The following is a 106,236-nucleotide window of genomic DNA, read 5'->3' as shown; positions in this document are numbered from 1 at the left end:
ATCCTTTAATTGTGATGTGGTATTTTTGCTCATTCGATTGCGATTTGCATTCGTTCTTTGAATTCCATGACGCATGAAAGGTAGATGTGAATAAATTTAGTTACCCACACGATGTTGAAGAGATCCAAATTATGAGACTAAGAATATTTGTGCATAATAAAAATAGTAATTAAAAAGCAAGTGGTCGGACCCTGCATAAATTTTCAATAACCTAAACACAAATCCAAGCATAGATACCAAGTATGAGTATTAATATCTTGAACTTTACATATTTTACTTGAGTCCTATACATCCTTGCAAGATATAGACATATGAAAATAGGATCTCATCTAACTATATAACAACAAGAAAGATGAATTATAGAATTAAAACAAGAAAAAATAAGGGAATACACCAGCCGGGAATCGAACCCGGGTTCGAGCGTTGGCAACGCCCGGTGATAACCGCTACACTACTGGTGTGATATGCACTTTTTGGTGCCCAGACCCGGATTCGAACCGGGGACAACTGCCTCTTCAGGGCAGCGCTCTCCCACTGAGCTACCTGGGCTTTGGGAGCATCAAATACATATCGTTTTTTGATATAAACTTATCGAATCGACATAATTGAAAGTTTTGTGGTGGGCCCGCGGAGAGTCGAACTCCGGACCTCCGCCATGTCAAGGCGACGTCATAACCATCTAGACCACGAGCCCAATTTGCTTGTCCGTTGCCCAGTAAAATTGAATCCTGAACAACGCGTCTGTTTCGCATTTGCTTCGAACCATGCTGCCCGAAGCAAACTCCTATAACAGATTTAAGGTATAAAAACTTTGTTGCTCAATGGTACTTTGGGCACTATTTCACTCTGGAAACGGGAACACTGGAATTTAGTAATTTTCAGCATCAATCGACATAATTATAGGCGTTTCCCCACATACAGGACATTTCGGGTTCTTGTTCACAGTGATCTCATCGAACCTCATTCCGAGGGCATCGTAATAGATCATGCGCCCTACCAGCGGTTTCCCAAGGCGGGAAATATACTTCACGACCTCTGTTGCCTGCATGGTCCCGATCACACCGGGAAGGATACCCATAACCCCAGCAGTCTTTGCAGCATCAGTTGATGGAGAGCTGGAGAAGATGCAGCGATAGCATGGACCTTCATGAGGAAGAATGGTCATGACCTGACCCTCGAACATAAAGATGCTGCCGTGGAATAGAGGTTTGTTGTGCAACACACATGCATCGTTCAGGAGATAGCGGGTAGCAAAATTGTCAGAGCAGTCCACAACAACATCGTAATCACTGATCAGTTCCTCAACATTACCAGACTCCATGCGCATTTTATAAGCTACGACTGTAACATCGGGATTCAAACGTTCTACAAATTCCTTTGCCGACCCTACTTTTGGCTTGCCAAGGTTTCCACCGTGGATCACCTGGCGCTGTAGATTGCTTATTTCCACAACATCGTCATCGATAATACCAAGAGTTCCAATGCCTGCTGCAGCCAGATACTGTATCACAGGAGAGCCAAGTCCGCCTGAGCCCACACAGAGAACACGCGACTCCAGCAACAGCTTTTGCCCTTCCTCACCCATGGACTTCATAATGATGTGCTTTGCATACCTTTCCTTTTGATCAGAAGTTAATTTCATAAATCTAATATATACCTATAAAATCTTATAAATAAACCGGAGATGGAAAAGGGATTTGTCACGGTTTATAATTGTAATGAAAAACAGTTATATATGGGAACTATATTTAGTGAGGAGACATGGATTCATTTAATGCAATAACGGCAGCCATATTCCTGCCGTTCATATTTGCCGGGCTTATACCCATTATGGAAAAGCTATTAAAGCAACGCGTGGGCTGGTTTGCAGCAGCCACAGCCCTTGCATCCTTCATACTCATCGGCCTGGCAGCGCCGGAAGTACTTGGGGAAGGGCATATAGTCCAGGGTTCAATATCATGGATACCCTCTGCAGGAGTTAACTTTGCGATCTATGCAGACGGACTCGCAATGCTTATCGGATTTATTGCATCTGGCATTGGTGTACTTATCATGTCCTACTCCAATGGATACATGTCCCAGAAAGAGGACCTGAAAAGATACTACCAGTATTTGCTTCTCTTTATGGGATCCATGATCGGAATGGTCTTTTCCGCAAATACGATACAATTGTTCATCTTCTGGGAACTTACCAGCATCACATCTTTCATGCTTATCGGATATTGGAGGCACAAGCCCGAATCCATCTATGGTGCCACCAAATCCCTTCTTATCACCGCTGCCGGTGGACTTGCAATGCTTGCAGGTTTCCTGCTGTTACGCACCATCACAGGCTCTTTCGACCTTGCCGCCATACTGAGTGACCCACAGGTCATTAATGCGGTCAAGGAACATGAGCTCTTCCTGATAACACTTATACTCATATTGATCGGTGCAGCAGCAAAGTCTGCACAGGGTCCTTTCTACATATGGCTTCCAAACGCAATGGAAGCCCCAACCCCGGTCAGTGCGTTCCTACACTCAGCAACAATGGTCAAAGCAGGTATCTACCTCGTTGCAAGGATACACCCGATCTTCTCAGGAACGGATGCATGGTTCATCCTAGTAAGCGGCATAGGCATCCTGACCATGCTGATAGCCGGATTCCTTGCCTTCAGGCAAACCGACATTAAAGGTATCCTAGCATATTCCACCATAAGTCAGCTGGCCTACATGATGACCATGTATGGTTACACCACACATCACGAACCAGGCATCGGAGTGGCAGCAGCAACATTCCATCTCCTGAACCATGCAACATTCAAAGCCTGTCTTTTCCTTGTCGCAGGTATCGTTGCACATGAAGCAGCCACGCGTGACATACGAAAGCTTGGAGGATTGCGGCGGGAGATGCCGATAACATTCATCGTGGCGAGCATTGCCGCTCTTTCAATGGCAGGCGTACCACCACTTAACGGTTTCCTGAGCAAGGAGATGTTCTACGAATCATCCCTTGAGATGGGAGCACTCCTTGGAGGCGGATTCACATTCCTGATCCCTGCATGCGCAGTGCTTGGTGGTGTTTTCACCTTCGCATACTCCATTAAACTGATCGACGGGATATTCCTTGGAGAGCGCTCAAAAGAGCATCTTCCTAAACATATCCACGAACCACCACTCACAATGCTGATACCACCGGCATTCCTGGCATTGCTTGTAATAGTGTTCGGACTTGTTCCATCCCTGCCGATACACACCATAATTGAACCAACCGTATCAGGCATCCTGCTGGAAACAGCACATCTGCATGTAAAGCTCTGGCATGGTTTTACAACGTCCCTTATGATGACCATTGTCACCTTCATACTGGGTATCCTCATATACTTCAGATATGACAGGATCGCTGCCTGGCAGAATAATTTCAATACAAGGTCCCCATGGATCAGCGTTAATTACTACTATGACAACGCAGTGGATTCTGCAAAGGAAAGAGCATTCAAATTCTCCACTATCACACAACCAGGAAACATCAAATACTACATGACCGCAATGCTGCTGCTCATGATAACAGTAGTAGCAATTCCGGTGATTACCCTTGCTACCAACATAGTACCTTCTACTTTGAACTTTGACATCGCCCCATATGAAGCAATACTACTACTATTGCTAATTGTGGCAGCTTTGGCATCAGCAGTTCTCCCGAAATACCTGCCATCCATCATTGCACTATCTGCACTTGGGTATGGTGTGAGCCTGCTTTTCATCTACCTGAAAGCACCGGACCTTGCCCTGACACAGGTACTGGTGGAAACACTATCCACCATAATCTTCTTGCTTGCAATCACAAAGATACCGCAGAAGTACAGGGAAAATATCACGACATCGGTTCTTTTCAGGGACCTCGCAATATCCCTGGCAGTTGCAGCAAGCGTATTTGTCGTATTGCTCAACGCAACACAGGGAATAGTGGCACCATTTGAATCCCTGTCCCACTACTTCATTGAGAACAGCCTTCCGCTTGCAGGAGGGCACAACATAGTCAATGTGATCATAGTGGATTTCAGAGGTTATGATACCCTTGGAGAAATATCAGTACTCTGTCTTGCAGCACTCGGAGTATACAACCTGATACACAGCCGAGGTGAAGAACAATGACCACAATAATAACCAAAACAATTACAAAAGTTTGCATCCCCCTGGTGATCCTGTTCTCCATATCCCTGCTACTCGCAGGTCATAACAACCCCGGAGGAGGATTTATCGGAGGCGTGATGTTCGCGTCGGTCATTGCACTGATGTACGTAGTATTCGGACTGAAATATGTAAAAACATTCTTCAACCCCGACTGGGCCAAATTGTTCGGATTCGGGCTCATGCTGGCATCCCTGACCGCATTTGCAGCAATGTTCTTCGGACATAACTTCTTCAGGAGTGCTGTGGAATTCGTCCACCTTCCGTTGTTCGGGGAAATCGAACTCGTATCTGCCGGTCTCTTTGACATCGGTGTTTATTTCGTAGTGATGGGATCACTGCTATTCATCTTCAAGAACGTAGGTGATGACAATGAATAATACATTACTTACCATTACAATCTCACTCCTCTTCGGCATAGGCACATTCCTTATGCTAAGAAGGGACATCATAAAGGTCATAATCGGGCTATCCGTCTTATCCCATGCAGTAAACCTCCTCATTGTCTCGACTGGAATATTCGATGGCACCAAAGTGCCCATCATTACCGGCTCCGGACATGAAGGCGAAGCATCCGGTATAATATTCACCGATAATCTTGCCGATGGTGTGCTGGCACCTGTGATTTCCGCTTCAACACATGTTGATTTCGTTGACCCGCTTGTTCAGGCACTTGTACTCACAGCCATCGTGATAAGCCTTGCAACAACAGCATTCATACTGATCCTTGCATACAGGATCTATGAAGAATATGGGACCACTGACATACGAGAGCTAAGGAGGCTGTGGGGATGATCGCAGAAATGTCACACCTGCCCATAATACTGATAGCTGTGCCCATACTCATGGCAGCCCTCATGCTCTTTTTGCGCTCCAATGCCGGAATTCAGAAAGGACTGAACATTACAGTATCATTCGTTATGATGGCACTCAGCTTCGTGCTCCTCTGGCAGGTCTGGAACGGAGGCATCCAGGTCTATGAAGTCGGAGAATGGGGCAAATACGGAATCATACTTGTAGCCGACCTGCTCAGTTCAGGAATGGTAGTGCTAAGCTCACTTGTATCCTTCCTCGCTCTCCTCTACTCACTGGACTACATCGAAGGCAAATCATTAAGCTCCAGTTACCATTCACTCTTTAACCTGCTTGTAGCAGGGCTTAACGGAACTTTCCTGACCGGGGACATCTTCAACATGTTCGTATTCTTTGAAATACTCCTGTTGTCCTCCTGTGCACTTGTGGTCGCGAACGAGAAAGGAGGTGTCACAAAAAGCTCCGACAAGATGGAAGCCACATTCAAGTACCTTGTACTGAACATGATCGGCTCCATTGTAATGCTTATAGCAGTAGCCTCCCTTTACGCCACCGTAGGAACTCTCAACATGGCAGATCTTTCGGTCAAGATAAGTGCAATGAGCGCTGCCGGTACCCTTCCATGGCATATATTCGCCATTGCATTGCTTTTCATCGTTGTCTTCGGGAACAAGGCAGCAATATTCCCGATGCACTACTGGCTCCCGGATGTGCACCCCACTGCACCATCACCCATCAGTGCAATGCTTAGCGGAGTCATGATAAAGGTCGGTGCTTACGGCATGCTCAGGGTTTTCTTCCTGATCTTCAGGGATGCACTGTTCCTGTTCCAGCCTATCATAATATTCCTGGCACTTGCAACGATCATCATCGGAGCAGTATCTGCTGTCGGACAGAAGGACGTAAAAAGACTGCTGGCATATTCCAGTGTCAGCCAGATAGGATATGTTTTCCTTGGAATTGGTTTCGGCACAGTCTATGCACTCGCAGCAGCCCTTGTGTTCCTGGTGAACCATGCAATTGCAAAATCGATGTTGTTCCTGACCTCAGGAGGAATTATCCACCATGCAGGAACAAGGGACATGACAAAAATGGGCGGAATGATGAAGACAAGCCCGGTAATGAGCGTGGCCTTCCTGATAGGCACCATGTCCATTGCAGGACTTCCTCCAATGGGCGGATTCATCGCAAAGTTCGTGCTCTTTGATGCAGGACTTCTTGCAGAGTATTACATACCCATTGCCATAGCTCTGTTCTTTGCAGTCTTCACTCTGTTCTACATGTTCAGGGCGTGGCTCCTGATGTTCTGGGGCGAGATCAGGGATGTAGAAAAATACGGGGAATACTCCTCACACGAATCTTCCTACATGATAACAATACCCATAATAACACTTGCAGCACTGGTCTTCATCTTTGGGATCTATGCTGAACCGCTGATAGCTCTATCACAGGCAATAGCAGAACAACTGATCGATCCGCAACCATATATTGATGCAGTGATGACGAGGGTGGTAAGATGAAACGATATCTCATTTATTCAGTAGCTCTTGGACTGATCTGGTGCTTTGTCCATGGAACAATAACTCCCACCAACTTCCTGGTAGGACTGGTACTCGGACCTTTCGTGATATATCCATTCAGGGAATTGTATGATTTCACAAGAAAGAAGACATACATCAACACGATAAGGAAAATACCAAAGCAACTGAAGTTCCTGTCAGTTCTTCTCATCGAGATCATAAAAGCGAACATCATGGTCGCAAAGATAGTCCTTAGTCCAAAGATGAACATCAAACCAGGAATCATTGCAGTACCCATACGCACGGTGACAGATACAGGCATAACAGCCATAGCCAACACCATCACCCTCACTCCCGGAACACTTACACTTGATGTGTCCGATGACAGGAAAGTGCTCTATGTGCATGCTATCGATGCATCTGATCCGCAGGGAGTGCGCGACTCCATCAGGGACGATCTTGAAAAATATGTACTGGAGGCATTCGAATGAACTCATTACTACTGGACATCTCACTGACATTCATGGTCATCGCAATTATACCATGCATATACAGGGTTATCAAAGGACCAACAATACCTGACCGTGTGATCGCAGTGGATGCCATGACAACAGTTATCGTTGCTATGCTTGGTATTTACTCATACATACAGGGATCAGTGTTCTTCATGGACGTAGCTCTTGTACTCGCGATAATCTCCTTTGTCGGCACTATTACTATATCCAAGTACCTTGATGAGGGGGTGGTCTTCTGACAACCATAGATATTGCACTGGATATTGCAAGCACTATCCTGTTGATAATCGGAGTCTTCTTCGTATTCTTGGGTATGGTCGGACTACTGCGCCTGCCTGATGTTTATAACAGGCTCCATGCCACCACAAAGATCGGTACTCTCGGAACATTTGGAGTGATGATGAGCATACTTGCAAAAGTAGGTTTTAGTCCCATGGGAGTAAAGGCCATAACAGTTGGCCTCTTCCTGTTCCTAACCGCACCAATTGCAGCCCATATGATCGGAAGGGCAGCTCACAGGCATGGTGTCGGTCTTTGTAAAGGATCCGTCATCGACGAGTACGGCCAGAACCATAAAAAATGAACATGGCACCTGCGTACCAATTAAAAGTGAAGTCACATATAATATCATAGAACAACCATGAAGAACAGGACGTTGGTCTTTAGAAAAAGTGATAAGGACTTTGAAGCAGGCCTTTCCCGAGCTGCTGGTATTATCCGGACAGGAGGTACTGTTGCATTCCCAACAGAGACCGTATATGGTCTCGGTGCCGATGCATTGAACGCTGATGCAGTGCACAAGATATTCAAAGCAAAAGGCAGGCCTGCAGACAATCCTCTCATCGTCCATATCGCGAATACAGACCAGTGTTCTGAGCTTGCAGAAGAGATACCTGCAGATGCCATAAAACTCATGGAAACATTCTGGCCGGGTCCACTTACACTTATCTTGAAGGCAAAGGATGTTGTGCCCGATGTTACTACTGGTGGACTTAACACCGTGGGCCTGAGGATGCCAGACAACCCCGTAGCTCTTGAACTTATCCGAAGATCAGATGCACCTATCGCTGCACCCAGTGCCAACACATCCGGAAGTCCAAGTCCCACAACTGCGGAGCATGTTATTCACGACCTTGATGGAAAAATAGATGCCATCCTGGATGGTGGCCCGGCAGATATCGGACTTGAATCTACTGTTGTTGATATGACCGACAAGGTGCCTACCATATTGCGCCCCGGGCACGTTAGTGCCGAAGATATAAGGGAATGTGTTGGTGATGTACGCATCGGATACAGGGACAGAACACTTGAAGAGGGTGAGATCGCACGCTCACCAGGCATGAAATACACTCACTACTCACCAAAAACGAAGGTCATTCTTATCGAAGGCAACATTAAAGATGTCCACAAAGCAATGACTGAGATTGTGTCTGACTGTCATCAGGAAGGAGAAAGAGTAGGTCTTTTTGTGACCGAGGAAACTGCGAAAGTAGTCAATGCAGATGAAATATGCTCTCTTGGAAAAAGGAACATACCATCTCAGGCTGCCCGTAGTATATTTATGGGTCTGCGACATCTTGATGATAAGGAAATAGATCTCATCATCGTCGATGGGACGCTGAAAAAGGAAGGTATCGGAACAGCAGTCTTTAATCGATTGAGAAAAGCAGCTGATAGGATAATCAACGTATAAACGGAAGGGATCCATTGAAAACTGAGAAAAAAGAATACAATGTCGCAAGACAGGAATATATGGAGATCACAAAAAGGAACAGGAAGCTCTCTAAGATAGACATGCTCATCCTTGGTATTGGTCTTTTGCTCAAGTATGTTGGAAGAGCTGACATCGGAGAAAATTTCATATGGCTTGGTTTCATTCTTCTGATATATATATTCGGATCCAACATGATGGCAAAATCAGACCTGCGAAAATCCGAACCTAAATAAAAAAAAGAAATATTGAAAATGCTAACAAATCGCATCTGTTAGTGATATTATTTGTGATTAATGGGAGGTCATATTACCCCCATATCCATTCACATACCGAATTTTTTCATCATTTTTTGCATGTTGAACTTACCACCACGAAGTCCTTTCATTGCATTTTGCATCATCTTATGATACTTCAAAAGCTCACGCACATCCTCAGGACCGTTGCCTGAGCCCATTGAGATCCTTTTGATCCTGGAACTTCCGATAAGCCTTGGGTTAAGCAACTCTTCCTCGGTCATGGAGTTCATAAGGACACGGTAACGCCCCATCTTATCCTCGGTAACCTTGTAGGCATCATCAGAAAGTTTCACACCCATACCACCCATAGGCAGCATCTGCATGATCTGCTTCATTGGACCAATCTTGTTCATGGCCTCAAGTTGGGAGTACATATCCTTAAGGGTGAAACGACCCCTCATCATGGCTTCCATGTCAATGTCTTCTTCGGTAAGTGCCTCCTCAGCCTTTTCAATAAGGGATTTAATGTCACCCATTCCCAGAAGTCGGGAAATGAACCTGTCCGGCTCGAACTTCTCAAGGTCATCCGGAGTCTCACCTACACCAATAAATGCAATGGATGAATTAGTTTCAGAAACTGCAGACAGTGCACCACCACCCTTGGCGGTACCGTCCAGTTTAGAGATCACAACACCCGAGATCCCAATTGAATCATTGAATGCCTTTGCCTGTTCACTTGCCTGCTGACCAATAGCACCGTCAAGTACAAGCAATTTATAATCAGGCTGTGCGACCTCGTGGATCTGCTCCATCTCATCGATGAGATCCGCTTCCAGCGAGTGTCTGCCAGCTGTATCCACAATAAGGACATCATTCTTTTCAAGTTCCTTCAGACCTCTTTCCACAATGCCAACTGCATCAGGATTGCCTTCTTCACCGTAGAACGGCACATTCAGTTTATTACAGAGAGTACTGAGCTGCTGGAATGCACCCGGACGGAAGGTATCAGCACAAACAACAGCAGGTTTCAGACCTTTCCTCTGGAAATAGCGTGAAAGCTTTGAGGTCGTAGTTGTCTTACCGCTTCCCTGCAGACCGATCATCATGATCTTCTGCGGCTTTAGCGGGATGTCTGCACTCTTGCCTACAATATTGATAAGTTCCTGATAGACGATCCTGATGACATGTTCACGTGGATTCATGCCTGAAGGAACTTCCTCCTTCAATGCACGCTCCTTTATGTGATTGGACATCTTCATAACAAGCTTGACATTGACATCTGCCTGAAGTAATGCCCTCTGTATATCTTTTACAACCTCAGTGACCGTTTTCTCATCTATACGGCCGGCTCCAACCAGTTTTTTTAGTGCATCCTGCAGGGAGCTGCCGAGTTTGTCCATTACCATTTAAGAATCATCCTGTATAATTTTCATATGAAAGTAGCAAATATTAAATTGACCTGACACAAAAACGCCATCTTTATTTAATAACCTTTTGAAAAAAAGGCCTCTAAGAACAAGAAAAAATATAGAAAGCTCTTGTCTGAATATATCAAAAGGAAAGAATATAGCGGGGGATGGATTCGAACCATCGGTCTACGGGTTATGAGCCCGTCGGGATCTCCTGGCTACCCCACCCCGCTTCAGAGTGAGTATTCACGCTTGCAGCCTCTCTAACGAAGTGATGATACATAAAGGTTGCCAACGCATCAAAGATGAACGATCAAAGATCAAAGTCCATTTATAGTTCAATAATAAGGCTCGAAGAACAGAGAAATCTCTTATCAGAATAACATCATCATGATAGAATCTGAAGAATAATATCTGAAAAAAATCTAAAGGAAAAGAATATAGCGGGGGATGGATTCGAACCATCGGTCTACGGGTTATGAGCCCGTCGGGATCTCCTGGCTACCCCACCCCGCTTCAGAGTGAGTATTCACGCTTGTAGCTCTTCAAACGGGGTGATGGTAGATAAAGTTTGCGCATATCACGCATCCGCGGCGACATTTTTGCCATTATCATGATAGAATATAAGAATCAAAAATAAGTTCATGCCATAAATCTTTAAATATATCACAACCAATAGGAGAATCGGTGAATAGATGCCACACAAATGTACCCGATGCGAAAAAATATTTGAAGACGGGGCCGAGGTAATTCTAAGCGGCTGTCCGAACTGTGGATGGAACAAGTTCCTCTACGTCAAGGACATGGAACCAAAAGCAGACATCGAAGATACTGTTGATGAAGAGTTGCCTGAAAAGGAAGAGACAAAAATAACCGATCCTGCAGACCAGTTCATCAGGGAAATAGATGACATCATCGGCATTGATCATCAGGAAAGAGAGATTGTTGAGGAAGAAGGAGAACGCGTAGAATCCGTCAGGATACTTGGACCGGGATCCTATGAACTGAACCTTAGCTCACTTCTTGAGCGTGACGAAATTGTGATGGCAATAAAACAGGATGGAACATACGCAGTTGACCTCTCATCTGCATTCCGCAAGAAAAAGAAAAAAAACTGAATGATGCATTCGCATTCACATTTTATACTTTAGTCTGTTTACTTTAGTATGCATTTTTTGGACATTACAACTTAATTTCGGAAAAGCCGGGGAGCGGATGACAGAACTTCATGAACGATTCTGGGAGATCGACCTTCTAAGAGGTATAGCCATTATAATGATGGTTGGTTTTCACCTATTATACGACATCAACTACCTGGGCGCCTATGATATCAACCTCACCTCCGGACCAGGATTCATGGCAGGAAAGCTCAGTGCAATACTGTTCGTAATGATCGCAGGCATCTCGCTATCCCTTAGTTATTCCAGAAAGCGGAAAATATACGACCCGGAATCCGGATTCCTCAAATATACCAAAAGAGGTCTGAAGATATTTCTCTGGGGCATGGTCATAACTGCCGGCAGCTACATTTTCCTCAGAGACGGCGTGATCGTGTTTGGTATACTCCACTTCATTGGAATTGCCATCATCCTTGCATACCCATTCCTGAGATATAAGGCAGCAAACCTCATGCTGGCTATACCTGTTATTGTCATAGGATCGTGGATGCAGACCTTCGCCATAGGAGGCACATGGCTTTTCTGGACAGGACTCCGACCGGACGGATTCCACTCGTATGACTACTTCCCCCTTTTCCCATGGTTTGGTGTTTTACTCCTCGGGATCTTTCTGGGAAATTCCCTTTATCCAAACTACAATCGGGCACCCCTGATATCCAGGATGCCGAACATTTCAGACCTGCTACCTGTCAAAACTCTATGTTACATGGGAAAAAGATCATTGCTGATCTATTTGTTGCATCAGCCGCTACTTGTGATATTATTGTACGTCGCAGGTATTACAGACCTGAACCAGCTTTACCCATAAATTAAATAAAATCAGTAAGTCGTGTTTGCTTTTCATCCATTTTGTCAAGCTTAGTAACACCAATACCCACCAGCCGAAGCTTTCCCCTGCCTCTGAATTCCTGAAGTAGCATCTTTGAGGTCCTTTTGATGGTAGAAAGGTCACTTGAATAAGCACCCAATGTCTTTGCCCTTGTGTATGTTGTGAAGTCTTCAAGTCTTACTTTTATGGTAACGGTCTTGAACAGGTATTTCTTTTTCAAAAGGGAAGCATGCACATTCTCTGAAAGGGTATCGATCACATTTTCCACATGATCCATATCAGAAGTGTCCCGGTCAAAGGTATCTTCCTTGCTGATCGATTTTACATCTCCCCTCTCTATGACACTTCGATCATCCACACCATTTGCAAGCTGGTGCATCACAAGGCCGAACTTACCGAAACGTTCACGCAGAGCCTGCACATTGTATCCTGCCAGATCACCAATGGTTCGGATCCCGATCCCGTTAAGCAAAGAAGAGGTCTTTTTCCCTACGCCTGATATCCTTGAAACATCCAGTGGAAACAGGAAACTTCTCACATATTCAGGTCTTACCACGGTCAACCCATCGGGTTTCTGGTAATCGGAAGCTATCTTTGCAATGGACTTGTTAGGAGCTACCCCTATAGAACATGTGATCCCTTCCTGGAGATGGACCCCTTCCTTGATCTTCAATGCCATATCTGTCGCGGCATCAAAATCCGCTACCACTTCGCTCATATCAAGATAGGCCTCATCCACACTAACCTGCTGGAACTTGGAAGAATAGCTCCTCAGGACATCCATTATACTTGCGGAGACCTTTTTGTAAAGGGGCATATTCACACGCAGATAGACAGCATCGGGACAAAGACGATAAGCTTTTGAGATAGCCATAGCTGAATGTATCCCATATTTACGTGCCTCATAGGAGCAGGTGCTAACGACACCCCTGCCTTCCCCGTTCATTGGATCAGAACCCACAACTACAGGCAGCCCCTTTAGCTTCGTGTCTGCTGCAGCCTCTACTGATGAATAGAAGCTGTCCATATCTACATGGAAGATTATCTTAATGTTTTTCACCAGCCAAGCTCATGAGTGGCATTATTGAAAATGTTTATGGACATTACCAGGAACACACTTATTAGCTGCCCAAATACCATTACTGCTCAAATATCATTGAGCCTGGCAAAGGATTTTATGCATGGAAGATATGAAGATGAGTAAGATATCGACATTAGTATCAAGAAGATCCGGAAGGTTAAAATGTACCAATACATAGCCATCGCAGCATATTGTGTAGTCCTTTTCCTGACCCTGCGAGATATCAGGATATTCCGTCGCACAAGGTTGCCATCATACAGGAAAGGCGCACTCAAAGGGCTAGTGGCATCTACCGTGATACTTGCAGGCATCATCCTCGTAGGCATGAATGCCGAACTTGGACTGGTAATTGTGTTCATAGGCCTCTATATAAATCGCAAAGGAGTGCGCGAGAATGTTTTCAATGATGCTACCACTCAGGAGCGTCTTTTGGGGAAAACGGACATAGAGCAAGTACATGCAAGCAAATAAAGAGATGGAAGATGTACCCTCAATCCAAAAGATATAAATGTAAAGGTTTTCTATTATGGCGATAATCTTAATCATATCTATCTAAATCATACTGGAGATATATAATGGGAAATATTAGACAGACAAACATCAAGAACATTACATTTCGCCTGATCGACAACCACGGAGACGTATTCACAACAGACTTTGACCAGAACAAGCTTCTCGTTTCACAGTACACAACTATCGAGAGCAAGGTCATCAGAAACCGTGTCGCAGGCTACGTTACACGCAAGATCACACACCCAAAGAAGATCTAATTTTGGGAAGTGGATCTTTATGTTCGAAGGAGTATTACCTGCCATCATAACCCCTTTCACAAAAACTGACACCATCGACAAAACAGGTCTTCAGCAGAATATCGAATTTGTCGAAAATGGTGGAGTTTCCGGAATTGCCGCCTGCGGGACAACTGGCGAATCAGCCACATTGTCCACAGCGGAACACATGGAGCTTATTGATATCGCAGTTGATTGTGCAAAGGTACCTATTCTTGCCGGAACCGGTTCTAACAACACGGCAGAGGCAATAGAGCTGACAAAACATGCAGAAGATGCGGGAGCAGCTGGCGCTCTTGTAATATCTCCTTACTATAATAAACCAAACAAAGCAGGACTTGTTGCTCATTTTAAGGCTATCGCAGACGCTGTGGAAATGCCCATCGTCCTTTACAACGTACCATCACGCACAAGTCAGGACATGCCACTTGATGCGATTATCGAACTTGCAAAAGTAGATAACATCGTTGCTATTAAGGAAGCCAGTGGCGATCTGGATAAGGTATCACAGATCATCGAGAATACGATGGATGAGGACTTTAATGTCATATCCGGAGATGATGGACTGACCATGCCTATAACTTGCCTTGGCGGAAGCGGAGTTATCTCCGTGGTCGCAAACGTTGTACCGGAAAAGATGGTCAAACTGGTAGATGCCACCAATGAAGGTGACATGAAAACAGCACGACAGATCCACTATGAGATAGCACCACTTATCCGGGCATTGTTCACGGAAACAAATCCGGTCCCTGTCAAGCGTGCAGTAGAGCTTATAGGACTTAATACCGGTCATCTGAGATTGCCTCTTGCACCTATCAGCAGTGAGAATGAACAGAACCTTATCGATTGCCTGAAAGGACTTGGGTGTATCTGATGATCAACGCAGCAGTTACCGGTGCTTCAGGAAGGATGGGGAAACTCCTCATCGAGAACATCATCAAGATGGACGGGGTCCAGCTTTCAGCTGCCTTCGACCTTATGAACATCGGCAAGGATACCGGAGAGGTCGCCCAAGTCGGAAAGCTTGATGTTCCTATCTCCGATGTTGCTGATATGGCAACCGTTCTCAAAGAATCAAAAACGAATGTAGTAATCGACTTTACCATTGCCAATGCAACTGCTGCAAACGCACCAGTAGTAGCAGAAGCAGGTGTTGATCTTGTAATTGGAACTACCGGCTTTACCCCTGAGCAGCGTTCCCTTATTGAGGATGCAGTTATCAAAAACAACACAACTGCAATAATCTCACCAAATTATTCTGTAGGTGTTAATGTATTTTTCAAGATACTGCAGGAAACTGCAAAATACCTTTCAGAATATGACATCGAGATAATCGAAGCCCACCACAACCAGAAAAAGGATGCACCCAGCGGCACCGCAATGAGGGCAGCTGAAGTTATTAGTGAAACACTGGGTGGAAAGGATTTCGTGTATGGACGCGAAGGTCTCGCCCCAAGGGAAAAAGAGATCGGCATACACGCAGTACGCGGTGGAGATATCGTAGGTGATCACACGGTTCTCTTTGCCGGTGGCAGTGAACGCATAGAGATTAAGCATCAGGCCCATTCCAGAAATGCATTTGCATCAGGAGCTGTAATATCAGCTATCTGGATAGCAAACGCAGAACCAGGCATCTATACAATGGATGATATCCTGGGATTCTAACTATTTTTTAAGCTGAATTAATTCTTCATATCAACCTCATTTACAATTGTATTGAGGGTTCTATTCCGACATTGATTTTTAGAGAATTCGAGAATGTATCGAAAAAGTTCAAAAAAGAACAGAAAGATCAGAGAAGGTGATCCCCGATACCTTCTGAAATTGTTCTTTCACAATATGAACAACGAAGAGTTATCTTTCGTCCATCCGGCTTAACAGTAAATCTGGATGTGACAGGTTCGTTACTGTTGGAAATACAATTTGGATTTATGCATTTCACCACACCACTCACTTTTTCCGGAATGTGTACATGCGTCTTTTCCGATACTTCAAAATTCCTGATGATATTGATAGTAGCATTCGGTGCGATCAGGGATATCCTGTCAACCTCTTCTACATTCAGTTCCCTGCCTTCGATCTTGACTACATCTTTTATCCCATGCACACTCGGAGCATTGATCAGTACACTCACAACACCTGAAGAGGGGTTGGGAATATTAAGGATATTAAGGACATTCAATGCCTGTCCCGCAGTAATGTGATCGATAACCGTTCCATTCCTTATTGGGTGTACCCGGATCTCAGGGATAGGAGTTTCTTCCATACTCATTCCAATGCCCCCATAACAAGTGCAAGTAATGCCATCCTTACCGGAACACCATAGAAAGACTGCTTAAAGTAACAGGCATGGGGCGTGTCGTCAACCCTTGGGTCGATCTCATTTGTCCTTGGAAGAGGATGCATGACCTTAAGCTCCGGTTTTGCTTTTTCCAGAAGCTCAGGAGTTATCTGAAGGCTGTTAGCAACTTTACGATACTCAGCAGGATCCGGGAAACGTTCCTTCTGTATCCTTGTAGCATAAAGCACATCCACATCCGTGATGGCCTCTTCGATCGAATCGGTTTCCCTGACCTTTATGTTGTGGCTCTTGAGGTCATCTACTATCTCAGCAGGCATACGGAGCTCTTTCGGAGACACCAGTGTGATCTCAGCCCCGTAAAGGGAAAGAGCATAGCACAATGAATGTACAGTCCTACCATACTTCAGATCACCTGCAAGGGCTATCTTCAACCCCTCAAGATGACTTTCCCGCCTAATGGTATAAAGATCAAGGAATGTCTGCGTAGGATGATGACCTGCACCATCACCGGCATTGATTATAGGAACCGATGAGAACTCCGAAGCAAGCTGGGCAGCGCCCTCTTTATTATGCCGCAGTACAATAGCATTGGAATAGCCTTGCACAACACGGATAGTATCAGCAAGTGTTTCACCTTTTGCAATGGAACTTGCATCAACAGAACCAAGGCTTAGAACATCCCCTCCAAGACGCATCATTGCGGTCTCAAAGGACATGCGTGTCCTGGTACTGGGTTCAAAGAACATGACAGCCAACACTTTACCTTTCAGCAGATCTGACTTCGATTTGCTGCTTGCTATTGGTTCAAGTTTTTCAGCAGTATCAAGGATATGATCGATCATATCCCGTGAAAAGGATTTCATCGAAATGATATGAAGGTCTTTGAATGTCATTCATAGAGAAAAGAATTGCATGAAATATAATATTTGCCTATGAGAAAAGGGATGTTAAAAAGAAAACAGTGCTTTCCTGATCATTCTTCAAGCTCAGATATGAAGTTCATCCAGCTCTTTGCATCCTTAAGTTTGCACTTTTCAGCTTCTTCCTGATGCTTTTTCATGCGTTCGGGACCGGAAAGCTCTTCAAGGTCCTTAAGGTCCATTATGGCACGCAGAAGTCCGGCAGTCCTGTCAAAAACATCTTTGGCCTGATCAAGGGTCATATCGGTTCTCTCAAGGTAATTTTCACAAGACTTTGCTTTTTTCCTGAGAGCAACGATACAGTGATCAATATGTTCCCTATCTTCCTCGGTCAGCTTCGGTTTATTGATAAGCTTCCATGTGATCTCATGTAGTTGTATCTTTTTGCCTTCGATCTCAACCTCATCAGGTATTCTCTCACCACACCAGAACAAGTGCCTGTGAAGTCGGGCTAAAAGCTTTGCACGCTGATCTTTGGTTATTAGCTGATCTTCCACCATACTCACCAGATCTATATTGCCGAATAAAATACCATCAATTTTTAAGTATTATAACCATATACCCGGTTAGATTTATACTTATTCAGGTATACTACGTTATTAAACTCCAAAAGGGTGATCATATTAATACAATAATTCAGGTAGCACTTGACCTGCTGGAGATCGACCGAGCCATACAGATCGCAAGAGAAGCGGTCCAGGGAGGCGCTAACTGGATCGAAGCAGGAACTCCACTTATCAAAAGCGAAGGGATGGATGCTGTCCGGCAGCTCAAGAAGGAATTTCCCGACCACGCCATCCTTGCTGATATGAAAATTGCAGATACCGGTGCATTTGAAGTGGAGATGGCCGCCAAAGCTGGTGCCGATATTGTAATGTTGCTAGGTAATGCAGATGATTCCACGGTCAAGGATGCAGTCAGATCTGCACGAAAATACGGTGTCAAACTTATGGCTGACCTGATCATCGTAGAAGACCCCGTTACCAGGGCACAAGAGCTGGAAAAGATGGGGATTGACTATATCAACATGCATGCTGGGATAGACCAGCAGATGACCGGAAAAGACCCTACCCCCTTGCTCGAAAGAATCATTCAGAGAGTAAACATACCGGTCGCGGCTGCAGGCGGACTTGATGCCATCACATCTGCACAAGCAGTCAAAGCAGGCGCAAGTATTGTCATTGTCGGAGGGAACATCACACAATCAGATGATGTGACAGAGTCTGCAAAAAAGATACGTGAAAGTGTTGATGCCATTGAGATCCCTGAATTTGAACGCCAGACACTGGAACAGGAGACCAGAAAGTTATTATCAGAGGTTTCCACACCAAATATCTCAGATGCCATGCATCGAAAAGGTGCGATGAAGAACATCCATTCCATGGTAGCCGACAAAAAGATGGTCGGCACAGCTGTCACAGTACAGACCTTCGAAGGGGACTGGGCAAAAAGCGTTGAGGCCATCGAGGTCGCAGGAGAGGGAGATGTCATTGTGATCTACAACGGAAGTCACCATATTGCACCATGGGGAGGGCTTGCCACACTCAGTTGTCTGAACAAGGGAATTGCAGGTATTGTCATTGATGGTGCTGTAAGGGACATTGATGAGATAAGAAGGATAGGACTGCCAGTATTTGCAACCAGCAACGTCCCTAATGCAGGAGATCCAAAAGGTTTCGGAGAGATCAATGCCACGATCAACTGCGGATCACAGGTCGTCAACCCCGGAGATTACATCGTAGGTGATGACAACGGAGTTGTTGTGATCGAAAAGGAGCGAGCATATGAGATAGCAAGGCGTGCAAAAGAGGTTGAGAAGAACGAGAAACGCCTGTACGAGGAGATCAAACGTGGAAGCACGCTTTCCGAGGTCCTTAAACTTAAGAAATGGGAGAAAATGTGAATGATCGAACTACTTAAGGTGCTTGTCTGCGCTCCATTCCTTATCTATGCCTGCTACTCTGATATCAAGACACGAAGAGTGACAAACAGCCTCTGGCCCAAGATGCTTGGAGCTGGTGCTATATTCATGGTTTATGATGCTTTCAGATACGGTATACCCTACATAAAATGGACAGCCATTTCTTTCATACTGATTTTTACGTTCGTCTATATATTGTTCTACATGAATGCCTTTGGAGGCGCCGATGCAAAGGTCCTGATGGTGATATCCCTTATATTGCCAATATATCCTGCAATGGAGCTATTCGGTAGACAATTGCCAATTTACGGGATCCCACCGCTTAACCTCTTCACATTTAGTGTCTTTGGCAATTCAGTCATCCTGACAATAATAGTACCCATAGGATTGTTCCTTTACAACATTACCCAGCCTTCATTGAAAGAGACCCTAAAGAAACCACATTACATGTTCGTTGGATACAGATGTCAGGTTTCAAAGCTGGACAAACCACACATAAGGCTTATGGAAAGCTTCGAGGAAGTTGACAATGGGATCAGGAAAAAATTCACAACCGCAGGCACAAAGCTTGATGAGGATGTCATCTCCAAAATGAAGGAATATGCAGAAAAAGGTCTTATTGATGAGAGAGTGTGGGTCACACCCGGCCTGCCATTTATGATACCCATAACTGCAGGGTTTATAGCAGCAGTGATATACGGAGATCTTATCTTCCAGATGACTCTGAACTTCCTGCTGTGATGAAACTTATTTAGATCCTTTTAAGTAGCGGGCTATCTCTTCCATGAAAACCGGCCCGTACTTTTTTAATTTGAACTCACCTACTCCAGTAATATCCAGGAACTCCACATTCCTTATGGGATATTTTACCGCCATCTGCCGAAGGCTGGTGTCCGCAAAGATGATGTAAGGCGGAACATCTTCATCCTCTGCCAGCTTTTTCCGTAATATCTTAAGCCGATCGAACAGTTTTTTGTCAGGGCGTGATATCGGTGTTGGAACCCTCTTTGGCTTTTTTGGAGCAGGAGATCTCTTTGAGGTAGAGGTTTTTGAAGTCGTGACCTTTGGAGTAGTGCTTTTAGATTTACTGGTCTTCACACCAACCGTGCCAGAGGAACGTGTCAGGTAGACATCACCGCCTGCAAGTATTTCGCGACTCTTTTTGTTCAGGCTTAAGAGAGGATAGCGTGCACCCTTCACGTCAAGATAACCAAGACGGACCATCTCCCTTGCCATATCAAGCCACTCGGATTTGCTGTACCCGTCACCAGTGCCATGGCTTTTGAGCCTGTCATGCTTATAACTTTTTATCTTCTTTGCCATGGAACCTGAAATAATATCCACTATGTGGGTCATCCCGAAACGTTCATTGACCTCATCCACACAGGACAACAGAGTTCGTGCGGCATCCGAAGCATCAAAAGTATCACGTGGCTTAAGGCAGACATCGCATCCACCACAGTTATCGGATTCCAGTTCTTCTCCGAAATAACTTAACAACACCTTCCTGCGGCATGTCGTGCTTTCACAATAATCGATCATTCCCCGAAGCTTTACAGTTGCAATATCACGCTCGGACTTTTTCGACATCTGATCGATGAAGTACTTGATCTTGTACCAATCACCACGACTGAAATACAGGATACACTCACATTCAAGACCATCACGACCGCCCCTTCCGGTCTCCTGATAATAGCCTTCAATGTTCTTGGGAAGATCATAATGAATGACAAATCTAACATTCGGTTTGTCAATACCCATTCCAAATGCTACTGTTGCCACAATAATGTCAACATCATCTCTTATGAAACGTTCCTGATGCGCATGTCTTTTTGAATCAGACAGACCTGCATGATAGGGCAATGTGTGAAAACCTTCATTGTTGAGCTTTCTGGAGAGAGATTCTACGCTCTTTCGGCTGTTGCAGTAGATAATACCGGAATTCCCAGCCTGACCTTGAATATAGTTGACAAGGTTTCCATATGAATCCTTTTTTGGCCTTATTTCATAGGAAAGATTGCTTCGGTTGAAGCTCGCCACATAGACAGAAGGAGACTTTAACTTCAACAGCTTGATCGTATCATCTTTGACCTTTGGAGTAGCAGTCGCAGTCAGGCCAATGACAGGAACATCAGGGAATTTATCTTTCAGGAATCCCATTCGACGGTATTCTGGTCTGAAGTCATGGCCCCATTGTGAAATGCAATGTGCTTCGTCAATAGCGAATAAACTGACATTAACATAGCTGAGAAGATCCATTGTACTTTTCATGCAAAGCCTTTCAGGTGCAACATAAAGTATCTTCATATGACCATCGAGGATAGCACGAGTGGTCTCCTGAACCTCGCGGTAGCTCAATGTGCTGTTAAGGTAAGCTGCAGCGATCCCATTACTGACCAGACCATCCACCTGGTCCTTCATAAGGGATATCAGAGGAGATACTACGATCGCAAGACCATCCATCATCAGCGCAGGGATCTGATAACAAATAGACTTCCCGCCCCCGGTAGGCATCAGTACGAATGTATCCTTTTTGTTAAGGACGTCACTAATGATATCCTCCTGAAGGGGGCGGAATTCGCTATAGCCAAAATATTTCTGGAGTGTCCTGTGCATGTAAATACCGATGATAATCTAATTTGTGTTCTACTAAAGATGTTACAGATATTTAAGAGCAGACCATGCGGGGTGAAAGTGATCCATATATTGTAACGGCATGAAGGTAAATGGTGATCAAAAAAAGAAAAAGATGAAAAGCAAGAGTTAGACCCTTACTTCTCCTTCCTGCGCTGCAGGAGGAATGCCAGACCGATTATTGCCACAATTGGTATTGCAATTGTCGGGAACTCCGGGATAGCTTCAAAACCTTGGAGAGTCATACCATCAACAGCTTCGTTAGCATCCAGGACACCATCCTGATCCACGTCCACGATGATATCATAGTCTCCAACTGTAAGTGGCTGAGTCCATATCTCGGTGACACCGATCAATCCAGCACCATCTGTAGCTACTGTTTCTACACCACCGCTGACATCAGCTCCGATTGAATCACCAACGGACCATGACTGGTCTGGAACCACGTAGATATCAACTGCTGGATCATTAGCTGGAAGGTTTCCTGCATAGCAGTAGACGTTCTCATCCAGATCAAATACATTCTTTTCAGTTCCACCAACGTCGGAAGAAACAACGTAAGCACGTTGGGTTGTATTGTTTGATGTAACTATTTCTGTATCGTCAGACTGGGTAGTTGGTGGGGTCTGATCGCTGTCAATTGTAGCAGGGTTGGTCAGCGTTCTCTCCTCACCGGAAGATTCATTCACCGTCAGTGTGACTGAACCAGACTGTCCGACAGTAAGATTTCCAATGTTCCAGGTAACAATAACGGTATTCCCAACAACAAAATTTGTATAGTTACCTGTAGCAGATACAAAGCTCACACCTCCAGGGAGTGCGTCAGTGATCGTGCCATTGGTAATATTGGTTGGATTGGTGTTGGTGTAGCTCATGTTGTAGATTAGTTGACTACCAGCAACTGCTGTCGTCAGACCGTCATCCTTGTCGAACCCGAGCGGGTTGTAGGATATATCCCTGCCTGGTACGCACACTCCAGTTGGATTTCCAATATCACCGGTTTCATCCAGCACATTCAGACTTGAGTCCATCATTCTTAGATGATCCTCAGCATATGTAGTGACAAAGAAGTTGCCTGTAGCCGGATCTACTGCAAACCCAATCGGATAAGCACCCGTACCAAGGTCCACTGTATTCTCTGTATCAGTGTTCAGGTTATATTGGCTGAGTGTTGAACCGGACCATCCACCAGTGTAAACATATCCATTGCTGACATCTACTGCGATACCCATCGCAAGTGGAGTCACTGTGAAATTTCCTTGTTCGGTCCATGTGGCCGTGTCATAATACCTGATCGTCTGAGACTGAGAGGCAACATAAAGCAAATCATTTGTCTCATCAAGGGCAATTCCAATAGCAGATGCACCAGTCAGACTTTTGTAGGTGCTCCCATTAAGGGTCAGTGTTTGGCTTGCTGCATCCCACTCATAGACATAGAGATGATTCGTATGCCTGTCAACAGCATACACTCTCTGCTCATCCTGGTCCACAACAATACCTGCCAGGTTTGATGCGCCTGGTGCTGTTACCTGACCTTCCCTTACCATAGTCGTACCATTGACAATGTCGAGCGTACCTGAGAACTCAAACGTTACGAACAGGTATGCTGAGTCAGTATCAATGGTAATCCCCACTGCACCACCGTCCCTGTCAGGAATGTAACTTGTGGTCTGCTTGACTATCTGGCTGGTCTGTATGTCGTAGGCAGCAATTGGAATATTGCCAGGAGCATTTATATCTTCAATCACGTACAACGACTTTGCAGATGCGCCACCAGCTCCTAAGACTACTAGTAAGGCAACTAATGCTGCCATATATTTTAATTTCATTTCTAGTCCCCCATTATATTATGATCTTCAGGATCATCTAGACCTGTAGAGATCAGTATCACTAAGGCAGAACATGCCAAAAACGCACCAGGCACAAATAAAAGGCAGTGCTGCCTTGTCGCCCCCACAGACGAATATGAACCTCTATTTAAAAGTGGGACTTGATGTTATAAATACATTATGAATTATATAAGATTGGAATATAAATATATTAACTAGAACTTGTAATAAAAAATAATCAAGCTTGAACAAAATTAAAATGTTGAACATCGATCTCCAATGTTCCATCGATACTATTAAAACCAACAAACATATTAAAGCACAGCATTATTTAAGAAATTAGTATAAACTAATGTTGATCATCATCATATCATAACCGGAGTTCATTTTCATGGTAAAAGTCGAGAAATTCATACCAAAAGCCATAGACAGGATCAAAGAAAAAGCTAAAGGAAAGACGATCGTAGGACTTTCCGGCGGAGTCGACAGTTCGGTCTGTGCGATCCTTGCACACCGTGCTATCGGTGAATTGTTCATACCGATCTATATTGACACAGGCCTCATGAGAAAAGGTGAGACCGAGGTCATCAAGGAGATCTTCTCAGACATGAACCTTCAGGTAGTCGATGCCAAGGACCGTTTCCTTGAAGCACTGGTGGGTATCAAGGACCCTGAGGAAAAAAGAAAGGCAGTTGGTGAGACATTCATCCGCATTTTTGAAGAAGAAGCACGCGAGATCGAAGCAGAATACCTTATTCAGGGAACCATCTATCCGGATAAGATAGAATCCGAAGGCGGCATTAAATCACACCACAATGTTGGAGGACTTCCTGAACACATCGATTTTAAGGAGATCATCGAGCCCATCGATGACCTGTACAAGGATGAAGTACGTGAGGTCGCATGGGCACTTGGATTACCCGAAGAGATCTGCGAGAGGATGCCATTCCCGGGACCAGGACTTTCTGTAAGGATAATCGGAGAGGTTACAGAGGAGAAAGTGGACGTGGTGCGCGAGGCAAATGCCATCGTTGAGGAAGAACTGCTTGAACAGTTCAAGCCATGGCAGACATTTGCTGCTGTTGTCGGCAAGGGAACCGGTGTCAAAGGTGACGTCCGTGTACATGGCTGGATAGTCGCAGTCCGTGCAGTAGGCTCAAGGGACGGCATGACCGCAGAAGCACTTGAACTCCCGTGGGAAGTTCTCAAAAGAATCGAAACAAGGATCTCCGGCGAGATACCATCTGTTGCCAGAGTACTCTATGACCTGTCACCAAAACCACCTGCAACCATCGAGTTCGAATAATGTCACTCAACAAAGCCGTACTGGAGATACGCAACCGCCAGCGTATAAAGCCATCATCTAATGAGTATCCTGCTGCCGTCTGGAGAAGTACTGATCACTTCAACGGAGAAACAGCGGATACGCTGACAATCATCTTCAAGACATCAGGATGCTGGTGGGGAAAGGCGGGAGGCTGTACTATGTGTGGCTTTGTCTATGATAGCGCAAAGATCCCCCCTAAACCTGAAGAACTTGAGAAGCAGCTTGAGAATGCTATGCATAAAGGTGAAAGACTTGAGCGCTTCATGGTCAAGATATTCACCTCAGGCAGTTTCCTCGATGAGAAAGAGATACCGGTTGAGACAAGGGCAAACATCCTGGGAAAGCTGGCAGCTGATGAGCGTGTGTTCAAAGTGATTGTTGAAAGCCGACCGGAATTCGTCACAGACGAGATCCTGAAGTCCTGCATTGATGCTCTTGGAGATACACCATTTGAGGTCGCTATCGGTCTTGAAACAAGTTCTGACAACATCCGCAAGAATTCAATAAACAAGGGATTCAAGTTCACTGATTATACCAATGCAGCAACCGTGGCCAGAAACAATGGAGTAAACATGAAAGCTTACCTGTTGTTAAAACCACTGTTCCTCTCGGAAAAGGAAGCATTGGAAGATATCGTGAAGACCATCGATGACGTCGCAGAACATGCACAGACAATTTCCATCAACCTGTGCAATGTGCAGAACGGTACTTATGTGGAACATCTGTGGCAAAGAGGCCAATACAGGCCACCATGGCTATGGAGCATTGTCGAGATACTTCAGCGAACTAAACAAAAACATCCGGAACTTGTGATCACTTCAGATCCTGTAGGTGCAGGCTCAAAGCGCGGTCCGCATAACTGTAAGAAATGTAGCAGGGATGTATCGGATGCTGTACACCTTTATTCCAGAACTCAGGACCTGAGTGTACTTGAAGGACTCAACTGTGAATGCAAAGAGCTATGGAAGAAAGTTCTTGAGCTGGACGGTCTTACATATGGAAGCCCCATATTGGACTAATATCAACGCTAAAAAGTAAAAGAGAGAAGAACACAGAAGGACACGCTTATTCCGTGTCCTGATATACCATTGTGCCAATTCCCTGATCTGTGAAAAGCTCGAGCAGGACTGAGTGGGACACACTGCCATCTATTATGTGGACGCGCTCCACGCCACCAAGTACGCTTGCTCCGGCACTCCTCATTTTCGGGATCATTCCACCACTGATAATGCCTTCTTCTATCAAAGACTCCACTTCACCCACACTGATGCGGGAAATACGGCTGGATATGTCCGACTGGTCCCTGAGAACTCCCGGGACATCCGTCATTAATATCAATTTCTTTGCGTGCAAGGCATCTGCAAGGTCACCTGCGACCGTATCCGCATTGATGTTCAATGCATTCCCTTCCGCATCCATTGCGATCGGCGAGATAACAGGAATATAATCATTAGCTGTGACAATGTTGATGAGTTCCGGATTGATGATCTCGGTTTCCCCGACCCAGCCAAGGTCCACGTCATGCTCGACATTTTCGATCATAATTCGCTGGGTGGGCTTTTTCCTGGCCATTATCATCTTGCCGTCCTTTCCTGAAAGACCTACACCCTTTCCACCATGTTTTCCTATCAGGGACACTATCTTCGTATTGATGTTGCCCACAAGGACCATGCGTGCGATCTCCATGGTCTCATCATCAGTGATCCTTAATCCGCCTACGAATTCAGGTTTCTTTCCCATGCGCTCCATTTTTTCAGTGATCTCAGGACCACCGCCATGAACAATGACCGGATGGATACCCACAAAACGCAAAAGGACAACATCCTGCATGATGTCGTTCATAACAGAAGGATTGACCATGGCATGCCCTCCAACCTTGATCACCATTACAGAATTATGAAAATCCCGGATATATGGAAGGGCCTCGATCAGAACGTTCTCTCTTTTTCCTGTCATATGGATACAATAATGGAGTCCGGTTTATAAAGCTTTTTGATATCGGAACAGCTCTGCCCCTTAGAATACCATAAAGGCTATGGATAAACGGAGAACGAAAAGAAAAAGAAAAAGATCAATTATCTCAAAAAGTAGAATGTGTAGAGTCCATAAACGGACCCTCACCAGTAAATGTAAGAAGATTAGATATTTTCCAGTTTGACAATACCTGGCTTCTGTTTCTTGACGAATGGCTTGTTGATCTTGTCAGGCATCCAGTCAGGTTTGTTCTTTGGTGCAGCTACCATTTGCTTCCAGCCAAGGAACACGTGTACTTTCTTAGTGCCACGCTCACGAAGCATGATCTTTTCTGGCTTGGATTTGGTACCCTTGCCCCGGTTAGCAACTTTAAGAGCTGCCTGACGTGGCTGTTTACCGGTGAATACGCCATGTTCTTTACCTTTACTGTCTCGTAACACAAAGTTTCTTGTTTCAGACATTTTATCACCTTACTTACCCGTTATCGGTTATATGTACTTGTACTTACGAAATATAAATAGTTTTCTTTTAATGTAGCCTTTTGATTATGTTTCTGTAAATCAAGTTAATTTGATATACTCACTGCTCTGGAAAATAATGTAAATGAATCCATATCTTTATCCAAAATCGAAAAAAATATGTTGTTGTGGCACCCAGCACCCGATGTTAAAAGGATGCATCGCAACAAAACATTTACATGTAATGAATATGTTTGTGATTGTTATTAATCCAAAAAGCATAACTTAAACTTAATTTATTTTAATTTCTTATTCGAGGTCATAAAAATGGAGCTTCCAGTTACGCAATTCCCCGACGTACAAGCAAATAAACCACAAATACCCATAAACCTTACACGCGTAGGTGTGACCGGAGTTAAAAAACTTGTTGAGATCAAACGAAAAGACAAGCGTCCGATCGTACTCATTTCAACTTTTGAAATCTTCGTGGACCTACCTTCAGATCGTAAAGGTGCAAATCTCTCTCGTAATTTTGAGGCGATCGATGAAGTTCTTGAAAAGGCTATCAATATGCCTGTTTATGAGATAGAGGAGCTTTGCAGCGATGTTGCAAGGAACCTTCTGGGCAGACACGAGTATGCCACCTGCTCCGAAGTGCGTATGAAAAGTGAATACGTGGTCAAAAGGGAATCTCCATCCACAAAAATGAAGTGCCAGGAAGTTGTGGAGATATTTGCAGAAGCTATTGCCACAAGACCGGACAAAGAAGAGATCGATGTCAAAAAGCTCATCGGTGCGGAAGTTGTCGGCATGACCGCCTGTCCTTGCGCTCAGGAAATAATGAGAGACAATGCAAAGGCAGCACTGCGTGAACTTGGTGTCAACCTCGAGACTGTTATTAATTTCCTTAACAAAGTACCAATGGCAACTCACAACCAGAGAGGACGTGGTATAATCTCACTTGAGGTCAGCGGTGACGTAGTGATCTCACTGGATACAATTATTGAGATCATTGAAAATTCAATGAGCTCCAGTATTGTCGAGCTTCTCAAACGTTCAGACGAGGCAGTCGTTGTGGAAAGAGCTCACCAGAACCCTAAATTCGTTGAAGATTGTGTCAGGACAATGGCAAAGAAAATTGTCAGCGAGTTCACACATGTTCCTGACGATGCTATTGTTACGATCAAGCAGATCAACGAAGAAAGCATACACAGGCATAATGCATTTGCAGAAAGGGTTGCACTTCTCGGCGAACTAAGGGAAGAGATAAAGAACAACTAAGGAGAGATCACATCTTGGGTGAAAAGGTTTCAACTGTCGATGTAAACGGTGCTCCAATAACTATTGGCAGCAATGTCAGGTATATCAACACAGATACTATTGGAGAAATTTCCGACATCAAAACAGATGATGAAGGCACATGGGCACTTCTCAACACAACTGAACTCTACTACAGGGTGGATACTTTACAGATCACAGACAAAAAAGCAAGTGCAGGCAAACAATACGCTGTTTCCGAAGAAGATGTGAAAGAACGTATCAAAGAGCAAGCCGAAGCTGCACAATCATGCACATTGGAAGAAGTATTCCAGGCAACAGGAGGAGGTTAATTTTCCTGCCTCCGTTGTTAACCTTTTTTTTGTAATTGTTTATTTTCTAACACGTTCTCTTTCTGATGAAGCACAGCACAAATATAAATTTAGGAACACTAGTGCCCTATTCTTACCTGTTCTCCTCAAGCAATGTAAGGGACCTTATCCACTCGCCCTTCGGCTCTCTGGAAGTACCCACTACAAGTCTCTTAATGTCACCCACCTGTTCGACGACACCCTGTGCATCGATGACCTCTCCTTCCAGCGCCTGTCCCGCATAGGTATGAGTGTACGATAACACATGATCGATCTCATCGTGGTCGACCCTGTAAACAGAAGGATTGTCGAAAGCAAGTTCAGCATTAGTAACTGTTGCTTCGATCCTCATTGTACCAACGTCTGTGCCTCGTGAAAGTGGCTCATTGACCTGATCCCAATCTCGCACGAACAGCAGGTCGAAATAGGTACCCCCCACCATGCCTCTGTTGCCCTTACGTTTCTCATGAAGGATGAATTCCTCATAGGAGATCTCAGGAATTCGCTTGTTATAGATACGATGCCATATCGCCTCATCGAGATCCTCAATAAAACCGCCCTGCTTCTTTGCAGCTGAAATTGCATCCCTTGCCTTGAACCAGTCATTACCATAGACAACAAAATCAACATCAGATTGATCATTTTGCAATCCTGGCAGGAATGAACCGGTAACGCCCATCTTTTCAAGAGGAATGCCAGCACTGAGTAGCACATCTGCAATAGCCTTCACTCTCTCATCCTGGTTTACGAGTTCAGGGACAGGATCTGGAGGATAGAGAACTTTTTTCACCTGATCCTCGGGAACGATGTGTACATCCTGCACCCACTCGGGCCTGTTCTCACGCATAAAGTCGAAGGCAACATCGAAATCGTATTTGCGATACTTCATCCCATTTAGCTGACGGTCACCGGATTCATCCGGAACGTACCTCAGTACACACCTCACCCCTTCAGGATGAAAATAATCAGCCACCGCAAATATCCAGTCATCTTTTGTAATAATGAAATCTCTGATACGTGTCTTTATCATTGTGATCTACCCACGGTTATTGAAACTAACTCAACAGATGTATCTTAGGATTTATAAATACTGCACATCGATCAGAAGATCAGGAAATATGCATGGAAAGCGCGATCTCATCACAATCCGGAAACTTCGGACATTTGATACAGCCACTCCAGATCTTATGAGGAAGGGACGATTTATCCACACGTTTGAACCCATTCTTCTCAAAAAAAACAGGTGCATAGGTCAATGTGAACACTTTTGTAACACCAAGTTCCCGGGCATCATTAAGACAGGCGTCCAGAAGTTGGGTACCGATCCCTTTTTCCCTATATTCCGGAAGTATCGCAAAGGACAGGACCTCGGCAAGATCCACCCATAGGACCTGAAGCCCACAGCAACCAACGAATTCCCCTTCTACTTCATAAACATAGAAATTACGGATAGCCTCATAGAGTTCACTGACCGAGCGAGGAAGCATCTGGTCCTGGCTTGCATAATAATTGATGATCTTTTTAATGGCATCAACATCCTTTAGTTCAGCTTTCCTGATCAATATACAAGCTCCTGTGTTTGTAAAAATGATAGAAGAATAATGGCGGGCGTGAAGGGATTTGAACCCCTGGTTTACAGCTTAGGAGGCTGCCGCCATATCCTGGCTAGGCCACACGCCCTCGCGCTACTCCTGTAATGTTAATCATTCTTTTAAACTTATTGGTTAAAATACAGGACAAAAGAACGCTGTAGATCAATTGAAGAATGAGATATTATTGTCACACATATATAAAAATGTAATAATGAATTAGCTTCAAGAAACTTCCCGGAAGGAGAATTCGACAAAGCTATATATGATTATTATCATGATGGGCAGTGAGGAGAATTACTTCAAAAACAGGAGACAAACATATGAAGATAGTACACGCACAAACAGTCCTTGCAGAAGAGCAACTACAGGAATTAAAGAAAAAATGCAACAGCTCATCTACAAAAGAAGCACTAACCATTGCTGTTGAGCACTATCTTGAATGCGAATACACTGATATGAACGAAGACATGTGGGCTAAAAAGATGGAGAAGATCGTTCAGAAAAAGAAAGAAAGCAAGAAGTGAACTGATTCTCATAAGATCTATTTGTTACATGAACATGCTTTTTCAGCAACTCATGTAACATGCCCTTACATCACATTTTTACATACCTTATCCTCTTTTGATTATTTTGTTTGTAAGAAAATTTTGATGAAATGTACATAAACCACATATACCCGAAGTATGTTAAAATGAAGCCGGTCTGATCGATTTATTTGAACGACACGGATTGATAGGAAATAACATCTTCATATCTAATGCCTTTAATAATGATTCCCATACTGATCTGTCTGATAGCTGTGGCTTACTACATCTTTGTGCCGGAAAATTTTAAAAACGATCATAAGAGGAACTACAAGGGGATGTTTTCCCTGGATACATTACCATATCTTTTGTCAGCATGCTTTGTCTACATACTTGTAAAATCCCAGCTGGCAATCATCTATTTTCTGGACAGGGGAACATACACCAACTATGCCAGATATATGATCCTGATCGAAGGGGATACGGTCGCCTACTTCCAGAATTTTGCCACCCCAATGTTGACATACGCCAGTGCGACCGTTTATTTAATTGGATTTTCCTTTCTGCTGATCTTTACATTCTTATTACTCATGTATACACAAAACCTCGAGGTTTTGCAGGAATATACTATCGCTTTCGTCGCGATCTACCTGGTAGCACTGCCATTTTATATTTATGTACCTACCCCGGTAACAGGTTTTACATTGCCAAATGTTGTACCCCTGTTGTATGACCTTAGCCCCATAATCCTGCAAGGCGTTACAATTGTCGACCCGTTCCTTGACAATTGCTTCCCTAGCCTTCATGCAGCATTATCTGCCATGGCCATGTTAATGGTGTTCAGAACCAATCTGACGAGGTTCAAAATATTTTCACTGGCAACCACAGTTGCTATCCAGTTTACGATACTGTATCTCGGAATACACTGGATCACTGACATGATCGGCGGCTTTATACTGGCTTTACTAAGTTATTTTGTTGCAACCCGATACAGAAAATCCATTCTTAAATTGCCAGAGCGTATAATGATGACCTTGGAGAAAAGAACTGATCTGGTTGATGCTCTTAATTCAGTTCTTTTGTCCAAAGGACTCCTAAAATGATACCATTCCCAACGCTGGAGTGAAACTGTAATTGCAGCTTTGGAATGACTTCAGCATCGTGAACATACATTATACTTTTTCAATTTTTGGCTGTTATTTTAATTTCCTTTCCTGATTATATGTAATAGTAGAAAGACCATATATTTGAAAAGACTAAATACTATTTAAAGAATATATATTATGGTACTTGCATATACATCAAAATAAAACTGAGATAGTGGTAACCATGACAGACAAATTAGGTTCAATCCTTGAAAACAGAGGTCCTATCAAAAAGATAGGTGTGCTTGGAATGGGGTACGTGGGAATCCCTGCAGCTGCTCTTTTTGCCAACTCCGATAAATTTGACCATATTCTGGGATTCCAGAGGGACTCTAAGAGTTCCGGTTACAAGATCGAAATGCTCAACCATAGAGAAAGTCCTCTAAAAGGAGAAGAACCCGGTCTGGAAGAACTACTAAAGAAAGTAGTTGACGAGGGCAAATTTGAATGCACGCCGGATTTTTCAAGAATATCCGAACTCGATGCAGTTACCCTTGCAATACAAACACCTTTCTCCGACCCTGCAAGCCTCCAGCCAGATTTTAGTGCACTCACTGATGGCATACGCAATGTAGGAAAGTACCTGAAAGAAGGTATGCTCGTAGTACTCGAATCTACCATAACTCCCGGAACCACAGATACACTTGCCAGGCAGATCCTTGAAGCAGAGTCCGGACTGACAGCCGGTGAGGACTTTGCACTTGCACATGCTCCGGAAAGAGTCATGGTTGGTCGCCTGCTGAAGAACATACAGGAACACGACCGTATTGTGGGTGGCATCGATGAAGCCAGCACAAAGCGCGCAGTGGAACTTTACAGCCCGGTACTAACAAAAGGCAAGATAATACCGATGACAGCAAGGGCCGCAGAGGTTACCAAAACCGCGGAGAACACTTTCAGGGACCTGCAGATAGCAGCAATCAACCAGCTGGCATTGTACTGTGAAGCCATGGGCATCAATGTTTACGATGTGAGAGCAGGAATTGACAGTCTCAAAGGTGAAGGGATCACACGTGCAATACTATACCCCGGGGCAGGTGTGGGAGGGCATTGCCTGACCAAGGACACATACCACCTCGAGAGAGGAGTTACGACCAGCGAAGGAACACTTGATTACCCTGAGGACATGGATTCCATTTTTGTACTTGCAAGAAAGGTAAATGACTTTATGCCAAAACACATGTATCATCTGACAAAGGAAGCCTTGAAGCGCATCGATAGGGAAGTAAAAGGTTCAAAGATAGCTATTCTTGGATGGGCATTTATCAATGATTCTGATGATGCACGTAACCCACCGTCAGAGCCTTACAGGGATCTTCTGGTAAAGGGAGGAGCTGATGTATTGGTACACGACCCGCATGTTCTGAACTATCCTGGCGTGGAGATCATAAAGGACCTTGATAAAGTTGTAGAAGGTGCAGATGTTATTGCAATAATGACCGGGCATTCCGGTTACTTTGAACTTGGACCAGAACAACTAAAACAGTTGACTGGAAAGGAAAATACAATAATTGTCGATGGAAGGAATGTTGTAGATCCGGATACGTACATCAGTAATGGCTTTGTGTACAAGGGAATTGGAAGGGGAGACAAGAACGACCATCCAATCGTTTGAACAATCTGACCATCAGAACACTTTAAAACTGATCGGCAGTAGTCTGAACTGAGCCGAGAAAAGAAAGGAAAGGAAAGAAGCAGTACGATCAGAATTCCAGCCTTTCTTCACCCATTTTTAGCAACTGAATCGACCCCACATTATAGAACTAATATTAAATTTATATGAAGACTAAAGAATCTAGGAATATTTTAATAATTGCTGACAATATGCTTGTGCAAATCATCTAAGGATAAAAAACGTGAAACTCCGAAGTTATTTGCACAATCCAATCCGAAAAAGGAAACCGGAATCTGAAAATATCTGTCAGTACAGGATTCGCCAGACGAAGAACCAGAGGACCATACAGATAAATTGTTCTCAATGCAAGCGATCTTCTACCCTCAATAATCCCGTCTGCCGTGAGATGATATTCAATATCATTCTTACAGAACCCATATCGAACAGGCTTATTCTTTCCCACCTTTACGAGCGCGACTATGAAGGAAAGGAACTTGCGATCCTGTATGAATTTGCAAAGTTTGGAGATGCTCTTGCAAACTACAATAATGTCCAGGTTACATGCAATTGTTCACACAGGGAATATGACAACTGCATTTCTTATAGAAAGGAACTGGTCAATAACATCATCAGTTGCTCAAAGAGTGAACCATCAGTATCATACAAGCTCCTTAAAGAGATCAACATTGAGATGATCGAGATCCCTGACCATCCGGAATGCTCAGGATGTATTGCAAACTTCCATTCCATTGTCAGGGAAATGCAGGAGATTACTTCTGAACTTAACATCGATCTGACCTGCGAAATTGCCTGCGATGATGACATTGATACTGACAACGATGGTAGCGATGGTAGCGATCAAATTGGGTATGATTATGATAAACAGATCAAACCTCACGTAAGACCCGCCTTTTCAACGTCTCGCATATACACAGAACCACCCGAGAATACCCAATTCATGGAATGTTATGACGTCAGGAACAACGATGGAAGGATGCTTCAGATCTCCATATATGAGATGACGGACCGACCTGAAAAGCTGTACATGGTGATTCCCCTTGAATACAACCTGTCCCATGAAGACCTCGGCATGATCGAACGGGTCAGGAAAAAGTTGATAAGATTCCGTCCTGACAACATGAACTTCGCAGATCCTGTGAACTCAAGGGAATACATCCGCAGAATCGGAAAACGGATGCTTGAAGAGGATTCAAAGGTTCATGGAATCACGCTTAATCCACTTGAAATGAAGACATATTCTGACATTCTTGCAAAATACACCACTGGCCTGGGAATACTGGAAGATGTGCTTTCAGACCCGAAGATCACGGATGTCTATGTGAATGCACCTGCAGACATCAACCCGGTCCATGTAGTAGTGGATGGAGATGAATGTATCACCAACATCTTCCTTTCACAGGACGACCTGGACTCCATGGTCTCAAGATTTCGAGCCATTAGTGGCAGGCCTTTCGGGGAAGCAACTCCCATACTGGAGATGGAGCTTCCGGAATTCGGAGTTCGTGTATCCGTTATCGGTGATCCTCTAAGTGCCAATGGGCTTGCTTATGCCTTCAGGAAACATGCAAGAACACCTTGGACATTACCAAAGCTCATCAATACCGGATCGATCTCACCTCTTACAGCCGGCCTCCTGAGCTTCCTAATGGATGGGGAAGCATCGATACTTGTAGCAGGAGACGTGGGAGCAGGCAAGACCTCACTGCTGTCTGCAATGATGATGGAGATCCCTCAGAAATATCGTATCCTGACAATAGAGGACACAAGAGAAATTCCCATTGAGGACCTGCAGCAGCTGGGATGGAAGATCCAGGGCATGAGCTCACGCTCATCGATACTGAATACCAGTATAGAGGTGAGCCCTGATATTGCATTACGTGCAGCCCTGCGTCTTGGGAATTCCTCGCTCGTTATTGGAGAGGTCAGGGGACCTGAGGTCAAAGTGCTTTATGAAGCAATGCAGGTAGGTACTGCAGGCAATTCTGTTCTGGGAACCATACACGGAGCATCCACAAGAGCGGTTTATGAGCGTATAGTACACACCCTTGGAGTGCCACCTGCATCTTTCAAGTCAACTGATGCAGTGGTGGTCTGTACCAACACACGGGTCGGAGGAGGCATGAGCAAGAAACGCAGACTGACGCAGATCTCAGAGGTTACCACTGGCTGGGATGACGATGCTGACCCGGAGGAGATCTTTGCAGAGATCATGCGATACAACGCTGCTGATGACTCATTGGTCCCTACAGATATACTGGACAGGGGACAGTCCGAGCTTATTGAGAAGATCGCACGCAAATGGGGGATCAACATCGATGATGCATCGCTCAACATACGTATAAGAGCAAGGATAAAGCAGAAAATAGCCCATGCGGGTTCACTTAATCCCAGACTTGTGGAAGCAGATGTGGTGAGCAAAGCAAACAACATTTTCTGGCTGTACATGGATATGGAAAAGAACAATGTCGGCGGACCGGACTATGAAAAGGTCTATGAGAAATGGAACAGTTGGTTCGACAATTTCTCCTCGGCCTACTTTTGACAGGAGTGGTAAAATGGAAACAGGAATGTCAGAGAACTGGTATGTGCGTGGCTGCAAATTCACATCACTTCACTTTTCCAGATTCATAAGAGACATCAATGCTTTTTCTAAAAAGACCGAAGGATCGGTCAGTCAGGAATACCGGGATGCGATCATCTTTACAGGATTTGTGATAGAGCCTTTCGAAACCGTGCTTTTCTCTTACGCAGGTTCGTTGATAGCCCTTATCATATTTCTCACTCTGGATGCAGTGCTTTTCCAGATCACCACGTTCAACCCAACTGTACTGACATTCGTAGCCCTGATGACATTGCTTGTACCTTTCGGAATACTGCTTTACCTGAGCGAGTATGTGAAGATTCATGCCAAATACATGAAGATACGATCCATAGGAGACATCCCCGAAGTCCTGAGCTACGTGGTAATGTCCATGAGACTTGTCTCGAACATGGAAAAGGCAATCCATTTTGCTGCGCTGAACTCAAACAGACCACTTGCAAATGATCTCAGGAAGATGCTCTGGAACCTTCAGGTGCGCATGTATTCAAGCATGGATGATGCATTGCTGGATTTTGCAGAGATGTGGGGGAAGAACAGTGAACATTTCAAACGTTCCCTTCACCTTATCAAAAGTTCAACCAGCGAACCTGACGAAGCCCAGAGGGTCATTACACTTAACCGCGCCCTGGACATCGTGCTGGATGGTACAAAGGAAATGATGGAACAGTATGCAGCACGCCTGAAGACCCCAACATACGTCCTGTATTCGATCTTCATACTTATTCCCCTGGCACTTGTGGCATTGTTACCTGCAATTACCGTTGTAGGAATAAGGTTCGACGCTTTGACCCTTGTAATACTCTATAATGTGATCCTGCCACTTGCCACTTTTGTATACGCTGAATATATCCTGATGCAGCGACCGGCAACATTTCTTCCCCAAACCATTCCGGAAACCCATCCACAGCTAAAGGACATAAGAAAAAAGAGAAAAGTTGCAACTACCATGGCAGTTATGATCGGGCTCTTCGTCAGTTTTTCAGGTTACATTTACACATATCTTGGAAATCCCCTGAACATAATTTCAACAGCAACCCTTGAAGGGATAATGCCTCCCACATTGCTCATCATCTGGGGAATAGTAATTGCTTTTTCCATCTACATGAATGCGGCATATTCCCCATACAAGAAGATACGCGACGATATCCACAAGATGGAAAGTGAATTTGCAGATGCATTGTTCATACTTGGTAGAAGGATATCAGAAGGGCGTTCTGCGGAAGAATCATTTGCACACACATCTAAGACCATGAAAGGTTCACATATCGGAAAAGTGTTCGAAAGGATCTCTATCAACCTGATAACCATGCGAACGAACATAAGAGCTGCAATATTCGACGAGGAGTTCGGGGCTTTCAAGGACATATATTCAGACAGGATCCAGACCACAATGATCATGTTCACGGAGAGCGTTCATAAAAGTCATCTTTCAGCAGGTATTGCAATTATCAAACTTGCTGACCATCTGAAAGAGTTGCAGGCTGTGGAGAAGAACATCAAGCACTCATTGTATGATATGACGTCCACAATGAGAACGACCGCCTGCATATTTGCACCACTTATCGCAGGTGTGACGATAGCGCTCTCGGAAGTAATCTCCAGGATCCTCCAGAACGTTGCAGAAGGAGTTTCAAGACTTCCTCAGAATATCGTCCCCGGACCTGCACAGATATCTCCTGAAAATCTTGACCAGACAATATCACCAGACCTGTTCATGCTGTCAATTGGGATATACCTCATACTCATCACAGCCATTCTTGTGAGATTTTCAAGTACGATCGAAAATGGAGGAGAAAGAACACAATTCATGTATGATCTCGGGCAGTCACTGCCGATCTCCATAATAGTTTTTACTGTCACTGCAATAGTCTCAAGGATATTCTTCAGAGGGCTTATATGACAATATCCAAAAAGCAGTATTTCAAGAGGAAATTCCAAAACCCGATGTTCAAAAGCAATCTCCAAACCCGATACTCAAAAGAGAATTATCAAAAAACAACATTCAAAATGGGATCAATCCACATAGACAAGAGCTTTCACAGGACAGACATTGATACACTTCATGCAACCCGTGCATCTGCTATAATCAATGCTGACCTTTCCATCCCTGCGTTGTAAAGCCCCGTGGGGACAAATGTTATCACATTTGCCACAATTATTGCATCCGATGACAGCTATACAGCCTTCTGCCTTACTCATCTTCAAACAATAATATCACAAAATAGATACGCTTTTGCATCTAAACCAGACTTATATACAAGAGGAAATATGAACGACAATATGAAAGAGATAATCCATACGGATAAAGGGTCTTTCTACAATTATCTCACAGAAGGCTGCAAACTGTGCCAGAAAGGTGCCAAGATGGTGCTTTTCATTACTGGTATATGCGGAAGGGGATGTTTCTATTGTCCACTTTCAGAGGAACGAAAGAAGGATGTCACCTATGCCAATGAACGTCTGGTGAAAAGCGATGAGGATGTTATCAATGAAGTGCTCCAGATGGATGCTTTGGGAACAGGTATTACCGGAGGAGAGCCACTTATAAGGTCGGACCTGGTCCTGCATTACATCAAACTTCTGAAAGAACAGTTTGGTAAAGAACATCACATACATCTGTACACTTCGATCGCCCCTAACAGGAATTTACTAAAAGCCCTTTCAGAAGCCGGACTGGATGAGATCCGATTCCACCCACCACGACATTTGTGGAAGAAGCTTAAAGGATCTGATTTTGAGCGTGCAATAAAGGATTCCATTGAACTTGGCATGGAAGCTGGCATGGAAATACCCTCCATAGAAGGAGTGAGCGATGTCAGGGATGTTCTCATAGACACAGGTTGTTTCCTGAACCTCAACGAACTCGAATTCGCAGATACAAATGCGATAGCTATGAAAGAGAGGAATTTTCTGCTTAAGAACGACACGAGCAACGCTGTGGAAGGATCGGAAGCATATGCGATCGAACTTGCAGACAATGTTCCAAAGATACATTTTTGTTCGTCAAGATATAAGGATGCAGGACAACTGCGTGAACGTCTGCTCAGGATAGCCAGAAAGACAGCACGCCAGATCGATGAGATAACGGAAGAAGGAACCATTGTTTATGGATCCATTGAAGGTGCTGATACTGACAGAATGATTGAGGTATTACATCAGTTCGAACTATCTGATGACCTGTTCGAAGTAAAGGATAAAACTATAGAGTTACCCTGGTGGCTCATCGAGGACATGGCAGAAGAATTAAAAGATGAAGGATTTGTTCCATCGATCATTGAGAGATATCCTTTTGAAAATGGACTGGTTGTTGAGGTAATCCCACTCTGATACCAACATTTATAAGGATTAATGTTGTAGTGGAAACGCGTCCTGTATCATAAAACAAATAAATTAGCATAAGTTTATAAATAGAAATTACATAGATGTAAATGAGGTGTTTGTGCTGGAGACTATTGAAGACCGGGTTAAAGCAAGGCTTATTAAATATTTAGGCCGTGATGATACAGGTATACGTGAAGATGTGTTGAAACTCTTCCTGGAAGGAGGAACCTTCACTACAGGCGATGTCTACAAACATCTTAACGAGAAAAAATTTGATGTGAGTTACAGAGGTGTTTCAGCAATGGTTGGCCTCATGAACACGAGACTTGGCATACTCAGTATAGACGTAACCGGTGACCATAATATCTACCTGCTGAAAGAAGACTATAAACCTATAGTTAAGGCAGTTCTTGACAACTATTGAGCATCCACAGGATGTCACCCATTCTCTTTTGTTAGTTCTTTGGGTGGAATCTTCATGATAAGATCCATACTGAACCTTTTCTATGGCACTTATGAAAGGTCCCTTTCAAGAGACGTTAAAAGCGGACCTGTCCCGGAACATATAGCTATAATTATGGACGGAAACCGCAGGTTTGCCAACAAATTTGGGAAAAAGACAAATTACGGACACTCAAGAGGAGCCGATATAACCGAGCAGGTTATAGAATGGTCATATGAGATCGGTGTGAAGGAACTTACGATTTATGCATTTTCTACAGAGAACTTCAATCGTTCCACCGATGAAACAGTGCAACTCTTTGAGCTTATTGGAAAGAAGTTCGATCATATGCGAGAAAGCGAACGCACACATGAAAAAAAGATAAGAGTGCGTGTGATAGGAGACCGCACCCTCCTGCCAGAGGACCTTCAGGAATCAGCTGAAAGAATTGAACAGGCAACGAAGGATTATGACAAATTCAACCTGAACGTTGCCCTAGCATATGGCGGAAGACAGGATATCGTACAGGCGGTCAGGAAAATGGCAGATAAGGTACTGAAGCGTCAGCTATCATTGGACGATATTAACGAAACCACAATTGGCGATCATTTTTGTCCTGCAGAAGGAGCAGCCGTATCTAACGTTGACCTTATAATACGCACAGGAGGAAATGAAAGAGTATCAAATTTTCTGCCGTGGCAGGCCAACGGGAATGAATGTGCCGCATACTTCTGTGCACCATTCTGGCCGGAGTTCCGCAAGATCGATTTCTTACGCTCAATTCGCATCTACCAGGCACGCCTGGCTGAACAGAAAAGGAAAGAACAGCATCGAACGACGCGTTTTATTAGTAAGGTCCGGAAAACGAATAAAAGCCAATATTGATCATCGAACACATTCGAATACATCAAAGCGAAAGCAAACAGACGTTATTCAAAAGAAAAAACAATTTGAAAAAGAGGGGCCGCAGCGAAAGCAAACAATCCTGACGGGATGGAGGAACTACGGCCAGTATTTAAACGAGCTCATTTGTGCGCTCTTACGAATTCTTCGAATTGTTCATAATATCTTGCCCTGTTTACCAGTTCTGTAAAGAAGTCATCCATATATTTCACCTCAATAAACAGTATCACTTCTGGATATATTAATGACTGCCAAGCGGGGTGAAAGTATTCTGCCATATGTTAAAGATAATAAATAATTAGACATAATTACCAAATATTTTCCATGTCAATCGTGGTTAGATAATGAAAACATGGAAAACTATATATAAAGCCCCATGTCAATAGAGGTTTAGAGTCTATTTGCATGGAATGTCCATAAAATAAAAACAAAACCATTAATGAAAAACAAAGGAGTCAATATTATGAACAATATCTACAAATTCCTCAAATATGCTACCACCGGGGAAGAAAAGTCCGAAGAAAAACATGACATGGAAGTGTTCATGCGATCACAGGAACTGGCAGAGGAATATGATATCAAATATGATGGCGAGAGTATCGTTCCAACTGATACGAGCCTTGCAGACTCTGTATTTGAAGCTGCAGTCCAGCTTTTGACATCCCAGGGGATCTACTGTATCGACACAAAGAAAACGATAAAGATCGAAGAAGAGGATATTATCAAATCCCTGAACACCTCTGAGATGCTTGAGATCGGAAGACTAAAAGAAAAGGTCATAGTTCCTTTTAGATACACAATGGACTCCGAACCACCGGTTATAATCGGAGGTCCCATGGGAGGTACGGTTTCCGAGGAAAACTTCCTTGAAGTTCACTTAAGCTCGGCCATGGAGCCTATCGTACAGGGCTTATATGCAGGCGCCCTGGAAAAGATGGGTGGAAAAGGAATACGCGGTAAAACACCTTTTGAAATGCTTGCTGCCCTGAAAGAAGCGAGAGAGGAAAGGCTTGCAACAAAACTTGCAGGACGTGAAGGTCTTGCATTGATGGGGCCGGGAACACCAACTATTTCACCGGCATACATGCTGGTATCTTCTGATGAACTTTACTCCAATGCAGATGTTCAGGAGGTCTATCAGCTGGATGAACTTAAGACCGACTATGAAACATTCTACAAATCCATATTCCACCTTGAGCACGGAAATCATTTCCTGAGCGGGCAATGTCCGGTTTTCGGAGGTACAGGTATTGGTACACCCGAAGGCCTGGCTATCGTTGATGTAGCAGAGACCATCCAGTCAAAGATACTTACCGGTGCAAGTGTGCACGTGTCCGGCGCAGTGCATGTGAATACAAATTCATCCTCAACAAAAGAGATCATGTGGGGATCTAATCTATCATCCATTGCCATTTCACGCAACATGCACCACTACACAGCACGATATTACTGGAATCTTGCAGGATGCTGTACTGACATGATGTTCTATGAGACCGCTGCACAGGCTATTGGAGACACTGTTTCCGGAAGGGACATGCTTATCGGGCCTGTCGGAGCTCGCGGAGCGGGTGCAGACCACTCCACAGGACTTGAATCCCGGTTCATGGGAGAAGTTGCACACATGGCTACAAACCTGTCACTTGCAGAAGCAGATGAAGCTGTCCGAAAGATCTACAAAAAATATGAGAACTTGCTGGTACATGCTCCCGAAGGTAAGCCTTTCAGAGAATGCTATGACGTAAGATCGGAATATGAAATGAGACCCACAGATGAATACATGGGACTCTACAGAGATGTGTTTGCAGAGGTTAGCGGATACTGCGGTATTGAATAAGATTCGTGGAATCATCATGAATGATATTTTCGGAATAAACGGAATACAGATATTCAGGAACAGGTCTGTGCTATCTTCACAATATCTTCCGGACCAGCTTGTTGGAAGAGAAGAGCAGGTAAAAGAAATGGCTTCGCTGATCAGGCCTGTACTCCACCACGGAGAACCTGTAAATGCCCTGATATCCGGAAAAAAAGGAACCGGCAAGACAACTGTTGTTAGATTCGTTCTAAAACAACTTACCGGGACCATTGAGAAAGAAGGGCTTAATGTTGTCCCCGTCTTTATCAACTGCCGGAAGATCAACACGACCAGCAAGATCATACTTGAGATCTTGGATAAAGTATCACCAGAAACAGAAGTACCAAAGACCGGGCTTTCCATGGGCAAATATTATAGAGCGCTATGGAAAGCACTGAACGAAAAGAGAACTACAATCATTGTGGTCTTTGATGAGATCGAAGCGCTGAAAAACCACAGCATACTCTACGACCTCAGCCATGCCGGCGAGAATATGAGCATCGAAGATGATATATTCATAGGCATCATTGGAATAACTGACGATATGTTCTTTTCAGGGAGAATTGAGCAGAATATTGTTTCATCACTTCAACACAGGAACATTGTATATCCTCCATATAGCAAGGTTCAGATCGAGCAAATACTGAATGGGCGCTGTGCCATTGCGTTTGAGGAAGATGTCGTTGAAAAGGAAGTCATCCCATTGTGTGCAGAGCTATCCGGGGAAGAACATGATTCAGGAAAATCCCTGAGATTGTTAGAAAGGGCAGGGGACATCGCCGATAGTTCGAATGCAGAAAAGGTTACTGAGAACCATGTGCTAATCGCAAATGAAGAGATGGGAGATAACTATCTCGTAAGTTCACTGGAAAATCTTCCAATACATTCAAAACTTGTATTGCTTAGCATCATCAGGTTGACCAGAGAGCTGAACGATAAGATCACAACAGGACAAATTGAGACGCTCTACAGGAAATTTTGTGACCGGATTGGCACTAACCCTCTGGGACGCACCAGCGTTTCCGGAATAGTCTCAGAATTCGACATGAAGGGGATTATTTCTGCACCTGTGAGAAGCAGGGGAAGGTATGGTAAGACACGCCTCGTGTCAATGAGAAAGAACCCGCAGAAAATAGAGAATACGCTTTATTCGGATTACAGGCTTAAGGAACTGTGACATGAATACGATTTATGTAAATGGAGATCAGCATGAAACTAAATCTTGGAATTGATGCAGGAGGCACTTATACAGATGCCGTTGTTGTAAGAAGCCCGGATGATTCTATAATTGCGTCCTATAAGGCTTTGACAACCTATCCAGATCCACTGGATGGTATTCGTGAAGCTCTTGACGGGATCGACCAGAACATTCTTTCACAGATAGATGTTGTGTCAGTATCGACCACCCTCTCCACCAACACGATCCTTGAAGGTACCGGTTTCCCTGTGGGACTCATCCTCGTAGGAGACTATTTTATCAGCACAGACCTGCCCACAGAACATTTTATACAGGTCAAAGGAGGGCACGATAGCAAGGGTGCTGAAGCAGAGCCACTTGATGAAAATGCAGTAAGGGAATTTGCACAGAGGACAAAAGAACACGTCTCAGCATTTGCTGTTTCTTCATATTTCAGCATTCGAAACCATGAGCATGAATTGAGGGTTAAAGAGATCGTCAGGAACATCACAGGCATGCCAGTGGTATGTGCACATGAGCTTTCACAGGACCTTGGCGCATTTGAGAGGGCTGTGACGGCATTCTTCAACGCACAATTGCTGCCCATAACGGAGAAGTTCATGTCAAGCGTGGAATTCGAGATCCGCAACCGTGGAATGAAAGCCAAGATATTCATGCTCAAATGTGACGGGTCGGTAGTTGGCATCAAGGGTGCACTGGAAAAACCCATCGAATCTATATTCTCGGGTCCTGCCGGAAGTCTTGTAGGCGCTTCTTTCCTCTCAAAGAAAGACAGTTGTGCGGTAATAGATGTAGGAGGAACAAGTACTGACGTTTCAGTGATAAGAGAAGGCGTACCGGAAATGAGTGAATCCGGTGCTGTTGTAGGCGGATGGAAGACAAGGGTCAAGGCCATAAGGATGGAAACCTCAGCACTGGGAGGTGACAGTGATATCTGGGTCGGTTCAGGAAAGGTAAACTTCGGACCACGAAGGGTCATACCACTATGCAGGGCAGCAGCACAGTTTCCAAAATTCCTCGAGCAGCTTGCGACTAACCCAATGCCTTCCAAAGCATTACTGGGGAGGAACTTCCAGCCTACCAAGTTCTACATAAGGACAGACTATGAACCCCTCGAGCTGACCGATTTAGAAACAGAGATTCTCAATGCCATTCCTGCTGAGCCAACATCCCTCAAGGAGATACGTTCGCGTATCAACAAATACCCAGCATCAAAACATCTGGATACACTCATGCAGAAAAGGCTGATACAACCTATCAGTTTCACACCCACAGATGCCCTGCATGTGCTTGGAGAATATACGGAATACAATGCTGAAGCTTCACGCATAGGTGCACAGCACCTGGCCCCCCTTTATAAGATGGAAGCAGAGGAGTTCGCATCTTATGTAAAGAGAGAATTTGCCAAGAACATGGCAGCAGACCTTGTTTCATTCTTCCTCGAAAAGATATCAAGAGAAGAGATACGCAATATATTCGATGTCGAATCACCCATTCAGTTCAAGGTACATGTACCGGTGGTGCTGATCGGCGGCCCTGTGGTAGCATACCTTGAAGAGATGAAGAAACTGATAGATGCAGAGATCATCCTGCCTGAATTCGCAAGTGTGGGTAATGCCGCAGGAGCATTGGCTGCAAAAGGTATCAGGAGGTTTGAGATACTGATACGCCCGGTTTCCATGGCAGCACCGGACTGGGAGTTCTACGTTTATTCAGAAAAGGGAAGAGAGAACTTCTACGAATATGAAGAGGCACTGGAACACGCCCTCAAACTTGGAAAGGACACGATATATGAATACATGAAAGAAGCAGGCCTTGACCCGGATTCAGTGAACATCGATATCAAAAAGGATGAAGTTATCCTTGAAGGGTCTGATACCCTGGTAGAAACGAAGATCGTTGTACTGGGTATTGCTGAGCACATTGAAGAAGACGAATAAAAGAGACAGGATCCACTGAATTACGTTCAGAGAGATGCTTTTGCATCCTCCTTTCTTTTTTTAGATTTATCAGTTACTAGCACATAGCAGATGCTACCGACCATATAGAACCACTAAGCAAAAGTGCCAGAGTGAAAATATAAGTTTATTAGAATAATAGAATAAGAAAAATGGTGCGGGAGGTGTGATTCGAACACACGAACTCCTACGAGACTAGGCCCTCAACCTAGCGCCTTTGGCCTGGCTGGGCAACCCCCGCAAATGAGATCTTCTGAAATTAAATATAAAGTAAAAAGGAAATTAAAATTTCCAATTTACAGTGTGCTCAGGATGTTTTGCATCTCAGAGGCTTTTCCCTTAATGGTATTCACTGCATTTAAGATTAACTGTTGAGCAGTGTATGAACCATCAGATTCCATTGTGAAAATGAAAGATCTTTCATCTACACCAACAGAAATAGCATCTATATCACATGAATCCTGACATAATCTGCACAATGAGCACTTGAGAAGATCGTCCTTGGAGATCTCAGCAGTTTCTTCACCGAGCTGAATTATGTTTCTTGGACATGCATTGACGCATATGCCGCACCTGTCACATCCCTCAAAGGTTATCACAGGCATGTTCTTATAGCCGCAAGCAACGCCTGCCTGCCATTTTGCATGCTTGTTTCCATAACCCATGTGGGCAATTGCCTCAAGGACAACCTTCTGGCCAGTCCTGAGATCAATTATAGGAATGTTCTTGTCTGCTGGCTGTACGTTGGGATCAGATGAGACAATGTCACCAGAATGAACGATGACCTGCTCCTCTTCACCTGCTTCAGCGCTGAGAGTCAGAGAGACAGTACATGCAGGACAGCCACCACCTTCACAGGTACACTTATCCTGCGGCACAAAGTCCTCAAGACTGGATGTGAGGGGGATCAAACCCAACCTCAATGCCAGCTGCTCGTCATACAGAACAGAAGTATTATTATAGATATTCACGTCATCGATCGCTAGCGTCGGTACATCGGCAAGCATTGCCCTACGGACACCATTTGCAAAAGCTGCAGTTGTGCCTGATAAAATGAACTTTGCTGACCTATCGGATAACTCAAGTATATCTATTTCCATTGGAAAACCTCTGTTCTTTGTGATTATACACGCCTTCCGCCTTTTGGACGAGTTCCATCATGGGGTACTGGTGTAACGTCTTCGATCCTTCCGATCCTGACGCCTGCTCTTGCAAATGCCCTGATCGCGGCCTGTGCGCCTGGACCCGGACTTCTCTGCTTGTTTCCTCCAGGTGCCCTTACTTTGATATGAACACCTTCGATACCCTTGTCTTTAAGAGTATCTGCAAGCTGGCTTGCCATCTGCATAGCAGTGTATGGGGAGCTTTCGTCCCTTGCTGCCTTTACAACCATTCCACCAGAGGATTTTGCGATGGTTTCTGCACCAGTGAGATCAGTCACGGTGATGATCGTGTTGTTAAATGAACATTTGATGTTTGCAACACCCCAGATTCCGTTTGCCATATTTTACTCCTCCTTATTCCTCTACGAGTGATGATGCGATCTGTGCAGGTCTTTCAGGGTGAGCTTCTTTGGAAATTGGAGACTTACCGTAGTAGTCAATTGCCATTTCCTGCTCCTTTGTGACCATCATACCAGGTACAGTTACCCTCTTCCCATCTATAGAGATGTGGCCATGGGTGATGAACTGCCTTGCCTGACGTGCAGTGCGGGCAAGTCCGAGCCTGTGGACCTGTGTCTGAAGCCTGCGCTCCAGAATAACATCGGTCTGAAGACCAAGAATATCATCAATGCTGGAATCAGATTTCAGAATTGAGTATCTGATAAGTTTTGCAAGGATCTGATCTGCTTCGGTCTTTGCATGACCGGTAAGATCGGATTCTGCAGATTCAGCAAGAAGACGCCTTGCATCTGCCCTGAACCTTCTCAGTACACTGTGTGATTTCCAAAGTTCCCTCTTGTTACGAAGACCATACTTTTTGACGAGCTCGACCTCGCTTGCCATCCTAGCAGCCTGCCAGGGGTGCTTTGGTGTATCATAAGATTTTGTGCTTTTACCAGGATATACCATATTGCATCACCTTTATTTCTTCTTCCTTACACCAATGGTGCTACCACGTCTTCCAGTGGACTTGGTTCTCTGTCCTCTGACCTTAAGACCTCTCTCATGTCTGAGACCACGGTATGCGCGTGCCTTCTTAAGGTTGTTAAGGTCTTCCTTCAGGGTCATAACGATATCCTGACCAAGAAGATGTTTGCTGTCCCCGGTTGTTGGGTCTCGCTGCCTGTTGAGCATCCATACAGGAAGGTGCTGCTCGAACTGCGCAATTGCAGTATCAAGTTTTTCAACGTCCTCATCAGGGAGGTAACCGATCACTGCATTTGGATCGACACCAGTACTATCTACAATAACACGAGAGGCTCTTAACCCGATACCACGGATACCGGTCAATGCGTACTTAACCCGCTGGCTTCCCTGCAGGTCAGTATTCATTATACGAACCAGATGTCTAATTTCTTCGTCTGCCATATAATATCCTCCTTAAGGGTGTAAACAACACCCCGTAGCCTCGGAACACATTGGTTCCGACACAGCCATGTGGCTTTTTAAATTTTTATAAATTCAAAAGCGACTCCGCTGAATATACAATTTCTGGTATATAACATTATTTATTACAATTCTTTGGCATGTTCAGTAAGAACATTCCATACTAAACTATACCAGAATATAACTAACAAATAACAATATCATATATATCCATATCGAATCCCAATATAAAATTCCCCGTGCCGGGAAGTTCAAGTCCCAAATTCAAGATACCTTCCAAATGAGATATGCTCAGTTACGGCAAGAAGAGCACCTACAATAATGAACATGCAACCAACTATCGTCTCGGCAAAGATCGCATTATGAAGAATAGTATAGTCAAAAAAGATACCACTTACCGGTTCCAGCATTGCAAGTATGCTAGCGGCCTGGGTCCGAACCCGTGAAAGCCCGTTGAAATACAGAACACCACTGATACTTGTATTCACCAAACCGAAAAGCAGGAGCATCAGAAAGTTCTCCCTAAGCACCGGAACGGACACAGTAGGGGCAAATGGCACAAGTACAACAACACAGAAGACAGTTGCCCAGAAAAACTGCGAAAAGCCGGAATACTCATCCCTGACGTAACGGGCAGTCATGATAATGCAACTGAATGATATTCCCGACAGGATACCGGCCACGATACCAATAAAATGGAGATTTCCCATACCAGAGCGAATAAATGTTGCAGGGTCCACAATAAGGAAGATCCCGATCATGGACAGGACCAATCCAACAAGGCCAATTCTTGTCAGCTTCTCTTTAAGAACGATAGGAGATAATATGGTCACATACATAGGTGCAGTATATAGTAAGAGTATTGCGATTGAAAGCCCGGAATAAATGATGCATGTGAAATAGAAAGATATGGCCATAAGCTTGAAAACACCAAGAAGCAGAAGATGACGCCTTTTTCCACCCAATCTGAGAATCCCTGTTTTTCCGGTAAGGTAGAGATAGCCCAGCATGAACACTATACCTATCAAAAGTTTGTAGAATATTATCGGCAGAGTACCCATATCATGAATGAAAGCGAGAAATACGCCTACCATACCATATATTATGCATCCGGAAGTGATTTCCAGGTAGCCCCTTATCGGTGCTGAACCCATGGTCGTTCATATAGAATACACACTATATAGAACATCGCCAGTATCACCAGTATGAATAAATACAACATATGACAATTCTATTGAATATAGGTGAATAATATGGACACAGGACTACTATTCCCGGGATTCGGAATATCACATTTGTTCGCAGCTTTAGTGTTCTACATATATTTCTCCTATTCATTACAGGTTATCGCTGCAAAGACACAGACAGCAAATGTATGGATGGCATGGATACCGATACTGAACCTTCTACTTATGGTAAGAATATGCAGATTATCAAGTATAGCCTTGATACCATTTTTCATACCTTTTATAAACATCATTTATGTTGCCTACATCTGGGGAGAGATTGCATTCGCCGTCAACAAATCAAAATGGTTGGGACTTGTCATATTAGTACCAATTATTAATTTAGTATTACCCGGATATCTTGCCCTTTCCGATTAAAAATGGAGGAGCTCCTGCCCTATGGAAAGGAACGTAAAGGCTGTCCTTTTTGACATGGACAACACCTTATTTGATTTTCTGGAAGCAAAGCTTACTGCATGTAAAAAGATGGTAGAGCATCTGGGTGCAGGAGATCCGGAAGCCATGCTTGGATATTTCCTGCGAGGCACACCTGGTTTTGAAGATCTTGAGAATATTAAGGACTATCTTCTGGACAATAAGCTTTACTCCGAAGAGAATTATGAAACCTGTTGCAGGATCTACGAAACCATTAAACTGGAAGCTCTTGTGCTGTACCCCGGGGTGAAGCATACACTTGAAGTCCTGAAAGAAGAACGCATTTCTCTGGCACTGGTCACCGATGCTCACTCCCACCATGCCACCAAAAGACTGGAAAGAATGCAAATAATAGAATATTTTGATTTCATTGTGACCAACGACATGACAGGTGCCAAAAAACCGGACCATAAAGTCTTCCATTTTGCACTTGACCTTTTGGAAGTCAAACCACCGCAGGCAGTTTTTGTAGGAGATAGCCCCCGGAGAGATATCGAACTTGCAAGACAAATAGGAATGATAACAGCTTACGCTGCTTATGGAGATAGCCGGCACTATTCAGATCAGGTTGAAGCAGACATAATATTATCAGGCATTACAGATGTTCTGGACTTTGTCCTCACAAATTAAAAGGGCAAGGAGAATATCCTTTAATTCTCCTTTTAATTAAGTATCAAATAGCTTTGATCTTACCAAACTGTGCCTCATAAACTCCCACTGCGTTCGGAGCACCTTGTAACAGCTTCCTTATCCTGTTGTAGACACTTGGAACTTTATCCGCATCAAGACTGTCAAGCATTTCTGCAAGTATTGAGACCAGTGGCAAATGATATTCATCCTCCATCAGGTCGATGTTAGCAAAGATATTGAGGAGATTTGTTGTACTGTACTCGTTAACCGATGCAAGTTTGAGCAGAATTGACTGAAGAAGTTCACGCCCTGATTCCGTCTGCAGGGATATCTTCCTGTTCCTTCCAAAACCACCGTATAGAGCACGCTGATCGTTGGCCTGCTCAATGCGGAAGGAATCTGAAGCCTCGATGTTCCTCACAAGAGAAACAGCATCAGAACTACTGTTTCCTGCAACTATTGAAAGGAAAGCCTCCCATGTAACAAGGTTCTTCCTGGATTCTTCCATGAAATTCTCCAAAAATTCCATCTTATCCTCAGCAGAACTGTTAATGTAACAGTCAAATGCCACAAGCCTGTCACTTGCACATGATGCCTCAACAAACTGCTTATTGCATAACTGATGCACAAATGGAGTATCAATGGTAGCAAGGATTCGCAACACAGTGTTCTTCACCTGACGTGCCTTGATGACACGAGCATGCTCCTCAAGAGTATCATCCTGCGGTATCGACACCTTCAGGTACTTATGATAAAGATTCAGGAGGGAAACAGTGTTATTTCTTGCAATACCTTCAAGGATGCGTTTTTTCACATCAAAGAGCATCTGGTAGCGATGTGCTAACCTTTCATCTTCCACTGATTCAAAGATAGCAAGGAACTGCCCACCCATCTCTTCCATCAAAACATCATCGTCGATGAGATCATTGAACAATTCGATGAACATCTCAGATACTTTTGCCTGAGGATCAGCCATCAACCTCATTTTCTCCCTGTCCAAAAGTGTGTAGTAGGCAATGAAACGGTTGATCATATCGCTGTCCTTCCTTACCTGCAAAAGAAGTTCTTCATCAGAAACTTCACGAATGACCTTTCCATAGAAGGAATAACCACGATTTACAGATACAAATGCAGGAGCTTCAACGTCCTCTATGGCAATATTAGCATCCTCGGAACATATCCATTCGCTAATTTCCACAACGTCATTTCCATCCTCATCCACCAGAGCTGCAACAAAGGGGAATTCCCAATACTTTCCACCCTCCGGAACTTCCTGGTGGAGATCCAATGTAAAGAACCTGCTTTCTGCATCATAGGAAGTATCAATGTGGACCATCGGGAATTTTGTCTGTGCCAGCCATGTCTCTGATATTTCGGAAAAATCCATATCAGAGGAATCTTCCATCGTCTTCAGCCAATCAGAACCTGTGGCATTTGAGTGGCTGAACTTCTTATGATAGATATCAAGAGCCCGGGCAAAGTTATCCTTACCCATAAGGGTTTCCAGCATTCTCACGAATTCAGGAGCTTTGACATAAGTAACCGCTGTGATCAGGTCATTGGGATCATTGAACCCCTCGGGAACAATAGACATGGAAGCTGCACCACTGTCAAGTGCAAAAGTACCAACCCCGGGTGCCAGAAGATCAAGAACGTTGGACAAGCGACTGTAGTTCTCTCCGAAGACAAATGCATGGAACTGATGCTCGATGTGAACGGTCACTGCCTCATTAAGCCATATCTCGAACGGGCTCCAGCCTGTGACCTCAGAACCGTTTATGTTATGATAATATTCATGGACCTTGACACGTACCATATACTCAAATGAGGAATCCGTCGTTTCCGGGTATGGCATAATACGGTTGGTTGTGATGGTAGTGTTGCCAACATTCTCCATACCGCCAAAATCGGAGTTTTGCATACCGATCTCACGATAGACGGTGCCTGTATATTTGTATCCCATAGTAAGCGAGCTGTCGAGCTTTTTAAGCTCATCCCGTAAGAATACCAGGTCATCAGACTTTCCTTCAGACTTGAGAGCATCGCGTACCCTGACCAGGTCATATATTTCCTTTCTTTTATCGAGATCATTGTACTGCTCAGGACCTGTGAAAAGATAGGTCCACATCACAGAATCATAGAGCACATCCAGTGCCTTCTCTGCAGGATAAACATCCGATTCCGGCGGCACCAGTAGCTCAAGGTCGAAAGTATGACCATCGGGGTATTCGAACTCCCTTGTAAATGTCCGGTAGGTTCCAACCCCAAGGAAGAAAAGGTAAGTTGCCATTGGTGTGACGGAATTATCGTAGACGATCTTAGCCCTGCCATTACCCACAGAATGTTTATTCTCCACAACATCACCATTGGTTATGAGATTTGTATATCGCTCGTCTGCAATGATGGTGGTTGTGTAAGTACATTTGGCGGTCATGTCATCGATGCATGGAACGATACGCTGGAATCCCCACTGCTGGCACTGTGTTATCTGCTGTGGCGGTGCCCCTGCAGGAGTCTCATCATAATAAAGACCTTCAAGGACATTCCAGGTCGGCTTGCATATGGTTTCCGTATGGATCACAAGTTCTGTGTCTGCCGGGATTTGACAACCAAATTCAATGGAAAGAATGTGCTCATCTTCCCTGTATTCGTAGGACACATCATGATCTTTACAGCTAACTTTTTTGATGTCAAGATCACGGCAATTAAGATCAAGTGATGCTATCGGTTCCCCAAGGGTCCTGACCTTGAGGTCCGAACTCACATAAGTGCGATCATCGTAAACATCGAACAAAAGGTCCATATGAATGACCTTTACTGTCAGTTCTCCAAAATCCTCCGGATAATACTTGTAGATACGCTCCATTCTTTCACACCTAGTTTTCTAAAGTACTGTTAGCTTAAACACTTTTCTAAAGAAGAGAAGAAGGAGAATCCGAAGAAGATAGAGATGAAGAGGAGGATGAGGATGGAGAGGAGAAAAACCAAATGAGAATTCGCCATTGATTTATAAGATAGTACAAGAACATTGAATCAACAGAAACATTTCTCAGAATGACAATATAAACTATAACCAAAAGGTGATCAAATGACAGACCAGAAGAAAATACTCATGATAGTTGCACAGGAAAACTTCAGGGACGAGGAATTCTTTGAACCAAAGGAAGTGTTTGAGAAAAGTGGTGCTAAGGTCACCGTTGCCAGCAATACAACAAAGAAAGCAAAGGGGATACTCGGAGGAGATGTTAAGCCTGACATTAGCATCTCTGATGTGAACATAGATGAATATGATGCCATATCCATCACCGGAGGCGGAGGTTCCAAACAATACCTGTGGGACAACAAAGAACTGCAAGATATAGTCAGAAAAGCATACGAGCAAGGCAAGGTCGTCGCTGCAATATGCATATCCCCGGTCGTACTCGCAAATGCCGGTGTTCTTGAAGGAAAGAAAAGTACGGTTTTCAAGAACGATGAGACCGTCAGCATACTTAAGGACAAAGGGGCTAAGCACAAAGATAAAGGTGTGATCTCAGATGGAAAGATCGTTACCGGAAGAGATCCGAAAAGTGCTAAGGAATATGGAAAAGCAGTTCTTGAAGCATTCAATTAAAAAAGACAGAAAAGATAGGTAAGAGGGATAGACATCAATCCCTCTTTATTAAGCAGGCAACTGTAGCAAATATCATTACTACAACTAATCCACCCGGTGCAGGTATCTGACCTGCATCATCAGCACCTGAACTTCCCTCGATAATTGAATTGAAGTAATCTTCTGCCATATCAAGATCACTCTGGGTTCGAGCCATGTTGTGGATTCCCAGACTGCCATCATTTTCAACTTCTGTAAGGTAGAAAAGTCCGTTGTTATAGTTGGCAAGCTGTGGTCCATAAGCATCCGTTCCATTGAAAATTTCAAGAGCAACATTTGCTTCTTCTTTTAATGAATTAAGATCAGAGAGCCTCTGCGAAACCGGAGCTTGTTTTTCCTCGATCACTGATGGCAATGAGTCCTGATGGCACATATAACAGCCATTGGATGCATCAGGATCTGAAAGCGCCACTGCATCGAAATCAAAGTCATGACCTGTAGTAACTTCACCATCCAATGGGACCATTGACATATGGCAGTCGACACAACCTATCACCGTAGGGTGAGTTCCATCAACATATCCTGAAGTACTGACCATTTCCCACTGCGCATGCCTGACGATCGGTGTTTCACCATCTGCGACCACACCTTCCGTGTTATGACAGTTGCCACAGAGAAGTGTGCTGTTCTCCAACCAGAGGCCACCTTCATGAGGATCATGACAGGCAACACATGATATTGTCCATTCCGTTACTTCAAGGTCGTGAGCAGCTTCCTCATTCAGCATATATACCTCTGCCTCTTCAAAGTTCAGTATTGCACCATCAGTACTCTTGCAGACGATACAGGATGTATCCGAATGAAGTACAAATGGTTCTGCGATCTCCGTAGGCTCGGAGTGGCTTGCCATTGCTTCTATATCGAACTCCTCGCCTGCAAACTCATTCCACTCATCAAAGATGGTAGCATGGCACTCCCCGCAAACCTCTGAAGACAGGTCTGCAGTTGGAACTGAATCAGAAGGGTTCGAAATATGACCTTCAAAACCACTTCCAGCAGGAGTATGGCATATCTCACAATCTGCAATACCATGGGCAGAAGAACTCCACATATTATAATACTCCTGATGACAGTCCGCACAATCATCAAAGTCTACCGCTATACACACAGTCGTAAATAAAAGTAAAACTGTTGAAACTATTACTATTGTTTTTGTTATGTCCCCCAACATACCTATCACATAGAATAATGTGAGTTTTCGGGATATATACATTTCCGAAGAAAATTCGGATTAAAACGAATATAATATTCAAAAATAAGATCAAAGCGCCGAGGGGGAGATTCGAACTCCCGAGGGGACAGGCCCCACAAGCTTTCCAGGCTTGCGCCCTACCACTAGACTACCTCGGCAAAAAGCCGTATTCGCGCTGACTGGCGTTTATTTCGCCTTCCAGCATCTGGGATAAATAGCGGCATCCATTATTACTCTTTCGGTAATGCAAGATATGCCATGGTCATTGTTCAATAGTTCATCGGAATCCATGGATGCCTTGCATAGTGCCACAGCTTCCCCCTTTAATGTGAATAAAGCAACCTTATCGTCCTTTTTGATGCTCTTGCTGAAAGAAACGATACCTGAAACTGCAAGGTATGCGCCTCTGCAAATCGCATCTACAGCAGTATCGCGAATAATAATGCGAGGCAGATGAGACAAACCCTCTTCCATTGGGAGTATCAGCTTTCGAAGTTCGGTCTCGTCGTTGTCCTCCTGCCAGAAAACACAGGCATCCTTGAGATCGTATAGGGTCACCAGAGAATCTTCCCTGAACGGACCTGTACCTGTCCTGCGTAGTTGCTTCATATTAGCACCACAACCCAGTATGAGACCAATGTCATGGCAGAGTTTGCGCAGATATGTTCCTGCCTCACAGCCGACTCTCATGAGCACTTCCCTGCCATCTATCTCAAGAACATCAAGATAGTAGATATTCCTTATCCGCAACTGCCTTTTGACCGCTGAGATAATAGGCGGGGTCTGGTAAATAGGACCGTTGAAGTCCTTACATACACGCCTGATCTTTATTTCAGGAATGTCATTGTGAAGGTGCATGAGGCAGATGTACTCCTTGCCTGAAAGGCGCAGGGCTGAGACTGCTTTTGTAGCCTTTCCAAGCATCACTGGAAGCACACCTGTAACACCAGGGTCAAGTGAACCGGAATGACCGGCTTTGCTTACGCCCAGCATATCCCTTATCCATGCTGTTACCTCATGACTGGTAGGACCCACAGGTTTGTCGATGTTCACGACACCCAGATTAATATAATCAAGAATAGGACGATCTTCAGGCTTGCAACCGTATGCGGCATTCGTGGTGGCATGTGCCTTTACGACCATCATGTCCACGTCTTTAGAAATTCTTGATGAAACCATAGCAGTACCTGCAAATTATTTATTAAAATCCGCCACAGCCATCGATGGCCTGTATGAGAATGTCTGTGATCGCAAATTGGTCCCAGCGACTGGAATCAATAACTATATCATAAATCGAAAGATCGTTGATATCAATTGAATGTATCTCTTGGTAACGTAATGCTTCCGAAGCTTCACGTTCCACAGTCTCCCCCAGGCGTACATCAAAGGACGAACCTTCTCTTTCAACTATCCTTCTGACGCGCACTTCCATGGGAGCTTTTACCCATAGCTTCAGAGCATTTTCAGCCATATGACCTGCAAGTCGACCTTCAAGAATAAGATGATCCGAGTTATTCGCGATCTTGCTCTGCCTTTTGTCGATCTCGATATCAATGGATGGATCAGACTCTGCAAGACTGCCAAACTCTGCAAGTGTCATTCCACGTTCTTTTGCAAGACCCCTGAAAACATCACCTGCGGAGATTATCTCCACACCATAATGTTCTGCCAGTAGTTCCCCCACAGTCGTGGTTCCACTGCCCGGCAGTCCACTAATAGTTAAAAGCATGCTTAGACGCCACCAATATCCAGTGCTTTACGCACTACCTGACTGATAGCCAGTGATGTAATGAAGTACCAGAATATCCAGTACTGGAGCGGACCCAGAACAGTAGCCACAAGCTCCTGCTCTCCCCAGAATGGGAACACGAGTGAAGCACCCGGATGCAGGCTAATGTAATGGTATGCCCACATGAAAAGAGGCAGAGAGATGATACTGATATATGCCATCGGTTTGAACTGCTGCTTTGACATCTCCATTTGGTCAGACATCATATCAGCACGCTGCTCTTCTAATTTTTTGACCATATAGGTGTTCTGTGAGAGCTGTGCCTCACGGAACTCCTTCTGGAAGGACTTCATGCGCTCCTGTGTGTTGCGCATAAGTTGCCAGTTAATAGTATATTTCTGAATAAGTGATGCATATAAAGCAGTGATCGCTGCCATGATGAACAACATTATGTGGAAGTTGCCATCACCGACCATAGCACTTATAGGATCCATCAGGATGCCAACGATAGCCCCAATACCTTCCCTGCCCTCCTCACCGAGAACAAGAATACCGATCATCAAAGAGATACCGACCGCCAGTACAAACCTTTCTGCTGTTTTCTTGAAATTTGAATCTGCCATGCATCATCACCTTCTATTAGCTTACTTGTACTGGTCAAGTACTTCACAGATATCTGAAAATACTCTGCCGATCTCACCAGCTCCATCAATGTTAACAAGGATACCTTTGTCCTTGTAATAAGATATAAGAGGCTGGGTTTTCCCCTTATAGGAATCGAGTCTCTGCCCGATAACATCTTCTTTATCATCATCGCGCTGGTAGAGCTGTGCACCACATGCGTCACAGACACCCTCATCCTTTGGAGGGTTGAACTTGAGGTGATAGCTCTCACCACAGGTACACATGTACCTTCCGCAAAGACGGGTTACAAGTTCCTCATCGGCAACATCGATATCAAGGACGACTTCAAGAGGCATCCTGATATCATCAAGAATGCCTGAAAGAGCGTCTGCCTGAGGAATTGTCCTTGGATATCCGTCAAGAAGATATCCGGCCTTACAGTCAGACTCTGTAAGACGGTTCTTGATAATACCGATCAACACTTCATCAGGCACAAGTTCGCCTTTATCCATGTATTCCTTAGCCTCACGTCCAAGTTCGGTACCATCACGTACATTTGCCCTCAAAATATCACCGGTCGATATGTGAGGGATCTGATAATGCTTAGCCAGTTCCTTGGCCTGGGTGCCTTTTCCTGCACCCGGTGGACCAAATAACACAACATTCATTGAAATATCTCCATTTTTTCGTTTAATCCTGTCCGAAGAACGATCTGACCATTGGATGCATTTCCATCATCTGTTCAGATGCAATATCCTCATACAAACGATATACAATACTTACTGTAAGCAGTAACCCTGTACCTCCGGCACCACCAATAGTACCCAGCATACTTGCCAGAAGTGTAAGGGCACCAATGAAAGCACCACCAATAATGGTTACCTTCGGGATGTATCGTAACATGACCTTCTCGATACTTCCAACATTACGCCTGAAACCAGGGATCTGCATTCCTGAATTAAACACCTTCTGTGCAGTAGGTTTTGCACCCATACCAGTGGTTTCGATCCAGAACAGAGCGAATATGACACCACCAACGATAAGGAACGTTGCATCAACGAGAACATGTAATCCTACCTGCCACATTGAAGGTACCGCAACACCATATCCTGTAAATGACTCCCTTACAAGTGAAGGTATCCAGTCATATGGACTGTTTATAGGTGAAAGATAGTACATCACACCGTTGATAGGAGTGGAACCATAATATTCACCAAATAGAGTTATACCACGTCCTGAAAGTAGCATACCTATCATCTGTATGTTCGCCTGGAGAGCCCTGACAAGGATCATTGGAAGAACTGATGCATAGATAAGTTTTACAGGGAACCTTCCCCTGGCGCCTCTTACAGCGCTGTGTGCCAATGGGATCTCAATACGGGTACTTTCTGCATAAACAACCAGCAGGAAGATGGCAACAGTACTCACAAGTGCCAGAATTCCACCTCTGATAAGCAGGAACATGGCTCCATCGCCTGTGAGAATGTAATCTAGTCCTACATTCTGAGCTATATATATCCACTTTGGAAGAATTCCGATAGGAAGACCTCCGGTGTCGAGTCCCCAGTTGAACAATCCAGTTACGATCTGCTGCGAAACGCCAGCAACGATGAACAGTCCCACACCGGAACCAATTCCCCATTTTGACACGATCTCATCCATGAACAGGATCAGCATACCGCCGATACATATCTGAATGAATATAATGGATGTAACAACTCCAAGACCCACTCCAAGCGCTGATGCTACTCCGGCATCCGGCTGGATATAGCCTCCTACTATCTGTGGCAGAGCTTCAAGAACGATCATTACAAAGACCATGAATTTCTGTGCACCCTGGAAGAACGCCTGGTCTGCAGGATCGGACATGTTGAGCTTGATAACGTCAGCTCCCACAAGAAGCTGAAGGACAATAGATGCGGTAACAATTGGACCTATACCAAGAAGCATTAGTGATCCTGATGCTCCTGCAAAGAACGCTCTATATTGTTCGAACAAATCAATGGAATCCTTGGAAAGACCAAAAAGAGGTACATTTGCGAGTGCAAAGTAAAGTACCAATATTCCAAGAGTCCACATTAGCTTGTTCTTAAAATGCACATGCCCCTCCGGACTTGCAACGGCGGGCAATCTGTTAAAAAACGGTTCCAAACTCTCCCTGAGACTCATTAACTACACCTTTATACGGGATTGAAAGTCCATTGGACTTTGTTATAATATAAATTAATCTGCACTAAATAAAAACGCAATAAATATAAAAGTAATGTCTGTAAAAGACATTACTCTTCAATTTCTACGCAGGATCCACCTGCATTCTCGATCTTGTCCCGTGCAACTCCTGAGAAGCTGCTTGCTGTAACAACCATGTTCTTTGTTACTTTTCCGGTACCAAGAACCTTTTCAATCTCAAGATCTGCAAGATCGATGACATATGCACCCTCTTCAAGCTGTGCAAAGCCATCTTCTACAAGCTGATCTGCAAGTTCGTCAAGTTCACCGACGTTCACTACTGAAACATCGCGGATCATCTTCAATGGACGAGAGAATCCACGGTTGCTTCCACGTGTGTATCCGAGCTGTAAAGCCCTTGTGAAATGATGCTTGTTCTCACCGGACCTACCACGTCCACCACGGTTACCAGCACCACGGCGATTCTTGGTAGTACCGCCACCGCAGGTGCGTGAACCCCTGAACTTCTTTGTATTGGTTTTGTTGCTCATAGTAACATCACCTCATCTTGTTCAAAAGTGTCTTTATGTCTTCACCATGGTTTCCAAGGACACCGCCCTGCTGAGCGGTCCTCTTGATACCAGCGTGACCTTTCCTTGGTGGGTGAAGCCTGAAAACCGGCTTCAGACCAGGAATATCAGAGATCTTTGCATTTCCGTTGACAAGAGCTTCTGCGAATGCTTTAATGGAGTCGAAATCTGTGTTCTCCTTCACATAAGCATCTGTCAGGCGTGCATCGGCCTCCAGCCTGCCGCGCTTGCCGATTACCTCTACCAGAGTATCAGCATCAACAGTACCGTATGCAATGTAATCCTTTGCTTTCTGGATCATACCCTTGTTGTTAGGGTTGTCAGCAAGGAATACGCAGTGGTTGACCTTGTGCAGGCGAAGCATACCGAGGGTATCCTCGATCTCACCGCTAACATTCACCTGGCCCCTCATTCTGACTACTGCGAACATATTCAGTCCTCCGTCTCATCAAATACAATTGGTCTTCTTACAGTGCCTGTGTTCATCAGAGCATTGTATGTTGCCTTTGCGAAGTTGAGAGTGGTTCTGGTCTGACCTTCTGTACGAGTCCATACGTCCTTGACACCTGCTTTTTCAAGCACTTTCTTTGCAGTGCCTCCAGCAGCAAGTCCAAGTCCACGTGGTGCAGGCTTCAATACTACAGTGACACTACCTGCCTTTCCATTTACCTCGGAAGGAACGGTATGTGGAAGTCCACAACCGCATTCCCATGAACCGCATCCACGTTTGATACGTGTGATGTTGATCTTTGCATTGTCAATAGCCTTTCTGATAGCAGGTCCTACCTGTACATCCTTTGCCTGACCAAGTCCAACAAAACCATCGCCGTTTCCAACGATAACGGTTGCCCTGAACTTGACACGTCTTCCGGAGTCGGTCATCCTCTGGACCATGTTGATATCGAGAACTTCGTCCTCCAGACCAGGTAACAATATATCAACTATTTTTGGTTCCCTTATAGGGAGACCGGAATCCATGGCTTCATCCATGGAAGTAACCTGTCCTTCTGAAACAAGCGTTCCAAGCCTTGTCTTGGGTACCCATTCCTCATTATATTCATATGCCATATAACCACACCTTAACTGAACTCTGCAAGGATCTTTTCCTTCACTGCTTCGAACACTTCCGGCAGATTGGATCCTTCCATATATTCTGCAACGTGTTCTCCTCTTATACGCTCATCAGATGGGAATACTGAAGAATTGTGAGGCACATCCAGTCCTGCGTCAACAACACCTTTGAGTGCTGCATATACGCGACATCCTGGTGATGATGCCTGAATTCCGATATCCAGTACACCGCTCTCATAGCCTTCCTTAAGTGCCCTGTATCCGAACAAGAGACCTGTCAGGTATGCTGCGGTTGTGTTACCGGTTGCTCCCTCGTATCCATATTTCCCAAGCTCAGTAGAGATAGCTGACGATAATGTCATATCTCCCTTTGCATCTGGTGCCACAAGTTGCAACTGTATGTGCCTTGTGCTCTTACGCACAACCACACGATCCTCTTTTGACAGAAGTAACCTGAGTCTCTGGTGATAATCTGTACGCCCTTCCCTTCGTCGCCTGAATGGGACTTTATAACGGGCTCCTGTAGCCATATTAGATCCTCCACATCAACTTAACATGTAAATTTGTCTTCATTGTCTATTCCTCAGGCTCATTCTGTCTTCTTAATATTAAGATGCGCTTCCATATGAGCCAAGTTCCTATACTCGCCACCCTTTGCTTTACGGTAGACCTTGCAGTATGTGGACTTATCAAGTGTACCATCTGCACGAAGCTCCTTAAGCCTCCTTCTGAGAGCACGGATCTTTTTCATCCACTGCTCTTTCCTCGGGTTACGCGCACCCTTTCTACCTTTACGGGAACCATGACCCTTGCGGTGGCCGTATTTACGCTTTGCATCCCTTTCTCTTGCGCGTCCGCGGCTAACACCCTTTACAAGCTCTGCTTTTATGCTTCCGCCTGCGATCAGACCACGGATATCTTCCCTTGTAATAGCAACTGCTATTTCAGCAGAAGCTTCAGGATCTAACCAGACCTTGTGGACTCCGCATCCCAGGACCTTTGCTGCAAGTCTTTTCTGGTTTGTGAGATCAGTCATCTTACTCACTCCTGGTAGGGTTCAATATCTTAATACCCATTTCAGTTGCTTTTGCTTCGATGATTGCTTTCTTCCTTGCACCAACGGTTCTTGCGATCCTTATAGCTTCGAGGGAAGCATCAACGTCATCAACGTCTTTAACAGTGTTCACAAGGACTTCTGCATACCCGGATGGGTGAAGACCTTTTACTGCTACAGGACTGCCATATCCTACCTGTGCAAGAGCACCTTTTGCGGCGATATGCCTGCGCTGCTTGCCCTGAAGACCCCTTGGTCTTCTCCAGTTGGAATCCAGACGCTTGTACTTGTGGGAATCAGTCCTCTTGAATGCAGGTTTTTTACCCTTCTGGACTTTCCTGACTTTAAAAAGTCTCTTGGACTCTTCATCAAGTGCAAGTTCGGTGGCCACTGCTTCTTTCATGTTAGTTTCATTAACTGTATCTTCCATTCAGATCACCTACACTTCTCTCTCATACCCTCTTCTCAACGATGTATATACCATCCTGGAACACACGTGGGTCAAAGCGCTTGATCTTTGTCTTCTGCTCGATGTTAGCAGCGGTCTGACCGACATCTTCCTTGTTGATACCGGAGATAATAACTTCGTCACCACTTGTTTTTACAGTTGTCTCACCAAGGATCTTGGAAACCCTTGGCTTCTTCTCACCAAGGAAGTTACTGATGACAAACTGCTTTCCTTCGACCTTAAGCTGCATTGGAAAGTGAGAGTAGACCACTCTCATGTGGTACTCAAATCCATCTACAGCTCCCTTCATCATATTATTGATGTGGGAAGAAAGCGTTCCGACCATTGCTTTTTGTTTTTTCCTCGATGATGGAGAGTCAACGACCACTTCTGAACCGTTCACTTCAATGTTTACACCTGGATACCACACGAATCTTGTGTTGGTACCTTTGGGCCCTGAAGCGGACAGAACGTTATTTTCTAACGTTACTGTCACACCTTCAGGAATCGAGATTATTTTTTTGATTTCTTTTGCCATATCATCTCACCCTTAAATTAGTACACAAATGATAATAACTGGCCACCAACGTTATTCTCACGAGCCTCATACTGGGAAATTACTCCCTGAGGGGTTGTAAGGATCAGAACACCAAAGTTCTTTGCAGGAAGGAACTGTTTCTCCCATTTCTCGAACTCGGTTGCTCCGACTGAATAACGTGGCTTGATAGCTCCACACTTGTTAATACGTCCAATAAGTTCTACTGTATATATTCCAGCCTTACCATCTTCCACAAACTCGAACTCACCGATATATCCACGGTCCTTCATGACCTTAAGGACATTTCCTATGAGCTTTGATGCGGGCTTGATAGTGCAGGAATCTTTACCAACAGCTTCAGCGTTCTTGATCATAGATAACGCATCAGCAAGAGGATCTAATAATACCATACCTGTTCACCTCATGTATATTTTTCAAATCCCATGTCGCGGGCCATTTCCCTGAAACAATGCCTGCAAAGGTAGATACCATACTTGCGTACCAGACCCTGCTTTCTACCGCATCTTTTACACTCGTTTGCGCCTCTTCCAAAGTTCTTCTCTGTCTGAGTCATTATTCTACCTCCACACCATAATTTTCTTTAAAGAAAGATATCGTATCCTCTTTTGAGATTTTGTGGGAAGTTGGTATCTTTCGCTTTAAGACCCTTCTTTTGTTTACCCTGTAACCAGGACGGTTTACAACCACATTGATATCCATTCCAAAGATACCGATGTTAGGATCGTACTTCATGCCAGGATAGTCAGTGTGTTCTTCAACGCCAAATGAAACGTTTCCATAGTCATCGAACTGGGATGCACGGAGGCTGTTCTCGATAATTTCCAGAGATGTTCTCAGGAAACCTTCTGCAGTATCTCCACGGAGAGTTACCTTGCATCCAATAGGCTCGTTCTTTTTGATACTGAAAGCAGGCAAAGTTCTCTTTGCATAGCTTCTTATAACGGTCTGACCGGTAACAGCTCCAAGGATCCCTTCTGCATCGACAAGGTGCTGACCACTTTCTCCAACACCCATGTGGACGACCACTTTATCGACCTTAGGATTTCTCATTGAGTTACTCAATTGACTCACCACCTAAGCTGATCTCTGGCTCCTTCTCGCCTACTACGAAAACATAGTTCTCGATCGTCTCGAACTCGGTTTCACCGGAGATGGTCACTGTGTTGTACTTAGAGCTCCTTACCTTGTTGATCTCCTTGATGGTACCGATCTCTCCAGAGTGGCTTCCACCAACGATCATTGCAAGATTGCCCACTTCGTACTTGATGTGTTTTACGATCTCCTTGTCAGGAAGGGAAAGTATGATTGAATCCTTTGTATTGTAATCGTTGGAACCATTAAGGTTTGTACCATCGTTCAGGTTCATCTGTACGTTTCCGCCCTTGACAACGGTCTTGTTTTCAATGCGGCACAGTTTGTTTGCGCCCATATCATCGAGCTTGTTCAGAACAAGCCTTCCCTTACCATTAAGCAATATAAGGTATTCTGCATTGTTTAATGGGATGCTAATTACATCCATCAAACCTACAGGGAACCTTAGATCCTTCCTTGCGACTCCGTCAACAAGGACCTTGCCTTCTGAAAGTACTCTCTTTGCTTCTGCCCGGTTGTCAACGACACCAAGCATGTCCCTAAGTACAACAGCAAGAGGAAGACTCTGTAATCTGTTATGAGGACCTGGTCTTGTGGATGTTATCCATTTGTTGGACTTCTTTGAGATCTGCCAGCTATTTGGGACAGATATCCTCTTTTGATGTTTGCCCACTAGAATCACCTACCTCTAGATAATATTGATTCTCTGCGTTTATCGTTCAATTCCAGTGATGTTATCATCACGTTTGAAGGATAGATCGGCCTTGGAACCTCTGTTCCATCTACCTTGCTAACAGAAACACCTTCAACTACGATGGTTCCGCTCTTCAAGGACAATGCTTCGACCTTTCCTTCAGTACCTGCATGGTCACCACGCATTACCACAACAGTGTCACCGATAATAACGCTTGCACTGCGACCAAACTTGCCGCGAAGCTCCTTTGAAAGAGGTGCAGCCATATATTTCTGCCTGATGTGGAGGGGTGCATCGTAACGTGCTTTCCTCTGTTTTCTTGGCTGTTTTGATACCATAATTTAACACCTCATACGATCATGGATGCTGTTGTGCCGATCTTTGGGAATCTTTCTGCTGCTTCTCTTGCAACAGGACCTTTGATGTCAGTTCCCTTTGGGATACCCTTATCATCTACGATCACTACCGCGTTGTCTTCGAAACTGACTCTCAGACCATCCGGGCGGCGGAATTCCTTCTTCTGGCGTACAACGACTGCGTAAATGATCTGCTTGCGCATCTCAGGAGTACCCTTCTTTACAGATACAACGCACATGTCGCCAATACCTGCCTTTGGCATCCTGTTCTTTACACCTCGGTACTTCTTGACTGAAATAATCTCTACAGTACGTGCACCAGTGTTATCAACACATTCGATCTTAGCGCCGGCATTCAGTGCACGTGGGATCTTTGAGCGAATACCCCTCACGCCTGCACCTCCGACTTAACGACTACATATGATTTGGTTTTGCTGAGAGGGCGACATTCCGCGAACGTCACAATATCTCCAACCTTTGCATCGATGCATGGTGGATTGTGAGCGTGGATCTTTGATTGCCTCTTCTCATATCTCTGGTATTTGTTTATCAGCTTTTCACGCCTTTGTTGAATGACCACTGTCCTGTCCATCTTGTCGCTTACAACAGTACCGACGAGGATCTGTCCCCTTACGGGGAGATTGCCGTGGAATGGACAATTAACGTCATCACATTCCTTGGACGGCTCAGGTACATCCAATCCAATATCTTTTGCCATGATTATTACCTCATGCGTATTTTCTTAAGATTCTTGATTCTATTCTCGGGTTGTGAGAGCAATAATTTCCCGTCTATTATAACACGTTGATCTTGATCAGCAGAATGGGATGGAACATGGAATATAAAAATAGTTCCCTTCTTTGGAACCATTTTCTCGCCCATGTCTTCCGTCTCGATTACAAGCATATTGCGTGTTTCGTCGACCACTCTGCCTTTTATGTTATTTAATGTGGGATTTGTTGACTCGATTATTTCCGTAACAAGCCCGATAAGCTCGTGGAAAATCAGATTAGAAGCAGATGCTTCCAAATCAGATCTCCTTCAGTTCGTTCTGGATCGTTTTGATCCTTGCAACTGTCCTTCTAAGCTCACCGACCCTACCAGGGTTATCAGGAGCACCACCTGCTGATGTAAGTGCGCGCTCACGGATAAGCTCACTTCGGATCTTCTCAAGTTCGTCCACACGTTCGTGTGGGGTCATATCCCTGATCTCTTTTGTACGAAGAATTGCCATGATTAGCCCTCCCTGTGGACACGGGCCATTGGGTGCCAGTAATCGTGACCTTCATGCTTGTGCTGCCATACACTGTTGACCTCACGGCGCTCTTCTCCATCAACGATCTCAATTGTAGCTTCGGATTCTTCTGTTGATTCAGCCACAGGTTCTTCTGCTACAACTTCTGCTTCTGAAGCTTCTTCGACTGCTACTTCTACAGCTTCTACTTCTGTTGCTGCTTCAACAACTGTTTCTTCAGCCTCTACAACTGCACCTTCAGCTTCTACAAGCTCTTCAATGCCTGCACTCTTTGCTTCTTCAGCAGGAGCAACGACACCGGATGCTGCAAGTTCCTCGGCAGTCTTCATCCTGTATGCGTCCGGAAGGACTGCATCAGGATGAATTATACGTATTCTGCACCCAAGGGTACCAAGTTTCTTGACAGCAACAGCGAAACCGTCGTCGACAATATCTTCAGCAGGCTTGCCTGCGTGCTTGATATAACCGTTGACTATTTTCTCCACCCTTGACCTTGAACCGGTCAATTTTCCGGAGATGACGATCTCACAGCCAAGTGCACCAGCGTTCATGATAGCACGCATGGTATTGTGACCGGCTTTCCTGAAATACCATCCTCTTTCGATGGAAGAAGCAAGTCTTGATGCCATCATCTGTGCATTCAGCTCAGGCCTCTTAACTTCCTGTGCATCGATCTGAGGGTTGTCCAGATCATATAACCTGTCTACATCACGGGTCAGTTTACGGATAACCTTTCCAGCCTTTCCGATAACCATACCTGGTTTCTCAGCATAGACCGTTATCTGGGTACCCATTGGGGTACGGTTGATCTCCATACCACCATAACCAGCCCTGCTTAATTGTTTTGCAAAATATTCATCCATGGATGCCTTTACATACCCATCCTGGACGAACTTTCTCTCTACAGCCATTAGCGCACCTCGCTTATGATCATCTCAATATTGACAGTTTCCGTGTTCTTCGGACTTGCCCTTCCGCGAGCCCTTGGTCTCATACCATGAATCACACGACCACGCTTTGCTGCTGCATGTGCAATGTACATGTGATCCGCATTCAGACCCTTGTATTCTGCATTGCTTTCTGCATTCTTGAGCAATTTAAGCATTTCAGATGCAACTTTCACAGGATAACGACCTGCTGCCATTGGACCCTTTCTGTGACCAAGACTGTCATTGTGCCTGCCAAAAGGCACTGCCTGCTTCAAAGAGACTACCTCTTCAAGATAGCGTTTTGCAGCCTTTGTTTTCATGCCTTTTACTGCTTTGCAGAGTTCACGTGATTTCTTAGGTGAGATATGAAGCTCTGAACCCATTGCTTTTGAACTGGTCTCTGGATCGAGATCCGTTGTATAGTTGATTCTTGCCATTCACATCACCTTACTTCAATGGTACGAACTTACTCGAACGTGTTGAACCGACACCAGCGCTTCCGTGTGAAACCCTGTTACGTGTTGGAGAGAACTCGCCGAATCTGTGCCCGATCATTTCAGGCATTATCTCTGTTGCTACGAACGTCTTACCATTGTAGACCTCGATGGTCTTACCGACCATCTCTGGATAGATGATCATATTTCTGTAGTGAGTTCGTACGCTTTCCTTACCGTCCTTGAACTGTTGCAGAATATCCTTCTGGTTATCAGAAAGACCCCGGCGTATAGACCTGCGTTCCTTCGCAGGCAGGAGTTCTGCAAATTCATCAAAACTCAATTGCTGGAGCTGCTCAACCGTAAGACCACGGAATGTGAACTCTCCCTTTCGTTTTGGTAATCTTGATGTTGATTTCTTTGCCATGTATATTACCTCTTTGTTTAACGTTTTCCGGTCCTACGTGCTGCGATCTGACCAACCTTACGTCCTGGTGGTGCATTCCTGCTCACAGTAGTTGGCCTTCCTGGGTGCTTTCTGTTACCTCCACCGAACGGGTGGTCAATAGCGTTCATGGCAACCCCTGATACGCGTGGGTACTTTGCAGCCCTTGCTTTCATCTTGTGGTACTTCTTACCTGCCTTGAGGAATGGCCTGTCAATCCTTCCGCCACCAGCAACGATACCGACTGTTGCCCTGCATTTTGGATTGAACCATTTCAAGACACCTGATGGCATCCTGACAACGACCTTGCTAGCCTCACGGGAAACAAGTGTTGCATATACACCTGATGATCGTGCAAACTGACCGCCATCATTTGGTTTTGACTCAATGTTACATACAGGAATACCCTCAGGGATTTCTGCAAGAGGGAGAATGTTACCTGGTTTGACCTCTGCGGAAACACCACAGGCAATCTTCTCACCAACAGCAATTCCTTCTGGAGCAAGGATCAACTGTTCCTCACCATTCTCAAAGGCTACTTTGACAATAGGAGCTGACCTTGCAGGATCATGTGTAATATCAATAACTGTACCATTGAGAACGCTCTCTTCATCCACACGTGGGTGTTTGAGTGCGGCTTTGTACTTGTGCGATGGAGCCCTGTATGTTGGACTTCCTCGACCTCTGTTCTGTGATATAAGTCTTTTACCCATGTACCTTCACCTCACACCAAACCGATCCTTGTTGCGATCTCATGTGCAGCATCCGTTTCCTCGAATGTTACCAATGCTTTCTTTAAGCCTTTCATTGTGGTCATTGTACGTACTGACTTTACAGAAAAGCCATACATCTTGACCACGTCATCTTCCACCTGCTTCTTGTTAGCACGTGTGTCGACAACGAACTGAAGCTTATTATCATCCATAAGCATCATTGCTTTTTCAGTAATGAATGGATACCTAATAGCACTCATATGAACATACCCTCCATATTGGTTATTGCAGATTCAGTCCATATTGTAAGTCTGCCTGCATGGGTACCTGGTGCCAGAAGTTCTGCGTTCAGGGAATCTACTGTAGTAACATCGACACCTGAAAGATTGTTAGCTGCTTTAACAATAGGACTTTCCTCCCCAGTCACTATCAAAACGCTCTTCCTTGTCTTGTACTTACGGCCCCTGCGCTTACCTTTACCGGCCCTTATGTGTTTACCTTCCTTTGCGCGGATAACATCATCGTAGACACCAGCTGCCTGAAGGAAGCTTATGACGTCCTTTGTCTTCAAAATATCTTCAATGGTGTTCTCTGCAACAAGAGGAATTTCTGCGTCGAATCTGTGTCCGCGTGCCTTTACAAGGTCAGCATTGATAGTTGCTGCAATTGCGGATCTGATAGCCAGACGCTTCTCTTTCTTGTTGATCTTCTCTGTACGGTCGGTCTCCGGCTTTGGAGGATGTGCACGCCTTCCGCCCACTGCCTGTGGGATTCTTGCGACACGGCTTCCATTGGATATCCTTGGAACCTGTGCTACACCTCTGCCTGATCCCCAGGAGTGTGCTGATGTTTCCATACCGGAATACTTCTTAGGACCATATGGCTGAAGTCTGTTAGCCTGTGCAGAAAGAACTGCCTTCTTGATAAGATCCGGCCTGAAAATCTCATTAAAGACTTCCGGCAATGCGATCTCGCCTTTAGCATTTCCTGATAAATCAATAATATTTGCTGTGGTCATTCACTTCACCCCTGTCTGGATTGTGTACTAATGTGAACGATCTGAGGTTCTCCCATGCTGGATACCTTTGATCTTGTTGGCTCCCTGAGTCTGATCAGTCTCTTTGATGGACCTGGAACACTGCCTTTGATCAAGATATAGTTGCCACGAACAACACCATAGTTGGTAAATCCGCCTGCAGGATTGATCTCTTCAGCGTCTGAAGACATCTTTAAGATCCTCTTATTGTACTCAGTTCTCTGATGGTAACCCATCTGACCCATTGCCGGAACTCTCCAGCTAACGTGTGCAGGAGTCCATGGACCAAGGGTACCGATCTGCCTCAAACTTCCCTGACGGGAGTGTTTGTTCTTCTGGAGGCCGATCCCCCATCTCTTCACAGGGCCCTGTGTACCGTGACCGGTTGTGATAGCTGCAACATCGATGATTCCACCGTTACCAAACACATCTGAGACATCCACCATGGTTCCCAGAATGGTTTTCGCGAACTCGAACTTTGCGCCCACATCAGCTCCACTTACACCAGTCTCCATTACATCCGGTACCTTCTTTGGAACACCCGTAAGGGTTGAAGGTAATGTGTATGTGATGACCCTGATATCGGTTACCTTTCCGTTTTCTACAAGTGACCCGATCTTTTCGAGTGCTGCATTGACGTCATGGTTCTTTGGGGACTTGATCCTGCGATCAAGATCGCTGTCCAGAACATTTGTCCATGCTTCTGCAAGAGCTTTCTCACCATGAGTGTTCTCGCCGTATGCACGAATTGCTGCAACACGGATTGCTGGGGTCTCAATGACAGTTACAGGAACGGATATCTCAGTACCCTCTGTAAGACTGTTCTTTGTGTCATCGATCATGATAACATGAGTCATACCGACCTTGTAACCTGCAAAACCCTGCAGCTTAGGTTCGGCGTTTGACTCTGGCCATGATCTAAACCTTGGAATGTGACTTTGTGCTCGCTTGCGTGGACTGAATGCAAGTGAACCCCGTCTTGGTCTGTGTCCTTTTGCCATTTGTATTCTCCTTCTTTTACGATTCTTTTTGAAACAACGTTTCGTTTTTTCATGATGTAGGCCAAGACCGTGAAAAGAGTTTAAGTTCCAAAATGTATGCAGTGCATCCCATAGCTCAAAACAGAGCTATGCAGACCGACTGCCCACATTACGCGGAAAGCAAGATAACTAACATACTTGTCATAACGGATAGGATGAATCCTTCCGTACGTTCGTACTCAATCATCTCTAAAAGATCTAGCCATTCGGTGTCCCCTTGTACACATTTGCACACAAGAGCGGGCATTCCGTGAAGAGGCCCATGAACACTTCCTGTTAAATCCGACTTTTCACACTTGCTTATTCCTACGTTATGATCTTTAGTCTTGTAAAGTAGCAAAGCCAAATTACACACTTAATCCTAACTTAGGGTGTCTAAATGTCAGATTCTATATATAAATGTTTTGCACAATAACCCCATGAAAAGATTATACGAAAATGCATACGATCAAGGGTTTTCATACAACCGATGAAAAATAGAGATTATCATTGAACTAATTCAAGAATAACAAAGGATATTACCTGAATGTGCCCGGACATAATTAAATGTACCGGAGAATATAGCTCAAAGCATTGGATGGATTTAAATCGATTGAACCTTTCTTTCATACTGATCATAAGTGTCACGAAAAAAGAAATTTGATAACAGAATTAAAGCCGACAATGATGGCCTGCGTTTTGCAACACCTGAAGTAGTAGCAAGCTACCGTGCCAAACGTCTCAAATGCCAAACTGTCGCAGACATCAGTTGTGGTATCGGTGGGCAGACCATTTTCTTTGCAAAAGAATGTGAAAAGGTCTACGCCATAGAGATCGACCCTCAAAAGATAGAATTTGCAGAGAAAAACTGCAACCGTTATGGATTGGACAACGTGGAATTCATCTGCGGAGATGCACTCTCAAAGGAAGTTATTGACCAGGTTCCAAAAATAGACATCCTGTTCTCGGATCCTGCAAGACCACCATCTGAAGATAAGCGTCACGTATCAAGCCTTGAGCCCGGAATTCCAAATGTACTTTCAGCCTATGCGGATAAAACAAAAAATTTCGCATTCGAAGCACCACCACAGATGACTCCGAACAGAATTCCTTTCGATTGCGAGAAAGAGTACCTATCATTAAATGGACAGTTGAACCGCCTGAACCTGTACTTTGGAGATATCAGATCATGCGATCGTTCAGCAGTATCACTTCCATCCGAAGCAAGGATCGATTCGAACAACATAAAAGCAGATATAGTAACAACAGAAGATATTGGACTATTTGCTTGTGAACCGGAACCGTCAGTAATCAAATCCGAACTACTTCCAGAGTTTGCAGCTGCGATCATGGAAAACTCAAGTTCACAAGTAAGCCTTTTCAACATTGATTCAAAGAGGATCCTGCTTACGTCCGAATCTCCGATAGACCACATCATTGCAAAGAACAGTTATGAAGTGCTTCATGTAGTAGAACTGGACACTGCACTAATTAATAAGGAACTCCGGAAAGAAGATGTTGGCACAGTAATATTAAGAGCCGGAATTGATCCTGCAAAATACTGGAAAATGCGAAATGAAATCGAGGAAGGGCTAACAGGTTCAGGCACAGTACATCTTTTTGCAAAGAATGGGAAGGCTATCATATGCAAGGTCAAAAACTAAACTGATAATGTCAATAAATTGATTAAATATACAAAAGGACAAAAGCGTGTCAAGTTTCCCCTACAAGAAGCTTGATGCGTCCTGTAAGATCAGTAGCACTGAATGGTTTTGTGACATAGTCATTTGCATTCAGGACATTAAGTCCAAGCATCTGGTCGAACTTCTGCCCTTTTGCCGAAAGGATCGAGATAGGAACATCAGGAAATTCTTTTTTGATCTTATGGAAGGTTTCCCAGCCATCCATATCAGGCATCATTATATCCAGCAGTATAGCATCCGGTTTTTCAATATCAAGCCTTTCCAGACATTCCGCACCACTGCCCGCACCCACCACCTCGAAACCTTCTGCTTCAAGAATGAACCTGACAAGATAAATAGTGTCAGCCTCATCATCAACGACCATTATTTTCTTGTTCAATGCAACAGAACACCTCGTATTGTCCCCACACACAATGAATTCACGTGAAATTGCCCTACATATGACCATTATGTTAAACAATACATCAATATTTTGTATTTTTCAATTCATTCTCAAAAAATTGATAACTTACTCAATGGGAACGATTTAAATGCCCCATGAAATGGAACGATTGAATATCACCTTAAGAATACCGTTCCTAAAAGTATCCTTTGAGTATTTACAATCTAAACTGTTATTGAAGATCTCATCAAAAAATTTGGTTTTTTCGTCACCCATGTTCATACAGAACCTAAAAATAGAAATTAATTGATGAAATCTAAAATTAACACTTTAAGATGGCAGCTACATTTAGAATAACGATTTAAAATAACATCGACACAACATCAATTCAGTCCTTAATCTCGGAGTAATGCCTCTTCAAAGATGCACCCTCCAGAGGGTAGCCTTCCAAACTCTTGACCATTTTGGAATCATAATCAGGTAGAGAAAAACTTTGTCCAGGTGCAACCTGATTAAACAAATCTGTATCGATCTTATCTGCAATCCCACCTACTTTAGAGGATAACTCCACCAATTCCGAATGAAGTTGTTTTGTTTTCTCAATCATCTCTTTGTACTGGTCAAACACTGTTTTTTCGGGCATATTTTCACCACCTGAAAGATATTTCAGATTCTCTAATAACAATAGTAAATATATAATTAATAGCATTTATAGCCTTTGTCAAATAAAATTAAAAAACGAAAAAATAAAATCAGAACATCTGAAGCTTCAGATATTCACATATCGATTTCATTCAGTCCCTGCGACGCTGGAGCAGGAATGCCAGCCCGATCACTGCTGCAATAGGGAGTGCAACTGTTGGGAATTCTGGAATTGGAGTTACCGGTTCACCACATACACCATCTGCAATTTTGATACTCCGACCACTATCAAGCCCCTGCACATGTACTGCAAGACTAAAGCCCTGCGGACTATTACCCACCAGCACCACAGGACTGTCGAATGTGATTGTAACAGGACCTGTAACCTTATCAGATGGATCAAAACCGAATTGGGTATTGAAATCTCCGAGCGATCCAAAACTAACCACATGACCGTCTGTAAGGTCCCCGAGGACGTAGCCATTGATTGCCGTAATATTAGCTTTAGTGAAAGCTACACTGGTGTTCATTGCAAGGGCCGTGAGCTTCGTATCACCTGTATGATAGTCAAAAGGTTCTACTAACTCCACAGTCACATTATACCCGTCAACCGTGACATTTACTACCACATCACCGCAGTCAAAAGTAGAATCATCTGTTGGAAATGAGAGGCTGTGGACAACAGCTTCTGCACTTGCAACCCCAGTCATTGCCATGAGCAGGACCACTAAACCCACCCCTATTAAAGATAGTTTTAACATTTGTACCACCTCACATTTATTATATAAATGATTGTTTTATTACATCATAAACATATCGCAAAAAATATAGATGTAATGCTCATTATTATGATACTGTATATCAGTTATCGTCAGATTTATATCTAACATAAACAACCATACATCCGAGAGAGGAAGGACGACCGCCGGGCCTATGGGCCTGAGGAAAGTCTCCCCATCATCCAGATACACGAACACCTGTGAAAGGTGTCTGGTGAGAGCCAGGGCGCTGGCACAGAAACGATACCACCCCATGTTAATGCAATGATACCGGAAGGTTGAGGTCGCATGGGAAGTGGATGGAACGGCGAAACCTCGTGGGTGCAAGTTGGAAGTAGGGATCAAACGGGTGTCTGGACCGTCCCGAAGTTATTAACGCTTAGCCGAATGTCGTCAGTGCAAGAGTCCGCAAGGACCTTCCCTTTCCGCCCTGCGGATAAGGAATTTTGCACCAACAGAAGGGAGCTTACTCTCCTCACTCACCAATCACATTTTTAATCCGGAAGTAAAAGGACACTGCCGCTTCGATCAAAATTTGATCATGCGAACATTTCCAGAGTATCAGTGACCAGTTTGTCATCCACCTTTGTGTTGTAACAGCCATCATTGAGCATAGGAATTCCATACGTCACGACACTGGTTCCTGCAAGAAATCTCATACCTTTGTTGATCTCATAATCACATGCGATCACCAGCACCCCGTCTGCATAATGGTCACTCAAGATGTTTTTGACAAAAGAAGAACCTGTTACAATATAGAGATCATAGCCATATTTGTTTGCATCTTCTTTCAACTTATCCATAACACATTTACCACAGGACTTGCACTGTATGCCATATTTAGTTGCATATGCAGGACAATCAAGTGAGCGCATACAATGCGGCACTAACATAAGCCGTTTTTTTGTATTTCCAAAATCAGACCTGTGCGCGGAGTTTTTCAAAGATACCATCCACTTGTCAAGCTTTCGTGGGTCCGAGAACTTGCAAAAGAAATATTTAAGCGGTAGGAAGAAGAAATCCAGCACATTCGCAAAAAAGCCGGATAGCCAGACGTTTCGAGTAAGGCTTACACGACTAACATAAAGGGATAGCGCTGAAACAAGAACTGAAAGCACTAGAAAGACCAATAACAATTTGCCTATTAAATTATACATTGCAGAGCTCCATTTTTTCGATCACTTCGAGAACATCCACTTTTGTGTTGAAGCAACCATCTTTCAAAAGGCAAACACCCTGAACCGGTATAAAAGATATTTCTTCCATAGACTCTGATAGCTCATTGTAACAGGCCACGCCTATACATGAACCAGGCTTGTGTGCTTTCATTATCTTCTTTACAAAACTACCGCCAGGGATCACATAAACCCTGAAACCACGTTCATCGGCAGCTTCACAGATGCTACCAATGTCACATAGACCACACTTTTTACACTCATAGCCAGTTATCGGATCACACCTGGCCCTGCAATTAGCATGACGCATACACTGAGGTAAAAATATGGCTCTTGTGCCTGTTGCCCTGACAAATTCATCAAGCATTACAGCATTTCTGATCTCAATAAGGATCTCATCTACAAGAGTGTCCTTTATCGAGAAGACACCACACATCCATTTGGCAGGGGAGTAGAACAGATAAAGCATGAATAGAACAAAATTCGGGAAGACGACCTTTTTCTTCTTAAAACTGTAAAATCCAACAAGTAATGCCACAACAATTCCCAATAGAGCAAAGAGAAGCATATATACGAATAGCTTACCCAGAAGTTCATAGGGAATTTCCATGAGCCAAAGAGAGGAAGTAGCAATATTTAAAAGTAACTGTGAAAGAGAACTTAGTGAAAATAAAAAAAGAACATAAAAAAATTAATGAAAGGTAGAGAGATCAGCTCTCCACACAATCATCAAGTGAAATTCCAAGTGCTTCAGCCGTCAGAACGATAACATCCTCAACAACAAGCTCATCTGCACCTAAAGAGTCCCTTCCATCAGAAAGGTTCCTCTTACAGAATGGGCATGCACTTGAAAGGATATCCGGATTCTTTGCAAGGGCATCCTGAACACGAGTTTCAGCAACACCGAGAGCAAGATCAGGAACACCAGCTTTTACACCACCGCCAGCTCCACAGCAGCGCTGGTTTTCCTTGATACGGTCCATCTCTTTAAGGTTCAGACCGGGAATCGCATTAAGCACGAACCTTGGTGGCTCATATACACCAACGTGACGTCCAAGGTGACATGGGTCGTGGTATGTTACTGTAAGGTTATCAAATGGCTTTGTCCATTCAAGCTTACCTTCCTTGATAAGATCCTCAAGGAACTCGGTTATATGGACGATCTCGAATGGCATTTCCTCATTAAGCAACCTTGGCCAGTCCACAAGAGAAGTACGGTAGCAACCAGCACATGCATACAAAACTTTCTTTGCACCCTTTGCAACGATACCGTCAACATTCTTCCTTGCAGCTTTACGTGCAATATCCTCGATCTCGTACTGACCGGTCCTGACAAGTGCGGAGCAACAGCATACCTCATCCTCACCGAGCATTGCGAACTCGATTCCCAGATGATTGAGGACACGTGCAGTAGCGAACGCCAGTTTCTGCTGCCTCAGTTCTGCGGTACAGCCACCAAAGTAAAGGATCTCTGCTTTGTCAGCGATCTTTACATCATCAGGGATCCAGCTGAGCCTGTCCTTGTTATCACACATGTACGGATTCATGTACTCGCCTATGAGCTTTACGAACATTCCCTGCTTACCATATGGACCATTGCCACGTTTGACAAGGTTTGCACGCATGGATTCCCACAACTCGATGGTGTTGATACCAACTTCACAGACTGTACCACACATTCCACAGGTGGTACACTGGTAAACATCATCTTTGAACTGCTCGATCTCTTCCTCAGGGATTGCCTTTGGACCGAACAGTCTGGCACGCAGACCGTAGGACTTGTTCATGAACTGTCTCCACCTGAGGATCTTATCCCTTGGTGCAAGTCCCGGATCTTTGTTGGCAGCATCATAGGTTGGACACCAGTTGACACATTCACCACAGCGTACACAAGAATCGATCTCCATGAGCTGGACAGCAGTCAAGTTGTTTGTATTAATTGAAGGTTCACCTTTCATGATCATTCGCCCCCCTTGTTAGCCATAAGGGTCAGTGGTCCTGCGATCATATGCATATATTTGCTGAATGGGATATATGCGATACAGAAGAACAATGAGATCACAACGTGGAACAGTGATGCAGGTGGTGCAAGATCGGATTGCATTCCCATGCCCCAGATGGTACCGTTCCTTATACCGTCAGCAACAAAACCTGTGACGACAATAATTGTAAGCCCAATAAGAAGAACAGAATCAAAAGCAATGGTGCTCTCGCGGGCCTTTGTGACGAAAAGTCTCCTGAAAATTGCGACTATGATACCGAACAACAGGATATAGCTGAATACATCGTTAGGGACACTGAGCATCTCCCTGAAAACTTCAGGCGATATTAAGTGAATGCCCACCATATGGATGATCTCCACAACGAACATTGCTATTGACATGATACAAAGTGAGATCCAGCCTCCAAAGATGGCAAGATGCATGACCCATCTTCCAGGACTGCGCTTTAAAGCACGTCTCTGAAGGAGAGCATCAAGAATAAGTGTAACAAATATATTCTGGCCATGCCCATGCCCTTTTGCACTCATCTGATAAGCTAATGTTTTAGGGAATGTAAGTATGCTTCCGTTTGAAGGTTCTTGACCATATCCTTCGGAACCTAATCCCCATTTTTTAAGATTGATATACATACCGAGCATGAAGATCGCAATTGATATTGTGGCCATGATCATGACCGCTACAAATGTGAGCCTCATAGACTCAGTCAGCATCCCTAAACTGTTTACGATCTCCGCAGACTCAGTAAGTCCACTGAAATATTCCATACTCATAAATTATTCTCCTGATATTGCTACGAAACAGTAATATTACATCTTTCTAAAAATTATCATGATACCGAATACGGTTTGTGTATTGGTGGAACCTATTGTATTTAAATATTTTCATTAGCAGAGTGTGCATCAGAAGAGTCAAAAACAATTCAAAATCGTTCAGATAGAGGCTTATTCTAAAATCTAAAAGGATTTGTATAATAGCTAAAAGTTTAAGAACACTTCCGAAACTCAAACAGATATAGAGATGAGAAATCTGCACAGATAATAAAAAACTACCAGATAATAAAAGAACATAGAACTTATATTAAGCCAAGTTCCTTCTTGAAATTACCAAGACCCATATCATCGATGAGCCTGCCAAGACGATATCTTTTAGCATAGCCTTTGTACATACCGAGGACATTTTCCACGAGTTCAAGAACCTCAGTTTCGTTGAGACCTTCACTTATCATATCACCAAGCCTTGGCTTGATACCAGCATTCCCTCCTGCCATCACAGTATAGCCTCTGGGAGTTCCCATTATGCCAATATCCTTTACAGCCGGTTCGGAGCAGGAATTCATACAACCACTTACAGCCATTTTGAACTTTGAGGGAAGCTGCATTCCATGGTATTTTTCATCAATAATAGAACCAAGAGAAACAGCATCCTGTTGTGCCCTTTTACAAAAGCTTGTACCAGGACAGATCTTAATACTACGAACGCATTTACCGATCGCAGATGCAGGTTCCATTCCAAGTTCCAGCCATGCACCATCAAGATCCTCTTCTTTTAGCCCGACAATAGCAATACGCTGTGCCGATGTAAATTTAAGAGTGTCAGCATCGTATTTTCTTGCAACGTCCACTATCCTTTGCAATTCATCAGGAGTTACGATGCCTGCCGGAGTTTGTGGAACTATGGCATAAGAACATTTGTCACGCTGAAGTATAGCATTTTTATCTAACAGATCCTTTGCCAATGGTTCCACATCCGACTTAAGTCTTTAATATCTTAATTATTCAGTCTGTTTAAGCTTCTTGAGAAGACCTGCAAGACCTGCTTTATGCCTTGCCTCATCAAGTGATGCCCTTGCAAAGAACAATGCTGCAGCTTCGTTACCTTCCTCGCGAGCAATACGGGCAGCATCTGCTTTCTCAGCTTCAGCCATTGCCTCACCCTCGAGCATCATCTCGATGTTCTCAATTGTAGTGCCTTTTATAACACCAAGGATCTCAGCAACTTCTGTAGCATGCCATGCTTCATCCATAGCGATCTGGCGGAAATAGAGAGCAGCATCAAAATGGCCTTCACGCTCAGCCAGTTTTGACATCGCAAGGTACCATCCAACTTCAGTAGTCTCTCCTTTAAAAGTAGCTTTCAGAATTTTTTCTAAACTCATTTGTTTACCTCCTCGACACAAATTGTATATTTTATATTAGCAGGATTCTTGATAACGTTTATGGAATACTGCCAAATACTGCCAAATAATTGCAGTCCTGTTTTGGCTTTGCAGTAGATGAACGATATACCTGATTGCGTAAAATATACATGTATTGATGATATTGAAGGATGAGATGAGTTTTAATTTGAGGATAGTTCTGGTGGAACCTTTGTACCAGGGTAACGTCGGATCAGTAGCAAGAGCTATGAAAAATTTCGGCTTTAGTGACCTTATATTAGTAAACCCTTGCAAACTGGAAAAAGAAGCACGCGCACTGGCATCACATGCATGGGATGTACTTGAAGGTGCAAGGATCGCCCCCAGCATTGAAGAAGCCATTGAAGGAGCCGATGTCGTGGTTGCAACAACAGGCATCACCGGACTCAAAATCGATGAACATATACGCATGCCCCCATATACACCTCAGGAACTGAAGGAAAAGTTCAATGGTACTAACGGAACTATTGCGGTCCTCTTTGGCAGGGAAGATAATGGATTCACCAATGAAGAGCTTAAACTAAGCGATATGATAGTAAGTATCCCAACTTCAGATATTTATCCAATAATGAACCTGTCACACGCCACAACTATCATACTATATGAATTGAGTCAGATCGATGCAGGAGAACAGCAGCTTGCTGAGGGTTTTGATCTTAAGCTTCTGCACGAGCATATTGGAGAACTTCTGGACGATATCCAATACCCGGAACACAAAAAGGAAAAAACACACCTTATGTTCAAAAGGATATTCGGTAGGGCACAGCTCATGCCAAGAGAAGTGCAGACATTGAGGGGATTTTTTGGAAGGATACAACAACTTGTTAAATGATCATATCGTTGCAAATACTCCCGGACCATATTCCGACTCGAAATATTGATATGTATTATGATGTTCTATAACCTTCGATACCTTAAGTACCATTCCAAAACAGGAAAAATGTGAATCAAATGAGCGAAGTTAAATGGGATGAAAAATTCAGGGATTTCCTAAAAAGATACTGCTGGGACGATATACTCTTGCTGGCAAATGAATACCCTGAACTGCGTAGCATTACAGTCGATTTTCCGGACCTTGAGCAATTCGATGCAGACCTTGCATATGAGCTGCTCGAACACCCCGATGATGTAATACCATATGCTGAGCAAGCGCTTCGTGAAATTGATATCCCTATCGAGAAGGAACTCGATGATGCACATGTACAGTTCATTAACATCCCAAACCGTGTTGCCATACGAGATCTGCGTAGCAAGCACTTGCTGAAGTTCATATCCATTGAAGGAATGATACGCAAGGCCACGGAAGTCAGGCCAAAGATAACAAATGCAGCATTCATGTGCATGCGGTGTGAGAACACAAGCTATGAGCCACAGGATGGACCGAAGTTCGTAGAACCGAACGAATGTGAGAACGAATCATGCGGCAAAAAGGGACCGTTCAAATTACTTATCGACCAATCCAGTTTTGTGGATGCACAAAAACTTCAGGTACAGGAATCACCCGAAAGTCTCAAAGGCGGCGCACAACCACAGAGCCTTGATGTTGATGCAGAGGATGATCTTGCAGGACTTGTCAAACCCGGTGACCGTCTTGTAATAAACGGAATACTACGCTCACACCAGCGAACCCTCAGGGAGGGCAAATCCACTTTTTACGACCTCGTTCTTCATGCAAATTCCATCGAATATGTAGATCAGGAATTCGATGAACTTGACATCACTCCGGAGGATGAGGAGACAATCGTCGAAATGAGCAAAGATCCGAACATTTATAAAAATATAACCGGATCGATCGCCCCATCCATCTACGGTTATGAGGACATAAAGGAAGCACTCAGCCTGCAACTATTCTCGGCAGTCCCAAAGATGCTACCCGACGGTTCACGTGTCAGGGGTGACATACATATACTGTTGGTGGGAGATCCGGGTATCGCAAAAAGTCAGTTACTTCGCTATATGGTGAAAATATCACCCCGCGGAGTATTCGCATCAGGAAAAAGCGCATCATCCAGCGGTCTGACAGCTGCAGCAGTTAAAGACGACCTCGGAGACGGACGCTGGACACTGGAAGCCGGTGCACTGGTAATGGCAGACATGGGTCTTGCAGCAGTGGATGAAATGGACAAGATGAGCAGGGAAGACAAGAGTGCCTTGCACGAAGCCATGGAACAGCAGACGATCAGTGTCGCAAAAGCAGGCATCCTTGCAACACTTAAATCAAGATGTGCACTCCTTGGTGCTGCCAACCCTAAATACGGAAGGTTCGATAAGTATGAAGGACTTGCCGAACAGATCAATATGCCGCCTGCACTCATATCCAGATTCGACCTTCTTTTCATACTTCTCGATGTTCCTGACCGCACAAAGGACAGCAATATTGCAAACCACATATTGAAATCCCAATATGCAGGAGAACTTTTAGAACAGAAGAATAGACTCCCATCATCCACTGTGACAAAAGAAGATATAGAATCACATATCGAGGTCATACTTCCTACGATCGGAAATGACCTGATGAGAAAATATGTAGCCTATGCACGAAGGAAAGTATTCCCCATCATGGAAGATGATGCTCGTGAACATCTCATTAATTTCTATCTTGACCTTCGAAGACAGGGAGAAGGCAAAGATTCACCCGTACCTGTCACTGCAAGACAGCTCGAAGCACTTGTAAGAATTGCTGAAGCAAGTGCACGCATGCGTTTAAGTAATGTAGTTACAATGGATGATGCGAAAAGGACTACCCGAATTACCATGGCATGTATGCGACAGGTAGGAGTCGACCCGGACACCGGAGTATTCGATGTGGATGTGATCGCATCCGGAACAAGCAAGAGCCAGAGGGATAAGATACACCTGATAAAAGACATTATTACACGAGTCAGTGAAAGGCATGCAGGTTCCAAGGCACCTCTTGAAGAGGTCTATGCAGAAGCTGAGAATGAAGATATAGACCGGGAACGTGCAGAAGAACTTATCACTAAAATGAGAAGACAGGGAGACCTTCTGTCACCTGACAATAAACATATAAAAATAGCATGATAAAGTGAACACATGTACCTGAAAATACACAAAACCGGGAATCAGATGATCGTTGCGGTCTGTGATGAGGAACTGATAGGTAAAAAGCTCAAAAAGGGCGAACTGATTCTCGAGATCACTGAGACATTCTACAAAGGTGAGATCACATCTGAAGAGAAGATCATCGAAGCCATATCAAATGCCACAACGGCAAACATATTTGGCAGTCGTGCAGTCCAATGCGCCATCGATGCAGGCGTGATCGACTCCGGATGCGTTATATATATTGAAGGAATACCACATGCACAATTATATAAATTATAAAATATTACAATTATGACATAAATTTGGTGGAACTATGAGTGAGAGTACACAAAATAATGAAGTTTCCATTCTTGACAAAAATGAATTGATCAAGAATGTGATCACAAAGCACAAACGCCTTTTAGAAGAATACAACAAAGAGTTCAGTGGACTCGAAGAAAAAGTAAAGGCATTGAACGAAAAGATAGAATCTTCTAAGAAAGACAAGGAAGATGTATTGAGCCGAACTGAACTGCTAAAAGAAAAGCGTCAACAGTTATACCACCAGGCAGAGAATATACTCGAAGAAATGTTTGACATTATCGATGAAAAACTGCTGGACAATAAGCTGATGCATGGCATCAACGATGACATCACGAAGGTAAAGCGTGTTATTAACATCGATGAAGAGAAGAAGATCGTAGATGAGCTTCTCAATAAACTGAATGGCATGGGAACCCATGAAGACGTCCAGAAAGCCGTTCAGCAGATCAGGACAAGGGTAAATGAAGCAATAATATCAAGTACCGAACTTGCAAGTATATTCGGCACTGAGAAGAACTTTGAAAATGCCTTCCAAAAAGCAAGAGATGAACTCAAGGAAGTCTCACCTCGCCACGGCTGGCTTGACAATAGAATAAAGAGTCACAATGAAGCTCTTGAATACTGGGAAAAGCTTCCATCCAGCGAAGAAAATACCCAGGGGGCAAACGCATGAGCGACTTACCGGATGCAACAACCATGACCGAAAGGGATCTTAAAAATGTAGTCAATGACTACAGGACAAATATCTCACAGAACGAGCGTACCCTAAAAGCTGTTTTTAGAGATCTAAAGCTACACCGAACGAACATCGATGAGCTGAAAGAAAAAAGGGACAAGCTCAATGCACAGGTAAAAGAGCTGGCAACAAAGGCACGTGAAGAAAAAACACTACGTGATGCAGTGAACGAGAAGATCGCTGAGATCAAAGCTTCAAATGAGAAGATACGTGGCGAAAAGGACAAGATCACAGGCAGCATTTCGGAGCTTAAAGCAAAACGTGACGAGTACAATAAGCTTTCCCGCGGAAGTGTGGAATCTCTCACAAAAGCATATGCTGCAGAGCTTGACAAGTTCCTGAATGCTGACATTCCACTAAAACACGAGATTGATATCTTTGGAAGACTGACAGAACTTCAACAGAGGATCGACTCCGCAAGCAATGCAGACGATATCCACAAGAAGATAGTAGAAACATACAAGCAATCCGAATCGATCTACAAATCCGATGGAACTGTAAGCGGGAGCATTAAGGATCTAGCAGAAGAATCACAGAAACATCATCTTGCAATGCTTGATAGCTACAAGAAGGTCGATGAGCTTCGCAAAGAAGCGGATATGTATCACTCACAGATCAAGGAGACATATGATGTAGTATCTCCGATAAGGGAAAAGATCGACCCGCTTAAAACCAAGATATCACAACTCAGGGATGAACTCAGTGTATATCTTGACAAGCTCAACGACATCCAGCTTGAAAAAGATGAGAAGAAGATAGATGAAAAGCATAACGTAGCAAAAGAGAAGTTCGAAAAGACAGGGAAGATGAGCCTGCAGGACCTCAAATTGTTAATGGAAAAGGGAGATATTAAGTTCTAAACTTAATTTCCCTTAACATTTTCTTATTTTTAATTTTTATTTTACGTCCCTGACTGCTTTTGTACACGGGTCAATACCAAACATTAGTGAAGCTTCGGTCGATATACCTAATCATTTCGCTTCAAAAAAGCGACTGCAAATAAAAACACCGACCATACAGAACATCGCTGTTATAAGACCAAAACCCGGAATGCGATCTTCAGGAGTTACATCCGGTTCCGAAGATGTATAGGAATCATTTAGAGATATTTCAGGTTCTTCCAGGATGGGAGCTGGAAGTGAGCGATCACGATATTGGAAAACGGGTTTAAAGGTCACCAGATCATCACCCGGACCATAATAGATAGTATCAACGGTCATATTGAATAATTCTATTGAATCACGAGAATAAACAAAAATGTCTCCTTCATAAAGAACCTCGTCCTTCAGACTAACACCATCAAGCGAAAGTTCTACCCATGCACCCCCATCTGCATTCACATCTTTGATAACAAAGATATAACCCTGGCTGAACTCCCAGAAATTTCCGGTCTCAATGAATATACTGGCACCATCCATTAGCACCTCAGCCTTTACCTGAGCTCCGAACACTGGCAGTATAAGAAGTAATAAAATAAAAAGGAAGGATACAAAGAAACGTATCCTGTTATTTCTACTGTATCTCACGTCCCACACCATTTATTTATTTATTTATTTATTTTATAGATGCATCGACCTGCCATGACCTCTTGCATACCTTCAGCAGTCTCTACAATTAGAGCACCTTCGGCAGTAATTCCAGTTGCTTTACCTGCAATGATCTTCTGAGGAGTGATAACTTCAACCTGCCTTCCAATTGTATCAGATAAAGAGATCCAATCTTCCAGGATCTTCGAGAAACCCTCCACTTTGAAACGCAGATATTCCGCCTCAAGGGATCTAAGCAAAGCCTGCACGAATGCAGCCCGGTTTATATTTTCCCCATTAATAGAACTCAGACTCGTGGAACCCTCCCTTAACTCTTCCGGAAGCTCATCGACGGATACGTTAGCATTGATACCAATACCGATCACAACAAAACTTATATGATCAACCTCTGCATCCATTTCAGTCAGAATGCCACAAACCTTTTTGCCATCAATGACAACATCGTTTGGCCATTTGATAGATGCATCGGCACCAAACTGCCTTATGGTCCTGACAACAGCAACTCCTGCCATAAGGGTCAACCTTGGTGCATGAACAGGCAAGATCCCCGGTTTGAGGATGACCGAAAGCCAGATACCACCTTTAGGCGATACCCAACGATCGCCTTTGCGACCGCGTCCACTTTCCTGCATCTCAGCAATTACAACCGTACCTTCTTCAGCCTTAAAGCCCATTTTCTTTGCCATATCATTGGTAGAATCCACTGTTTCGAAATAATGGAGTTCTTTCCCGATGATGTCGGTATCAAGACCAATGCTGATCTCAGAAGGATATAGTTTGTCAGGAACGGAAACAAGAACATAGCCTGAACCCGGGGATGATCCAATAACATAGCCATCCTCTTCAAGGGTCTTAATATATTTCCATACCATTGTCCGGGAAATACCCAGCTTTTCACCCAGTTCTTCCCCAGAGATAGGTTCTTTGCCTGCTCCTTTCAGAGCCCTGAGAATATCCATTTTCCTGTCGACCAAGATAGTAACCCCCAATATGATCAAATAATTATTATAAAACAATATATCAACAGACCTTATTTAGTCTGTTGATTGTTCATCTTCTGTTTTGCAGCATTCACATAGGCACTAACCGCCACCCCTGCGGCTGCAACATTCTTTGAATTTGAACAAAGTACTGATCCCAGAGTAACGCCAGTTTCCTTATCCTCTTCGACAACCCTTACAACATCCTCAAGGATATTGTTGTCATCAATGAAGTGGGTTGTAAGGTCACCACGTACGAATGCATCATTATCCAGGACCGATTTATGGAATGGTATGTTGGTAGTAACACCCTATATCACAAACTCATAAAGTGCCCGTTTCATCCTGTTGATGGCCTCTTCACGGTCATTACCCCACGTACTTAATTTTGCAACCATGGAATCGTAGTAAGGCGGAATGCTGTAACCCATGTAGACGCCACTGTCCATACGTACACCCGGACCTCCCGGAGAACGATAGCCTCTGATCTTACCTGGTGATGGTGCAAAATCGTTCAGAGGGTCCTCGGCATTGATACGACATTCAATAGCATGGCCCTGAATCTTGATATCTTCCTGCTTGAAAGGAAGCTTTTCCCCGTCTGCGATGAGGATCTGGTGTTTTGCAAGATCGATGCCGGTGACCAGCTCCGTAATACCATGCTCTACCTGAAGACGTGTATTGACCTCAAGGAAGTAGAAATCGCCCTTTGAATAAAGGAACTCTACTGTACCTGCATTCTCATAACCTATTGATTCCGCTGCCTTTACTGCAGCATCGCCCATCTCTTTACGAAGTTCAGGGGTCATGATCGGAGAAGGTGCCTCCTCCATGAGCTTCTGATGCCTGCGCTGTATGGAACATTCCCTGTCTGATACATAAACGATATTACCGTAACTATCAGCAAGTATCTGGAATTCTATATGGCGTGGCTCTTCAACATATTTCTCGACGAATACTGTCGGATCCCCAAAAGCAGATTGTGCAACTGACTGGATGGATTCCAGTGATGAAGTGAACTCATCCCTTGAGTGGACGATCTTCATACCGATACCGCCACCACCTGCAGATGCCTTGATCATTACAGGATATCCAATAGAATCTGCGATCTCAAGTCCTTCATCAACATCATCGATCGCCTTATCATACCCGGGAACGACAGGAACACCGGCTTCTATCATAAGTGCCCGGGCAGCGATCTTGCTACCCATCTTTTCGATGACCTCGCTTGAAGGACCGATGAAAGTTATGCCGGCTTCCTCACATTTCTTTGCGAATACCGGGTTCTCAGAAAGAAAACCATATCCCGGGTGAATCGCTTCTGCACCGGACTCTTTCGCAACTTCCAGAATAGTATCCATTTTCAGATAGCTCTGGCTTGAAGGAGCGGGACCGATCAGATATGCCTCATCCGCATATTTTGCAAAAAGGGCATTTTGGTCGGCTTCGGAATAAACAGCTACAGTGGAGATGCCAAGCTCCCTGCAAGCACGCATTATGCGTATGGCGATCTCACCCCTATTGGCTATAAGAACTTTGTTGAACATGATCTATACCCCGATTAATTGATTGCCATCAGTACTTCTCCCGTACCAACGGGATCGCCTTCAGAGACAAATATCTCTTTTACCACACCACTACCTGGAGCATGGATCGCATTCTCCATCTTCATGGCTTCGATAACACAGATCTTGTCCCCTTCCTCAACAGTGTCACCAACATTGACATTGATCGAAAGGATCATCCCCTGCATATGGCTTGTAACGGCGCCTTCACATTCCACCACCTGTTTCGAACTCTCGACAACCTGAACAGAACCTCCGGTAGGTTCTACTTTGACATCAAAGACCTCACCATCGACCTCAACACGGTAATCGGTTGGGATAGCCATGTCGACCTGTGGAGCAGCCTGTAAAGTAGTTGCAGGAACCAGTTCCTCTTCTTCAGCCTCACCGAGCAGGAATTTTGGTGCGATAGCAGGATACAGTATATAGGTCAGAACATCCTCTTCCTTCTTTACAAGACCCTGTTCTTCCGCTTCTTTCTTAAGATTCTCGTACTCAGGTTCCAGAAGATCTGCCGGGCGACATGTTATAGGTTCTTCGTCACCAATTATCTTTGCGATCATTTCTGAACTGATAGGTGCAGGTGACCTTCCATAGAGACCACGCACATAGTCCTTCACTTCTTTAGGTATGACCTTGTAGCGTTCGCCCATAAGAACATTCAATACAGCCTGGGTACCCACTATCTGGCTGGTTGGAGTGACAAGTGGTGGATATCCGAGTTCTTCACGTACCCGTGGCATCTCTTCCAGTACAGCATCATATTTGTCAAGAGCATTCTGCTCCTTGAGCTGTGAAACAAGATTGGAAAGCATACCACCCGGGATCTGATAAAGCAGGACGTTCGTATCTATCTGTTCGGATATCGGATCAAGTATACCCCTGTATTCTTCTTTGATTTCCTTGAAGTATCGTGATGGCTCGGCCAAGAGTTCCAGGTCCAGACCAGTATCATATTTTGTCCTTGCAAGCGCTGCAACAACTGACTCCGTTGGAGGCTGGGAAGTCCCACCTGCCAGAGGAGATAATGCAGTGTCAAGAACATCAACACCAGCATCACATGCTGCCATATAGCTCATCGAAGCCATGCCTGATGTGCAGTGGCAGTGAAGTGCAACAGGAAGACCGACCTCTTTTTTGAGCGAGGTTATAAGTTCGTATGCCTCATGGGGTGCAAGCAGACCTGCCATATCCTTGATGCAGATAGAATCACAGTCAAGATCTGCAAGTTCTTTTGCAAACTCAACATACTTTTCCACGGTGTGTACCGGACTAATGGTATAGCTGATGGTACCCTGCACATGAGCACCAACGTTCTTTGCAACGCTTATTGCCTTTTCCATGTTCCTGATGTCATTGACCGCATCGAATATCCTGAATATGTCGATACCATTCTCATGGGCCTTGGTTACGAACTTCTCCACAACATCATCTGAATAGTGACGGTATCCCACAAGATTCTGACCACGAAGTAACATCTGTGCCGGAGTGTTAACCATTTGCTTTTTAAGTTCCCTCAGGCGCTCCCACGGATCCTCATTCAAGTACCTGATACATGTATCAAATGTAGCACCTCCCCACATCTCAAGAGAGTAATACCCGACCTCGTCCAACTTTTCAACGATCGGCAACATGTTACGGGTTCGCATACGTGTCGCAAGAAGAGACTGGTGTGCATCTCGAAGAATTGTTTCCGTGATTTTTACTGACATAATTTTACCTCATAATTAGATCTATTTAGACCCGATCCGGGGTTTGCATTCATGATAAGCTTAAATTGTACATAATTAAACATCTCCTTTTATGTACTTTCTGGTAAGCATATATAAGTAACTGGATAAATTGTACATATCTGTCTTGAAATAAAACATAAGTGATGCATCCATAACGAATCCCGATATACAAGAACAGCAAGAAAAGGATGAATGGTCAATTAAAAATAAGAATTACCAGGCATTTCGGCCTGAAGATCAAACAATATTACAAGTGTTTGAGAATATTACAAGATCATAAAGTCGCTCATACAAATCCCAATAACTGTGACAATTTCAATATAACATTGCCAACAGAAAGAGTAACTTTATTAACAATACTTACTGCTTCAATTTCAATATTACCACTATCATAAGCCTCAAGGAAATCGCTCACCGGATCATCAGATCCAAGAAGTTCTCTTACAGTTTTCTCATTAGTGTTAATGATAATAGAAGGGGTAAAATCCGACTCATCCTGATCAACAGCAACAAATTCGGTCACGAACATATCTTCGGTCACTATTTTCAAAGCAAGAGTACTTCCGTTGTTCATATCAATTGCTGCAAAAATATCTTCATTGCCAAGCAGGCTCTTAAGGGGTCCAGGAACACTATCTGCGTTCAGGTTATATTCATTCACCATAAGATCCATTTCACTGAAAAGATCAGCTGATGCAGGTACTGAAAATAAAGTCGCGATAACCAATAATGTTAGAATAGTCCTGTTCAATACAACCCCTCCGTATTAATATGTAAATTCATATAATATTTAAAATATAAAAATTCGATGGAATCAATTTAAAAGAATATCAACATCTATTTAATTTCAAAAGCTATAGTCAATGAAATCAGGGAGATCAACCCAACATGGCAGAAATTGTAGCAAGCAAGGAAATGCATGAGTACTTCAATACGCTTGAGAGCACGTTGAAAAAAGAGATAGAAATAGTCAACAATGCGCGCTCAAAGGGAAAAGATCCAAAACCCCATGTTGAAATACCACTTGCAAAAGATCTTGCCGACAGAGTGGAGAACCTTATCGGAGTTAAAGGTGTAGCAGAGCTAATCCGGAAACTGGAAGAAACCAGGTCAAGAGAAGAAGCTGCACTGGCCCTTGGAAGAGAAGTAGCTCAGGGAAAAGTTGGTACCTTTGATTCAAAATCTGATGCAATCGAAGCTGCGATCCGTGTGTCTGTTGCCATGCTGACAGAAGGAGTTGTTGCTGCCCCAATTGAAGGAATTGACCGTGCAGGGATCGGAAAGAACGATGACGGATCAGAATACGTCAGCATTTTCTATGCCGGCCCGATACGCAGTGCAGGAGGTACTGCACAGGCACTATCTGTCCTTGTTGGTGATTATGTACGCAGAGGCGTTGGTATTGACAGATATAAACCCCGAAAAGAAGAGGTTGAACGCTATATCGAGGAGATCATGCTCTACAAAAGGGTTGCAAGTCTCCAGTACACCCCATCCGAAGAGGAGATCCGGCTGATCGTGGAGAACTGCCCAATATGCATCGACGGGGAGCCAACAGAAGCAGAAGAGGTTGAAGGACACCGTAATCTGGACAGGATCGGAACTAACAGAGTACGTGGTGGAATGGCCCTGGTACTTGCTGAAGGCCTGGCACTAAAAGCCCCGAAGATACAGAAGCATGTAAAAAAGCTTAAGATCGATGGCTGGGAATGGCTCGATCAGCTTATTGCCGGCACAAAGAGCGCAGCTGACGACAGTGGCGAAGAGAAGAAGGAAGAGAAACCGAGGATCAAGCCGAAGGATAAGTATATGCGAGACCTGATCGCCGGAAGACCTGTTTTTTCCCACCCATCCCGACCGGGAGGATTCCGGTTGCGCTATGGAAGGTCGCGCAATACGTCCTTTGCAGCCGCAGGAATAAATCCTTCCGGAATGATCGTGATGGACGATTTCATCGCACCGGGAACACAGCTTAAAGTTGAAAGACCTGGAAAAGCAGCAGGAATGGCTCCTGTTGATTCCATCGAAGGTCCCACTGTAAAGCTCAGATCCGGAGATGTTGTCAGGATCGACCGCATAGATGAGGCATACAACTTACGACAGGAAGTAGAAGAGATCATTGACATCGGCGAGATACTGATAAATTATGGCGATTTCCTTGAGAACAACCACCCTCTTGCGCCATCACCCTACTGTTTCGAGTGGTGGATACAGGAATACAGGAAAGCCGGAGGAGATCAGTCAGTTGATGAAGAAGATCTTAAAGATCCACCCCAGGATGTTGCATTGGACATCAGTAAAAAGTATGGAGTAGCCCTGCATCCTAAGTTCACATACCTGTGGCATGATATTGAAAATGATAAATTCGAACAACTTGCTGATTTTATATCTGAGAATGGCATCCTTGAGAGCGAGAGAACAGTACTCAGATTGCCATACGATGCCGCCCTGTCAAGCGGGGTGAAAAGAACACTTGAGCTACTACTTGTCCTTCACAAGATCAGCGGTGGAATGATACTGATCGAGGAACCGCTGCCATTCATATATACTCTTGGACTTGATGACGAACTCAGAAAGAAGTGGGACTCTCTTGAACATGAAGAAGTACTTGACAATATCAATCAGATAACGGAATTTGAAGTACGTCCCAGAGCTCCCACACGCATCGGTGCAAGGATGGGAAGACCGGAGAAATCTGATAAAAGAAAGATGTCACCGGCACCTCATGTATTGTTCCCCATTGCAGAATCTGGAGGCAATACACGAAAACTTGAGAATGCTGCCAGCTTCAAGGCATCAACAAATGCAAAGGTCGGCGAGATAACCGTAGAGATCGGGAACAGGATATGTCCGGCATGTGGCGTGGAAACCATCGAATACAGATGTGACTGTGGCGAATATACCATACCAAAACTATTCTGCCCAAGATGCGGGATCTCTGTGAACAAAAAGGAATGTCCCAAGTGCGGTACAAAGACAACCTGCACAAGTATGAGAAAGATCGATTTCAAAAGCATTTACCAGAAAGCATTCGAGAAGGTAGGTGAAAGAGACAAACTCGATTCCTTCAAAGGTGTAAAGAGAATGATGTCAAAAGACATGACACCCGAACCTCTAGAAAAAGGCATTCTCCGGGCAAAACATGACCTGTTCACTTTCAAGGATGGAACAGTGCGTTATGACATGTCGGACATACCACTCACACACATCAGACCTTCCGAAATAGGCGTCACTTGCGAGAAACTTAAGGAACTTGGCTATGAAGAAGACATCTATGGAAAACCGCTTACAGACCCCGAGCAGGTACTCTGCCTTAAAGTTCAGGACCTTGTAATATCATATGATTGTGCTGATTATCTTCTAAGGACAATGCAATACATTGACGATCTTTTTGTCAAATATTACAAAGTTGACCCATATTATAATGCAAAGACCAGGGATGATACAGTTGGCATCCTCCTGATGGGACTGGCACCACATACATCAGCAGGAGTGCTTGGAAGGCTTGTAGGATTTACCACAGCTGCGGTTGGATATGCCCATCCGTTCTTCCATGCTGCAAAAAGGCGTAATTGTGACGGGGATGAAGATTGCGTCATGCTGCTTATGGATGGTCTGCTCAACTTCTCCCGTGAGTACCTGCCGGACAAAAGGGGAGGAAAGATGGATGCACCCCTTGTTCTGACCACACGCCTTGACCCCAGCGAGGTTGACAAGGAAGCACATAATATAGATGTATGTGAATCATATCCGCTTGAGTTCTACGAAGCCACACAGAGGATCGCAAACCCGAAGGAGTTTGAAGACACTTTTGACCTTATCAGCAGCAGACTTGGCACCCCATTACAGTATGAAAAGTTCATGTTCACCCACGACACATCCAACATTGCGGCAGGTCCGCTTAAAAGTGCATACAAGACACTTGGAAGCATGGTTGAGAAGATGGATGCACAGCTTGAACTGGGGAAGAAGATACGTGCTGTTGATGCATCGGACGTCGCAGAGAGGGTACTTATATCCCACTTCCTGCCGGATATGTTCGGAAACCTGAGAGCTTTCTCAAGACAGGGGACAAGATGTGTCAAATGCGGTGCTAAGTACCGCAGACCACCACTTACAGGTAGTTGTCAAAAATGTGGTGGCAGGGTTATCCTTACGGTTCACGAGGGAGCTGTCAAAAAGTACTTTGAGGTTTCAATGAAAGTGGCAGAAGAGTACAATGTTTCAAGTTACACAAAACAGCGCATTGAACTGATAGGCTATGACATGAAGTCACTTTTTGAAAATGACAGGTCCAAACAGATGGGACTTTCAGACTTTATGTGAAAATATTGCAGCAAACGCTGCAATATATTAGTGTACAAATACAATCGATCAGTGTATAATATATTCGTTAGCAGATCGATATATTAAGCAACTGATCGGACAAGTCTATTACCGACAGCTATCACTGCACAGGCATGCCTATGGCATTGATCTGCTGAATGAGCTCTGTGAACATTTTAATTTCGAGCTCAAGAACATCTTCTTCGCTCATACCTATTGACATCTCGCCGTCAACTGTCAATGTATCAGGCCCACGCCTTACGAGCCGGTCCACACCATCGCTGCAAAGCAGTCCCTTTACTTCGGGATCATGGACAAAAGCACGACCAGGAATAATAACAGTCTCCTTGACATTGGAAAGGTCAAGATCACGGAAATCATCGATAGTGATAAGGCAACCGATGTCCTTGTTCAACCCAATTACATTCACAGTGCCTCCCAGCTTGCCAAATATCCCGGAGAGCCTGTCTTCTGCAACCTTACTTGTGATTATTGTAGCTTCCTTTGTAACCTCAGGCAACTTTTCGAGCAGATCCTCATGCAACCTGATCGCGAACGGGGATCCAAAGAGAGGATCTTCCAGAGGTGTGCCGGTAACCCTGAAACTGTGATTTTTAGCAGCATCACGTACTATCTGAGTGAACTCTTCAACAGTATGAGACTCTATACCGTCCATAATAGGGGCATTCTCAAGTATCAGGCCTTCTTCCCTTGAGTTAGCAAAGCGCATGAGTATCGCACCTGAGGCACCCATCGCTTCCAGATCTGTAAGTGTGTTCTCAAGAACTTCACCGTCATTGGCACCTGGAATGATAACAATTGCAGCATAGACCTCACAATGTGCACAGAAATCACGAAGTACAGCAAGGGATGCTTCCGGCTCGGGATCGTTCATATATTTTCCACGAATTTCCGGATCTGTTGCAAATACGGTAAATGATACCTCGGTAACACCGTTCTCAATGAAGAAGGCAGCATCATCTTCAGAAGTAAATCCTTTGCCACTGGTATACCCCAGATGTATCGGTTTTTTGAACTGTGATAAGAAAGAGACCAGCTCCTTTAGTTCTGGATAACAACTGATGTCACCGCCACCACTTATGGTAAACTTATCAGCTTCCCCTGAACCAAAATGCAGGGCTTGTGAAACTTCACCCATTACATATTGAGCAGGTTTGAAGCCGGAGTAGAGTTCTTTAACGCCGCGTGTGCAATAGTCACATCCCTTTGAAAAAGGGAAACAATGTTTACACCCAAAAGCAGGTACGTCTTTTACTTTCTTAAAATAACAGTACTTGCAAAACCCGCGACAATCTACGCCGGGATTTCCACCGACATCTGCGACTATTTCCATATCGATCGTGGGTACCTTAATGTATGTAGTACTAAACCTTTGTGGTGCAAAAAACGGGAGAGGACAGACATTGATTATTATTCCATACAAAATTAATTTATGAAGATAGAGATGACCCCTTGTTTCACACAAAACTACCCATACGTATGCATTTCGTATGTTAATTTCTTGGAATAATTCAGACTAATCCGCATTATACACATATATTATAATGATTAATGATGATTACATTTGGTGACCTCACGCCAAATCCAAAAGCTTTAAACCTGAAAACAACGTTCCAAATTTGAATCAATTAGAAGAAAGACCAAATGGGAACATCATTCAACACATACCCGGCACCAGTAGGAAACTTCTGTGCCAACGCTCAAATTTGTGGTTTCCATAGGGATTTCTGGAATAAAATTAGGAGGAAATATCGTGTCTGACAAAATAGACATATATGACGACAGAGGTACACTGTTGGAAAGCGGCGTCGACATAATGGCACTCGCCCCAACAACAAATGCAGCAATCGGAAAGATCATCAAAGACACAAAGAGAACTGTTGCTATCAATCTTGCAGGTATCGAGAAAGGTCTCGCAACCGGCAAGTATGGTGGTAAAGGACGTCAGATTCTCGGACGTGGTCTTGAATATGATATCGTAGGGAACGCAGATGCTATCGCAGAGTCTGTTGCAAACTTTGTAAAGGTAAGCGATGATGACGACACAAACGTAAAAGTGATCGGTGGCGGAAAACAGCTTCTTGTGCAGGTCCCAAGCTCAAGAACAGACGCTGGTGCTGACTTCGTTTCAGGAAGTACAGTAAGTGCAGCAGCTGTTGTACAGACCATCATTGACACATACAACACCGACATGTTCGATGCACCACTCGTAAAGGGTGCTGTCTGGGGTAGCTATCCACAAACCATGGACATGAGCGGCGGTAACGTTGCATCAATTCTCAGCATACCACAGCAGAATGAAGGTCTCGGTTTCTCCTTGAGGAACATCATGACCAACCACGTCGCTGCTATCACAGGCAGAAAAGCACTCAACGCTGCTGCACTCTCCTCAATATACGAGCAGGCAGGTATGTACGAGATGGGTAATGCAGTAGGTTCATTCGAGAGACACCAGTTACTCGGATTCGCATACCAGGGTCTTAACGCTAACAACCTTGTCTACGAAATGGTCAAAGAGAACGGCAAGACCGGTACAGTCGGTACAGTCATCAATACAGTTGTCGACAAGGCAATCGAAGCAGGTATCATCGAGGTCGACCACAAGGCACCATCCGGATACAACTTCTACAAGGCAAATGACGTTTCCATGTGGAACGCATACGCAGCAGCAGGTCAGCTCGCAGCTACACTCGTAAACTGTGGAGCAGGCAGAGCAGCTCAGAACGTATCATCAACCATCCTGTACTTCAACGATATACTCGAGAAGGAAACAGGTCTTCCAGGCTGTGACATGGGTAGAGCACAGGGTACTGGAGTCGGATTCTCTTTCTTCAGCCACTCAATCTATGGTGGCGGTGGACCAGGTATCTTCAATGGTAACCACGTTGTAACAAGACACTCCAGAGGATTCGCAATTCCTTGTGTATCCGCTGCATGTTCACTCGATGCAGGTACTCAGATGATTACCATCGAGAAGACATCAGGACTTGTTGGAAATGTGTTCGGTTCAATCGAAGAATTCAGAGAGCCAATCAAAGCAGTTGCAGGGGCACTCTAATACAAGAGCTCTAACAGATCTTGAAGGTAATCAATATGGTCGATTCTGCATCAAACACAGAGAACCTCATACAGATCGAGATATTTCCACGAAGGTTACTCAGCCCGGAAACCGCACAGGAACTACTCGTCGAACTGAGCAAAATAGAAGGCATCACAAGGGCATTCGTACAGGGCCCAAGACTTCCAGTGACCGTACCATATGGTCCTGCGACAGGACAGGATGTCAACCATAAGTTCAGTGACACGATCAGTATTGGTGAAACGGACATTAGCTTGGCTGTGATCGTTGGCCGCATAAGGCTGGAAGTCCTCAACTCTGAAATAAGAGACAACATCAGGGAAGTTTGTGAGCGAATACTCCCGATGGGATTCGAGTTCAGGGAAGGACTTTTCTTACAAAAAAAGCAGACCGTTTCCGACTATGCAAAACGTGGTCCTGAAGCAGATCCGACAGTCCTTGGACTGGCAGATCCAAAAGGCAAAGTGGGTAATCGTATTTGTACCTTAAATCCAGCGGAATGATGTTAAATGTTTGACCGGGAAACACAAGTTGTAGACTGCAGGCATGGAATGGGCCTGGGACGCGGAGGAGGGCTTGCACAACGCGGCACTCTTTCCGAAACCGGACGCCCTGATGTCATCACAGTCGCAATGAGTCCCGGCAGACGTCACATCACAAAACCGATATGTGAACTCACATACGGCATGCGCAGGGAGGATATACAGGTCAGTGTTCTGGTATTGAACTCAGGATCAGGTATACCTGATACACCAATGAGATCAGGCGCATTCGGGATAACACCTGAAGAAGTTGCGCAGATATCAAGGCATAAACTGGCAGTTATCCATACAGGGAACATACGAGACCATGTGGTAAAAAAAGTAAGGGAAATTCTAAAGGATGCAGAGGTCCCGGCAATAATCGTCTGTCAGACAAATGTCGACTTTGAAGATTTTGCCAAGGGAGGAATTAAGACCAAATTTGTGAAGCCTAAAAATAACGAGACCCTAACAAAAGGAAAAGTTATGGATATTGTGTCAGGAGTCACAAGAGGGGAATCATGTCCAAGAGACAAGTTGAACGAACTCGTGAAATCCGTAAAGAACACAATGAGATCTATTGATAACTAAGGAGTGTATAATATGGCATACGAAGCACAATATTATCCAGGTGCAACATCCGTTGCAGAAAACAGAAGAAAGCACATGTCCGGAAACGTCGAAAAGCTCAGGGAAGTCTCTGACGACGACCTTACATTAGTACTCGGACACCGTGCACCAGGTAGTGACTACCCAAGCACACACCCACCACTCGCTGAGATGGGTGAACCAGAATGCTCAGTCAGAGAAATGGTCGAACCAACACCAGGCGCAAAAGCTGGTGACAGGGTAAGGTACGTTCAGTTCGTCGACTCAATGTACAACGCACCATCAACACCATACTTCAGGTCCTACGCAGCAGCGATCAACTACAGAGGTGTCGATCCAGGTACACTTTCCGGTCGTCAGGTCGTTGAAGCTCGTGAGAGAGACATGGAAGAGATTGCAAAGTTCCAGCTCGAGACAGAAATGACCTGTCCAGCACTTGCAAGCCTTCGTGGCGCAACTGTCCACGGTCACTCACTCCGTCTCCCAGAAGATGGAATCATGTTTGACATGCTTGACAGATGCCGCCTCGAGAACGGCGTAGTTATCATGCACAAGGACCAGGTAGGAAGGGCAATCGACAAGAAGGTCGACTTTGGAAAAGCAATGTCCGAGGACGAGGCTGCCAAGAGAACCACAATCTACCGTGTGGACAATGTTGCATTCAGAGATGACGCAGAGGTCATCGAATGGGTCCACACAGTATTTGAGAAGAGAACCGCATATGGATTCAAGCCAGAGTAATCGAGGTGAGATAAATGGCAGATGATAGAAAGAGATTATTCCAGAAAGAATTGGAAGTCAAATTCACAAAAGAACACGGCGACAACAAGATGGAAGGCGGAGAGATCACTGACAAGAAAGTGACATACTACCGTCTTGGTGTTGACCAGAACCCAAGAAAAGTCGAGATGAAGAAAGCAGGTCAGGAAATGGCAGCTGCGAGGGGACTCGTTGGTTACAACCCAATGATGCACTGCGGTGGTATCCCACTCGGTCAGAGAGCACTTACCCCATCATTCATTTCCGGCACTGACATCATGGTCGAGTCCGATGACCTCCACTACGTCAACAACGCTGCAATGCAGCAGATGTGGGATGACATCAGAAGAACCACCATCGTCGGCATGGACATGGCTCACGAGACACTCGAGAAGCGTCTCGGTATAGAAGTCACACCAGAAACGATCAACCACTACCTTGAAGTGCTCAACCACGCACTCCCTGGCGGAGCAGTTGTTCAGGAGCACATGGTCGAAACACACCCAGCTCTTGTAGATGACTGTTACTGTAAGATCTTCACCGGTGACGACGAGCTTGCAGATGAGATCGATGACCAGTTCCTCATTGACATCAACAAGCAGTTCCCAGAAGAGCAGGCAGAAGCACTCAAAGCAGCTATCGGAAAGACAACCTGGCAGGCAGCACACATCCCAACCGTTGTAAGCAGAACAACAGATGGTGCACAGACCTCAAGGTGGATGGCAATGCAGGTCGGTATGTCCTTCATCGCAGCATACAACATGTGTGCTGGTGAAGCAGCAGTAGCTGATCTTTCATACGCAGCAAAGCACGCTGGGGTTATCTCAATGGGAGATATGCTTCCAGCAAGACGTGCACGTGGTCCAAACGAGCCTGGTGGAATTTCCTTCGGTCACATGGCAGATATCATACAGACAAGCCGTGTTGACGCAGAAGACCCAGCACACGTAGCCCTTGAGGTAGTCGGTGCAGGATGTATGCTCTACGATCAGATCTGGCTTGGTTCCTACATGTCTGGTGGTGTCGGATTCACACAGTATGCAACCGCTGCATACACCAACAACATCCTTGATGACAACATCTACTACAACGTTGACTACATCAACGACAAGTACGATGGTGCAGCAAACAAGGGTACCGACAACAAGGTAAAGGCAACAATGGATGTTGTCAAGGACATCGCAACAGAGTCCACGATATATGGTATCGAGAACTACGAGAAGTACCCAACCGCACTCGAAGACCACTTCGGTGGTTCCCAGAGAGCAACAGTACTCTCCGCAGCAGCAGGTAGTGCAACAGCACTCGCAACCGGAAACGGAAACGCTGGTCTTTCCGCATGGTACCTTTCAATGTACCTGCACAAGGAAGCACTCGGACGTCTTGGTTTCTTCGGTTTCGACCTGCAGGACCAGTGTGGTGCTACAAACGTATTCTCCTTCCAGTCCGACGAAGGTCTGCCTCTTGAGCTCCGTGGTCCAAACTACCCTAACTACGCAATGAATGTAGGTCACCAGGGTGGTTACGCCGCAATCACTTCAGCAGCACACGCAGGACGTGGAGATGCATGGGCAGTCAACCCACTGATCAAGGTCTGCTTCGCAGATGAACTTCTCCCATTCGACTTTACCGCACCAAGGAAAGAGTTTGGAAGAGGCGCAATCAGAGAGTTCGAGCCAGCTGGTGAGAGATCACTCATCATCCCAGCAAAATAAACATAAATTTGAAAAGGTAGGCTTTGCCTGCTTTTTTCTATCTTTTTTTAGATCCGGACATAATAGTCCGCTTTTTTTATTTTGATATAACATTTTTTTCATGAGCGAAAGCTTTGTTTGATGGAAACCGTTTTACTAGAGACACCTTCAGGATATTACAAATATGAAAAGAAAGCAGGTAAATCGATAATTATATCAGGGAAGTAATCATCATCAAAAGCATTCAAACCGGACCTGAAAAACAAAACTTCGAACAAATTACTATATTATCTTTTTACAAGGGGATCACTTCATGGCTACAGAGATAGAAAAGAAAGTAATGGAAGCAAAAATGGCATCCATTACACTTGCAAGTGTAGACACTCAGACAAAGGACAGGGCTCTTGAAGCCATGGCCAGAGCACTTGACGAAAACCGCAACAGAATAATAGAAGCAAACAACGCTGACCTCGAAGAAGCCGGGAGAATGAAAGCTGAAGGTAAACTCTCACAGGCACTCGTAGACCGCCTTAAGGTCAGCAATTCGAAGATCGATGGAATGATCAGCGGTATTCGTGATGTTATCAAACTTGAGGACCCTTCCGGTAAAACAATGAGAACGCTTGAACTTGACACTGGTCTGGACCTTTATCAGGTAAGCTGCCCTATCGGACTTATAGGAGTTATTTTCGAATCCCGTCCGGATGTTGTCCCACAGATCATGTCACTTTGCCTCAAGAGTGGAAACGCCACCATATTCAAAGGTGGTAGCGAAGCATTGAACTCCAACCGTACAATATTCGATATACTTGTCAAGGCAATGGAAAATACAGAAGGGATACCAAACGGTGCGTTCCAGCTCATGGAAACAAGGGAAGAGGTCATGGACCTCCTCGCACTTGATGATTATATTGACCTCCTGATCCCACGCGGTTCTAACGAATTCGTGAAATATATACAGGATAATACAAAGATATCGGTGCTCGGCCACGCAGATGGGATATGTCACGTTTATGTGGACAACAGTGCTGATATGAACAAAGCGTATGATGTATGCTTCGACTCAAAAGTACAATACCCTGCAGTATGCAACGCCATGGAAACCCTGCTCATAAACAAGGAAATAGCTGAGGACTTCATGCCCGAAATGATGAAAAGGTATGATGAAGCAGGAGTTGAGCTTCGTTTTGATGAGGATTCATACGTTATTGCAGAAAATCTTGGCCTGAAGAACATAAAAAAGGCAACCGATGAAGATTGGAAAACAGAATACAATGAACTGATCCTTTCAGTAAAGCTCGTTGACTCCATTGAGCAGGCGATCAACCATATCAACAGCTATGGATCCCACCATACAGATGCGATCATCACAGAAGATGCAGCAAAACGAAAGCAGTTCATCGATCTTGTGGACTCGTCAAGTGTCATGGTAAACGCTTCCACCAGGTTTGCAGATGGGTTCCGCTATGGCAAAGGTGCAGAAGTTGGCATTAGCACCAACAAGATACATTCACGTGGACCGGTGGGAATGGAAGGACTTGTCATTTACAAATATGTATTGTTGGGTAATGGGGACAAGGTCTCCGATTATGCCGGAAATGATCCAAAGCCATTCACCCACAGGGTAATCGATAGTAAACTATCCGATGCTTTGAACAACTGATAATAACAAAAGGGTGTCCACTTTGATCAACAGGCAACAGATACTGGGTGATGCTAAGAAAATAGTCATCAAGTTAGGTACAACTTCGATCAGCAGGGAAGATGGAAGCCTTAATACTGAATTTATGGAAAAGGTTGCAGCACAGGTATCTGAGCTGCATAATGCCGGAAAGAAGGTAATACTGGTCAGTTCCGGTTCAATTGGAATTGGTATAGAGATCCTGAACCTGAACTGCCGCCCAAAAGAGATACCCGTACGCCAGGCAGCTGCCGCTGTCGGACAGGGTGTATTGATGCAGCACTGGATGGAAGCTTTCCACAAACATGACCTTAACGTGGCACAAATACTCCTGACATACGATTCTTTCACTAACAGGTTAACATACCTGAACCTCAGGAACAGTATCTCCACACTTTTAAGCTACGGCGTTATCCCGATCATCAATGAGAATGACCCAACCTGTGTTCATGAGATCGAGGCAACACTTGGCGATAATGACAAGCTTTCAGCAATGGTTGCAAGTAAGACTGAAGCTGACCTATTGATACTGCTGACCGATATAGACGGCCTGTTCAACAAGAACCCGAAAAGGCATGATGACGCAGTCCTATTGAATACCGTGGAAGATATCACACCTACCATCGAAAGCTATGGCGGAAGCCCTACCAGCATGAAAGGTGTTGGAGGCATGCGCACTAAAATAGCAGCTGCAAAGATATGCAATATGGCCGGCTGCTACATGGTCATTGCCAATAGCAATGTGGATAATGGCATTACCAGAATACTTGCCGGAGAAACCATTGGAACACTCTTCCTTGCAAACCAGTACGTTCACAAGAACAGGATACGCTGGATAATACTTGGGAAAGCATCCGGAACCGTCATAGTCGATCCTGGAGCAAAAAAGGCTATCTCCAACAGTATGAGTCTGCTCCCATCCGGTGTTGTCGAGGTCATCGGCAACTTTGACAGAGGCGACATAGTAAAACTGGAATGTGATGGAGAAGTATTTGGAAAAGGTATCACAGACTACACATCCGAAGAACTTGAAGCCATCAAAGGTAAACAGACGAATGTGATAGCAGATATCCTCGGATATAAGAACTATGACCACGTGATCAAGAAAGAGAATATCGGACTTCTCAAATAACAAGTGTCATATTTATCAGATTTCCCAGATAATAGTTCTTTCAAAACAAACGAACGACCATAACCTTATTATACATTTTTATTTACTGTAATACCATCCTATTGATGGAATTCTACAGGAGCATTAATGAAGACAAGTACCAGGGAACATAACGGAAACAAGAGATCAAAGATCCTTGTTGTAGAAGCAAAAGGTCCTGATGTTGAAAGCTTGAGCCTTGTTCTTTCAGCCGACTACGATATAATAAGGGCTACTAAAGGCAATGAAGCCCTTGAACTAGTAGAAATAGAAAATCCCGAACTTATTCTTCTTGGCAGCGACCTGCCTGATATGGAAAGGCACGATGTCTGCAAGACAATAAAGAAAAAACTCTGGAACAAGCTATTGCCTGTAATAGTGGTTACTTCCCTTCTCGAAAATGAAGAAAAGACAGATGCAATTAAGGAAAATGCGGATGAGATCCTCATAGAACCTGTCGATGAACTGGAACTTACCACAAGAGTACGTTCACTTCTTCGTATGCGTCATCTGCACGAGGAACTTGTCAAAGAAAGGGATCAGGTACAAAGATATATTGATGTCGCAGGTTCGATCATCGGAGTTGTTGATAGGGACTTCAGGATTACCCTCGTGAACCAGAAAGCCTGTGATGTTCTTGGTTACTCAAAAGAAGAGGTAATGGGAAAGAACTGGTTCGATGTTTTCGTACCGGAATACATCAGAGAGGATATAAAGAAAGGGTATTTAGGAGTTATTAATGGTACTATTGAACCTCCTGAGTTCTCAGAGAAGCCCATCATTACCAAAAATAAAGACGAAAGATGGGTACTCTGGCACGACGTCATACTCCGGGACGATGAAATGAACATTGTGGGAACTATTAGTTCCGGTGATGATATCACGGAGAGAAAACTTGCAGAGAACGCAATGGAAGAGGCGAACACGGAACTCAAGTTACTCGATAATATAAAGGACCAGTTCCTGACAAATCTTAATTATGAACTCAGGACACCACTGATATCCATAAAAGGTTTTTGTGAACTATTAATGGAAGAGAAGCTGGGGACAGTAAACGATTCACAAAAAAATGCACTGGATGCGGTCCTCAGGAATTCTGAAAGGCTTCGACATCTGATCGACTCACTTCTTTACGTAAGCGGAGAACGCAACCAGAACATCAAGTACAATATAATACCACTTTATCCGGCAAGACTTATTGAGGACATCCTCGAGGATCGAGCTCTATATGTAGAAAAGAAGGAACTGACAATTGAAAGTCATGT

General features: G+C 44.4%; 112 protein-coding genes, 8 tRNA genes, 1 other RNA gene and 1 pseudogene (1 of these 122 running past the window's edge). 51 read left to right on the top strand and 71 right to left on the bottom strand.

The genetic code is table 11. The features are described 5' to 3' along the window. Positions 1 to 389: 389 nt before the first annotated feature. The 4 genes from E7X56_RS08740 to E7X56_RS08725 form a co-directional block, all read right to left on the bottom strand. Positions 390 to 461, bottom strand: a tRNA-Gly gene (locus tag E7X56_RS08740). Between the two features lie 13 nt (positions 462 to 474). Next, positions 475 to 549: transfer RNA gene (locus E7X56_RS08735), tRNA-Phe, on the bottom strand. A gap of 68 nt (positions 550 to 617) precedes the next feature. After that, positions 618 to 694, bottom strand: a tRNA-Val gene (locus tag E7X56_RS08730). Between the two features lie 174 nt (positions 695 to 868). After that, positions 869 to 1,642 (bottom strand): molybdopterin-synthase adenylyltransferase MoeB, encoded by a 774-nt coding sequence (locus tag E7X56_RS08725; RefSeq protein ID WP_135606379.1) that lies wholly within the window; start codon positions 1,640 to 1,642, stop codon positions 869 to 871. Positions 1,643 to 1,761: 119 nt separating this feature from the next. On the opposite strand from E7X56_RS08725, the gene mbhE reads away from it, so the two are divergent. The 9 genes from mbhE to E7X56_RS08680 all read left to right on the top strand — a co-directional run bounded on the left by mbhE (position 1,762) and on the right by E7X56_RS08680 (position 8,965). Further along, the gene (gene mbhE, locus E7X56_RS08720; RefSeq protein WP_135606378.1) at positions 1,762 to 4,134 is read left to right on the top strand and encodes a hydrogen gas-evolving membrane-bound hydrogenase subunit E; all 2,373 of its coding nucleotides are present in this window, start codon (positions 1,762 to 1,764) and stop codon (positions 4,132 to 4,134) included. Beyond that, complete coding sequence (locus tag E7X56_RS08715) at positions 4,131 to 4,550, top strand: monovalent cation/H+ antiporter subunit B (RefSeq protein ID WP_135606377.1); 420 nt, start codon at positions 4,131 to 4,133, stop codon at positions 4,548 to 4,550. The genes mbhE and E7X56_RS08715 overlap by 4 nt, the downstream gene beginning before the upstream one ends. Next, on the top strand, positions 4,543 to 4,965 hold the full coding sequence (locus E7X56_RS08710; protein ID WP_135606376.1) for an NADH-quinone oxidoreductase subunit K: 423 nt from the start codon (positions 4,543 to 4,545) through the stop codon (positions 4,963 to 4,965). The genes E7X56_RS08715 and E7X56_RS08710 overlap by 8 nt, the downstream gene beginning before the upstream one ends. Next, the gene (locus E7X56_RS08705) at positions 4,962 to 6,503 is read left to right on the top strand and encodes an NADH-quinone oxidoreductase subunit M (RefSeq protein WP_135606375.1); all 1,542 of its coding nucleotides are present in this window, start codon (positions 4,962 to 4,964) and stop codon (positions 6,501 to 6,503) included. The genes E7X56_RS08710 and E7X56_RS08705 overlap by 4 nt, the downstream gene beginning before the upstream one ends. Further along, a complete protein-coding gene (locus E7X56_RS08700; protein WP_135606374.1) occupies positions 6,500 to 6,994 on the top strand; it encodes a Na+/H+ antiporter subunit E in 495 nt (164 codons plus the stop codon). Before E7X56_RS08705 ends, E7X56_RS08700 begins: the two co-directional genes overlap by 4 nt. Continuing rightward, on the top strand, positions 6,991 to 7,257 hold the full coding sequence (locus E7X56_RS08695; RefSeq protein ID WP_135606373.1) for a cation:proton antiporter: 267 nt from the start codon (positions 6,991 to 6,993) through the stop codon (positions 7,255 to 7,257). Before E7X56_RS08700 ends, E7X56_RS08695 begins: the two co-directional genes overlap by 4 nt. Next, on the top strand, positions 7,254 to 7,601 hold the full coding sequence (mnhG, locus tag E7X56_RS08690) for a monovalent cation/H(+) antiporter subunit G (protein ID WP_135606372.1): 348 nt from the start codon (positions 7,254 to 7,256) through the stop codon (positions 7,599 to 7,601). Before E7X56_RS08695 ends, mnhG begins: the two co-directional genes overlap by 4 nt. A 72-nt stretch (positions 7,602 to 7,673) precedes the next feature. Next, positions 7,674 to 8,711, top strand: a complete 1,038-nt coding sequence (locus E7X56_RS08685) for an L-threonylcarbamoyladenylate synthase (RefSeq protein WP_371413362.1) — start codon at positions 7,674 to 7,676, stop codon at positions 8,709 to 8,711. Positions 8,712 to 8,725: 14 nt separating this feature from the next. Beyond that, positions 8,726 to 8,965 carry a hypothetical protein gene (locus E7X56_RS08680; RefSeq protein WP_167879491.1) on the top strand — a complete coding sequence of 80 codons (240 nt, stop codon included), beginning with the start codon at positions 8,726 to 8,728 and terminating at the stop codon, positions 8,963 to 8,965. Positions 8,966 to 9,054: 89 nt separating this feature from the next. On the opposite strand, the gene E7X56_RS08675 is transcribed toward E7X56_RS08680, so the two are convergent. The 3 genes from E7X56_RS08675 to E7X56_RS08665 all read right to left on the bottom strand — a co-directional run bounded on the left by E7X56_RS08675 (position 9,055) and on the right by E7X56_RS08665 (position 10,893). Continuing rightward, entirely contained in the window at positions 9,055 to 10,374 is a 1,320-nt protein-coding gene (locus E7X56_RS08675; RefSeq protein ID WP_135606370.1) for a signal recognition particle protein Srp54, read from the bottom strand. A gap of 161 nt (positions 10,375 to 10,535) precedes the next feature. Beyond that, positions 10,536 to 10,610 (bottom strand) — tRNA-Met (locus E7X56_RS08670). 208 nt (positions 10,611 to 10,818) lie between these two features. Continuing rightward, positions 10,819 to 10,893, bottom strand: a tRNA-Met gene (locus E7X56_RS08665). A 179-nt stretch (positions 10,894 to 11,072) separates the two neighbouring features. On the opposite strand from E7X56_RS08665, the gene E7X56_RS08660 reads away from it, so the two are divergent. Together E7X56_RS08660 and E7X56_RS08655 are read left to right on the top strand one after the other, a co-directional pair. Continuing rightward, positions 11,073 to 11,495, top strand: coding sequence for a Zn-ribbon domain-containing protein (locus tag E7X56_RS08660; RefSeq protein WP_135606369.1), 423 nt, complete (start codon positions 11,073 to 11,075; stop codon positions 11,493 to 11,495). 97 nt (positions 11,496 to 11,592) lie between these two features. Further along, complete coding sequence (locus tag E7X56_RS08655) at positions 11,593 to 12,363, top strand: heparan-alpha-glucosaminide N-acetyltransferase (protein ID WP_135606368.1); 771 nt, start codon at positions 11,593 to 11,595, stop codon at positions 12,361 to 12,363. A 1-nt stretch (position 12,364) separates the two neighbouring features. Here the strand turns inward: E7X56_RS08655 and dinB are convergent, their stop codons facing one another. Further along, the gene (gene dinB / locus E7X56_RS08650) at positions 12,365 to 13,444 is read right to left on the bottom strand and encodes a DNA polymerase IV (RefSeq protein ID WP_256360056.1); all 1,080 of its coding nucleotides are present in this window, start codon (positions 13,442 to 13,444) and stop codon (positions 12,365 to 12,367) included. A gap of 183 nt (positions 13,445 to 13,627) precedes the next feature. On the opposite strand from dinB, the gene E7X56_RS08645 reads away from it, so the two are divergent. From E7X56_RS08645 to dapB, 4 genes are all read left to right on the top strand, one after another. Continuing rightward, the gene (locus E7X56_RS08645) at positions 13,628 to 13,936 is read left to right on the top strand and encodes a hypothetical protein (RefSeq protein WP_135606367.1); all 309 of its coding nucleotides are present in this window, start codon (positions 13,628 to 13,630) and stop codon (positions 13,934 to 13,936) included. A 104-nt stretch (positions 13,937 to 14,040) separates the two neighbouring features. After that, the gene (locus E7X56_RS08640; protein ID WP_091690621.1) at positions 14,041 to 14,235 is read left to right on the top strand and encodes a 30S ribosomal protein S17e; all 195 of its coding nucleotides are present in this window, start codon (positions 14,041 to 14,043) and stop codon (positions 14,233 to 14,235) included. Positions 14,236 to 14,254: 19 nt separating this feature from the next. Beyond that, positions 14,255 to 15,127: a 4-hydroxy-tetrahydrodipicolinate synthase gene (gene dapA / locus E7X56_RS08635; RefSeq protein WP_135606366.1), complete on the top strand. Its 873-nt coding sequence runs from the start codon at positions 14,255 to 14,257 to the stop codon at positions 15,125 to 15,127. Beyond that, positions 15,127 to 15,918, top strand: coding sequence for a 4-hydroxy-tetrahydrodipicolinate reductase (gene dapB, locus E7X56_RS08630; protein ID WP_135606365.1), 792 nt, complete (start codon positions 15,127 to 15,129; stop codon positions 15,916 to 15,918). Before dapA ends, dapB begins: the two co-directional genes overlap by 1 nt. A gap of 127 nt (positions 15,919 to 16,045) precedes the next feature. Here dapB and pyrI read toward each other — a convergent pair whose 3' ends face one another. The 3 genes from pyrI to E7X56_RS08615 form a co-directional block, all read right to left on the bottom strand. Beyond that, complete coding sequence (pyrI, locus tag E7X56_RS08625; protein ID WP_135606394.1) at positions 16,046 to 16,519, bottom strand: aspartate carbamoyltransferase regulatory subunit; 474 nt, start codon at positions 16,517 to 16,519, stop codon at positions 16,046 to 16,048. A gap of 2 nt (positions 16,520 to 16,521) precedes the next feature. After that, positions 16,522 to 17,448, bottom strand: coding sequence for an aspartate carbamoyltransferase (gene pyrB / locus E7X56_RS08620; RefSeq protein ID WP_091690617.1), 927 nt, complete (start codon positions 17,446 to 17,448; stop codon positions 16,522 to 16,524). An 80-nt stretch (positions 17,449 to 17,528) separates the two neighbouring features. Beyond that, on the bottom strand, positions 17,529 to 17,975 hold the full coding sequence (locus tag E7X56_RS08615; RefSeq protein ID WP_135606364.1) for a DUF5788 family protein: 447 nt from the start codon (positions 17,973 to 17,975) through the stop codon (positions 17,529 to 17,531). Between E7X56_RS08615 and hxlA the strand changes: the two genes are divergently transcribed. Together hxlA and E7X56_RS08605 are read left to right on the top strand one after the other, a co-directional pair. Beyond that, positions 17,936 to 19,378 (top strand): 3-hexulose-6-phosphate synthase, encoded by a 1,443-nt coding sequence (gene hxlA, locus E7X56_RS08610; RefSeq protein WP_371413361.1) that lies wholly within the window; start codon positions 17,936 to 17,938, stop codon positions 19,376 to 19,378. The genes E7X56_RS08615 and hxlA overlap by 40 nt on opposite strands. Beyond that, positions 19,379 to 20,137, top strand: a complete 759-nt coding sequence (locus E7X56_RS08605; RefSeq protein WP_135606363.1) for an A24 family peptidase C-terminal domain-containing protein — start codon at positions 19,379 to 19,381, stop codon at positions 20,135 to 20,137. Between the two features lie 6 nt (positions 20,138 to 20,143). Here the strand turns inward: E7X56_RS08605 and recQ are convergent, their stop codons facing one another. Then, the gene (gene recQ, locus E7X56_RS08600) at positions 20,144 to 22,012 is read right to left on the bottom strand and encodes a DNA helicase RecQ (protein WP_135606362.1); all 1,869 of its coding nucleotides are present in this window, start codon (positions 22,010 to 22,012) and stop codon (positions 20,144 to 20,146) included. A 155-nt stretch (positions 22,013 to 22,167) separates the two neighbouring features. After that, positions 22,168 to 23,859 (bottom strand): PEF-CTERM sorting domain-containing protein, encoded by a 1,692-nt coding sequence (locus E7X56_RS08595; protein WP_135606361.1) that lies wholly within the window; start codon positions 23,857 to 23,859, stop codon positions 22,168 to 22,170. 391 nt (positions 23,860 to 24,250) lie between these two features. On the opposite strand from E7X56_RS08595, the gene guaA reads away from it, so the two are divergent. Further along, positions 24,251 to 25,165, top strand: a complete 915-nt coding sequence (gene guaA / locus E7X56_RS08590) for a glutamine-hydrolyzing GMP synthase (RefSeq protein WP_135606360.1) — start codon at positions 24,251 to 24,253, stop codon at positions 25,163 to 25,165. Then, positions 25,165 to 26,205, top strand: coding sequence for an archaeosine biosynthesis radical SAM protein RaSEA (locus tag E7X56_RS08585; protein WP_135606359.1), 1,041 nt, complete (start codon positions 25,165 to 25,167; stop codon positions 26,203 to 26,205). The genes guaA and E7X56_RS08585 overlap by 1 nt, the downstream gene beginning before the upstream one ends. 46 nt (positions 26,206 to 26,251) lie before the next feature. Here the strand turns inward: E7X56_RS08585 and argB are convergent, their stop codons facing one another. Both argB and E7X56_RS08575 read right to left on the bottom strand, forming a co-directional pair. Next, positions 26,252 to 27,142, bottom strand: coding sequence for an acetylglutamate kinase (gene argB, locus E7X56_RS08580; RefSeq protein ID WP_135606358.1), 891 nt, complete (start codon positions 27,140 to 27,142; stop codon positions 26,252 to 26,254). A gap of 182 nt (positions 27,143 to 27,324) precedes the next feature. Continuing rightward, on the bottom strand, positions 27,325 to 27,621 hold the full coding sequence (locus E7X56_RS08575; RefSeq protein ID WP_135606357.1) for a non-histone chromosomal MC1 family protein: 297 nt from the start codon (positions 27,619 to 27,621) through the stop codon (positions 27,325 to 27,327). Between the two features lie 324 nt (positions 27,622 to 27,945). On the opposite strand from E7X56_RS08575, the gene mptA reads away from it, so the two are divergent. Then, on the top strand, positions 27,946 to 28,899 hold the full coding sequence (mptA, locus tag E7X56_RS08570) for a GTP cyclohydrolase MptA (protein WP_135606356.1): 954 nt from the start codon (positions 27,946 to 27,948) through the stop codon (positions 28,897 to 28,899). Positions 28,900 to 28,913: 14 nt separating this feature from the next. Beyond that, positions 28,914 to 29,228, top strand: a complete 315-nt coding sequence (locus E7X56_RS08565; protein ID WP_135606355.1) for a DUF2098 domain-containing protein — start codon at positions 28,914 to 28,916, stop codon at positions 29,226 to 29,228. 112 nt (positions 29,229 to 29,340) lie between these two features. Here the strand turns inward: E7X56_RS08565 and E7X56_RS08560 are convergent, their stop codons facing one another. From E7X56_RS08560 to E7X56_RS08550, 3 genes are all read right to left on the bottom strand, one after another. Beyond that, positions 29,341 to 30,276, bottom strand: coding sequence for a nucleotidyltransferase domain-containing protein (locus E7X56_RS08560; RefSeq protein ID WP_135606354.1), 936 nt, complete (start codon positions 30,274 to 30,276; stop codon positions 29,341 to 29,343). A gap of 79 nt (positions 30,277 to 30,355) precedes the next feature. Beyond that, positions 30,356 to 30,808, bottom strand: a complete 453-nt coding sequence (locus tag E7X56_RS08555; protein WP_091690607.1) for an N-acetyltransferase — start codon at positions 30,806 to 30,808, stop codon at positions 30,356 to 30,358. A gap of 40 nt (positions 30,809 to 30,848) precedes the next feature. Further along, positions 30,849 to 30,926, bottom strand: a tRNA-Arg gene (locus E7X56_RS08550). A gap of 232 nt (positions 30,927 to 31,158) precedes the next feature. On the opposite strand from E7X56_RS08550, the gene E7X56_RS08545 reads away from it, so the two are divergent. From E7X56_RS08545 to E7X56_RS08525, 5 genes are all read left to right on the top strand, one after another. After that, on the top strand, positions 31,159 to 31,362 hold the full coding sequence (locus E7X56_RS08545; protein ID WP_091690606.1) for a DUF5371 family protein: 204 nt from the start codon (positions 31,159 to 31,161) through the stop codon (positions 31,360 to 31,362). A gap of 233 nt (positions 31,363 to 31,595) precedes the next feature. Beyond that, positions 31,596 to 32,465, top strand: a complete 870-nt coding sequence (locus tag E7X56_RS08540) for a phosphatase PAP2 family protein (RefSeq protein ID WP_135606353.1) — start codon at positions 31,596 to 31,598, stop codon at positions 32,463 to 32,465. A 226-nt stretch (positions 32,466 to 32,691) separates the two neighbouring features. Next, a complete protein-coding gene (locus E7X56_RS08535; RefSeq protein ID WP_135606352.1) occupies positions 32,692 to 34,122 on the top strand; it encodes a nucleotide sugar dehydrogenase in 1,431 nt (476 codons plus the stop codon). A gap of 259 nt (positions 34,123 to 34,381) precedes the next feature. Beyond that, entirely contained in the window at positions 34,382 to 36,685 is a 2,304-nt protein-coding gene (locus E7X56_RS08530; protein ID WP_244603469.1) for a type II/IV secretion system ATPase subunit, read from the top strand. Positions 36,686 to 36,698: 13 nt separating this feature from the next. Next, positions 36,699 to 38,645 carry a hypothetical protein gene (locus E7X56_RS08525; protein ID WP_244603468.1) on the top strand — a complete coding sequence of 649 codons (1,947 nt, stop codon included), beginning with the start codon at positions 36,699 to 36,701 and terminating at the stop codon, positions 38,643 to 38,645. Between the two features lie 113 nt (positions 38,646 to 38,758). Here the strand turns inward: E7X56_RS08525 and E7X56_RS08520 are convergent, their stop codons facing one another. After that, positions 38,759 to 38,944: a 4Fe-4S binding protein gene (locus E7X56_RS08520; protein WP_135606351.1), complete on the bottom strand. Its 186-nt coding sequence runs from the start codon at positions 38,942 to 38,944 to the stop codon at positions 38,759 to 38,761. A gap of 69 nt (positions 38,945 to 39,013) precedes the next feature. On the opposite strand from E7X56_RS08520, the gene E7X56_RS08515 reads away from it, so the two are divergent. From E7X56_RS08515 to E7X56_RS08490, 6 genes are all read left to right on the top strand, one after another. Further along, positions 39,014 to 40,072 carry a radical SAM protein gene (locus E7X56_RS08515; RefSeq protein ID WP_244603467.1) on the top strand — a complete coding sequence of 353 codons (1,059 nt, stop codon included), beginning with the start codon at positions 39,014 to 39,016 and terminating at the stop codon, positions 40,070 to 40,072. A 106-nt stretch (positions 40,073 to 40,178) separates the two neighbouring features. Continuing rightward, positions 40,179 to 40,490 carry a DUF2551 domain-containing protein gene (locus E7X56_RS08510; RefSeq protein WP_177165267.1) on the top strand — a complete coding sequence of 104 codons (312 nt, stop codon included), beginning with the start codon at positions 40,179 to 40,181 and terminating at the stop codon, positions 40,488 to 40,490. A gap of 54 nt (positions 40,491 to 40,544) precedes the next feature. After that, complete coding sequence (uppS, locus tag E7X56_RS08505; protein ID WP_135606350.1) at positions 40,545 to 41,393, top strand: polyprenyl diphosphate synthase; 849 nt, start codon at positions 40,545 to 40,547, stop codon at positions 41,391 to 41,393. 481 nt (positions 41,394 to 41,874) lie between these two features. Beyond that, complete coding sequence (locus E7X56_RS08500) at positions 41,875 to 43,245, top strand: monomethylamine:corrinoid methyltransferase (RefSeq protein WP_135606349.1); 1,371 nt, start codon at positions 41,875 to 41,877, stop codon at positions 43,243 to 43,245. A gap of 16 nt (positions 43,246 to 43,261) precedes the next feature. After that, entirely contained in the window at positions 43,262 to 44,443 is a 1,182-nt protein-coding gene (locus E7X56_RS08495; RefSeq protein ID WP_167879490.1) for a Cdc6/Cdc18 family protein, read from the top strand. 32 nt (positions 44,444 to 44,475) lie between these two features. Further along, complete coding sequence (locus tag E7X56_RS08490; protein WP_135606347.1) at positions 44,476 to 46,404, top strand: hydantoinase/oxoprolinase N-terminal domain-containing protein; 1,929 nt, start codon at positions 44,476 to 44,478, stop codon at positions 46,402 to 46,404. Between the two features lie 171 nt (positions 46,405 to 46,575). Here E7X56_RS08490 and E7X56_RS08485 read toward each other — a convergent pair. The 6 genes from E7X56_RS08485 to E7X56_RS08460 form a co-directional block, all read right to left on the bottom strand. Beyond that, a tRNA-Leu gene (locus E7X56_RS08485) sits at positions 46,576 to 46,663 on the bottom strand. Between the two features lie 55 nt (positions 46,664 to 46,718). Then, positions 46,719 to 47,522: a DNA-directed RNA polymerase subunit D gene (locus tag E7X56_RS08480; RefSeq protein ID WP_135606346.1), complete on the bottom strand. Its 804-nt coding sequence runs from the start codon at positions 47,520 to 47,522 to the stop codon at positions 46,719 to 46,721. Positions 47,523 to 47,545: 23 nt separating this feature from the next. After that, positions 47,546 to 47,926: a 30S ribosomal protein S11 gene (locus E7X56_RS08475; protein WP_091690598.1), complete on the bottom strand. Its 381-nt coding sequence runs from the start codon at positions 47,924 to 47,926 to the stop codon at positions 47,546 to 47,548. 13 nt (positions 47,927 to 47,939) lie between these two features. Next, positions 47,940 to 48,494, bottom strand: a complete 555-nt coding sequence (locus tag E7X56_RS08470; RefSeq protein WP_135606345.1) for a 30S ribosomal protein S4 — start codon at positions 48,492 to 48,494, stop codon at positions 47,940 to 47,942. A 12-nt stretch (positions 48,495 to 48,506) separates the two neighbouring features. Further along, on the bottom strand, positions 48,507 to 48,953 hold the full coding sequence (locus tag E7X56_RS08465; RefSeq protein WP_135606344.1) for a 30S ribosomal protein S13: 447 nt from the start codon (positions 48,951 to 48,953) through the stop codon (positions 48,507 to 48,509). 269 nt (positions 48,954 to 49,222) lie between these two features. Continuing rightward, positions 49,223 to 50,125, bottom strand: a complete 903-nt coding sequence (locus E7X56_RS08460) for a DMT family transporter (protein ID WP_135606343.1) — start codon at positions 50,123 to 50,125, stop codon at positions 49,223 to 49,225. A 99-nt stretch (positions 50,126 to 50,224) separates the two neighbouring features. Here E7X56_RS08460 and E7X56_RS08455 point away from each other — a divergent pair, with 99 nt between their 5' ends. Together E7X56_RS08455 and E7X56_RS08450 are read left to right on the top strand one after the other, a co-directional pair. Continuing rightward, entirely contained in the window at positions 50,225 to 50,575 is a 351-nt protein-coding gene (locus E7X56_RS08455; protein ID WP_135606342.1) for a DUF5684 domain-containing protein, read from the top strand. Between the two features lie 21 nt (positions 50,576 to 50,596). Beyond that, a complete protein-coding gene (locus E7X56_RS08450; RefSeq protein WP_135606341.1) occupies positions 50,597 to 51,262 on the top strand; it encodes an HAD family hydrolase in 666 nt (221 codons plus the stop codon). A 43-nt stretch (positions 51,263 to 51,305) separates the two neighbouring features. On the opposite strand, the gene E7X56_RS08445 is transcribed toward E7X56_RS08450, so the two are convergent. Beyond that, on the bottom strand, positions 51,306 to 54,128 hold the full coding sequence (locus tag E7X56_RS08445; RefSeq protein WP_135606340.1) for a M1 family metallopeptidase: 2,823 nt from the start codon (positions 54,126 to 54,128) through the stop codon (positions 51,306 to 51,308). Between the two features lie 222 nt (positions 54,129 to 54,350). Here E7X56_RS08445 and E7X56_RS08440 point away from each other — a divergent pair, with 222 nt between their 5' ends. Further along, positions 54,351 to 54,875: a DJ-1/PfpI family protein gene (locus E7X56_RS08440; protein WP_091690591.1), complete on the top strand. Its 525-nt coding sequence runs from the start codon at positions 54,351 to 54,353 to the stop codon at positions 54,873 to 54,875. Between the two features lie 34 nt (positions 54,876 to 54,909). On the opposite strand, the gene E7X56_RS08435 is transcribed toward E7X56_RS08440, so the two are convergent. The 30 genes from E7X56_RS08435 to rpl3p form a co-directional block, all read right to left on the bottom strand. Then, positions 54,910 to 55,965, bottom strand: a complete 1,056-nt coding sequence (locus tag E7X56_RS08435) for a cytochrome c3 family protein (protein WP_167879489.1) — start codon at positions 55,963 to 55,965, stop codon at positions 54,910 to 54,912. Between the two features lie 216 nt (positions 55,966 to 56,181). Next, positions 56,182 to 56,264, bottom strand: a tRNA-Ser gene (locus E7X56_RS08430). A 28-nt stretch (positions 56,265 to 56,292) separates the two neighbouring features. After that, positions 56,293 to 57,285, bottom strand: a complete 993-nt coding sequence (locus E7X56_RS08425) for an RNA-guided pseudouridylation complex pseudouridine synthase subunit Cbf5 (protein ID WP_135606338.1) — start codon at positions 57,283 to 57,285, stop codon at positions 56,293 to 56,295. 22 nt (positions 57,286 to 57,307) lie between these two features. Next, positions 57,308 to 57,835, bottom strand: coding sequence for a (d)CMP kinase (cmk, locus tag E7X56_RS08420; protein WP_135606337.1), 528 nt, complete (start codon positions 57,833 to 57,835; stop codon positions 57,308 to 57,310). A 2-nt stretch (positions 57,836 to 57,837) separates the two neighbouring features. Then, positions 57,838 to 58,458 (bottom strand): DUF106 domain-containing protein, encoded by a 621-nt coding sequence (locus E7X56_RS08415; protein ID WP_135606336.1) that lies wholly within the window; start codon positions 58,456 to 58,458, stop codon positions 57,838 to 57,840. Between the two features lie 21 nt (positions 58,459 to 58,479). Then, complete coding sequence (locus E7X56_RS08410; protein WP_135606335.1) at positions 58,480 to 59,127, bottom strand: adenylate kinase; 648 nt, start codon at positions 59,125 to 59,127, stop codon at positions 58,480 to 58,482. 22 nt (positions 59,128 to 59,149) lie between these two features. Further along, positions 59,150 to 60,628 carry a preprotein translocase subunit SecY gene (secY, locus tag E7X56_RS08405; protein ID WP_135606334.1) on the bottom strand — a complete coding sequence of 493 codons (1,479 nt, stop codon included), beginning with the start codon at positions 60,626 to 60,628 and terminating at the stop codon, positions 59,150 to 59,152. A 110-nt stretch (positions 60,629 to 60,738) separates the two neighbouring features. After that, positions 60,739 to 61,179, bottom strand: coding sequence for an uL15m family ribosomal protein (locus E7X56_RS08400; RefSeq protein ID WP_091690584.1), 441 nt, complete (start codon positions 61,177 to 61,179; stop codon positions 60,739 to 60,741). 7 nt (positions 61,180 to 61,186) lie between these two features. Further along, positions 61,187 to 61,648 (bottom strand): 50S ribosomal protein L30, encoded by a 462-nt coding sequence (locus E7X56_RS08395; RefSeq protein ID WP_135606333.1) that lies wholly within the window; start codon positions 61,646 to 61,648, stop codon positions 61,187 to 61,189. Positions 61,649 to 61,650: 2 nt separating this feature from the next. After that, the gene (locus tag E7X56_RS08390) at positions 61,651 to 62,286 is read right to left on the bottom strand and encodes a 30S ribosomal protein S5 (protein ID WP_135606332.1); all 636 of its coding nucleotides are present in this window, start codon (positions 62,284 to 62,286) and stop codon (positions 61,651 to 61,653) included. A gap of 11 nt (positions 62,287 to 62,297) precedes the next feature. Next, positions 62,298 to 62,819, bottom strand: coding sequence for a 50S ribosomal protein L18 (locus E7X56_RS08385; RefSeq protein ID WP_091690581.1), 522 nt, complete (start codon positions 62,817 to 62,819; stop codon positions 62,298 to 62,300). A gap of 59 nt (positions 62,820 to 62,878) precedes the next feature. Next, positions 62,879 to 63,325, bottom strand: a complete 447-nt coding sequence (locus E7X56_RS08380; RefSeq protein ID WP_091690580.1) for a 50S ribosomal protein L19e — start codon at positions 63,323 to 63,325, stop codon at positions 62,879 to 62,881. A 1-nt stretch (position 63,326) separates the two neighbouring features. Continuing rightward, entirely contained in the window at positions 63,327 to 63,773 is a 447-nt protein-coding gene (locus E7X56_RS08375) for a 50S ribosomal protein L32e (RefSeq protein ID WP_135606331.1), read from the bottom strand. A gap of 22 nt (positions 63,774 to 63,795) precedes the next feature. Next, a complete protein-coding gene (locus E7X56_RS08370; RefSeq protein WP_135606330.1) occupies positions 63,796 to 64,329 on the bottom strand; it encodes a 50S ribosomal protein L6 in 534 nt (177 codons plus the stop codon). A 17-nt stretch (positions 64,330 to 64,346) separates the two neighbouring features. Next, positions 64,347 to 64,739: a 30S ribosomal protein S8 gene (locus E7X56_RS08365; RefSeq protein WP_135606329.1), complete on the bottom strand. Its 393-nt coding sequence runs from the start codon at positions 64,737 to 64,739 to the stop codon at positions 64,347 to 64,349. A gap of 11 nt (positions 64,740 to 64,750) precedes the next feature. Then, complete coding sequence (locus tag E7X56_RS08360; RefSeq protein WP_091690576.1) at positions 64,751 to 64,903, bottom strand: 30S ribosomal protein S14; 153 nt, start codon at positions 64,901 to 64,903, stop codon at positions 64,751 to 64,753. Beyond that, positions 64,903 to 65,400 (bottom strand): 50S ribosomal protein L5, encoded by a 498-nt coding sequence (locus E7X56_RS08355; RefSeq protein ID WP_135606328.1) that lies wholly within the window; start codon positions 65,398 to 65,400, stop codon positions 64,903 to 64,905. The genes E7X56_RS08360 and E7X56_RS08355 overlap by 1 nt, the downstream gene beginning before the upstream one ends. A 4-nt stretch (positions 65,401 to 65,404) precedes the next feature. Further along, positions 65,405 to 66,115: a 30S ribosomal protein S4e gene (locus E7X56_RS08350; RefSeq protein WP_135606327.1), complete on the bottom strand. Its 711-nt coding sequence runs from the start codon at positions 66,113 to 66,115 to the stop codon at positions 65,405 to 65,407. A gap of 5 nt (positions 66,116 to 66,120) precedes the next feature. Further along, on the bottom strand, positions 66,121 to 66,474 hold the full coding sequence (gene rplX, locus E7X56_RS08345) for a 50S ribosomal protein L24 (protein WP_135606326.1): 354 nt from the start codon (positions 66,472 to 66,474) through the stop codon (positions 66,121 to 66,123). A gap of 11 nt (positions 66,475 to 66,485) precedes the next feature. Then, positions 66,486 to 66,884 carry a 50S ribosomal protein L14 gene (locus E7X56_RS08340; protein ID WP_091690572.1) on the bottom strand — a complete coding sequence of 133 codons (399 nt, stop codon included), beginning with the start codon at positions 66,882 to 66,884 and terminating at the stop codon, positions 66,486 to 66,488. Then, entirely contained in the window at positions 66,881 to 67,210 is a 330-nt protein-coding gene (locus tag E7X56_RS08335) for a 30S ribosomal protein S17 (RefSeq protein WP_135606325.1), read from the bottom strand. The genes E7X56_RS08340 and E7X56_RS08335 overlap by 4 nt, the downstream gene beginning before the upstream one ends. Positions 67,211 to 67,215: 5 nt before the next feature. Next, on the bottom strand, positions 67,216 to 67,521 hold the full coding sequence (rnp1, locus tag E7X56_RS08330; protein WP_135606324.1) for a ribonuclease P protein component 1: 306 nt from the start codon (positions 67,519 to 67,521) through the stop codon (positions 67,216 to 67,218). 1 nt (position 67,522) lies between these two features. Further along, a complete protein-coding gene (rpmC, locus tag E7X56_RS08325; RefSeq protein WP_135606323.1) occupies positions 67,523 to 67,726 on the bottom strand; it encodes a 50S ribosomal protein L29 in 204 nt (67 codons plus the stop codon). A 2-nt stretch (positions 67,727 to 67,728) separates the two neighbouring features. Next, positions 67,729 to 68,658, bottom strand: coding sequence for a 30S ribosomal protein S3 (locus E7X56_RS08320; RefSeq protein ID WP_135606322.1), 930 nt, complete (start codon positions 68,656 to 68,658; stop codon positions 67,729 to 67,731). Continuing rightward, positions 68,658 to 69,113, bottom strand: a complete 456-nt coding sequence (locus tag E7X56_RS08315; protein ID WP_135606321.1) for a 50S ribosomal protein L22 — start codon at positions 69,111 to 69,113, stop codon at positions 68,658 to 68,660. The genes E7X56_RS08320 and E7X56_RS08315 overlap by 1 nt, the downstream gene beginning before the upstream one ends. A gap of 10 nt (positions 69,114 to 69,123) precedes the next feature. Further along, on the bottom strand, positions 69,124 to 69,537 hold the full coding sequence (locus E7X56_RS08310; protein ID WP_135606320.1) for a 30S ribosomal protein S19: 414 nt from the start codon (positions 69,535 to 69,537) through the stop codon (positions 69,124 to 69,126). Positions 69,538 to 69,554: 17 nt separating this feature from the next. Then, positions 69,555 to 70,268: a 50S ribosomal protein L2 gene (locus E7X56_RS08305; RefSeq protein ID WP_135606319.1), complete on the bottom strand. Its 714-nt coding sequence runs from the start codon at positions 70,266 to 70,268 to the stop codon at positions 69,555 to 69,557. 11 nt (positions 70,269 to 70,279) lie between these two features. Further along, on the bottom strand, positions 70,280 to 70,528 hold the full coding sequence (locus E7X56_RS08300; protein ID WP_135606318.1) for a 50S ribosomal protein L23: 249 nt from the start codon (positions 70,526 to 70,528) through the stop codon (positions 70,280 to 70,282). Continuing rightward, on the bottom strand, positions 70,525 to 71,286 hold the full coding sequence (gene rpl4p, locus E7X56_RS08295; protein ID WP_135606317.1) for a 50S ribosomal protein L4: 762 nt from the start codon (positions 71,284 to 71,286) through the stop codon (positions 70,525 to 70,527). The genes E7X56_RS08300 and rpl4p overlap by 4 nt, the downstream gene beginning before the upstream one ends. Before the next feature lie 5 nt (positions 71,287 to 71,291). Then, on the bottom strand, positions 71,292 to 72,305 hold the full coding sequence (gene rpl3p / locus E7X56_RS08290) for a 50S ribosomal protein L3 (protein ID WP_135606316.1): 1,014 nt from the start codon (positions 72,303 to 72,305) through the stop codon (positions 71,292 to 71,294). Positions 72,306 to 72,964: 659 nt separating this feature from the next. Between rpl3p and E7X56_RS08285 the strand changes: the two genes are divergently transcribed. After that, positions 72,965 to 73,987 (top strand): methyltransferase domain-containing protein, encoded by a 1,023-nt coding sequence (locus E7X56_RS08285; protein ID WP_135606315.1) that lies wholly within the window; start codon positions 72,965 to 72,967, stop codon positions 73,985 to 73,987. A 49-nt stretch (positions 73,988 to 74,036) separates the two neighbouring features. Here the strand turns inward: E7X56_RS08285 and E7X56_RS08280 are convergent, their stop codons facing one another. From E7X56_RS08280 to E7X56_RS08270, 3 genes are all read right to left on the bottom strand, one after another. Then, a complete protein-coding gene (locus tag E7X56_RS08280) occupies positions 74,037 to 74,474 on the bottom strand; it encodes a response regulator transcription factor (protein ID WP_135606314.1) in 438 nt (145 codons plus the stop codon). Between the two features lie 322 nt (positions 74,475 to 74,796). Further along, positions 74,797 to 75,051 (bottom strand): hypothetical protein, encoded by a 255-nt coding sequence (locus E7X56_RS08275; RefSeq protein ID WP_135606313.1) that lies wholly within the window; start codon positions 75,049 to 75,051, stop codon positions 74,797 to 74,799. A gap of 151 nt (positions 75,052 to 75,202) precedes the next feature. Beyond that, positions 75,203 to 75,811 (bottom strand): PEF-CTERM sorting domain-containing protein, encoded by a 609-nt coding sequence (locus tag E7X56_RS08270; RefSeq protein WP_135606312.1) that lies wholly within the window; start codon positions 75,809 to 75,811, stop codon positions 75,203 to 75,205. A 145-nt stretch (positions 75,812 to 75,956) separates the two neighbouring features. On the opposite strand from E7X56_RS08270, the gene rnpB reads away from it, so the two are divergent. After that, positions 75,957 to 76,310, top strand: an RNA gene (gene rnpB, locus E7X56_RS08265) — RNase P RNA component. Between the two features lie 58 nt (positions 76,311 to 76,368). Here the strand turns inward: rnpB and E7X56_RS08260 are convergent. The 6 genes from E7X56_RS08260 to E7X56_RS08235 form a co-directional block, all read right to left on the bottom strand. Next, the gene (locus E7X56_RS08260) at positions 76,369 to 76,986 is read right to left on the bottom strand and encodes a DUF116 domain-containing protein (RefSeq protein ID WP_135606311.1); all 618 of its coding nucleotides are present in this window, start codon (positions 76,984 to 76,986) and stop codon (positions 76,369 to 76,371) included. Then, entirely contained in the window at positions 76,979 to 77,614 is a 636-nt protein-coding gene (locus tag E7X56_RS08255) for a DUF116 domain-containing protein (RefSeq protein WP_135606310.1), read from the bottom strand. Before E7X56_RS08255 ends, E7X56_RS08260 begins: the two co-directional genes overlap by 8 nt. Before the next feature lie 100 nt (positions 77,615 to 77,714). Next, positions 77,715 to 78,965: a (Fe-S)-binding protein gene (locus E7X56_RS08250; RefSeq protein ID WP_135606389.1), complete on the bottom strand. Its 1,251-nt coding sequence runs from the start codon at positions 78,963 to 78,965 to the stop codon at positions 77,715 to 77,717. Continuing rightward, positions 78,965 to 79,777 carry a disulfide reductase gene (locus E7X56_RS08245; protein ID WP_135606309.1) on the bottom strand — a complete coding sequence of 271 codons (813 nt, stop codon included), beginning with the start codon at positions 79,775 to 79,777 and terminating at the stop codon, positions 78,965 to 78,967. Before E7X56_RS08245 ends, E7X56_RS08250 begins: the two co-directional genes overlap by 1 nt. Before the next feature lie 302 nt (positions 79,778 to 80,079). After that, the gene (locus tag E7X56_RS08240) at positions 80,080 to 80,742 is read right to left on the bottom strand and encodes an NAD(P)/FAD-dependent oxidoreductase (RefSeq protein WP_135606308.1); all 663 of its coding nucleotides are present in this window, start codon (positions 80,740 to 80,742) and stop codon (positions 80,080 to 80,082) included. 36 nt (positions 80,743 to 80,778) lie between these two features. Further along, a complete protein-coding gene (locus E7X56_RS08235) occupies positions 80,779 to 81,162 on the bottom strand; it encodes a ferritin family protein (protein ID WP_091690553.1) in 384 nt (127 codons plus the stop codon). A 175-nt stretch (positions 81,163 to 81,337) separates the two neighbouring features. Here E7X56_RS08235 and E7X56_RS08230 point away from each other — a divergent pair, with 175 nt between their 5' ends. From E7X56_RS08230 to E7X56_RS08210, 5 genes are all read left to right on the top strand, one after another. Beyond that, positions 81,338 to 82,033, top strand: a complete 696-nt coding sequence (locus tag E7X56_RS08230; protein WP_135606307.1) for an RNA methyltransferase — start codon at positions 81,338 to 81,340, stop codon at positions 82,031 to 82,033. A gap of 119 nt (positions 82,034 to 82,152) precedes the next feature. Further along, positions 82,153 to 84,243, top strand: a complete 2,091-nt coding sequence (locus E7X56_RS08225; RefSeq protein ID WP_135606306.1) for a minichromosome maintenance protein MCM — start codon at positions 82,153 to 82,155, stop codon at positions 84,241 to 84,243. A 12-nt stretch (positions 84,244 to 84,255) separates the two neighbouring features. Next, entirely contained in the window at positions 84,256 to 84,546 is a 291-nt protein-coding gene (locus tag E7X56_RS08220) for a DUF424 domain-containing protein (protein ID WP_135606305.1), read from the top strand. A 34-nt stretch (positions 84,547 to 84,580) separates the two neighbouring features. Then, on the top strand, positions 84,581 to 85,243 hold the full coding sequence (locus E7X56_RS11800; protein WP_167879488.1) for a hypothetical protein: 663 nt from the start codon (positions 84,581 to 84,583) through the stop codon (positions 85,241 to 85,243). Continuing rightward, a complete protein-coding gene (locus tag E7X56_RS08210) occupies positions 85,240 to 86,166 on the top strand; it encodes a coiled-coil protein (protein ID WP_135606304.1) in 927 nt (308 codons plus the stop codon). The genes E7X56_RS11800 and E7X56_RS08210 overlap by 4 nt, the downstream gene beginning before the upstream one ends. Before the next feature lie 111 nt (positions 86,167 to 86,277). Here the strand turns inward: E7X56_RS08210 and E7X56_RS08205 are convergent, their stop codons facing one another. From E7X56_RS08205 to E7X56_RS08185, 5 genes and pseudogenes are all read right to left on the bottom strand, one after another. After that, the gene (locus E7X56_RS08205; RefSeq protein WP_167879487.1) at positions 86,278 to 86,832 is read right to left on the bottom strand and encodes an S-layer protein domain-containing protein; all 555 of its coding nucleotides are present in this window, start codon (positions 86,830 to 86,832) and stop codon (positions 86,278 to 86,280) included. A 20-nt stretch (positions 86,833 to 86,852) separates the two neighbouring features. Then, positions 86,853 to 87,827, bottom strand: coding sequence for a biotin--[acetyl-CoA-carboxylase] ligase (locus E7X56_RS08200; RefSeq protein ID WP_135606302.1), 975 nt, complete (start codon positions 87,825 to 87,827; stop codon positions 86,853 to 86,855). A gap of 56 nt (positions 87,828 to 87,883) precedes the next feature. Next, positions 87,884 to 89,380, bottom strand: a pseudogene (locus tag E7X56_RS08195) (acetyl-CoA carboxylase biotin carboxylase subunit). A 14-nt stretch (positions 89,381 to 89,394) separates the two neighbouring features. After that, positions 89,395 to 91,110 (bottom strand): sodium-extruding oxaloacetate decarboxylase subunit alpha, encoded by a 1,716-nt coding sequence (oadA, locus tag E7X56_RS08190; protein ID WP_135606301.1) that lies wholly within the window; start codon positions 91,108 to 91,110, stop codon positions 89,395 to 89,397. Positions 91,111 to 91,417: 307 nt separating this feature from the next. Then, complete coding sequence (locus E7X56_RS08185) at positions 91,418 to 91,882, bottom strand: hypothetical protein (protein WP_135606300.1); 465 nt, start codon at positions 91,880 to 91,882, stop codon at positions 91,418 to 91,420. 137 nt (positions 91,883 to 92,019) lie between these two features. Between E7X56_RS08185 and E7X56_RS08180 the strand changes: the two genes are divergently transcribed. After that, positions 92,020 to 95,457, top strand: a complete 3,438-nt coding sequence (locus E7X56_RS08180; protein ID WP_135606299.1) for a DNA polymerase II large subunit — start codon at positions 92,020 to 92,022, stop codon at positions 95,455 to 95,457. A 121-nt stretch (positions 95,458 to 95,578) separates the two neighbouring features. Here the strand turns inward: E7X56_RS08180 and mmp10 are convergent, their stop codons facing one another. After that, on the bottom strand, positions 95,579 to 96,811 hold the full coding sequence (mmp10, locus tag E7X56_RS08175) for a methyl coenzyme M reductase-arginine methyltransferase Mmp10 (RefSeq protein WP_091690543.1): 1,233 nt from the start codon (positions 96,809 to 96,811) through the stop codon (positions 95,579 to 95,581). Positions 96,812 to 97,231: 420 nt separating this feature from the next. On the opposite strand from mmp10, the gene mcrB reads away from it, so the two are divergent. The 8 genes from mcrB to E7X56_RS08135 all read left to right on the top strand — a co-directional run. Then, positions 97,232 to 98,536: a coenzyme-B sulfoethylthiotransferase subunit beta gene (gene mcrB / locus E7X56_RS08170; protein WP_091690542.1), complete on the top strand. Its 1,305-nt coding sequence runs from the start codon at positions 97,232 to 97,234 to the stop codon at positions 98,534 to 98,536. 35 nt (positions 98,537 to 98,571) lie between these two features. Beyond that, positions 98,572 to 99,060: a methyl-coenzyme M reductase operon protein D gene (gene mcrD, locus E7X56_RS08165; protein WP_135606298.1), complete on the top strand. Its 489-nt coding sequence runs from the start codon at positions 98,572 to 98,574 to the stop codon at positions 99,058 to 99,060. A gap of 6 nt (positions 99,061 to 99,066) precedes the next feature. Then, positions 99,067 to 99,669, top strand: a complete 603-nt coding sequence (gene mcrC / locus E7X56_RS08160; protein ID WP_091690540.1) for a methyl-coenzyme M reductase I operon protein C — start codon at positions 99,067 to 99,069, stop codon at positions 99,667 to 99,669. Between the two features lie 12 nt (positions 99,670 to 99,681). Beyond that, entirely contained in the window at positions 99,682 to 100,428 is a 747-nt protein-coding gene (gene mcrG, locus E7X56_RS08155) for a coenzyme-B sulfoethylthiotransferase subunit gamma (RefSeq protein ID WP_091690539.1), read from the top strand. 14 nt (positions 100,429 to 100,442) lie between these two features. Continuing rightward, complete coding sequence (gene mcrA / locus E7X56_RS08150) at positions 100,443 to 102,161, top strand: coenzyme-B sulfoethylthiotransferase subunit alpha (protein WP_091690538.1); 1,719 nt, start codon at positions 100,443 to 100,445, stop codon at positions 102,159 to 102,161. A 292-nt stretch (positions 102,162 to 102,453) separates the two neighbouring features. Continuing rightward, positions 102,454 to 103,803 (top strand): glutamate-5-semialdehyde dehydrogenase, encoded by a 1,350-nt coding sequence (locus E7X56_RS08145; protein WP_135606297.1) that lies wholly within the window; start codon positions 102,454 to 102,456, stop codon positions 103,801 to 103,803. Positions 103,804 to 103,825: 22 nt separating this feature from the next. Then, positions 103,826 to 104,953 carry a glutamate 5-kinase gene (proB, locus tag E7X56_RS08140; RefSeq protein ID WP_135606296.1) on the top strand — a complete coding sequence of 376 codons (1,128 nt, stop codon included), beginning with the start codon at positions 103,826 to 103,828 and terminating at the stop codon, positions 104,951 to 104,953. Between the two features lie 126 nt (positions 104,954 to 105,079). Next, a protein-coding gene (locus E7X56_RS08135) for an ATP-binding protein (protein WP_135606295.1) crosses the window boundary here: on the top strand, positions 105,080 to 106,236 show its 5' portion. Its footprint extends 361 nt past the window's final position; the window shows 1,157 of its 1,518 coding nt (coding positions 1-1,157); the start codon lies at positions 105,080 to 105,082; its stop codon lies beyond the right edge, outside the window.

Source organism: Methanococcoides sp. NM1 (assembly GCF_900774285.1).
Lineage (GTDB): Archaea > Halobacteriota > Methanosarcinia > Methanosarcinales > Methanosarcinaceae > Methanococcoides > Methanococcoides vulcani.
Note: the sequence above shows the minus strand (reverse complement) of the source record. Positions and strands in the feature narration are given on the sequence as shown.

Coding starts and splice junctions, on each gene's coding strand:
- E7X56_RS08425 (WP_135606338.1), bottom strand. CDS start 57,285: ATGGTTTCATCAAGAATTTCTAAAGACGTGGACATGATGGTCGTAAAG.
- E7X56_RS08445 (WP_135606340.1), bottom strand. CDS start 54,128: ATGGAGCGTATCTACAAGTATTATCCGGAGGATTTTGGAGAACTGACA.
- E7X56_RS08275 (WP_135606313.1), bottom strand. CDS start 75,051: ATGCCCGAAAAAACAGTGTTTGACCAGTACAAAGAGATGATTGAGAAA.
- rpl4p (WP_135606317.1), bottom strand. CDS start 71,286: ATGACCACAGCAAATATTATTGATTTATCAGGAAATGCTAAAGGCGAG.
- E7X56_RS08390 (WP_135606332.1), bottom strand. CDS start 62,286: ATGGCATATGAATATAATGAGGAATGGGTACCCAAGACAAGGCTTGGA.
- E7X56_RS08725 (WP_135606379.1), bottom strand. CDS start 1,642: ATGAAATTAACTTCTGATCAAAAGGAAAGGTATGCAAAGCACATCATT.
- mcrC (WP_091690540.1), top strand. CDS start 99,067: ATGTTTGACCGGGAAACACAAGTTGTAGACTGCAGGCATGGAATGGGC.
- mcrA (WP_091690538.1), top strand. CDS start 100,443: ATGGCAGATGATAGAAAGAGATTATTCCAGAAAGAATTGGAAGTCAAA.
- dapB (WP_135606365.1), top strand. CDS start 15,127: ATGATCAACGCAGCAGTTACCGGTGCTTCAGGAAGGATGGGGAAACTC.
- argB (WP_135606358.1), bottom strand. CDS start 27,142: ATGACAGGAAAAAGAGAGAACGTTCTGATCGAGGCCCTTCCATATATC.
- E7X56_RS08365 (WP_135606329.1), bottom strand. CDS start 64,739: ATGGTATTATTAGATCCTCTTGCTGATGCGTTATCTATGATCAAGAAC.
- E7X56_RS08395 (WP_135606333.1), bottom strand. CDS start 61,648: ATGTTCGCAGTAGTCAGAATGAGGGGCCAGGTGAATGTTAGCGGTGAG.
- mptA (WP_135606356.1), top strand. CDS start 27,946: ATGGAGCTTCCAGTTACGCAATTCCCCGACGTACAAGCAAATAAACCA.
- E7X56_RS08710 (WP_135606376.1), top strand. CDS start 4,543: ATGAATAATACATTACTTACCATTACAATCTCACTCCTCTTCGGCATA.
- dapA (WP_135606366.1), top strand. CDS start 14,255: ATGTTCGAAGGAGTATTACCTGCCATCATAACCCCTTTCACAAAAACT.
- E7X56_RS08235 (WP_091690553.1), bottom strand. CDS start 81,162: ATGAGTTTAGAAAAAATTCTGAAAGCTACTTTTAAAGGAGAGACTACT.
- E7X56_RS08435 (WP_167879489.1), bottom strand. CDS start 55,965: ATGTGGAGTTCTTCTGCCCATGGTATTGCAGATTGTGAGATATGCCAT.
- cmk (WP_135606337.1), bottom strand. CDS start 57,835: ATGCTTTTAACTATTAGTGGACTGCCGGGCAGTGGAACCACGACTGTG.
- E7X56_RS08540 (WP_135606353.1), top strand. CDS start 31,596: ATGCCTTTAATAATGATTCCCATACTGATCTGTCTGATAGCTGTGGCT.
- E7X56_RS08225 (WP_135606306.1), top strand. CDS start 82,153: ATGAGCGAAGTTAAATGGGATGAAAAATTCAGGGATTTCCTAAAAAGA.
- E7X56_RS11800 (WP_167879488.1), top strand. CDS start 84,581: ATGAGTGAGAGTACACAAAATAATGAAGTTTCCATTCTTGACAAAAAT.
- E7X56_RS08675 (WP_135606370.1), bottom strand. CDS start 10,374: ATGGTAATGGACAAACTCGGCAGCTCCCTGCAGGATGCACTAAAAAAA.
- E7X56_RS08440 (WP_091690591.1), top strand. CDS start 54,351: ATGACAGACCAGAAGAAAATACTCATGATAGTTGCACAGGAAAACTTC.
- mmp10 (WP_091690543.1), bottom strand. CDS start 96,811: ATGGAAATAGTCGCAGATGTCGGTGGAAATCCCGGCGTAGATTGTCGC.
- E7X56_RS08335 (WP_135606325.1), bottom strand. CDS start 67,210: ATGGCAAAAGATATTGGATTGGATGTACCTGAGCCGTCCAAGGAATGT.
- E7X56_RS08360 (WP_091690576.1), bottom strand. CDS start 64,903: ATGACTCAGACAGAGAAGAACTTTGGAAGAGGCGCAAACGAGTGTAAA.
- E7X56_RS08210 (WP_135606304.1), top strand. CDS start 85,240: ATGAGCGACTTACCGGATGCAACAACCATGACCGAAAGGGATCTTAAA.
- mcrG (WP_091690539.1), top strand. CDS start 99,682: ATGGCATACGAAGCACAATATTATCCAGGTGCAACATCCGTTGCAGAA.
- mbhE (WP_135606378.1), top strand. CDS start 1,762: ATGGATTCATTTAATGCAATAACGGCAGCCATATTCCTGCCGTTCATA.
- E7X56_RS08375 (WP_135606331.1), bottom strand. CDS start 63,773: ATGGAAGATACAGTTAATGAAACTAACATGAAAGAAGCAGTGGCCACC.
- E7X56_RS08415 (WP_135606336.1), bottom strand. CDS start 58,458: ATGGCAGATTCAAATTTCAAGAAAACAGCAGAAAGGTTTGTACTGGCG.
- E7X56_RS08245 (WP_135606309.1), bottom strand. CDS start 79,777: ATGAGTATGGAATATTTCAGTGGACTTACTGAGTCTGCGGAGATCGTA.
- E7X56_RS08370 (WP_135606330.1), bottom strand. CDS start 64,329: ATGGCAAAAGAAATCAAAAAAATAATCTCGATTCCTGAAGGTGTGACA.
- E7X56_RS08545 (WP_091690606.1), top strand. CDS start 31,159: ATGAAGATAGTACACGCACAAACAGTCCTTGCAGAAGAGCAACTACAG.
- pyrB (WP_091690617.1), bottom strand. CDS start 17,448: ATGACATTCAAAGACCTTCATATCATTTCGATGAAATCCTTTTCACGG.
- secY (WP_135606334.1), bottom strand. CDS start 60,628: ATGAGTCTCAGGGAGAGTTTGGAACCGTTTTTTAACAGATTGCCCGCC.
- E7X56_RS08490 (WP_135606347.1), top strand. CDS start 44,476: ATGAAACTAAATCTTGGAATTGATGCAGGAGGCACTTATACAGATGCC.
- guaA (WP_135606360.1), top strand. CDS start 24,251: ATGGTAAAAGTCGAGAAATTCATACCAAAAGCCATAGACAGGATCAAA.
- E7X56_RS08475 (WP_091690598.1), bottom strand. CDS start 47,926: ATGGCAAACGGAATCTGGGGTGTTGCAAACATCAAATGTTCATTTAAC.
- E7X56_RS08515 (WP_244603467.1), top strand. CDS start 39,014: ATGAACGACAATATGAAAGAGATAATCCATACGGATAAAGGGTCTTTC.
- E7X56_RS08535 (WP_135606352.1), top strand. CDS start 32,692: ATGACAGACAAATTAGGTTCAATCCTTGAAAACAGAGGTCCTATCAAA.
- E7X56_RS08500 (WP_135606349.1), top strand. CDS start 41,875: ATGAACAATATCTACAAATTCCTCAAATATGCTACCACCGGGGAAGAA.
- E7X56_RS08640 (WP_091690621.1), top strand. CDS start 14,041: ATGGGAAATATTAGACAGACAAACATCAAGAACATTACATTTCGCCTG.
- E7X56_RS08525 (WP_244603468.1), top strand. CDS start 36,699: ATGGAAACAGGAATGTCAGAGAACTGGTATGTGCGTGGCTGCAAATTC.
- E7X56_RS08305 (WP_135606319.1), bottom strand. CDS start 70,268: ATGGGTAAAAGACTTATATCACAGAACAGAGGTCGAGGAAGTCCAACA.
- E7X56_RS08455 (WP_135606342.1), top strand. CDS start 50,225: ATGGACACAGGACTACTATTCCCGGGATTCGGAATATCACATTTGTTC.
- E7X56_RS08460 (WP_135606343.1), bottom strand. CDS start 50,125: ATGGGTTCAGCACCGATAAGGGGCTACCTGGAAATCACTTCCGGATGC.
- E7X56_RS08605 (WP_135606363.1), top strand. CDS start 19,379: ATGATCGAACTACTTAAGGTGCTTGTCTGCGCTCCATTCCTTATCTAT.
- E7X56_RS08255 (WP_135606310.1), bottom strand. CDS start 77,614: ATGGAAATTCCCTATGAACTTCTGGGTAAGCTATTCGTATATATGCTT.
- E7X56_RS08560 (WP_135606354.1), bottom strand. CDS start 30,276: ATGATAAAGACACGTATCAGAGATTTCATTATTACAAAAGATGACTGG.
- E7X56_RS08400 (WP_091690584.1), bottom strand. CDS start 61,179: ATGAGCAACAAAACCAATACAAAGAAGTTCAGGGGTTCACGCACCTGC.
- E7X56_RS08465 (WP_135606344.1), bottom strand. CDS start 48,953: ATGGCAGACGAAGAAATTAGACATCTGGTTCGTATAATGAATACTGAC.
- E7X56_RS08695 (WP_135606373.1), top strand. CDS start 6,991: ATGAACTCATTACTACTGGACATCTCACTGACATTCATGGTCATCGCA.
- recQ (WP_135606362.1), bottom strand. CDS start 22,012: ATGCACAGGACACTCCAGAAATATTTTGGCTATAGCGAATTCCGCCCC.
- mcrD (WP_135606298.1), top strand. CDS start 98,572: ATGGTCGATTCTGCATCAAACACAGAGAACCTCATACAGATCGAGATA.
- E7X56_RS08230 (WP_135606307.1), top strand. CDS start 81,338: ATGAGTTTTAATTTGAGGATAGTTCTGGTGGAACCTTTGTACCAGGGT.
- E7X56_RS08355 (WP_135606328.1), bottom strand. CDS start 65,400: ATGAGAAATCCTAAGGTCGATAAAGTGGTCGTCCACATGGGTGTTGGA.
- E7X56_RS08495 (WP_167879490.1), top strand. CDS start 43,262: ATGAATGATATTTTCGGAATAAACGGAATACAGATATTCAGGAACAGG.
- E7X56_RS08595 (WP_135606361.1), bottom strand. CDS start 23,859: ATGAAATTAAAATATATGGCAGCATTAGTTGCCTTACTAGTAGTCTTA.
- E7X56_RS08380 (WP_091690580.1), bottom strand. CDS start 63,325: ATGACTGATCTCACAAACCAGAAAAGACTTGCAGCAAAGGTCCTGGGA.
- E7X56_RS08700 (WP_135606374.1), top strand. CDS start 6,500: ATGAAACGATATCTCATTTATTCAGTAGCTCTTGGACTGATCTGGTGC.
- E7X56_RS08320 (WP_135606322.1), bottom strand. CDS start 68,658: ATGGCTGTAGAGAGAAAGTTCGTCCAGGATGGGTATGTAAAGGCATCC.
- rpl3p (WP_135606316.1), bottom strand. CDS start 72,305: ATGGCAAAAGGACACAGACCAAGACGGGGTTCACTTGCATTCAGTCCA.
- E7X56_RS08385 (WP_091690581.1), bottom strand. CDS start 62,819: ATGGCTACAGGAGCCCGTTATAAAGTCCCATTCAGGCGACGAAGGGAA.
- E7X56_RS08270 (WP_135606312.1), bottom strand. CDS start 75,811: ATGTTAAAACTATCTTTAATAGGGGTGGGTTTAGTGGTCCTGCTCATG.
- E7X56_RS08260 (WP_135606311.1), bottom strand. CDS start 76,986: ATGTATAATTTAATAGGCAAATTGTTATTGGTCTTTCTAGTGCTTTCA.
- oadA (WP_135606301.1), bottom strand. CDS start 91,110: ATGTCAGTAAAAATCACGGAAACAATTCTTCGAGATGCACACCAGTCT.
- E7X56_RS08470 (WP_135606345.1), bottom strand. CDS start 48,494: ATGGTATATCCTGGTAAAAGCACAAAATCTTATGATACACCAAAGCAC.
- pyrI (WP_135606394.1), bottom strand. CDS start 16,519: ATGGAAGAAACTCCTATCCCTGAGATCCGGGTACACCCAATAAGGAAT.
- E7X56_RS08450 (WP_135606341.1), top strand. CDS start 50,597: ATGGAAAGGAACGTAAAGGCTGTCCTTTTTGACATGGACAACACCTTA.
- E7X56_RS08410 (WP_135606335.1), bottom strand. CDS start 59,127: ATGAATGTTGTGTTATTTGGTCCACCGGGTGCAGGAAAAGGCACCCAG.
- rplX (WP_135606326.1), bottom strand. CDS start 66,474: ATGGTATCAAAACAGCCAAGAAAACAGAGGAAAGCACGTTACGATGCA.
- E7X56_RS08315 (WP_135606321.1), bottom strand. CDS start 69,113: ATGGCAAGAATCAACTATACAACGGATCTCGATCCAGAGACCAGTTCA.
- E7X56_RS08585 (WP_135606359.1), top strand. CDS start 25,165: ATGTCACTCAACAAAGCCGTACTGGAGATACGCAACCGCCAGCGTATA.
- E7X56_RS08660 (WP_135606369.1), top strand. CDS start 11,073: ATGCCACACAAATGTACCCGATGCGAAAAAATATTTGAAGACGGGGCC.
- E7X56_RS08145 (WP_135606297.1), top strand. CDS start 102,454: ATGGCTACAGAGATAGAAAAGAAAGTAATGGAAGCAAAAATGGCATCC.
- E7X56_RS08310 (WP_135606320.1), bottom strand. CDS start 69,537: ATGGCAAAGAAATCAACATCAAGATTACCAAAACGAAAGGGAGAGTTC.
- E7X56_RS08715 (WP_135606377.1), top strand. CDS start 4,131: ATGACCACAATAATAACCAAAACAATTACAAAAGTTTGCATCCCCCTG.
- E7X56_RS08180 (WP_135606299.1), top strand. CDS start 92,020: ATGGCAGAAATTGTAGCAAGCAAGGAAATGCATGAGTACTTCAATACG.
- E7X56_RS08655 (WP_135606368.1), top strand. CDS start 11,593: ATGACAGAACTTCATGAACGATTCTGGGAGATCGACCTTCTAAGAGGT.
- E7X56_RS08705 (WP_135606375.1), top strand. CDS start 4,962: ATGATCGCAGAAATGTCACACCTGCCCATAATACTGATAGCTGTGCCC.
- E7X56_RS08300 (WP_135606318.1), bottom strand. CDS start 70,528: ATGAGTGCTATTAGGTATCCATTCATTACTGAAAAAGCAATGATGCTT.
- E7X56_RS08645 (WP_135606367.1), top strand. CDS start 13,628: ATGTACCAATACATAGCCATCGCAGCATATTGTGTAGTCCTTTTCCTG.
- uppS (WP_135606350.1), top strand. CDS start 40,545: ATGATAAGATCCATACTGAACCTTTTCTATGGCACTTATGAAAGGTCC.
- E7X56_RS08480 (WP_135606346.1), bottom strand. CDS start 47,522: ATGGAAATAGATATACTTGAGTTATCCGATAGGTCAGCAAAGTTCATT.
- E7X56_RS08615 (WP_135606364.1), bottom strand. CDS start 17,975: ATGGTGGAAGATCAGCTAATAACCAAAGATCAGCGTGCAAAGCTTTTA.
- E7X56_RS08520 (WP_135606351.1), bottom strand. CDS start 38,944: ATGAGTAAGGCAGAAGGCTGTATAGCTGTCATCGGATGCAATAATTGT.
- E7X56_RS08575 (WP_135606357.1), bottom strand. CDS start 27,621: ATGTCTGAAACAAGAAACTTTGTGTTACGAGACAGTAAAGGTAAAGAA.
- E7X56_RS08280 (WP_135606314.1), bottom strand. CDS start 74,474: ATGGTCATATGTAGGGCAATTTCACGTGAATTCATTGTGTGTGGGGAC.
- E7X56_RS08220 (WP_135606305.1), top strand. CDS start 84,256: ATGTACCTGAAAATACACAAAACCGGGAATCAGATGATCGTTGCGGTC.
- rpmC (WP_135606323.1), bottom strand. CDS start 67,726: ATGGCAATTCTTCGTACAAAAGAGATCAGGGATATGACCCCACACGAA.